85 protein-coding genes, 1 tRNA gene and 2 pseudogenes are annotated in these 82,147 nt (G+C 72.3%); 25 read left to right on the top strand and 63 right to left on the bottom strand.

The window, feature by feature from the left end:
- Positions 1 to 164 precede the first annotated feature (164 nt).
- Positions 165 to 237: transfer RNA gene (locus VH969_RS33835), tRNA-Asn, on the bottom strand.
- 136 nt (positions 238 to 373) lie between these two features.
- Here VH969_RS33835 and VH969_RS33830 point away from each other — a divergent pair.
- Entirely contained in the window at positions 374 to 619 is a 246-nt protein-coding gene (locus VH969_RS33830) for a hypothetical protein (RefSeq protein ID WP_331982190.1), read from the top strand.
- Positions 594 to 1,649, top strand: coding sequence for an adenosine deaminase (gene add / locus VH969_RS33825; RefSeq protein WP_331982188.1), 1,056 nt, complete (start codon positions 594 to 596; stop codon positions 1,647 to 1,649). The genes VH969_RS33830 and add overlap by 26 nt, the downstream gene beginning before the upstream one ends.
- Here add and VH969_RS33820 read toward each other — a convergent pair.
- The 4 genes from VH969_RS33820 to dnaG all read right to left on the bottom strand — a co-directional run bounded on the left by VH969_RS33820 (position 1,594) and on the right by dnaG (position 5,912).
- Entirely contained in the window at positions 1,594 to 2,499 is a 906-nt protein-coding gene (locus VH969_RS33820) for an SMP-30/gluconolactonase/LRE family protein (protein ID WP_331982186.1), read from the bottom strand. The genes add and VH969_RS33820 overlap by 56 nt on opposite strands.
- A 61-nt stretch (positions 2,500 to 2,560) precedes the next feature.
- Positions 2,561 to 3,322: a trans-aconitate 2-methyltransferase gene (locus VH969_RS33815; protein WP_331982184.1), complete on the bottom strand. Its 762-nt coding sequence runs from the start codon at positions 3,320 to 3,322 to the stop codon at positions 2,561 to 2,563.
- A gap of 36 nt (positions 3,323 to 3,358) precedes the next feature.
- A complete protein-coding gene (locus tag VH969_RS33810; protein WP_331982182.1) occupies positions 3,359 to 3,883 on the bottom strand; it encodes a hypothetical protein in 525 nt (174 codons plus the stop codon).
- A 121-nt stretch (positions 3,884 to 4,004) separates the two neighbouring features.
- Positions 4,005 to 5,912, bottom strand: a complete 1,908-nt coding sequence (gene dnaG / locus VH969_RS33805) for a DNA primase (RefSeq protein ID WP_331982179.1) — start codon at positions 5,910 to 5,912, stop codon at positions 4,005 to 4,007.
- Between the two features lie 64 nt (positions 5,913 to 5,976).
- On the opposite strand from dnaG, the gene sigJ reads away from it, so the two are divergent.
- Entirely contained in the window at positions 5,977 to 6,912 is a 936-nt protein-coding gene (gene sigJ, locus VH969_RS33800) for a sigma-70 family RNA polymerase sigma factor (RefSeq protein WP_331982176.1), read from the top strand.
- Here sigJ and VH969_RS33795 read toward each other — a convergent pair.
- From VH969_RS33795 to VH969_RS33770, 6 genes are read right to left on the bottom strand one after another with little or no spacing between them, the layout of a single operon-like run.
- Complete coding sequence (locus VH969_RS33795) at positions 6,893 to 7,492, bottom strand: carboxymuconolactone decarboxylase family protein (RefSeq protein ID WP_331982173.1); 600 nt, start codon at positions 7,490 to 7,492, stop codon at positions 6,893 to 6,895. The genes sigJ and VH969_RS33795 overlap by 20 nt on opposite strands.
- A 56-nt stretch (positions 7,493 to 7,548) precedes the next feature.
- Positions 7,549 to 8,778 (bottom strand): cytochrome P450, encoded by a 1,230-nt coding sequence (locus VH969_RS33790; RefSeq protein WP_331982171.1) that lies wholly within the window; start codon positions 8,776 to 8,778, stop codon positions 7,549 to 7,551.
- Entirely contained in the window at positions 8,775 to 9,881 is a 1,107-nt protein-coding gene (locus tag VH969_RS33785) for a serpin family protein (RefSeq protein WP_331982168.1), read from the bottom strand. The genes VH969_RS33790 and VH969_RS33785 overlap by 4 nt, the downstream gene beginning before the upstream one ends.
- Positions 9,882 to 9,893: 12 nt before the next feature.
- Positions 9,894 to 10,202 carry a hypothetical protein gene (locus VH969_RS33780; protein WP_331982165.1) on the bottom strand — a complete coding sequence of 103 codons (309 nt, stop codon included), beginning with the start codon at positions 10,200 to 10,202 and terminating at the stop codon, positions 9,894 to 9,896.
- 18 nt (positions 10,203 to 10,220) lie between these two features.
- On the bottom strand, positions 10,221 to 11,501 hold the full coding sequence (locus tag VH969_RS33775) for a deoxyguanosinetriphosphate triphosphohydrolase (RefSeq protein ID WP_331982162.1): 1,281 nt from the start codon (positions 11,499 to 11,501) through the stop codon (positions 10,221 to 10,223).
- 9 nt (positions 11,502 to 11,510) lie between these two features.
- Entirely contained in the window at positions 11,511 to 12,185 is a 675-nt protein-coding gene (locus VH969_RS33770) for a YdcF family protein (protein WP_414638666.1), read from the bottom strand.
- A gap of 132 nt (positions 12,186 to 12,317) precedes the next feature.
- On the opposite strand from VH969_RS33770, the gene VH969_RS33765 reads away from it, so the two are divergent.
- Positions 12,318 to 13,268: a hypothetical protein gene (locus VH969_RS33765; protein ID WP_331982156.1), complete on the top strand. Its 951-nt coding sequence runs from the start codon at positions 12,318 to 12,320 to the stop codon at positions 13,266 to 13,268.
- Between the two features lie 92 nt (positions 13,269 to 13,360).
- Here VH969_RS33765 and VH969_RS33760 read toward each other — a convergent pair whose 3' ends face one another.
- From VH969_RS33760 to VH969_RS33740, 5 genes are all read right to left on the bottom strand, one after another.
- On the bottom strand, positions 13,361 to 13,966 hold the full coding sequence (locus VH969_RS33760) for a response regulator transcription factor (RefSeq protein WP_331982153.1): 606 nt from the start codon (positions 13,964 to 13,966) through the stop codon (positions 13,361 to 13,363).
- A complete protein-coding gene (locus VH969_RS33755) occupies positions 13,963 to 15,192 on the bottom strand; it encodes a sensor histidine kinase (RefSeq protein ID WP_331982150.1) in 1,230 nt (409 codons plus the stop codon). Before VH969_RS33755 ends, VH969_RS33760 begins: the two co-directional genes overlap by 4 nt.
- Before the next feature lie 24 nt (positions 15,193 to 15,216).
- Positions 15,217 to 15,945, bottom strand: a complete 729-nt coding sequence (locus tag VH969_RS33750; protein ID WP_331982147.1) for an ABC transporter permease — start codon at positions 15,943 to 15,945, stop codon at positions 15,217 to 15,219.
- Positions 15,942 to 16,844 carry an ABC transporter ATP-binding protein gene (locus tag VH969_RS33745; RefSeq protein WP_331982199.1) on the bottom strand — a complete coding sequence of 301 codons (903 nt, stop codon included), beginning with the start codon at positions 16,842 to 16,844 and terminating at the stop codon, positions 15,942 to 15,944. The genes VH969_RS33750 and VH969_RS33745 overlap by 4 nt, the downstream gene beginning before the upstream one ends.
- A 138-nt stretch (positions 16,845 to 16,982) precedes the next feature.
- Positions 16,983 to 18,365, bottom strand: coding sequence for a glycine--tRNA ligase (locus VH969_RS33740; protein ID WP_331982144.1), 1,383 nt, complete (start codon positions 18,363 to 18,365; stop codon positions 16,983 to 16,985).
- A 207-nt stretch (positions 18,366 to 18,572) separates the two neighbouring features.
- On the opposite strand from VH969_RS33740, the gene VH969_RS33735 reads away from it, so the two are divergent.
- The 3 genes from VH969_RS33735 to VH969_RS33725 all read left to right on the top strand — a co-directional run bounded on the left by VH969_RS33735 (position 18,573) and on the right by VH969_RS33725 (position 19,814).
- Entirely contained in the window at positions 18,573 to 18,836 is a 264-nt protein-coding gene (locus VH969_RS33735; RefSeq protein ID WP_331982142.1) for a DUF6703 family protein, read from the top strand.
- Positions 18,837 to 18,850: 14 nt separating this feature from the next.
- The gene (locus tag VH969_RS33730) at positions 18,851 to 19,264 is read left to right on the top strand and encodes an ArsR/SmtB family transcription factor (RefSeq protein WP_414638664.1); all 414 of its coding nucleotides are present in this window, start codon (positions 18,851 to 18,853) and stop codon (positions 19,262 to 19,264) included.
- Positions 19,265 to 19,394: 130 nt separating this feature from the next.
- Positions 19,395 to 19,814, top strand: a complete 420-nt coding sequence (locus tag VH969_RS33725) for a Fur family transcriptional regulator (protein ID WP_331982136.1) — start codon at positions 19,395 to 19,397, stop codon at positions 19,812 to 19,814.
- A gap of 105 nt (positions 19,815 to 19,919) precedes the next feature.
- On the opposite strand, the gene VH969_RS33720 is transcribed toward VH969_RS33725, so the two are convergent.
- Genes VH969_RS33720 through VH969_RS33705 form a run of 4 tightly spaced genes read right to left on the bottom strand, consistent with a single transcriptional unit; the run spans position 19,920 to position 24,491 of the window.
- Positions 19,920 to 21,320 carry a GH1 family beta-glucosidase gene (locus tag VH969_RS33720; protein ID WP_331982133.1) on the bottom strand — a complete coding sequence of 467 codons (1,401 nt, stop codon included), beginning with the start codon at positions 21,318 to 21,320 and terminating at the stop codon, positions 19,920 to 19,922.
- Between the two features lie 2 nt (positions 21,321 to 21,322).
- The gene (locus VH969_RS33715; protein WP_331982130.1) at positions 21,323 to 22,189 is read right to left on the bottom strand and encodes a carbohydrate ABC transporter permease; all 867 of its coding nucleotides are present in this window, start codon (positions 22,187 to 22,189) and stop codon (positions 21,323 to 21,325) included.
- Positions 22,186 to 23,196 (bottom strand): carbohydrate ABC transporter permease, encoded by a 1,011-nt coding sequence (locus VH969_RS33710; protein WP_331982127.1) that lies wholly within the window; start codon positions 23,194 to 23,196, stop codon positions 22,186 to 22,188. Before VH969_RS33710 ends, VH969_RS33715 begins: the two co-directional genes overlap by 4 nt.
- Positions 23,196 to 24,491, bottom strand: a complete 1,296-nt coding sequence (locus tag VH969_RS33705) for an ABC transporter substrate-binding protein (RefSeq protein ID WP_414638663.1) — start codon at positions 24,489 to 24,491, stop codon at positions 23,196 to 23,198. The genes VH969_RS33710 and VH969_RS33705 overlap by 1 nt, the downstream gene beginning before the upstream one ends.
- 133 nt (positions 24,492 to 24,624) lie before the next feature.
- On the opposite strand from VH969_RS33705, the gene VH969_RS33700 reads away from it, so the two are divergent.
- Positions 24,625 to 25,677, top strand: a complete 1,053-nt coding sequence (locus VH969_RS33700) for a LacI family DNA-binding transcriptional regulator (RefSeq protein WP_414638662.1) — start codon at positions 24,625 to 24,627, stop codon at positions 25,675 to 25,677.
- 28 nt (positions 25,678 to 25,705) lie between these two features.
- On the opposite strand, the gene VH969_RS33695 is transcribed toward VH969_RS33700, so the two are convergent.
- The 3 genes from VH969_RS33695 to recO all read right to left on the bottom strand — a co-directional run bounded on the left by VH969_RS33695 (position 25,706) and on the right by recO (position 27,974).
- Complete coding sequence (locus tag VH969_RS33695; protein ID WP_331982121.1) at positions 25,706 to 26,131, bottom strand: hypothetical protein; 426 nt, start codon at positions 26,129 to 26,131, stop codon at positions 25,706 to 25,708.
- A 91-nt stretch (positions 26,132 to 26,222) separates the two neighbouring features.
- On the bottom strand, positions 26,223 to 27,050 hold the full coding sequence (locus VH969_RS33690; protein ID WP_331982118.1) for an isoprenyl transferase: 828 nt from the start codon (positions 27,048 to 27,050) through the stop codon (positions 26,223 to 26,225).
- Between the two features lie 150 nt (positions 27,051 to 27,200).
- Positions 27,201 to 27,974 carry a DNA repair protein RecO gene (gene recO, locus VH969_RS33685; RefSeq protein WP_331982115.1) on the bottom strand — a complete coding sequence of 258 codons (774 nt, stop codon included), beginning with the start codon at positions 27,972 to 27,974 and terminating at the stop codon, positions 27,201 to 27,203.
- 140 nt (positions 27,975 to 28,114) lie between these two features.
- On the opposite strand from recO, the gene VH969_RS33680 reads away from it, so the two are divergent.
- Entirely contained in the window at positions 28,115 to 28,825 is a 711-nt protein-coding gene (locus VH969_RS33680) for a hypothetical protein (protein ID WP_331982112.1), read from the top strand.
- On the opposite strand, the gene era is transcribed toward VH969_RS33680, so the two are convergent.
- From era to hrcA, 11 genes and pseudogenes are all read right to left on the bottom strand, one after another.
- A complete protein-coding gene (gene era / locus VH969_RS33675) occupies positions 28,805 to 29,725 on the bottom strand; it encodes a GTPase Era (RefSeq protein ID WP_331982109.1) in 921 nt (306 codons plus the stop codon). The genes VH969_RS33680 and era overlap by 21 nt on opposite strands.
- 20 nt (positions 29,726 to 29,745) lie before the next feature.
- Positions 29,746 to 30,069 (bottom strand): cytidine deaminase-like protein, encoded by a 324-nt coding sequence (locus VH969_RS33670; RefSeq protein ID WP_331982106.1) that lies wholly within the window; start codon positions 30,067 to 30,069, stop codon positions 29,746 to 29,748.
- Positions 30,062 to 31,387 carry a hemolysin family protein gene (locus tag VH969_RS33665; RefSeq protein WP_331982103.1) on the bottom strand — a complete coding sequence of 442 codons (1,326 nt, stop codon included), beginning with the start codon at positions 31,385 to 31,387 and terminating at the stop codon, positions 30,062 to 30,064. Before VH969_RS33665 ends, VH969_RS33670 begins: the two co-directional genes overlap by 8 nt.
- Positions 31,388 to 31,403: 16 nt before the next feature.
- Positions 31,404 to 31,958 carry an rRNA maturation RNase YbeY gene (ybeY, locus tag VH969_RS33660; RefSeq protein WP_331982100.1) on the bottom strand — a complete coding sequence of 185 codons (555 nt, stop codon included), beginning with the start codon at positions 31,956 to 31,958 and terminating at the stop codon, positions 31,404 to 31,406.
- Between the two features lie 2 nt (positions 31,959 to 31,960).
- Positions 31,961 to 32,293: pseudogene (locus VH969_RS33655) on the bottom strand (PhoH family protein); the annotation flags it as partial.
- 936 nt (positions 32,294 to 33,229) lie between these two features.
- A pseudogene (locus VH969_RS33650) lies at positions 33,230 to 33,913 on the bottom strand (PhoH family protein); the annotation flags it as partial.
- Between the two features lie 195 nt (positions 33,914 to 34,108).
- Entirely contained in the window at positions 34,109 to 34,462 is a 354-nt protein-coding gene (locus VH969_RS33645) for a histidine triad nucleotide-binding protein (RefSeq protein ID WP_331982097.1), read from the bottom strand.
- A gap of 9 nt (positions 34,463 to 34,471) precedes the next feature.
- Entirely contained in the window at positions 34,472 to 35,434 is a 963-nt protein-coding gene (ligD, locus tag VH969_RS33640; protein ID WP_331982094.1) for a non-homologous end-joining DNA ligase, read from the bottom strand.
- Between the two features lie 399 nt (positions 35,435 to 35,833).
- A complete protein-coding gene (locus tag VH969_RS33635) occupies positions 35,834 to 36,577 on the bottom strand; it encodes a 16S rRNA (uracil(1498)-N(3))-methyltransferase (RefSeq protein WP_331982091.1) in 744 nt (247 codons plus the stop codon).
- Positions 36,574 to 37,716, bottom strand: coding sequence for a molecular chaperone DnaJ (gene dnaJ / locus VH969_RS33630; protein ID WP_331982088.1), 1,143 nt, complete (start codon positions 37,714 to 37,716; stop codon positions 36,574 to 36,576). Before dnaJ ends, VH969_RS33635 begins: the two co-directional genes overlap by 4 nt.
- Before the next feature lie 71 nt (positions 37,717 to 37,787).
- The gene (gene hrcA / locus VH969_RS33625; RefSeq protein ID WP_331982085.1) at positions 37,788 to 38,813 is read right to left on the bottom strand and encodes a heat-inducible transcriptional repressor HrcA; all 1,026 of its coding nucleotides are present in this window, start codon (positions 38,811 to 38,813) and stop codon (positions 37,788 to 37,790) included.
- A 148-nt stretch (positions 38,814 to 38,961) separates the two neighbouring features.
- Here hrcA and VH969_RS33620 point away from each other — a divergent pair, with 148 nt between their 5' ends.
- Positions 38,962 to 39,417 carry a hypothetical protein gene (locus tag VH969_RS33620; RefSeq protein ID WP_331982082.1) on the top strand — a complete coding sequence of 152 codons (456 nt, stop codon included), beginning with the start codon at positions 38,962 to 38,964 and terminating at the stop codon, positions 39,415 to 39,417.
- On the opposite strand, the gene VH969_RS33615 is transcribed toward VH969_RS33620, so the two are convergent.
- Both VH969_RS33615 and VH969_RS33610 read right to left on the bottom strand, forming a co-directional pair.
- Positions 39,377 to 39,553, bottom strand: a complete 177-nt coding sequence (locus tag VH969_RS33615; protein WP_331982079.1) for a DUF397 domain-containing protein — start codon at positions 39,551 to 39,553, stop codon at positions 39,377 to 39,379. The two genes, VH969_RS33620 and VH969_RS33615, sit on opposite strands and share 41 nt — an antisense overlap.
- Before the next feature lie 12 nt (positions 39,554 to 39,565).
- Positions 39,566 to 40,414, bottom strand: coding sequence for a helix-turn-helix domain-containing protein (locus VH969_RS33610; protein WP_331982076.1), 849 nt, complete (start codon positions 40,412 to 40,414; stop codon positions 39,566 to 39,568).
- Positions 40,415 to 40,749: 335 nt separating this feature from the next.
- Here VH969_RS33610 and VH969_RS33605 point away from each other — a divergent pair, with 335 nt between their 5' ends.
- From VH969_RS33605 to VH969_RS33595, 3 genes are all read left to right on the top strand, one after another.
- The gene (locus VH969_RS33605) at positions 40,750 to 41,094 is read left to right on the top strand and encodes a hypothetical protein (protein ID WP_331982073.1); all 345 of its coding nucleotides are present in this window, start codon (positions 40,750 to 40,752) and stop codon (positions 41,092 to 41,094) included.
- 262 nt (positions 41,095 to 41,356) lie between these two features.
- A complete protein-coding gene (locus tag VH969_RS33600) occupies positions 41,357 to 42,220 on the top strand; it encodes a hypothetical protein (protein ID WP_331982071.1) in 864 nt (287 codons plus the stop codon).
- Between the two features lie 22 nt (positions 42,221 to 42,242).
- Entirely contained in the window at positions 42,243 to 43,031 is a 789-nt protein-coding gene (locus VH969_RS33595) for an endonuclease/exonuclease/phosphatase family protein (protein WP_331982068.1), read from the top strand.
- A gap of 97 nt (positions 43,032 to 43,128) precedes the next feature.
- On the opposite strand, the gene VH969_RS33590 is transcribed toward VH969_RS33595, so the two are convergent.
- Complete coding sequence (locus VH969_RS33590; protein WP_331982065.1) at positions 43,129 to 44,331, bottom strand: cytochrome P450; 1,203 nt, start codon at positions 44,329 to 44,331, stop codon at positions 43,129 to 43,131.
- Between the two features lie 95 nt (positions 44,332 to 44,426).
- Here VH969_RS33590 and VH969_RS33585 point away from each other — a divergent pair, with 95 nt between their 5' ends.
- Complete coding sequence (locus tag VH969_RS33585) at positions 44,427 to 45,029, top strand: TetR/AcrR family transcriptional regulator (protein ID WP_331982062.1); 603 nt, start codon at positions 44,427 to 44,429, stop codon at positions 45,027 to 45,029.
- A 404-nt stretch (positions 45,030 to 45,433) separates the two neighbouring features.
- Positions 45,434 to 45,790, top strand: a complete 357-nt coding sequence (locus VH969_RS33580) for a hypothetical protein (RefSeq protein WP_331982059.1) — start codon at positions 45,434 to 45,436, stop codon at positions 45,788 to 45,790.
- Here the strand turns inward: VH969_RS33580 and hemW are convergent.
- The 3 genes from hemW to VH969_RS33565 are packed head-to-tail and all read right to left on the bottom strand — an operon-like array spanning position 45,787 to position 48,730.
- Positions 45,787 to 47,019: a radical SAM family heme chaperone HemW gene (gene hemW, locus VH969_RS33575; protein WP_331982056.1), complete on the bottom strand. Its 1,233-nt coding sequence runs from the start codon at positions 47,017 to 47,019 to the stop codon at positions 45,787 to 45,789. The two genes, VH969_RS33580 and hemW, sit on opposite strands and share 4 nt — an antisense overlap.
- A 22-nt stretch (positions 47,020 to 47,041) precedes the next feature.
- Complete coding sequence (locus tag VH969_RS33570) at positions 47,042 to 47,746, bottom strand: DoxX family protein (RefSeq protein WP_331982053.1); 705 nt, start codon at positions 47,744 to 47,746, stop codon at positions 47,042 to 47,044.
- 48 nt (positions 47,747 to 47,794) lie between these two features.
- On the bottom strand, positions 47,795 to 48,730 hold the full coding sequence (locus tag VH969_RS33565) for a 2-hydroxyacid dehydrogenase (RefSeq protein ID WP_331982050.1): 936 nt from the start codon (positions 48,728 to 48,730) through the stop codon (positions 47,795 to 47,797).
- Positions 48,731 to 48,782: 52 nt separating this feature from the next.
- Here VH969_RS33565 and VH969_RS33560 point away from each other — a divergent pair, with 52 nt between their 5' ends.
- Complete coding sequence (locus tag VH969_RS33560; protein ID WP_331982047.1) at positions 48,783 to 49,973, top strand: PQQ-dependent sugar dehydrogenase; 1,191 nt, start codon at positions 48,783 to 48,785, stop codon at positions 49,971 to 49,973.
- 150 nt (positions 49,974 to 50,123) lie between these two features.
- Positions 50,124 to 50,642, top strand: coding sequence for a hypothetical protein (locus VH969_RS33555; protein ID WP_331982044.1), 519 nt, complete (start codon positions 50,124 to 50,126; stop codon positions 50,640 to 50,642).
- 81 nt (positions 50,643 to 50,723) lie between these two features.
- Here the strand turns inward: VH969_RS33555 and VH969_RS33550 are convergent, their stop codons facing one another.
- From VH969_RS33550 to gatC, 4 genes are all read right to left on the bottom strand, one after another.
- Positions 50,724 to 53,705 carry an AfsR/SARP family transcriptional regulator gene (locus VH969_RS33550; protein WP_331982041.1) on the bottom strand — a complete coding sequence of 994 codons (2,982 nt, stop codon included), beginning with the start codon at positions 53,703 to 53,705 and terminating at the stop codon, positions 50,724 to 50,726.
- Between the two features lie 397 nt (positions 53,706 to 54,102).
- Positions 54,103 to 55,599: an Asp-tRNA(Asn)/Glu-tRNA(Gln) amidotransferase subunit GatB gene (gene gatB / locus VH969_RS33545; protein ID WP_331982038.1), complete on the bottom strand. Its 1,497-nt coding sequence runs from the start codon at positions 55,597 to 55,599 to the stop codon at positions 54,103 to 54,105.
- Positions 55,596 to 57,119, bottom strand: a complete 1,524-nt coding sequence (gatA, locus tag VH969_RS33540; RefSeq protein ID WP_331982035.1) for an Asp-tRNA(Asn)/Glu-tRNA(Gln) amidotransferase subunit GatA — start codon at positions 57,117 to 57,119, stop codon at positions 55,596 to 55,598. The genes gatB and gatA overlap by 4 nt, the downstream gene beginning before the upstream one ends.
- 127 nt (positions 57,120 to 57,246) lie before the next feature.
- Complete coding sequence (gatC, locus tag VH969_RS33535; RefSeq protein ID WP_331982032.1) at positions 57,247 to 57,546, bottom strand: Asp-tRNA(Asn)/Glu-tRNA(Gln) amidotransferase subunit GatC; 300 nt, start codon at positions 57,544 to 57,546, stop codon at positions 57,247 to 57,249.
- A 233-nt stretch (positions 57,547 to 57,779) separates the two neighbouring features.
- Between gatC and VH969_RS33530 the strand changes: the two genes are divergently transcribed.
- Complete coding sequence (locus VH969_RS33530) at positions 57,780 to 58,433, top strand: ACT domain-containing protein (RefSeq protein WP_331982029.1); 654 nt, start codon at positions 57,780 to 57,782, stop codon at positions 58,431 to 58,433.
- On the opposite strand, the gene VH969_RS33525 is transcribed toward VH969_RS33530, so the two are convergent.
- The gene (locus VH969_RS33525; RefSeq protein WP_331982026.1) at positions 58,430 to 59,215 is read right to left on the bottom strand and encodes a methyltransferase domain-containing protein; all 786 of its coding nucleotides are present in this window, start codon (positions 59,213 to 59,215) and stop codon (positions 58,430 to 58,432) included. The two genes, VH969_RS33530 and VH969_RS33525, sit on opposite strands and share 4 nt — an antisense overlap.
- Before the next feature lie 29 nt (positions 59,216 to 59,244).
- Here VH969_RS33525 and pdxR point away from each other — a divergent pair, with 29 nt between their 5' ends.
- Positions 59,245 to 60,687, top strand: a complete 1,443-nt coding sequence (pdxR, locus tag VH969_RS33520) for a MocR-like pyridoxine biosynthesis transcription factor PdxR (RefSeq protein WP_331982023.1) — start codon at positions 59,245 to 59,247, stop codon at positions 60,685 to 60,687.
- Between the two features lie 60 nt (positions 60,688 to 60,747).
- On the opposite strand, the gene VH969_RS33515 is transcribed toward pdxR, so the two are convergent.
- From VH969_RS33515 to VH969_RS33500, 4 genes are read right to left on the bottom strand one after another with little or no spacing between them, the layout of a single operon-like run.
- Positions 60,748 to 61,245 (bottom strand): GNAT family N-acetyltransferase, encoded by a 498-nt coding sequence (locus VH969_RS33515; protein WP_331982020.1) that lies wholly within the window; start codon positions 61,243 to 61,245, stop codon positions 60,748 to 60,750.
- Positions 61,238 to 63,343, bottom strand: coding sequence for an NAD-dependent DNA ligase LigA (gene ligA / locus VH969_RS33510; protein ID WP_331982194.1), 2,106 nt, complete (start codon positions 63,341 to 63,343; stop codon positions 61,238 to 61,240). Before ligA ends, VH969_RS33515 begins: the two co-directional genes overlap by 8 nt.
- Positions 63,344 to 63,395: 52 nt before the next feature.
- Entirely contained in the window at positions 63,396 to 64,037 is a 642-nt protein-coding gene (locus VH969_RS33505; protein WP_414638661.1) for a hypothetical protein, read from the bottom strand.
- On the bottom strand, positions 64,034 to 64,585 hold the full coding sequence (locus VH969_RS33500) for a TetR/AcrR family transcriptional regulator (RefSeq protein ID WP_331982017.1): 552 nt from the start codon (positions 64,583 to 64,585) through the stop codon (positions 64,034 to 64,036). The genes VH969_RS33505 and VH969_RS33500 overlap by 4 nt, the downstream gene beginning before the upstream one ends.
- 124 nt (positions 64,586 to 64,709) lie before the next feature.
- Between VH969_RS33500 and VH969_RS33495 the strand changes: the two genes are divergently transcribed.
- The gene (locus tag VH969_RS33495) at positions 64,710 to 66,122 is read left to right on the top strand and encodes an MFS transporter (protein ID WP_331982014.1); all 1,413 of its coding nucleotides are present in this window, start codon (positions 64,710 to 64,712) and stop codon (positions 66,120 to 66,122) included.
- A 39-nt stretch (positions 66,123 to 66,161) separates the two neighbouring features.
- On the opposite strand, the gene VH969_RS33490 is transcribed toward VH969_RS33495, so the two are convergent.
- From VH969_RS33490 to VH969_RS33480, 3 genes are read right to left on the bottom strand one after another with little or no spacing between them, the layout of a single operon-like run.
- Positions 66,162 to 66,446 (bottom strand): ubiquitin-like small modifier protein 1, encoded by a 285-nt coding sequence (locus tag VH969_RS33490; protein ID WP_331982011.1) that lies wholly within the window; start codon positions 66,444 to 66,446, stop codon positions 66,162 to 66,164.
- A gap of 3 nt (positions 66,447 to 66,449) precedes the next feature.
- The gene (locus VH969_RS33485; protein WP_331982008.1) at positions 66,450 to 67,532 is read right to left on the bottom strand and encodes a WD40/YVTN/BNR-like repeat-containing protein; all 1,083 of its coding nucleotides are present in this window, start codon (positions 67,530 to 67,532) and stop codon (positions 66,450 to 66,452) included.
- A 31-nt stretch (positions 67,533 to 67,563) separates the two neighbouring features.
- Positions 67,564 to 68,601 carry a methionine synthase gene (locus tag VH969_RS33480; RefSeq protein ID WP_331982005.1) on the bottom strand — a complete coding sequence of 346 codons (1,038 nt, stop codon included), beginning with the start codon at positions 68,599 to 68,601 and terminating at the stop codon, positions 67,564 to 67,566.
- Between the two features lie 177 nt (positions 68,602 to 68,778).
- On the opposite strand from VH969_RS33480, the gene VH969_RS33475 reads away from it, so the two are divergent.
- From VH969_RS33475 to VH969_RS33465, 3 genes are all read left to right on the top strand, one after another.
- Positions 68,779 to 69,699 carry a serine/threonine dehydratase gene (locus VH969_RS33475; RefSeq protein WP_331982002.1) on the top strand — a complete coding sequence of 307 codons (921 nt, stop codon included), beginning with the start codon at positions 68,779 to 68,781 and terminating at the stop codon, positions 69,697 to 69,699.
- 9 nt (positions 69,700 to 69,708) lie between these two features.
- The gene (locus tag VH969_RS33470; RefSeq protein WP_331981999.1) at positions 69,709 to 69,990 is read left to right on the top strand and encodes a ClpX C4-type zinc finger protein; all 282 of its coding nucleotides are present in this window, start codon (positions 69,709 to 69,711) and stop codon (positions 69,988 to 69,990) included.
- A gap of 103 nt (positions 69,991 to 70,093) precedes the next feature.
- Positions 70,094 to 70,408, top strand: coding sequence for a hypothetical protein (locus VH969_RS33465; RefSeq protein WP_331981996.1), 315 nt, complete (start codon positions 70,094 to 70,096; stop codon positions 70,406 to 70,408).
- A 34-nt stretch (positions 70,409 to 70,442) separates the two neighbouring features.
- Here VH969_RS33465 and VH969_RS34680 read toward each other — a convergent pair whose 3' ends face one another.
- The 3 genes from VH969_RS34680 to VH969_RS33450 are packed head-to-tail and all read right to left on the bottom strand — an operon-like array spanning position 70,443 to position 72,365.
- Complete coding sequence (locus VH969_RS34680; protein WP_331981993.1) at positions 70,443 to 70,565, bottom strand: hypothetical protein; 123 nt, start codon at positions 70,563 to 70,565, stop codon at positions 70,443 to 70,445.
- Between the two features lie 38 nt (positions 70,566 to 70,603).
- Positions 70,604 to 71,236, bottom strand: coding sequence for a response regulator (locus VH969_RS33455; RefSeq protein ID WP_331981990.1), 633 nt, complete (start codon positions 71,234 to 71,236; stop codon positions 70,604 to 70,606).
- Complete coding sequence (locus VH969_RS33450; RefSeq protein ID WP_331981987.1) at positions 71,229 to 72,365, bottom strand: GAF domain-containing sensor histidine kinase; 1,137 nt, start codon at positions 72,363 to 72,365, stop codon at positions 71,229 to 71,231. The genes VH969_RS33455 and VH969_RS33450 overlap by 8 nt, the downstream gene beginning before the upstream one ends.
- A 141-nt stretch (positions 72,366 to 72,506) precedes the next feature.
- Between VH969_RS33450 and VH969_RS33445 the strand changes: the two genes are divergently transcribed.
- Both VH969_RS33445 and VH969_RS33440 read left to right on the top strand, forming a co-directional pair.
- On the top strand, positions 72,507 to 73,190 hold the full coding sequence (locus VH969_RS33445) for an SDR family oxidoreductase (RefSeq protein WP_331981984.1): 684 nt from the start codon (positions 72,507 to 72,509) through the stop codon (positions 73,188 to 73,190).
- Complete coding sequence (locus VH969_RS33440) at positions 73,187 to 74,215, top strand: S-adenosylmethionine:tRNA ribosyltransferase-isomerase (RefSeq protein WP_331981981.1); 1,029 nt, start codon at positions 73,187 to 73,189, stop codon at positions 74,213 to 74,215. Before VH969_RS33445 ends, VH969_RS33440 begins: the two co-directional genes overlap by 4 nt.
- Here the strand turns inward: VH969_RS33440 and VH969_RS33435 are convergent.
- The 8 genes from VH969_RS33435 to VH969_RS33400 all read right to left on the bottom strand — a co-directional run.
- On the bottom strand, positions 74,212 to 75,786 hold the full coding sequence (locus VH969_RS33435) for a polyamine aminopropyltransferase (RefSeq protein ID WP_331981978.1): 1,575 nt from the start codon (positions 75,784 to 75,786) through the stop codon (positions 74,212 to 74,214). The two genes, VH969_RS33440 and VH969_RS33435, sit on opposite strands and share 4 nt — an antisense overlap.
- Positions 75,787 to 75,813: 27 nt before the next feature.
- Positions 75,814 to 76,239 (bottom strand): DUF350 domain-containing protein, encoded by a 426-nt coding sequence (locus tag VH969_RS33430; protein WP_331981974.1) that lies wholly within the window; start codon positions 76,237 to 76,239, stop codon positions 75,814 to 75,816.
- Positions 76,240 to 76,252: 13 nt separating this feature from the next.
- Positions 76,253 to 77,197 (bottom strand): hypothetical protein, encoded by a 945-nt coding sequence (locus VH969_RS33425; RefSeq protein ID WP_331981972.1) that lies wholly within the window; start codon positions 77,195 to 77,197, stop codon positions 76,253 to 76,255.
- Entirely contained in the window at positions 77,194 to 77,616 is a 423-nt protein-coding gene (locus VH969_RS33420; RefSeq protein WP_331981969.1) for a DUF4247 domain-containing protein, read from the bottom strand. The genes VH969_RS33425 and VH969_RS33420 overlap by 4 nt, the downstream gene beginning before the upstream one ends.
- Positions 77,613 to 78,104, bottom strand: coding sequence for a DUF2617 family protein (locus VH969_RS33415; RefSeq protein WP_331981966.1), 492 nt, complete (start codon positions 78,102 to 78,104; stop codon positions 77,613 to 77,615). The genes VH969_RS33420 and VH969_RS33415 overlap by 4 nt, the downstream gene beginning before the upstream one ends.
- Positions 78,101 to 78,703 carry a DUF4178 domain-containing protein gene (locus VH969_RS33410; protein WP_331981963.1) on the bottom strand — a complete coding sequence of 201 codons (603 nt, stop codon included), beginning with the start codon at positions 78,701 to 78,703 and terminating at the stop codon, positions 78,101 to 78,103. The genes VH969_RS33415 and VH969_RS33410 overlap by 4 nt, the downstream gene beginning before the upstream one ends.
- Before the next feature lie 81 nt (positions 78,704 to 78,784).
- On the bottom strand, positions 78,785 to 81,340 hold the full coding sequence (locus tag VH969_RS33405) for a CHAT domain-containing protein (RefSeq protein WP_331981960.1): 2,556 nt from the start codon (positions 81,338 to 81,340) through the stop codon (positions 78,785 to 78,787).
- A gap of 25 nt (positions 81,341 to 81,365) precedes the next feature.
- Positions 81,366 to 82,147, bottom strand: a 782-nt coding sequence (locus tag VH969_RS33400; protein ID WP_331981957.1) for a S8 family peptidase, incomplete at its 5' end; no start/stop codon positions are given.

Raw genomic sequence — 82,147 nt, 5'->3', positions numbered from 1 at the left:
CAAGCACTACCGCAGGCGGCGGGTGGCCAATGAGGCGGCGGCTGCGGCACTCGAAAGCATGATCGAGGAGCCGCCCGAATGAGCGAATGTGGAGGGTTTGTGGAGGGTCAGGCGCAGTGGCTCGCTCCGGTGACCTGGTCGAACGTGCGTGACCAAGGAGAAAGCTCCTCCAGTTGGACTCGAACCAACAACCCTTCGGTTAACAGCCGAATGCTCTGCCAATTGAGCTATGGAGGATCACCCGCCGGAGCCCGCCCGGCGGACTCCAACTCTAGCGCATGCCGCGAACGGGTTCCGACCTACCCGGCGCTCCGTGCCCGACTGGAGGAAGATGGCAGTCGACAGCAGGTCGAGCCGTTGGAGGCGATGAAGGATGAAGGCGTTCGTGCTGGGCGCCGCGGTCGGGTACGTGCTCGGGGCCAAGGCCGGCCGTGGCCGCTACGACCAGATCATGCGCACCTACCGCAAGATCGCCGACCACCCCGCGATCCAGGGCGCCGCGGGCGTCGCGCGGGCCAAGATCGGCGAGAAGACCGGACTGGGCGAGCGGCACAAGTCGGCCTCGCAGCAGGGCAACGGCCGGCGGGACGTGAGTGAATCCGTCTACAACACACCCTGATCCGGGAGCCCCCGCGCCCCGCGAGGTGCGGGGGCTTCCCAAGGCCCAACTCCATCTCCACCTGACCGGCGCCATGCGGCCGACCACCCTCGCCGCGCTGGCCGCTCGCGACGGCGTCGACGTGCCGCCCCCGCTGCCGACCACCGTCGGCACGTGGGCCGACTTCCAGCATCGCTACGACACGGCCCGCACGGTCATCCGCACGCCGGCCGACGTCCACCGGGTGGTCACCGAGGCCGCCGAGGACGACGCGGCCGACGGCTGCGGCTGGCTGGAGATCCAGGTCGACCCGACGTCCTACGCACCCGTGTTCGGCGGGCTCGCGCCGGCGCTCGAGGCCGTCATCGACGCCGCCCGGCAGGCGCCGGTGCCGACAGGTGTCATCGTCGCCTCCGCGTGGACGCGCGCGCCCGAGCACGCGGTGACGCTGGCTCGGCTCGCCGCGCGGTACGCCGGCGACGGTGTGGTCGGCTTCGGCCTGTCCAACGACGAGCGGCACGCCACCGTCGCCGACTTCGCCCCGGCCTTCGCCATCACCGCGGACGCCGGGCTGCTCGCCGTGCCCCACGCCGGCTTCTACACCGGCCCGCGCCACGTGCGCGCGTGCGTCGAGCACCTGCGCGCCGACAGGATCGGCCACGGCACGGCCGCCGCCCGCGACCCGGCGACGCTGAGCCTGCTCGCCGAAAGGCAGGTGGCGCTGGAGATCTGCCCGACGTCCTACCCGCCCTTCGGCGTGCACGAGCTCGCCACGATCCCCCTCCGCCCGCTGCTCGACGCCGGCGTCCCGGTGGCGTTGGCGACCGACGACCCGCTGCTGTTCGGCACCGGCCTTGCCGCCCAGTACGCGATATGCCGCGACGTCCTCGGCCTCACCGACGCCGAGCTGGCCCGCGTCGCCGCCGCGAGCATCCGGCACTCGGCGGCGCCGCAGCAGCTCAAGGCCGAGCTGCAGCGGCGCGTGGACAGTTGGCTCAGGGACGGATCGCCACGACCTGGTACGGCGTCGTCGGCTCCGGCGGCGTGCTGAACCGGGCGTTCGGCAGGTACAGCCGGCCGGCGAACGCGCCGACCGTCGTCGGCACGTCGAACCGCGGGTCGGTCAGCTTGTCCACCACGCGGGCGCTCGTCGCGCAGCGGTCCAGGCGCAGGACCGAAACGGTGTTCTGCTGGTTCTGCACGACGTAGAGGGTCCGGCCGCGCAGCAGCATGCCGTCGCCGTTCGTCATCGGCTCGGACAGCGCCACCTCGCGCGACACGCCCGACGTCGACACGCGGAAGATGCCGCCGGTGTTCGACTGCACCACCAGCAGGCCCTTGCCGTCCGGCGTGCGGGTGATGCCGTTGACGTTGAAGCCTTCCTGGTACACGAGGTCACCGGTGATCGGCACGGTCACGGCCGTTGCCGGCAGCTGCCCGTGGCGTAGCGGCAGCTTGTAGAGCACCTGGTTGACCGAGTCGGTGAACCAGGCGGCAGACGGGGTCAGCACGACGTCGTTGATGAAGCTCGCGCCGGACGCGAGCTGGTAGCTCTTGAGGAGCTTGCCGGTACGGGTGTCGACCACGCGCGCGTCGCCGGCGTCGCCACCCGACACGAACAGCCGGCCGCGGGCGTCGGTCTTCATCCCGACTGACGGCGTGCCCGGCCCCTGGCTCACGATCTTGCCGCGCCCGGTGACCAGGCTCGCTCTGTAGATCGAGCCGTCGGCTCTGGAACCGAAGTAGGCGAACGGACCGGGGCCGATCGCGATCCCTTCGGGCTGGAACCCGTTCGGTAGGGGGAAGGTGGTCGGGAAGGCGGGAGCGGCCGCCGCGCCGGGCGCGACGAGGGTCGCGGCGAGTACGGCTGTGAGTAGGGGGACTCCCAGGCGTCGTAACATCACGGGTCCTTCGATCGACGCAAAACGGTCATCCGGTCTACGCGCGCGACCCGCGAAGGGTTCAGACCCGCGCGACGACGAAGACCCGGCGGAACGGGAACCACGTCGTGCCGTCCGTGCGCATCGGATACTCCGTACGCAGCCGCGGCGCGAGCTCGGCGCGGAACTGCGACCAGTCCGCCCCGTCGAGCGCCGAGCGGATCGGCCGCAGCGCCGTCCCGGTGACCCACTCGAGCACCGGGTCCTCGCCCGTCAGCCGCTGCAGGTACGTGGTCTCCCAGGCGTCGACCTCGCAGCCGGCGTCGGCGAGCAGGCCGGCGTACCCGGCTGGGCCGAGCACCGCGTCGTCCTCCCGCAACACCACCGACGCGAGCCGCTCCTGCCATCGCGGTTCGCGCACCAGCTCGCGGAGCCGCACGTGCGACGGCGCGTCGAAGTTGCCCGGCACCTGGAACGCGAGCCACGCGCCGGCGGGCAGCTGCTTCGCCCACCGCGTCAGCAGCTCGTCGTGGCCGGGCACCCACTGGAACACGGCGTTGGACACCACGACGTCGGTGTCCGGGGCCGGCGCCCACTCCCGCACGTCGCCGACCGACGCGGCGATCCCCCGTTCCCGGGCGGCGTCGACCATCTCGGGCGAGGAGTCCATCGCCTCGACGACCGCGCCGGGCCAGCGCGCGGCAAGCGTCTCGGTGAGGTTGCCCGGACCGCATCCCAGGTCGGCGACCCGGCGCGGCTCGTCGGCCCGCACCCGGGAGATGAGGTCGAAGAACGGCCGTGACCGGTGGTCGGCGAAGTCCAGGTACTTGTTCGGATCCCACATGACGCCCTCCCCAAGCAAACCGTACGTACGTACTGTTTACTCTAGCGCCTGCCGGATCTTCGCCGCCACCTCCGTGGCCACCCGCCGCACGGCCTCCTCGTCCGTGCCGCGGTCCGGACGCACCTGCAGCACGATCCCGTCCCGCCCGGGCACCTTGCGCTGCACGAACCACGCTCCTCCGCCGGGCAGCTCACGCCGGTGCCGCGAGCGGATCGACCCGTTGACCCGGATGTGCACGACGTCGGGCAGCTTGTACGCACGCTCGAGCACGAACCGGACCGGCGGCTTGTCGGCGAGCAGCACCGCTTCACCGGCCATCCCCGTCTCCTGGGCCTCCACCAGCTCGAGCACGCCGTTTCCCCAGGTCACCTTAGTGACCAGGTGCCAGCCGACCCGCCGCGGACCGTCCTCGCCCGGCACCCACAGCCCCAGCGAGGTCGCGAACAGGAGGCTGCCGTCGCGCAGCACCGACGACGCCACGACGTTCTCGTCCGGCTCCAGTGCGCCGGCCAGCTGCTCGGGTACGCCGCCGCCGAACAGCCGGCGCAGGAACCCGGTCACGACATCTCCCTTGTCAGCTCCGCCGCGCAGCTGATGCGCCGTCTTCCCTCCTCGCGTGCTCGGCGCCGGTGCGCCTGCGCGCACTGGCCGGTACAGGCGGCACACGCGGCTCCGCTCTCGGTCACGACAACCCGCCGGCCGCCTGGTCGCCGAGCGCCTTGCGGTACTGCTCGAGCGCGACCAGGTCGCCGAACAGCGTGCGGTAGTCGTCCGCGTCCTCCACCGGCGAGAGCCGCTGCAGCCTCGACTTCAGCTCCGCGATCTGGCTCGCCACCACAGTCTCCTGCAACGCGGCGATGAGGCTGGTCACGTACCGCGCGTCCGGATCCGCCTTGTGGTGCAACGGTTCCACGGCCAGCTCCGTGACCAGCGACCGCACCGTCTGATGTGGACACGCCTGGCTCGCCGCGTCGACCAGCGCCGGGCCGGACAGCCCGGACGCCGTGCCGCCGACCGCGAGCAGCGCCTCGTACAGCTCCCGGTACGCGGGATGGGTGAACGCCTCCTTGGGCACCGAGCTGTCGTAGTACGGCCCGGCCAGCTCCGGCGCCTGCAGCGCGGCCTTGAGCGCCTCGCGCTGCACCCACAGCCGCGGGTCGTTGCGCTGCGGCCGGGGCGGGCCGTCGACGTCGACCGCGAGCGCGCCCTGGTTCGGGTCGGCCGGCCGGGGCCTGCCACGGCGCTTGTCCACGACCGGGGCGCCCGCGCTCTCCCGGACCCGCCGCACGACCATGGCCTCGTCCTGCCAGCCGGACCAGAACGCGAGCTTGGTCGCGTACCCGTCCCGGCTCGCCTGGTCCTTGATCTTGGCGACCAGCGGGACCATCTCGCGCAGCGCGCTGACCTGGCCGTCCACCGCGTCGAGGTCGAACTCCCGCAGCTTGGTACGGATCGCGAACTCGAACAGCGGCTGGCGGCGGGCCACGAGGTCCTTGACCGCGGTCTCGTTCTTCGCCATCCGCAGCTCGCAGGGGTCCATGCCGTCCGGCGCGACCGCGATGTAGGTCTGCCCGGTGAACTGCTGGTCGCCGTCGAAGGCCTTCATCGCGGCCTTCTGCCCGGCCTCGTCGCCGTCGAAGGTGAAGATCACCTCGCCGCGGAAGGCGTCGTCGTCCATCAGCAGCCGCCGCAGCACGCTGAGGTGCTCGTCGCCGAACGCGGTGCCGCACGAGGCGACCGCGGTCGGCACGCCGGACAGGTGCATGGCCATCACGTCGGTGTAGCCCTCGACGACCACGACCTGGTGGCGCCGCGCTATCTCCCGTTTCGCGAGGTCGAGGCCGAACAGCACCTGCGACTTCTTGTAGATCGGGCTCTCGCTCGTGTTCAGGTACTTGGCCTGGATCTGGTCGTCGTCGTACAGCCGCCGCGCCCCGAAGCCGACGACGTCGCCCCCGAGGTCCTTGATCGGCCACAGCAGCCTGCGGTGGAAGCGGTCGATCGGCCCCTGGCGGCCCTCCCGGGACAGCCCGCCCTTGATCAGCTCGGCGAGGTCGAACCCGCGGCCCAGCAGGTGCTTCGTCAGCTTGTCCCAGCCGCCGGGGGCGTACCCGCAGCCGAACTTCGCCGCCGCGGCCTGATCGAACCCGCGCTCGTCGAGGAACTCGCGCGCCTTGACCGCCTCGGGCGTCTGCAGTTGCTCGGCGTAGAACTCGGCCGCCGTCCGGTGGGCGTCCACGAGCCGGGTGCGGGTGCCCCGGTCGCGCTGCCGGCTCGGCGTGCCACCCTCGTACGTGAGCTGGACGCCCGCGCGCTCGGCCAGCCGCTCGACCGCCTCGACGAAGCTCAAATGGTCGATCTTCATGAGGAAGGCGATGACATCGCCGCCCTCGCCGCAGCCGAAGCAGTGGAAGGTGCCGTGCGTCGGCCGCACGTTGAACGATGGGGTCTTCTCGTCGTGGAACGGGCACAGGCCCTTCAGCGCGCCCCCGCCGGCCCGCCGCAGCGACACGTACTCGCCCACGAAGTCGTCGATCCGGGTCCGCTCGCGCACCTGCGCGATGTCGCTCTCCCGGATCCGTCCCGCCACGGTGAACGAGTCTAGGCGTGAGGTCCGACATTCCGACGGCAGGTGGCGCTCGGCAGGTCATACGATGGAGGTTGTGACGGTCAGCGACGACGTTCTCGCCGAGCAGTTCGCGCAGCACCGGAGTCACCTGATCGGGGTGGCCTACCGGCTCACGGGCTCGGTGTCGGACGCCGAGGACGCGGTGCAGGAGGCGTGGCTGCGGCTGTCCGGAATGGACGATGAGCGGCGTGCCGGGATCCGCGATCTGCGCGCCTGGCTCACCACCGTCGTGGGCCGGATCTGCCTGGACCGGCTGCGTTCGGCGACCGCGCAGCGGGAGCGCTACGTCGGGCCGTGGCTACCCGAACCCATCGTCACCCCGTTCGGCACCAAGGTGAGCGACGATCCACTTGACACGGTCGTGCGCGAGGACGAGGTGCGCATGGCGGCCATGGTCGTCCTCGACGAGCTGACCCCTGAGCAGCGCGTCGCGTTCGTGCTGCACGACGCGTTCTCCGTGCCGTTCGCGGAGATCGGCGAGATCCTCGGCGTCCCCGAGTCGACCGCGCGCCAGCACGCCTCCCGCGGGCGCCGGGCCGCCGCGCAGGCGGACCCGCCGTCCCGGATCCCGCTCGCCGAGCAGCGCGCGATCGTGGAGAAGCTGATGGGCGCGATCATCGCCGGTGACGTACCCGGCGTGGTCAAGCTGCTGCACCCCGACGCCGTCCTGCTCGGCGACAGCAACGGCAAGGCCCGCACCGCGCGGCGGCGCATGGTCGGCGCCGAGAAGATCGCCCGCTTCCTGTTCGGCCTGCTCGAGGCCTACGGGACGGACCGGCTCACCGGCGGCGAGCTGACCCTGGTCAACGGCGACCTCGGCATGGTCATGCCGGACATGCCGGCCGACGGCGCGCGCTGGGCGCTGTCGCGGCGGGCCGTCGCGTTCGCGGCACGCGACGGCCAGGTCACGGCCATCTACGACGTGGTCAACCCGGACAAGCTCACTCACCTGCGCTTCTGACCGCGGGGGCGTCCGCGGGCACCGGGATCCGGCAGGCGTCGCCGGAGGTGAATCCCTGCTCGCGGAGGCCGAGCGCGCTGTACATCCGGGCACGCATGTTCTCCAGCCCGATCTGGTAGGTCAGCTCCAGCACGGCCTCCTGCCCAAACTCCGCGACGAGCTCGGCGACCTGCTCGTCGGTGGCCCGGGTCGGGATGGCGGACATGGCGTCGGCGTAGGCAATCGCCATCCGCTCCCGGCGGCTGTAGGCGGGCGAGGTCTCGTAGTCGTCGATCTTCATCAGCCGCTCGATATCGAGGCCCTCGTGCTTCTGCAGCATGGTGCCGAAGTCGATGCACCACGAGCAGCCGAGCTGCTGGGCGACCCGGTAGACGGCGAGCTCGCGGACGTTGTTCGGCAGCAGCTTGCTGGCCTTCTCGGTGGCCATCTCGTGGCGTGCGGCGGCCCTGAAGAGCTTGCGGTTGCGGGCCAGCACGGTGAACGGCTCGGGCACGGCGCCGAGGCGGCGCTTGGCATACCAGTAGACGACACGCAGCAGCGGACCGGCTTCCTTCGTGGGGATACCGGGAATCCTGGGCATGATCTCCTCCTCGGGTGGTCACCCCTCGGACGAGCGAGCCCCGCCGGACGTGACAGTCAGGCTTTCGTGACCACCGCCACCCGCAGGCCGTTCTTCGGGCGCATCGCGGCGAAGCCGGTCGGGCGAATCCGCTGCTCGACCGCACGGAGCTCGGTGCGTTCGAGCAGGCGGCCCAGCATGACCGTGAGCTCCGCGGTGGCCATCGTGGCGCCGACGCAGCGGTGCGGGCCGCCCCCGAACGGGACGAACTCGTGCGGGCCGGCCTTGCGGAACGCGGGGTCGCCGGGCAGCCAGCGCTGCGGCCGGAACGTCAGCGGGTCGGCGTAGACGGCCGCGCTGCGGTGGGTCACGTACGGGCTGTACAGCAGGATCGTGCCGGTGCGGATCGGGTGGCCGGCGAACTCGAAGCCGCGCGCGACGTGCCGGGCGGATACGACGGCCGGCGGGTAGAGGCGCAGCGTCTCGGACACGAACGCGCGCCGGTACTCCTCGTCCGCGGCGGCCCGCTCCCGTAGCTCCGGATGGCTCACCAGCAGGTGGATCGCCCACGCCATGGCCGCGCTGGTCGTCTCGTACCCGGCGGCGATCAGCGTGACGGCCTGGTCACGGATCTCCTCGTCCGACAGGCCCGCGCCGTCCTCGTCGCGGCCGTTGACGAGCGTGGCGAGCACGCCGTCGCCGTCCGACTCACGCACCCGGGCGATCTCTGCGTGGATGCGCTCGTCCACCCTTGCGCGGGCCCGCATCGCCTTCTGCCACAAGGGAGTCCGCAGCGCGCGGTGCAGGCGGATCACGTCCGGCTGCCGGTCGACGAGGTCGAGCAGTGCCTGCAGGTGCTCGCCGAGGAAGTCCGCGTCCTCGGCGAGCCGCGGGCCGAACAGCGACCGCAGCGTGCCGCGCCGGATCGCGCCGCGGAAGGCCTGGTAGGCGTCGACGACCTCGCCCGGGCGCCAGCGGTCGATGACCTCGTCCGCGCCCTCGGTCATGATCGCCCGGTAGCGAGCGACCTGCCGGTGGTGCATGGCGGGCTGGACGAGCCGCCGCCTGTGCTTGTGCTCGGCGCCGTCGGAGACGATCAGCGAGGTCTCGCCGTCGACCGGCACGAGCCCCTCGAACGCCTCGCGCATCGTGAACAGCTCGTCGTTGGCGAACACGAAGCGGTTCGCCTCCGGCCCGAACAGGTAGGCGTACCGGTGCCGGCCGGCGCCGAAACGGACGACCGGGCCGCGCCGGCGGTGCAGGAACCTGAGGAACTCTCCCGGCGGATAGGCGATCGCGTCGGTCACGGGCTGGTGACGCGGGTGACGAAGTAGACGACGCCGGTCTTCACATGGCGGACCAGCAGCAGGAACGGCCGGTCGACGCGAACCTCGACGGACTGGGTCGGCAGCGAGGTCAGCCGCATCATGACCGCGGTCGCGGCGGCACCTTCGAGGCCCTTCTCGTCGATCTCCAGCACGGACTCGTGCAGCACGGCCTCGATCGCGAGTTTGGTCGAGCTGATGCCGGAGAGGTCGGCGTCGTTGCCGAACACGGTGCGCACGCCGAGCTTGTTCAGCGGCGGGGTGAGCTCGGTCTGCGTCGAGATCTTGAACTTCGGCAGCGCCAGGTCGACCTGGGTCGGCTTCGGCGCGTCGAGCAGGCCGGCGAACGTCTCCGGGTCGAGCGCGGGCTCGGCCTCGGCGAGGTCACCGTCGGGCAGCAGCACGACGGCCTGGACGCCGCCGATCGCGGGCATGGTCACGACCTGCCAGCCGTCGCGCGCCGCGTAGCCGAGGCGCTCGGACTGGGACATCGTGGGCACGTCCACGGAGCCGCGCGGCGCGTGGAACGGCTGCGGGCGGGTGGTCCCCTCGGTGAACGGGAACCGCCAGGCGCACTTGAGGTAGAGAGCGTTGACCAGCGCGGAGCGGGTGTCCGTCGTGATCGCGTCCGCGGGGATGAGCTCGGGGATGAGGTCCCGCGTCGTCTTCGCGACGTCGACGTTGATCCGGTCGCGGGCCTCGCCGGGCGCGGTCCGGAACGGCGCCTCGCGGACCTTGCCGCTCGACCACCGGCCCAGCTCCTCGACGAACGGCACGAGGATCTCGACCGACTCGTCGACCCAGAGTGTGTTCGACACGGCGATGACCGGCTCGTCCTCCTTGCCGCGCGGCGGTTCCAGGACACCCGCGTGGGTCAGCAGCTCGCCGAGCTGCGTGAGGTCACTGGCCTTGTCGCCGAGCAGCAGCACGGCGAGCTCGTCGCGGGTCATGCCGGCCGCGCCGCGGGCGACCAGGCCGAGCGCGCTCGCCACCGAGAACGGCGACCAGCACACGTTTCTCGCTGGATCGGGCGCGACCGCCTTGTGCAGGGCAAGCGTGTACGCGAGGTGCGCGCGATCCGTCACGAAATCTCCTCACTACCGGCGTGGGTCGGGCATCGCGATCATGACCGGGGGCTCGGGTTCGGGTAAGGCCCCCGCGTCGGACATCGGGCCGAGCGGTTTCGGATGGCGCGGTTCGCGGACGCCCGCCGAGCCGTCGTCGCCGTCGTCCGGGTAGCCGTAGTAGCCGTAGTAGCCGTCGCCGTAATAGCCGTCACCGTAGTAGTCGTCACCGTCGCCGTAGCCGCCGTAGCCGCCGTCGGCCGGGACCGACTCGCGCGGTTCGCGGCGGTAGACGCCGCGGCGGCCGGTACCGCCGGGCGGCCGGTTGAACAACTCATCCATGCCATCGAGTGTGCCACGTCACACCGACATGCCTCCGGCTTGCACGAACGCCTTGTGCCAGCCGCCGGCCTGGGCGTCGGTGAGCGCGGCGACCTGGTCCACGACGATCCGCAGCCGGGCGCAGTCGTCGGCGGCCGCGTGCCAGGCGGGGACGAAGGCCGGTTCCAGCGCGTCCGCACCCCGTGCGGTGAGCGCGGCGACGAGCTCGGCGAGCCGCTGCCGCTGGGTGGCCTGGACGGCGAGGCGGCCGGGGTCGCTCATCACGTAGCGCAGGGCGACGGCCTTGAGCAGGGCGACCTCGCAGGCGACGCGGGCGGGGACCACCAGGTCGGCGGCGTACCTGGTGAGGACGCCGTCGCCATGCTCCTGCCGGGTGGCGGCGACCGCGGCGGAGACGAACCGGCCGACGAGCTCGCTGGTCAGCCGCTTGAGGGCGACCTGGGCAGCGAGGGTGCCGTCGTACTCGTGGCTCGTGAGCGCGGCGACGACGGGCAGCCGCAGGAGTTCGGTCGCCGCGTCCTCGAGGCCGGAGACCGGCTCGGCGCTGAAGTGCTTGGCGGCGAGCTCGGCCACGACGGTCCGCTCGACGCGGCCCGTCAGCGCGGGCAGGGAGATGCGGCCCGCGCGGACGCCGTCCTCCACGTCGTGCACGGAGTAGGCGACGTCGTCGGCCCAGTCCATGACCTGGGCCTCGAGGCAGCGGCGGCGGTCCGGCGCGCTCTCGCGGATCCAGTCGAACACCTCGCGGTCGTCGTCGTAGACACCGAACTTGCGGGTGCCGGCGGTGCGCGGCCACGGGTACTTGGTCGCCGCGTCGAGCGTCGCGCGGGTCAGGTTGAGGCCGTGCTCGCGCTCTCCCAGCACCTTCGGCTCGAGCCGGGTGAGGATGCGCAGCGTCTGGGCGTTGCCCTCGAACCCGCCGCACGCCTGGGCCACCTCGTCGAGCGCGCGCTCGCCGTTGTGCCCGTACGGCGGATGGCCGATGTCGTGGGCGAGCCCGGCGGTGTCGACGATGTCGGGGTCGCAGCCCAGCTCGCCGGCGATGCCGCGGCCGATCTGCGCGACCTCGAGCGAGTGGGTCAGCCGGGTGCGCGGCACGCCGCTGACCTCCGAGCCCTCGCCCGGCCCGACGACCTGCGTCTTGCCGGCGAGCCGGCGCAGGGCGGCCGAGTGGAGCACGCGGGCGCGGTCGCGGTCGAAGGGGCTGCGGCGGGTGGGCCACGAGCCGGGCAGCACCGAGCTCTTCGCCTGCTCGGGGTACTGGCGAGCCGCGTCGTACTCGGTGTAGCCGGGGGTCATGTGCGGAGGTTACTTGTCCGCGGCGACATCCTCCGTGATGCCGATCCCCTCGGTGGACGCCCTGGTCGTGCGGTAGTACAGCAGCGCGGCGGTTTCGTAGAGGATGTAGCGGATCTGCGTCTGGCGGGTCTGCACGATCGGGCCGGTGTGGGTGGGCGAGGTCCAGGCGTCGAGCCCGACATCGCCGGCCATGGTGCGGGCGCGCAGCGAGTGCCACGGGTCGCTCACGATGACCGCGGTATGCCAGCCGTGGTCGGCCGCGGTCTGGGCGGCGGCGCGGAGGCTGCCGAGCGTGTCGCTGCCTTCGGGGACGTCGATGACGTCGTCCTTCGGCACGCCGTTCTTCTCGAGCCAGAGCGCGCTCGCCTCCGCCTCGGTGTACTCGTCGCCGGGCTTGCTGCCGCCGGTGGTGAGGATGTGCTTCGCGACGCCCTCGGTGTAGAGGTTCTTGGCGTGCTTGAGGCGGGCCTCGAGGATCCTGGACGGGGTGCCGCCGTATTGTGCGGCGCCGAGGACGAGGACGACGTCGGCCGGGGTGCGGTCGTCGTCGCGGGCCACCTGCCACACCCGGAAGCCGGTGCCGCCGACGACCAGTGCGCCGACGAGCAGCACGCCGACCAGCAGTCGACGCACGAACCGGCGGACCGGCCGTGCGTTCGGCTGGGCAGATGTCACTCGACCGATCCTTCCAGAACCGGATGCGCGATCACCGGCACCTCCCCCTCCGCACGGCCCAGTTGTCCACAACCCACCGATCTATCCACAGACGACGCATCGAGGCCCGCGAACGTTGCCTCGTTCGGCTTTCCTGGACGCATGACCGCGAACCGCGCACTCCTCGACCTCGATGCCATACCGGCCATGTTCAGCCACAACGTGGCCACGGCCGCGGACCTGATCACGTTGGGTCTCTCCGGCCACACGATCGAGGAACGATGTCGCGACGGTGGCCCGTGGCGGCGGCTTCAGTCCGGCATCGTGCTGCTCGGTGACTCGCCGCCGAGCCGTGCGCAACGCATCCAGGCGGCACTGACGGTCGCCGGCCCTTCGGCGGTCGTGACCGGTGTCGACGCACTCGCCCTCCACGGCATGTCGGGCGCCCGCTTGGCAGGGCCGGTACACGTGCTCGTCTCGCCCCGCCGCCACTCCCGGTTGGTCGACGGCGTCTTCTTCGACCGAACCAGCACCATGCCGGTTGCGCAGCTGCGTGCCGGTTTCCCCGTCGCTCCGCTCCCGAGAGCGACCATCGACACGTGCCGCAGGGCCACGTCGGCCGAACACGTGCGGGCCCTGCTGAACTCGGTGGTCCGCGAGGCCCGGATCAGCCCGTCCACCCTCCGCGAGGAGCTGTCGCGCGCGACCTCGCGAGGCACCGCCCTCCCCCGGCGAATCCTCGCCGAACTGGACGACGGCGTGCGGTCGCTGGGCCAGGGCTGGGCCAAACGACTGGTCCATCGCGCGGGCCTCCCACCCCCACGCTGGCGAGTCCCGATCACCAGCGAGACGGGTGCGCACCTGGCCACCCCGGACGCCTGGTGGAACGACATCGGCCTGGCGTGGGAGGTGGACTCGTACGCGTTCGACCTGAGCCCGTCCGACTACGCGGCCGCCCTACGCCGAACCACGCAGCTGACCGCCGCGGGCATCGTCGTGGTCCACACCCCGCCCTCCCAACTACGGGACAACCCGGTGGAAGTGGCGGACCTACTCCGAGCCGCCCACACCCAGGCGGCGGCACGCCCCCGCCCACCGGTGGAAGCCGCATAGCGCCCCCACAAGCCCGCGCGACGCGCCGCCGGCCAGCACAAGCGTCCGATCCCCAGCAAAGCCCACAGACGAGACCGAAGCCGATGACCGACCTACAGCCAGCCCCGTTCCTCAGCCACCCGAGCCGCCTCCGCCCGTGTCCGCGCCCCCGTCTTCCCGATGGCCGACGACAGATGGTTCCGGACAGTCCCCTGCGACAGGGACAACCTCCGGGCCACGTCCGCGATCGTCCCGCCCGAGCTCGCCACGCGCAGGACGTCCCGCTCCCGGTCCGTCAGCGGGCTCTGCCCCGTCGCCAACGACTCCGCCGCCAGTGCGGGGTCGACGACCCGCAACCCGGCGTGCACCCGCCGGACCGCGTCCACCAGCTGCTCGGGAGGCGCGTCCTTCACGACGAATCCCACCACCCCCGCGGCCATGGCCCGCGACAGGTAGCCCGGGCGGCCGAAGGTCGTGCACACGACGATCCGGCAGTGGGGCAACTCCCGATGCAGCTCGAAGGCCGCCGTGATCCCGTCCTTGCCGGGCATCTGGACGTCCAGCAGCGCAACGTCCGGTTTGGACTCGCGGGCGGCGGGCAGGACCTCGTCGCCGGAGCTCACCTGGGCCACGACCTCGATGTCCGCCTCCAGGCCGAGCATCGCGGCCAGCGCGCCCCGCACGAGCGCCTGGTCGTCGGCGAGCAGAACCCGGATCACCGGCGCACCGCCACCTGCGCGGGAACCGTTGCGCGCAACCGGAATCCGCCCTCCGGACACGGCCCGGCCTCGAGAGATCCACCCACCTGTTCCAGCCGCTCGGTCAGGCCGGCAAGACCGTGGCCGACGCCGGGGGAACCCGCGGCGGCACCGTCGTCGCGGATCTCGATCCACGAGTCGCCCAGGCGGACCGAGCAGCTCCGCGCGCCCGAGTGCCTGATCACGTTGGTGACCCCTTCCCGGAGGACGTATGCGAACGGCTCCTGCAACTGCGCCGGCACGTTGTCCACCGCGTGCGGCAGGTCCGCCTCGATCTCCGCCGCGGCCAGGGCCGCCCGTGCGCCGACCAGCTCGGCCGGCAGGGACGCCTTCCGGTAGCCGGACACGGTCGCCCGCACCTCGGCGAGCGCGGTCCGGGACAGGTGCTCGACGTCGCGCAGCTCGGCCACCGCGGGCGTGACCGAACCCGAGCTCTCCAGGAGCCGTCGCGCGAGGCCGGCTTTGACCGTGATCGTGGTGAGGCTGTGGCCGAGCACGTCGTGCAGGTCGCGTGCGAGGCGGGCACGCTCCTCGGCGACGGCCAGGGTGGCGATCTCGTCCCGGGCCGCGCGTAGCTCGGCGTTTGACCTGATCACCTGGCGGATGCCGAACAGCGCCACCGTCAGCACGATCAGCACCGACGCGGAGCCGAGGTTGGGCGTGCCGTCGGAGATCGTCGTGCCGATCAGCAGCGCGGCGGTCACTACGACCCCGAAGATCAACCCCACGAGAGGAGGAAGCTGCACGAGGGCCATCGAGATGGCGTACGTCATGTAGACCAGGTCGTCCGGCCCGAGGATCGCCGCGATGGTCAGGCCGCACACGGTCATCACGCTGAACGTCACCGCACGCACGAGATGCGACGTCTTGCGCTCGGCCAGCATCGCGTACATGTAGGTCACCGCGTAGACCACGACGACCGCGGGCACGAGGACGCGGATCGCGACCGGATGCGGCTCGCCGAAGACCTGCCGGACCGGCTCGGTCAGGTAGATCAGGAACAGCGCGGGGACGACCGTGCCGACGAAGCGGCCGGCGCGGGTGCTCGGCTCGAGGTTGTCCTCGGGCCACGACCACCCGTCGCGCTTCATCTCGGCACGCATGCCGGCCCAGCGCTCCGCGGCGGGGCCGGCGCTCCCCCTGGCAGCGCCGGCCCCGGTCTGGGTGTCGGTATTCGACCTGGTCACGGTGTTCACGTTACGACGCGTCCGTCAGACCCGGGCGCTGTCCCGCCGGTACCGGCGCACCACCGCCACGGCGAGCACCACGCTCCAGGCCGCGAGCACGAGCACGGCCTTCCCCAGGCTGCTCGTCAGGTCGGTGGTCACCGCACCACGGGCGATCTGACCGAGCCAGTAGGACGGCAGGACGTGCGCGATGTCGAGCATCCAGCCCGGCATCGAGTCGATCGGGATGAAGATGCCGCCGAGCATGCTCATCACGAGCATGACGATCGTCATGATCGGCTGCATCGTCTCCGGCGTCCCGATCTGCCCGACCAGCAGGCCGATCAGTGCGAACGGGATCACGGCGAGCCAGGTGCCGACGACGACGCGCAGCCAGCCGGTGGCGTCCAGCGACACGCCCTCGACCAGGGCGCCGACGAGCGGCACCAGCACGACGGCCGGGATCGCGAGCATCATCCCGGTGATGCCCTTGGCGGTCAGGTAGGCCGGACCGGACAGCGGGGTGAGCCGCAGCTGGCGCTGCCAGCCGGCGGACCGCTCCAGTGCTACCCGGCTGCCGGCGAACAGGGCGCCGGAGAGCGCGCCGAACGCCGTCATGTCGATCATCAGGATGCCCGTGATCGACTTGTGGCCACCACTGTAGAGACCGGTGTAGAGGAGGAACATCAGGACTGGGAACGCAATCGTGAAGATCATGAAGCGGGTGGAGCGCATGGCTCGCCGCAGCTCCAGGATCAGGTAGCCGAAGCTCATCGGGTGGCCCCTTCGGTGACGCCGGACTCGGCGGAGTCGCTGGTGAGGGACAGGAACGCGCCTTCGAGGCCGACCGCGGCCACCTCGATGTCGCGGGCCTGCGGGAAGGTCTGGAGCAGCGCGCGCAGCGTGGCGTCGGAGTCCCGGGAGGAGATCGACACCTGCTCGCCGCGTACCTCCACTTCGGACACGCCGGGCAACACGCGGAGCACGCTCTCGGTGGCGCCCGGAATGGCGGCGCGCAGCACGCGGCCGGCGACCAGGGAGGTCACCTCGGCGACCGAGCCGTCGGCGACGACCCGGCCGGACCGCATCAGCACGACGCGGTCGGCGTAGGTCTCCGCCTCCTCCAGGTAGTGCGTGGCGAACAGCACGGTGCGGCCGGACTCGGTGAAGCTGTGCATCGAGCGCCAGAAGTCGCGGCGGCTGGCCACGTCCATGGCCGCGGTCGGCTCGTCGAGCACGAGCAGGTCCGGGTCGCTGACGAGCGCGACCGCGAACCGCACGCGCTGCTTCTGGCCGCCGGAGAGCTTGTTGCACCGCCGGGACGCGAGATCCTCGATCCCGCTGCGGCGCAACGCCTCCGCGACCGGCAGTGGCTTGCGGTGCAGCGACGCGACCATGGCGACCGTCTCACCGACGGTGGCGTCGTCGAGCAGTGCGCCACCCTGCAGCATCGCGCCGATGCTGCCGTCGGCGACCGCCTCGTGCGGGCTCGCACCGAAGACGGTGACGGTGCCCGCGTCGGGCTTCGTGAGGCCGAGCAGCATGTCGACGGTCGTCGACTTGCCCGCGCCGTTCGGGCCGAGCAGGGCGACGACCTCCCCCGGTGCGATCACCAGGTCCACCCCGTCGACGGCCCGAACCTGGCCGTAGTGCTTGCGCAGTCCGGCGAGCATGACGGCCGCGCCCGCGGACGTCGTGCTGCCGGTCTGGGAGATCCGTGTTGTGTTCACGGTGACCACGATGCTCGCGTGGCGGGCCGGGGACGCAGGTCGGCCGTCACCACCTGGCCATGACAAACGTCAGGGTGTCGGTCAGCAGCCGATCAGCTGGCCGGCGAGGAACCGCTCGAGCTTGTCGACGGCCACGCGCTCCTGAGTCATGCTGTCGCGCTCGCGGACCGTGACGGCGTGGTCGTGCAGCGAGTCGAAGTCGACGGTCACGCAGAACGGGGTGCCGATCTCGTCCTGGCGGCGGTAGCGGCGGCCGATGGCACCCGCGTCGTCGAAGTCGACGTTCCAGTTGTGACGCAGCACCGTCGCGATGTCGCGAGCCTTCGGCGTGAGGTCCGGGTTGCGCGACAGCGGCAACACGGCGACCTTCACCGGCGCGAGCCGGCGGTCGAGGCGGAGCACCGTGCGCTTGTCCATGCCGCCCTTGGCGTTGGGCGCCATGTCCTCCCGGTACGCGTCGAGCAGGAATGCCATCAGCGGGCGGCCGACGCCGGCCGCCGGCTCGATAACGTACGGCCGGTACCGCGAGCTCGTCGCCTGGTCGAAATAGGACAGATCGACACCGGAGTGGTTGGCGTGCGTGGCGAGGTCGTAGTCGGTGCGGTTGGCAACACCTTCCAGCTCGCCCCACTCGAGGCCACCGAACTCGAACCGGTACTCGATGTCGACCGTGCGCTTCGCGTAGTGCGCGAGCTTCTCCTTCGGGTGCTCGTAAAGGCGCAGGTTCTCCCGCTTGATGCCGAGATCGGTGTACCAGCGCACGCGTTCGTCGATCCAGTACCGGTGCCATTCCTCGTCCGAGCCCGGCTCGACGAAGTACTCCATCTCCATCTGCTCGAACTCGCGGGTGCGGAAGATGAAGTTGCCCGGCGTGATCTCGTTTCGGAACGACTTGCCCATCTGCGCGATGCCGAACGGCGGCTTGCGGCGCGCGGTGGTCAGCACGTTGAGGAAGTTGACGAAGATGCCCTGCGCGGTCTCGGGCCGCAGGTAGTGCCGCCCGTCCTCGGACTCGACGGGGCCGAGTTGGGTGCTGAGCATCATGTTGAACTCGCGCGGCGGCGTGTACTTGCCCACCACGGCGCAGTTCGCGCACGGCACCTCTGACAGGTCCTCCTGGCTCGCCTTGCCGCCGTTCGCGACATGCTCCTCGGCCAGGTCGTCGGCACGGAACCGGTGGTGGCAGGCGGTGCACTCGACGAGGGGATCGTGAAACGCGGAGACGTGCCCGGACGCCTCCCACACCTGCCTCGGCAGGATGACCGACGAGTCGAGCCCGACCACGTCCTCGCGGCGGTGCACCATCGTGCGCCACCACTCGCGTTGGATGTTCGCCTTCAGCTCGACGCCGAGGGGACCGTAGTCCCAGGCCGACCGGGTGCCACCGTAGATTTCTCCACACGGGTAGACGAACCCGCGACGCTTGCACAGGTTGACTACGGTTTCGACGCGATCCGCGGGCATCAGGCACTCCAGTTGCTGCACGCTCGGACCCGGACGTTGAGTGGGGGCGGTAGGAAGGCCCGGCGGGGGGAAACAGCCGCCAAAGCCTATCGGGGCGGCCCCGTCGCCGATCGGGTGATTGGTGCGGCCTTGAAGGCCGGATTAACGTTGCGCGCAGTAGTCATGGCTACGTCAAAAGGAGGACAGAAGGTGCGTGAAAGGCGGTCAATGAGGGCGCCGTTGCTCTCCGGGAACGGCCCGCTCGCCCGGGTGACGCCCATCGTGGCGTTCCTCGTCGTGGCGGCGGTGTTCGCGGTCGGCGTCATCGTCGGCGGTGCCTTGGGCGCGTTGCTGCTCGGCATCCTCGCGGTCGGTGTCGCGGTGCTGATCGCGGCGACCTGGCACGTCCTGTCGCCCGGGCAGCGCGCCGGCCGGGTGCTCGTCCTGGCAATCCTCGTAGCGGTGGCCGTCTCGGTCCTGCTCGCGGACTAGCCGCGCCACGTAGGATGTTGACAACGGTAACCACTATCGCCAGGAGGACGAGCGCCGTGACCTCGGACGCCGTGTCACCGGTCGCCGACGAGCGGCACGAGGCCGACCGCCCCACGGTGGCGACGGCGGCGAAGCGTCCCGGCGACACGATGTCGGCGGCCGGCGACCTGCTGCGCGCGCTCGCCGCGCCCGTCCGGATCGCGATCGTGCTGGAGCTGCGGGAGGCGGACCGCTGCGTGCACGAGCTCGTCGAGCTGCTGGGCGTGGCACAGCCGCTGATCAGCCAGCACCTGCGCGTGCTGAAGGCGGCCGGCGTCGTGAACGGTGAGCGGCACGGCCGCGAGGTGGTCTACCGCCTGGTCGACGAGCACCTGGCGCACATCGTCGTGGACGCGGTCGCGCACGTCGAGGAGGGCGTCGCGCAGTGAGCGAGCATGCGAGCGAACCAACGACACGGCGCGAGCATGCGAGCGAACCAACGACGCAGGGCCGGCGAGCGAGCGAACCGATGGCGCACGGCGGTCGCGAGCGGCATCACCGAGTCCGCGAGGAGGCGTCGTGAGTGGCTCCTCCCCCTCGGTCCCCGGCCGCCGGTCGACCAAGCAGCGTGCCGCGGTCGCGAGCCTGCTCGAACAGCTGGAGGAGTTCCGCTCGGCGCAGGAGCTGCACGAGGAGCTGCGCGGCCGGGGCGAGGGTATCGGCCTGACGACGGTCTACCGCACGCTGCAGTCCCTCGCCGACGCCGGCGAGGTCGACGTGCTGCGCATCCGTGGCGGCGAGGCGGTCTACCGGCGCTGTTCCAGCCACCACCATCACCACCTGGTGTGCCGGAGCTGCGGGCGCACGGTCGAGGTCGAGGGTCCCGCGGTGGAGAAGTGGGCCGAGAAGGTCGCCGCGGAGAACGGGTTCTCGGAGATCAGCCACACCGTCGAGGTCTTCGGCACCTGCGAGGGCTGCGCCAGCAACTGCCGCGACTAGCGAGCCGACCAACAAGGCCGACCAACAACACCGACTGAAGTGGCGGGTGGGAGCCCGGCCGCGGGTGCGGTCGCGGCCGGGCGTTTCCCTCCCACCCCCGGGCGCCTACGCCGCGGGCAGGCCGTTGCGCGCGATCACGCCGGCATACCAGCGGGCGCTCTCCTTCACGGTGCGCGCCTGCGTCTCGAAGTCCACGTGCACCAGGCCGAACCGCTTGGCATAGCCCTCGGCCCACTCCAGGTTGTCCAGCAGCGACCAGCAGAAGTACCCACGCAGGTCCACCCCCTGCCGGAGCGCCGCGTGGGCCGCACGCAGGTGACCGTCGAGATAGGCCAGCCGGTCCGTGTCGCGGACCTGGCCGTCCGGCCCGACGGCGTCGGGATACGCCGCGCCGTTCTCCGTGATGTACAGCGGCAGCCTCGGGTACTCGTCGCGCAGCCGCAGCAACAGGTCCGTCAGGCCGGCCGGTGAGACCTCCCAGCCCAGCTCGGTCCGCGGCAGCCCGCTCGGCAGGAAGCGCACGCCCTCGACGCCGACCCACTCGGACGGTTCGTCCGGCGAGACGAGCGGCGCCGCGACGAGCAGCGGCCGGTAGTAGTTCACGCCGAGCATGTCGACCGGGGTGCCGATCGTCGCCATGTCCCCGTCCCGCACCAACCCGGCCAGGCCGTAGGGCGCCAGATCCATCAGCACGTCGTCCGGGTAGGCGCCGCGCAGCACCGGGTCCAGGAAGATCCGGTTCTGCAGGCCGTCCACCCGCCGCGCGGCGTCCTCGTCGGCCGGCGAGACCGCGGCCACCGGGAACAGGTTCAGCGTGATCCCCGCAGGCGTGCCGGGCGCGTGCGCGCGGATGCGCTCCATCCCCAGGCCGTGTGCCAGCAGGAGGTGGTGGACGGCCGAGACGGCCGCGGTCGGCGACGCCACGCCCGGCGCGTGCCGGCCCGAAGCGTACCCGGCGAAGGCGGAGCACCACGGCTCGTTCAGCGTCAGCCAGCCGGCCACGCGGTCGCCGAGCCGCTCGACCACCGAGTCGACGTAGTCGGCGAACCGGTACGCCGTGTCCCGCGAGGTCCAGCCGCCGGCCTCCTCCAGCGCCTGCGGCAGGTCCCAGTGGTACAGCGTCGCCCACGGCGAGATGCCCGCCGCCAGCAACGCGTCCACGAGCCGGTCGTAGAAGTCCAGCCCGGCCGGGTTCACCGCGCCGCCGTCGGGCCGCACCCGGGGCCAGGCAACCGAGAACCGGTACGCGCCCAGCCCGAGCGAGGTCATCAGGTCGACGTCCGCCTGGTACCGGCGGTAGTGGTCCGCGCCCGGCTCGCCGGTGTCGCCGTTCGCGACCGCGCCGGGGCGGCGGCAGAACTCGTCCCAGATGGAGTCCGTCCTCCCGTCCACAGTGGTCGCACCCTCGATCTGGAACGACGCCGTGGCGGCGCCCCAGACGAAGCCGGTGGGAAAGCGGAGCGACACCGACTCCTGCGACGAAACGGAGGATGGCACTACTGACATGGTCACCCCTTCACGGCGCCTTGCATGATCCCGGCCACGATCTGGCGGCCGAGCACTATGAAAACGATCAGGATCGGAATGGTCGCGAGCGTCGTTCCGGCGAGCACCAGCGAGTAGTCGATGTAGAACCCGCTCTGCAGCCGCTCGAGCGCGATCTGCACGGTCGGGTTCTCCGCGTTCAGCACCACCAGCGGCCACAGGAAGTCGTTCCACGACGTCATGAACGTGAACATGCCGAGAAACGCGGCCGCGGGCCGCACGGCCGGGAGCACCACGTGCCAGTACACCCGCAGCATCGAACAACCGTCCACTCTGGCCGCTTCGATGAGCTCGTAGGGCACCACCTGCATCGTGTACTGGCGCATCCAGAACACGCCGATCGCGGTGACCAGGTTCGGCACGATCACGGCCTGCAGCTCGCCGGCCCAGCCGAACTCCGACATCGCCATGTACAGCGGGATGATGCCGAGTTGCGTGGGCACGGCGAGCGTCGCCACCACGAACAGGAACAGCGCGTTGCGCCCGCGGAAGCGCAGCTTGGCGAAGGCGAACCCGGCGAGCGTCGAGAACAGCACCGTCGTCAGCGTGACGGTGCCGGACACGACCACGCTGTTGCCGAGTGCCTTCCAGAACGACACCGAGTCGAACACCCGCGCCGCGTTGGCGAAGAAGTTGCCGCCGGGCACCAGCGGCGGCACCTGCTCGGTGAGCATCGAGCTGTCCCGGCTCGCCACGAGGAACTGCCAGTAGAACGGGAAGATCGAGCCCACGATGAATGCGATCAGCAGGCCGTACACCCAGAACCGGGCCCGCTTCGCGCCAGTGGCGTCGACCGTGTTCCGCCGGACCGCGACCGTCAGGGCCGTCATCGCGCGTCCTCCTCGACACCTGCCGACGCGATCCGCCGGGTGAGCAGGAAGTTGATCACCGCGATCACGATGATGAGCAGGAACAGCACCCACGCGATGGCCGACGCGTAGCCGAGGTGCTGGGTCTCGAAGGCGGTCTGGTACATGTACAGCGTGATCGTCTGGAACTGGTTGGACGATCCGCCGTTGTTGGAGCCCGGCATCGCGTCGAACAGCTTGGGCTCGGTGAAGATCTGCAGCCCGCCGATGGTCGAGGTGACCACCACGAAGATCAGCGTCGGGCGCAGCAGCGGCAGCGTGACCGAGAAGAACCGCCGCACCGCACCCGCGCCGTCGATCAGCGCGGCCTCGGTGATGTCGCGCGGGATCGCCTTCATGGCGGCCAGCACGATCAGCGCGTTGTAGCCCGTCCACCGCCAGTTGACCATCGTCGCGATCGCCACGTGCGAGGCGAACCTGTTGCCCTGCCAGTCGATCCGGTCGAACCCGAGCCCCTCGAGGATGCCGTTGACGAGCCCGTAGTTCGGCCCGAACAGGTTGGCGAAGATGATGCCGACCGCCACGAGGCTCACCACGTACGGCAGGAGCACGCCGACCCGCCATGCGGTCGGCAGCCGCAGCCGGGAGTTGAGCAACGCCGCGAGCAGCACCGCGATGACGATCTGCGGGACGGTCGAGAGCAGGAAGATGCTGATCGTGTTGACCAGCGAGTTCCAGAACTGCGCGTCGGCGAACAGCGTGCCGTAGTTCGCGAGCCCCACCCACGTGCTGTCCACGTCGAGCAGGTCCCGGTCGAACAGCGACAGGTAACCGGTGTACAGCAGCGGGAACAGGCCCACCACGCCGAAGAGGACGAAGAACGGCGCGATGTAGAGGTACGGCGACCACTTCACGTCCGCCACGCTCAACCGCTGCCGCCAGGTCAGCCGCGGTCGACGAGGCGGGGGCGGAGCGGGCGCCGCCCTGCTCGGCGCCCGCTCCGTGTCCGCGATCACCGGACCAGTCATCAGCCGGCGATCCGCTCGGCCGCGTCGACCGCCTGCTGCCAGCCTTCGTCGGCCGACTTGCCCTGCTCGACGGCCTGCAGCGCCGGGCTCGTCGCGTTCTCCTGGATCTGGCCGTCACCCGGGCCCTTGTACTGGGCCTGGCCGACCTTCTGCGCCTGCGCGGCGAAGAGCACGCCGGTCTTGACGTTGCCGAAGTACTCGTTCGTCGTGGCGGCCAGCTCCGGCGAGGACAGCGCCTCGACCTGGCTCGGGAAGTTGCCGGTCTTCTGGAATGCCTTGATCTGCTGCTCCGGCGCGGTCAGCCACGCCGCGAGCGCCGCCGCCTCCTTGGGGTGCTGGCTCTGCTTGGGCACGGCCAGGTACGAGCCGCCCCAGTTGCCGCCGCCACCCGGGAACGCGTCGGTAACCGCCCACTTGCCGGCGTTCGCCGGGCCCGCCTGCTCGGTGACCACGCCGAGCATCCACGACGGGCAGGTCTTCGTGGCGAACGCGCCGACCTTGAACCCGTTGTTCCACTCCGGACTGAACGCCACCAGCTTCGCGGTCTGGCCGCGCTTGCCGGCCGCCGTCACCTGGTCCCAGTTCTTCTTGATGTCCGGGTTGGACTCGATGACGAGCTCGTCGTCCTTGTTCAGGTAGCCGGTCTCGAGCTGGTTCTGCATCGAGTTGAAGATCTGCGAGTCGGAGTCGAACCAGGCCTTGCCGGTGGCCTTCACGTACTTGTCGCCGGCCGCGAAGTAGGAGTCCCAGGACTCGAACAGCGGCTTGACCGCCTCGGGGTCGGAGGGCAGGCCGGCCTTCGCGAACAGGTCCTTGCGGTAGCACATCGCGAGCGGGCCGATGTCGGTGCCGTAGCCGATCCACGTGCCGTCCTTGGCCGTGCCGGCCTGGTACTTCCAGTCCAGCCAGCGGTCCGGCTTCACGTCCTTCGGGCCGATGTCGGCCAGGTTGTTGAACAGCTGCGGCTTGTCGATGACGTCGGGGAGGTGCCCCTCCTCGATCGCGACGACGTCCTCCAGGCCGGAGCCCGCCGCGAGCTTGGTGAGCAGCTGCTGGTGGTACGGGCCGCCCTGGCCCGTCTTGTGGTGCGTGATCTTGATGTTGGGATGGAGCCGCTCGTACTCGGGGAGCAGGTCCTCGTACCCGAACTCGGTGAACGTCCCGATCGTGAGCTCGATCTGGCCCCCGCCGCCACCCGAGCCACCACTGTTTCCGTCCTCGCCGCAGGCGGTCAGCCCGGCCACCGCGGCAAGGGCGATCGCGCCGGCTAACACCCGTGTTTGCTGTCGTCGCACGTCAGTTGTCCCTTGCTGACGAAGTCGTCTGGGAGCGCTCCCAGAATGGGAGTTCTGAGTGTGTCCCCGTCTACGTTTGCTGTCAAGGAGAACCAGGCGGACGTTGACCTGTTCGTTAGGGAGCGCTCCCAGAATGCCCCGCTACACTCTGCGGGTGCCCCCTCGTTGCTCCCAGGACGAGCGCCCGACGCTCGAGGACGTCGCCGCCTACGCCGGCGTCTCCCGGTCGACCGCGTCCCGCGCGCTCAACGACGACGCCTATGTCAGCCCACGCTCGCGGGCGAAGGTGCTCGACGCGGCCCGCGACCTCGGCTACTCCCCCAACCAGGCCGCGCGGTCGCTCGTCACCAGACGGACCGACGCGGTCGCCGTCGTGCTGTCCGAGCCGGAGGCGAAGGTCCTGGACGACCCGTACTTCGCGACGGTCATGCACGCGGCGTACCGGGAGCTGGCGGCGACCGGCGTGCAGATGCTGTTGATGTTCGTCGACAGCCGCGACGACGTGCCGCGCACCATCCGCTTCCTCGAGGGCGGCCACGTCGACGGCGCGCTGGTGTTCGCGCCGCACCAGGGCGACCCGCTGCCGACGGCGCTGCGGCTGCTGCGCGTGCCGGTCGTGTTCGGCGGCCGGCCGGGCACGAAGTCGCGCGGCACGCACGCGGTCGACTTCGACAACCGGGCCGGCGCGCGGCTCGCCGTGCGGCACCTGCTGCAGACCGGCCGGCGGCGGATCGCCACGGTCACCGGCATGCTCGACCACCCGGCCGCCGCGGACCGCCTGGCGGGGTGGCGGGAGGCGCTCGAGGAGGCGGGGATCGACCACACCGGACTGTCCGAGGCGGGCGACTTCACGATGGCGAGCGGCGAGCGGGCGATCACCGCGCTGCTCGAGCGCGCGCCGGACCTGGACGGCGTTTTCGCGGCGAGCGACCTGATGGCGGCCGGCGCGCTGCAGGCCCTGCGCCGCGCGGGCCGCACGGTACCCGACGACGTGGGCGTGGTCGGCTTCGACGACAACCCGTCGGTGGCGCCGGCGATGAGCCCGCCGCTGACATCCGTGCACCAGGACCCACGCGAGCAGATCCACCAGATGGTCAAGCGGCTGATGGCCCTGCTGGCCGGCGAGCCGGTCCGCCCGGACACGATCATGCTCCCGGTGACGCTGGCGGTCCGCGACTCGGCCTGATGCTCGTCCGGGTCGGCCGACCCGGTGCTCATTCGGCCTGGTCGCCGACCTCGCCGAGCAGCTCGGTACGCAGCTGCGAGGCGGTCGAGACGACGAGCATGAGCAGCGTGCCGAGCGGGGCCGGCTCGATGCCGTCGGCCGGGAACGCGTACCGAAGCGTGACGTCCATGCCCTTGTCGGTGTGCACGACGCCGAGCGTGCCGAAGAGCCCCTGCCCGGCGCGCTCGGCAGCGGACGCGGCGAGCGCGGGCTCGTCGGGCAGATCCCAGGCGACGACGCAGGTCAGGCTGAGCACGGTGAGTCCCTCGGCGAGCTGCATCGCCTGCACGGCGCACGGCACGTCGACGTGGCGGAAGCTGAGCGCGCCGTCGTCGTCGACGCGGACGTCGTGGAACTGCTCCAGCGCCGCACGCGCCTTGATCAGCAGGTCGCCGGTGGTCAACGCCTCCTGCACCGTGCCACCTCCCCGGAATTCGAAGTGTTGGTTACGTGGGTCCGCAAAGTCCTCGGGTGCGGTCGGGTGCCTCGCGGGTCTGGTGCGGGGATCATGCCTCTTCTTCTCGGTTCTCCGCGGCGGCGTCCACGGCGCCGCCGAACCGCCGGTCGCGGTGCGCGTACTGCTCGCAGGCGCGCCAGAGGTCGCGGCGGTCGAAGTCGGGCCACAGGATGTCCTGGAAGACGAGCTCAGCGTAGGCGGACTGCCAGAGCATGAAATTCGAGGTCCGCTGCTCGCCGGACGGGCGGATGAACAGGTCCACGTCGGGCATCTCGGGCTGGTAGAGGAACCGCTGGACGGTCCGCTGGTCTACCTTGTCCGGATTGATCTTGCCCTGCCGGGCGAGCCGGGCGATCTCGCGGGCGGCGTCGCCGATCTCGGCGCGACCGCCGTAGTTGATGCACATCGCGAGGTTGAGCACGGTGTTGTGCCTGGTCCGCTCGGCGGCGGACTCGAGCTCGCTGATGACGCTGCGCCACAGCCGCGGCCGGCGGCCGGCCCAGCGGACGCGCACGCCCATCGCGTCGAGCTCGTCGGTGCGCTCGCGGATGACGTCGCGGGAGAAGCCCATGAGGAAGCGGACCTCCTCGGGGCTGCGCCGCCAGTTCTCGGTGGAGAACGCGTAGAGCGACAGCCACTTGACCCCGAGCTCGATACACCCGCGCGCCACCTCGACGACGACGGCCTCGCCGCGCTTGTGCCCCTCGATGCGGGTGAGACCGCGCTGGTTGGCCCACCGCCCGTTGCCGTCCATCACGATGGCGACGTGCTGGGGCACGAGGTCGTCGGGGATCGCGGGCGGGCGGGCGCCGGACGGATGCGGCGCGGGCGGCTCGGGCTCGCGGGGTTCGGTGCTTGCGGCGCGTCGCCGGAGCAAGGCTCTTCCTCCAGGGGTCGGTTGCCCCTCGACCCTACTGATCGGCCCCAGCCCTCGCCCCTGGCCACCGGTCCACTGCCTCGGTCGTCGCGACCCCGTGATCCGCTGCCCCCACCACGCCAGTGGCGAGGGCCAGTGGATGCGGGCTGCTCAGCCCTCGCTCGGAGCCGGGGTCGCTGGGGACGGGGTGGCCGCCTTGCGTTCCACCAGGGGAAGCGACCGGAGCTGGCGTTCCAGGTGCCACTGGAGCAGCGCCGCTATCAGCCCGCTTCCCTCGCGCCGCGCGGAGGGGGACGCCGCCTCCGCGACCTCCCACGTGCCCGCCGCCAGCGCGTCCATCAGCTTCAGGGTGTCCTGGGCGGGCACGGCCGAGCCCGCTGGCCGGCAGCGGGGGCAGACCGAACCACCGGCGGGAACCGAGAACGACTTGTGCGGGCCCGGCTCGTTGCACCGCGCGCACTCGCGCACGGCCGGGGCCCAGCCCGCGAAGGCCATCGCGCGGAGGAGGAACGCGTCCAGCACCAGGGACGGGTCCCTGCTGCTCGTGGAGAGGGCCCGCAGGGCGCCGGTGACCAGCAGGTACAGCCGCAGGACCGGCTCGCCCTCCTCCGGGCACAGGCGGTCGGCCGTCTCGAGCACCGCGCAGCCCGCGGTGTAGCGCTGGTAGTCGGACATGATGCCGGCGCCGAACGCGTCCAGGGTCTGCACCTGCGTGATGATGTCCAGCGTGCGACCGGTGTAGAGCTGCACGTCGACATGGGCGAACGGCTCCACCCGCGCACCGAAGCGCGACGTGGTGCGCCGGACGCCCTTGGCCACCGCGCGGACCTTGCCGTTCTTGCGGGTGACCATCGTGATGATGCGGTCGGCCTCGCCGAGCTTCTGCACGCGCAGCACCACCCCGGTGTCGCGGTAGAGGCTCACGACCGTGCCTCGCCGGCTCGGCCCGGCCGCTCGCGGTCACCCCGCGTCGAATGGCTCGCTCCGCAAGCTCCACTCACCCCGCCATCGTCTCAAACCCTGCCGACAGTTTCCGCGCCGACACGGTGTGCTGGGATCGTCACGTGACGCAAGTTTCGGGGCCGGCGCTCGGCAAGCTCATCGTGACGCCGCGGCCGCTGTTCGATTACCGCAACATGTTCCTGCTCACCGACGACGAGCTGCGCGCGGGCCCGATCCTCGACTGCCCCGCCGGCGCCTCGCCGTTCGCGGCGCAGGTGCGGGCGCGTGGCGGGCAGGCGGTCAGCGTCGACCCGATCTACGGGCCGCGCGCCGACGTCGAGGCGCGCGTCGCCGCCGACCTCGCGCACGTGCACGACTGGCTCACCGCCGGCCCGGTCGGGCTCGACTGGGCCTACCTCGGCTCGGCGGACGCGCTGCTGCGGGCGTTCGAGGTGTCGGCGGACTTCTTCCTCGCCGACTACGCGGAGCAAAGCCCGCACTACGTCGCCGCCTGCCTGCCGGAGCTGCCGTTCGCGGACGGCGAGTTCCGGCTGACGTTGAGCAGCCACCTGCTGTTCACGTATCCGGAGTACGTGTCCTACGACGAGCACGTCGAGTTCCTGCTCGAGATGGTGCGCGTGACCTCCGGCGAGGTCCGCGTGTGCCCGATCGCCGACCCGGCCGGCGTGCCGTACCCGCGCCTCGAGGACGTCCGCACCGAGCTCGCCAAGCGTGGCATCACCACCGGGCTGCGCCCGGCGAAGTCCGCCTACAGCAAGGGCGGCGACGACATCCTGGTCTGCTACCGGGAGTCAGAAACCCAGGCGCCGTAGCTGTTTCGGGTCGCGCTGCCAGTCCTTCGCGACCTTCACGTGCAGGTGCAGGTAGATCTTGCTGCCGAGCAGCGCCGCGATGTGCCGGCGCGCCGTCGCGCCCACCGATTTCAGCCGCTCTCCCTTGTGCCCCAGCACGATCCCCTTCTGGCTGTCGCGCTCGACGTACAGGTTCGCGTACACGTCGAGGAGGTCGTCGCGGTCCTCGCGCGGGAGGATCTCCTCGACGGTCACCGCGATCGAGTGCGGCAGCTCGTCGCGCACGCCCTCCAGGGCGGCCTCGCGGATGAGCTCCGCGATCAGCACCTGCTCGGGCTCGTCGGTCAGCTCGCCGTCCGGGTAGAGCTGCGGGCCCTCGGGCAGCCGCGCGACGAGCAGGTCCGCGAGCGTCGACATCTGGTAGTCGTCCACTGCGGACACCGGGACTATGTCCGCGAAGTCCATGACGTCCTGCAACGCGACGAGCTGGTCCGCGATCTGCTGGCGCGACGCGAGATCCGTCTTCGTCACGACGCCGATGACCGGCGTGTGCCGGGACAGCTTGCGCAGCTCCGCGGCGATGAACCGGTCGCCGGGGCCGATCTTCTCGTCGGCCGGCACGCAAAAACCCACGACGTCCACTTCGGACCACGTGGCGCGCACGACATCGTTCAGCCGCTGCCCCAGCAGGGTGCGCGGGCGGTGCAGGCCCGGCGTGTCGACGATGATCAGCTGGGCGTCGTCGCGCTGGACGATGCCGCGGATGGCGTGCCGGGTGGTCTGCGGCTTGCTCGAGGTGATCGCGACCTTCGACCCGACGAGCGCGTTCGTCAGCGTCGACTTGCCCGTGTTGGGGCGGCCGACGAAGCAGGCGAACCCCGAGCGGTGCACGCCGCCCGACGCGCTGTCCGGTGTGGTCATCGGACCATTGTCGCGCCCGCTCAGCGCAGCGTGCCCGACGGGTCGGCGAGCAGGACCGGCGCGTCCGCGCTCAGGTCGGCTACCGCGGCGCGCGAGCCGGCGTCGACCGATTCCGACTCCGAGACCACGACCGCCGCCTCCAGGCCCTCGGCGCCCGACGACACGGCCGCCACGACGGCCGCCTGCAGCGCGGTCAGCTTCAGCGACGGCAGCGCCACGCTGCCCGCGAGGTACGTCCGCCCGTCGAGGTCTCGGACGGCCGCGCCCTCGGGTGCACCGGTCCGGGCCCGGGCCGACCGCGCCAGGGTTATCAGCTTCGCGTCCTCGGGGTCGACCTCAGGCACGCTCGACGCTCCTCTCGTCCTCGTTCTGCACGGCGGCCGGCGGCGCCAGCAGCCGGGCCACGACCGACGTGATGCGTACCCGGCCGCGGCTGTCCTTGCCGCCCTCCGCGAGCAGCGCCAGCCCCGCGATCTCCGCCTCGGTGCCCGGCAGCGGCACCCGGCCGAGCTGCTGGGCGAGCAGGCCGCCGACGGTCTCCACGTCCGAGTCGTCCAGCTCGATGCCGAACAGCTCGCCCAGGTCCTCGACCGGCAGCCGCGAGCTGACCCGCACGGCGCCGCCCTCCTCGAGATGCTCGATCGGCGGCCGGTCGTCGGTGTCGGACTCGTCGGTGATCTCGCCGACGATCTCCTCCAGGATGTCCTCGATCGTCAGCAACCCGGCGGTGCCGCCGTACTCGTCGACGGCGATCGCCATGTGGTTGCGGGACACCTGCATCTCGCGCAGCAGGTCGTCGAGCCGCTTGGTGTCCGGCACGAACGTGGCCTCGCCCATCAGGTCGGCCACCGTGCGCGGCCGCTCGCCGTTGCCGCCGGCCTCCATCGCGGACTTGACCAGGTCCTTCAGGTTAACCACGCCGACGACCTCGTCGACGCTCTCGCCGATCACCGGCAGCCGCGTGTAGCCGGTGCGTAACGACAGCGCGAGCGCCTGGCGGACGGACTTCGTGTTCTCGATCCACACCATCTCGGTGCGTGGCACCATGACCTCGCGCGCGATCGTGCCGCGCAGCTCGAACACGGAGTGGATCATCTCGCGCTCGTCCGCGTCCACGACACCGCTCTCCTGGGCCATGTCGACGAGCTCGCGCAGCTCGACCTCGGAGGAGAACGGGCCCTCGCGGAAGCCGCGGCCCGGCGTGATCGCGTTACCGACGACGATCAGGAAGCGGGACAGCGGGCCGAGCACGGAGCCGAGCGCGCGCACCGGCCCGGCGGCGATGAGCCCGACCGCGTACGGGTGCTGGCGGCCGAGCGTGCGCGGCCCGACGCCGACCAGCACGTAGGACACGACGATCATGCTGACCGCCGCGATGAGGCCGGCGAGCCAGTCGGAGTCGGTCAGCCGCAGGCAGGCGATCGTGACCAGGACGGTGGCGACGAGCTCGCAGCCCAGCCGCAGGAGCAGCAGCAGGTTGATGTGCCGCGGCCGGTCGGACACGACCGCGAGCAGCTGGCGCGAGCCGGCCCGGCCGCCGCGGACCAGGCCCTCGACGCGCGCCCGGGAGACCGCGGACAGCGCCGCGTCGGCGCAGGCGAAGAAGCCGGCGGCGATCACGAGGATCACCGAGATCACCAGCAAGCCGGCTGTGTCAGGCACCGCTCCCCCCGGGGGCCTAGTCGGCCGGTTCGTCCGGCCTGGTTTCGGTGAGGCCGACAGCCCCGAGCAGCTTGTCGTCCTCGCGCCGTTGCTCCGCGCGGCGCTGCGCGGCGGCCCGTTCCGCCGTGAAGTCGGCGAGGATGCGCTTCTGCAGCGTGAACATCTCGCGCTCCTCCGCCGGCTCGGCGTGGTCGTAGCCGAGCAGGTGGAGTACCCCGTGGACGGTCAGCAGATGCAGCTCGTCCATCAGCTCGTGTCCGGCCTTCTTCGCCTGCTCGCCGGCGAACTTCGGGCACAGGACGAGGTCGCCGAGCAGCGCCGGCCCGAGGTCTGGCGCGTCCGGCCGGCGGGCCGAGTCGAGCTCGTCCATGGGGAAGGCCATGACGTCGGTCGGGCCGGGCAGGTCGAGGTAGCGCTCGTGCAGCTCGGCCATCACGTCGAGGCCGACGAGCGCGACCGACAGCTCGGCGAGCCGGCTGACCTGCATGCGGTCGAGCGCGAACCGCGCCGCGGCGACGATCGACGGTTCGTCGACCGCCACCCCCGACTCGTTGGCGATCTCGATACTCATGATCAGCGGCCCCGCCTCGGCCCGGAGTGGCGGACCTCCGGCTCGGAGTCGTGGGTCGCCTGCCACCGGTCGTACGCGTCGACGATGTCGCCGACCAGCTTGTGGCGCACGACGTCGTGGCTGGTGAGGTTCGAGAAGTGCACGTCGTCGACACCCTGCAGGATGCCCTGCACGACGCGCAGGCCGCTCTGCTGCCCACCGGGCAGGTCGACCTGCGTGATGTCCCCGGTGACGACGATCTTCGAGCCGAAGCCCAGGCGGGTGAGGAACATCTTCATCTGTTCCGGCGAGGTGTTCTGCGCCTCGTCGAGAATGATGAACGCGTCGTTCAACGTGTTGTGCGTCAGCAGGTAGTCCTCCGTGACGTACAACGAGTCGGCCGCCGCGACCTGAATGCAGACCGCCTCCTCGGTGCCCGCCGGCTCGATCCGGTCGACGAACCGCGCCGGACGACCGCAGCCGCAGGCCCGGTACTCCTCGACCTTGGTACTCAGCCGGAACGGCTCGACGCCGGCCGGAAGCCGGATGTCCAGAACGAACGCGTCCTGTCGGCGTCGAGAGGTGACCACCCCGCCCAGCGAACGGACGATGCCGGTCACGTCGTCCCGGAGCCGCTGCGACCTGGTCGCGTACCGGATGGAACCGGTGGAGCCGGTGCGGTCGCGCACCGCGACCGGCTCGCCTGCGGAGTCGAGCAGGCCCTGCAACACCCCGAGCCGGACATCGGCGGAGTTGTTCAGGTACAGCTCGGGGACGAACGAAGCGTGCGGCCCGACCGGACCGGGGCGGCGAAGAGCGTCGGTGGCCGGATCGGCGGCGGTGAGCGAAGTACGTTCCGCGCCCATGGCCACCAGGGTCGGCGTGGCCGAGCCGGTCAGGCGGCCGTCGCCGAGCAGCAGGCCGAGCGCGTAGGGCTCGATGGGTACGGCGCGCTCCGGCAGGGCCACCGGGCTCGTGAGCAGGGGCAGCTCGTACTTCCGGGCGCGAGCGGCGCGGAACCTGCCCACCATCTCCTTGGTCTCGACGACCCGCCACGACGCGCCCCGACGACGGTCCTCGGGCGTCTTCACCGCCCACAGATGATCTTCCGAGCAGAGCGTGGCGGCGCCGTCCCGGGAGACGAGGCGGTAGATCCTCTTCGGCCCCTGCGGATAGACGCCGAGCACCGGGGTCGGCTCGCCGTTCGAGCCGACCACCAGGTCGCCGACCGCCAGGTCGCCGATCGGACGGAATCCGGACGGGGTCAGCACCTTCGTGTGCACCGGCTGCGCGCGACCACGCATGTAGGCGAGCGGGGCGACCTCGATCGTGCCGGCCTGCATCAGGCGCGGGATCGACTCGGGGTCGACCATGTCGTGCAGCGCGTCGTACAGCGGGCGCAGGTACGGGTCGATCTTCTCGTAGAGCGTGCCGGGCAGGAAGCCGAGCCGCTCGCCCGCCTCGACGGCCGGGCGGGTCAGGATGATGCGGTTGACCTGCTTCGCCTGCAGGGCCTGCACGGCCTTGGCCATGGCGAGGTAGGTCTTGCCGGTGCCGGCCGGGCCGATGCAGAACACCACGGTGTGCTGGTCGATCGCGTCGACGTAGCGCTTCTGGTTCAGCGTCTTCGGCCGGATCGTGCGGCCGCGGCGGGAGATGATGTCGAGGCTCAGCACCTCGGCAGGCGACTCGGCGGCCCCGGCGGAGAGCATCGCGACCGTCCGGCGGACCGCGTCGGGCCCGAGCTGCTGCCCGCGCCCGGCCAGCGTCACGAGCTCGGCGAACACCCGCTCGGCGAAGGCAACCTCGCCCGGCTCGCCGGAGAGCGTGACCTCGTTGCCGCGCACGTGAACGTCGGCGTCGAGCAGCTCCTCGGCGACGCGGAGGTTCTCGTCCCGGGAGCCGAGCAGCGCGAGCACCGCCTCGTCGGGGACGACGAAGCGAGACTGGGCGGTGGAGTCCGTCGGCTGGCTCATGGGTGGTGCAGAAGTCTGGGGCTCGTCGCCCCGTGCGGTACCGGTCACGTGCTCTCGGTCCTGCCTTCTGCGCTCATGCGCCAACTCGTCGCTGCTTGACGCCCCAATGTTAGTCGCCCCCACCGACAGCGCGCATCGACGTTGCGCTTGTGGGTGAGGTGTGACAGGTCGCGTCGTGGCCGGTGAGCGGGGCCGTCAGGACCCGGGGCGGCCGAAGAGACCCAGCTGCTCGCCACCCAGCACGTGCAGATGCGCGTGGAACACCGTTCGCCCGGCGTGCTCGCCCGTGTTGAACACGAGGCGGTAGCCGGACTCGTCGATGCCCTCCTGCTTGGCCACCGCCGCGCCCGCCGTGATCACGTCCGCCAGCAGCCGGGGGTCGGCCGCGGCCAGGGCGGCGGCGTCCTCGTGGTGCGCCTTCGGCACGACCAGCACGTGGACGTTCGACTGCGGGTTGATGTCCCGGAACGCGAACGTGGTCGAGGTCTCGTGGACCTTCTCCGACGGGATCTCCCCCGCGATGATCTTGCAGAACAGGCAGTCCGACATGCGAGCAGGCTAGTCGTCCTCGTCGGGCGGTGCCTCGCCTTCCCGCTCGTCGCGCGCGGCCCACTCCAGGAGCTGGTCGAGCGAGTAGACCGCGTCGTCGATGCCGGCGTGCAGGTCGCCCAGCTCGGCGTAGCGGGCCGGGACCGTGGCGATCGTGAACTCGCGCGGGTCGACCGACCGGAGCTCGTCCCAGCGGATCGGCGTGGAGACCCGCGCCTCGGGGACGCCGATCACGGAGTACGCGCTGCGGATGGTGTGGTCGCGCGTGTTCTGGTTGTAGTCCACGAAGATCGACTCCGGGTCGCGCTCCTTGCGCCACCACGTCAGGTCGACGAGTCCCTCGGCGCGCCGCTCGACCTCGCGGGCGAACGCGTGCGCCGCGCGCCGCACGTCCTTGAAGCCCCACCGCGGCTCGATGCGCACGTAGATGTGGAGGCCCTTGCCGCCGGATGTCTTGGGCCAGCCGACCGCGCCGAGCTCGTCGAGAACCTCCTGGGCGAGGAGAGCAACCTGGCGCACTTTCTCGAAAGTGGCGCCGGGCATCGGGTCCAGATCGATACGCCACTCGTCGGGTTTCTCGGTGTCGGCCCGCCGCGAGTTCCACGGGTGAAACTCCACACAGGACATCTGCACGGCCCAGACGACGCTCGCCAGCTCGGTGACGCACAGCTCGTACGCGTGGCGCCCGTAGCGCGGAAAGTCGACGCGCACGGTCTCGACCCACGGCGGCGCCCCGCGCGGCAGGCGTTTCTGATGGACCTTCTCGCCGGAAACGCCGTCGGGAAAGCGATGCATCATGCACGGGCGTTCGCGTAGCGCACGCACGATCCCCTCGCCGACGGACAGGTAGTACCTGGCCAGGTCGAGCTTCGTCTCGCCGCGCGCCGGGAAATACACGCGCTGCGGATTGCTGACCCGCACCACCCGATGCCCAACCTCGAGCTCCTCGAAGGGAGCAGCCTTACCCGCCACGGGAAAACGGTAACGCCGAAAGATCGAGAGACCCACCACGACACGGCCGCACCAGGAACGCGCGCGGGAAACCGATTACCGAAACCAAACGACAGAAGCGAACCAACAAGCGGTAAGGGCAGCCAAACGGCCGCACGCTGGTTGATGCGAAGCGAAACCAGGCCGGGTCGGGAGGAGCTCGCACCGTGGGGTCTGGGGGTCGCCCCCAGAAACGCCGAAGCGGGAAGGCGCAGCGAAGCGCGCCGAACAGGCTCGGGGATGCCGCGTCGCGGTGAAGCCTGGGGGTCGCTCCACCGCGACGCGGCGCCGCCGGACCGAGGGGGGAGGTGTCCGGCGGTAGTCGAAACGCACGGCGCCCACCAGTCGCCTGCAATGCAAAGCGTAGACCGTCCGACACGCTCAGCGCCAGCGTGTCGTCATTACTCCCAAGGCGGAAATTGCCGCAGCGGCCGCCGTTGACGCTCTCAGCACGGTCGGTCCGAGCCTTGCGACCTGCGCACCTGCGTCTTCGAGCACCGCTAGCTCGCTTTCGGAAATACCTCCTTCGGGGCCTACAACCAGTACTACGTCTCCATCACCCGGAAGGGTCAAATCCGTGAGTCCACTTGGGGCAGCCGCGTCGAGAACGATGCCGAGGGACGCGGACTGTATCAACGATGCCAAATGGGCCGTCGACACCGGCTCCGCCACCGGTGGCACCCACGTCCGGCGCGCCTGCTTCGCCGCCTCGCGGGCCGTGCTTCGCCAGCGTGCCAACGCTTTCGCACCGCGTGGCCCGTCGTCCCAGCGGGCCACGCAACGCGCGGCGCGCCACGGGACCACGGAATCCACACCGGTCTCGGTCGCCAGTTCGACGGCCAGCTCGCCGCGGTCGCCTTTCACCAGCGCTTGTGCGAGAACTATTCGGATTGCGGGCGCCGGGTCGTGCCAGCGGCGCGAAATCCGCAACCACAAGGAATCCTTGCCCGCCACGGACTCGACGACGCACGCGGCCGCCGAGCCGGAACCGTCCGACACGACCAATGCGGATCCCGCACCGAGCCGGCGCACGGCCGCCGCGTGATGCCCTTCGGGTCCGTCGAGTACAAACGTTTCAGAGTCCGGCAGGGCGTCGACGAGGAAGACCGGCGCGGTGTCGCTCAACGGTGCCGGGCGCGCAGCCGCGAGAACAGCCCGCCGGCGCGGCCGTTGGTCGACGCGACGACGGTCTCCTCCTCGCCACGCAGGCTCGCGAGCTCACGCAGCAGCTCCGTCTGCCGAGCGTCCAACTTCGACGGTATGTCGACCTCCACGTGCACGTGCAGATCGCCACGCCCGTCGACCCGGCCGGACGAGCGCAGGCGCGGCAACCCGTGCCCGCTGAGCAACAGCTCGGTGTTGGGTTGCGTGCCCGGTTCGAGCTCGAGCTCGACCGTGTCCTCAAGCGTTTCAAGCGGGACGACCGAGCCGAGCGCGGCCGTCGTCATCGGGATCCGGACCGTGCAGTGGAGGTCCGCACCGTTTCGCTCGAAGGTCTGATGCGGTAGCTCGATGACCTCCACGTAGAGATCGCCGGCCGGACCGCCGCCGGGGCCGACCTCGCCCTGCCCGGACAGCCGCACCCGCATGCCGTCCGCCACGCCCGGCGGGACCTTCGCGGTGATCGTCCGCCGCGCGCGCACCCGGCCGTCGCCGCCGCACTGCCGGCACGGGTCGGGGATGACCTCGCCGACGCCGCGGCACACCGGGCATGGCCGGGCGGTGACGACCTGGCCGAGGAACGACCGCTGGACGGACTGGATCTCGCCGCGGCCGGCGCACGTGTCGCACACCTTCGGCGACGTGCCCTCCGCGCACCCGGAACCGCGGCACGAGTCGCACAGCACCGCCGTGTCGACGGTCAGCTCGCGGTTCACGCCGGCGTTGCACTCCTCCAGCGTCAGCTCGATGCGGATCAGCGCGTCCGAGCCCGGCTGCACGCGGCTGCGCGGGCCCCGCCCGGTGCCCGCACCGCCGCCGAAGAACGCGTCCATGATGTCGCCGAGCCCGAAGCCCGCGAACGGGTCGCGGCCGCCCCCGCCACCGTTGCCCAGCGGGTCGCCGCCCATGTCGACGATCTTGCGCTTCTGCGGGTCGGACAGGACCTCGTAGGCCGCAGTCACCTCGCGGAAGCGTTGCTGCGCCGACTCATCCGGGTTGACGTCCGGATGCAGCTCGCGCGCGAGCTTGCGGTAGGCACGCTTGATCTCCTCGGAGGTCGCGTCCTGCCGCACCCCCAGGGTGCCGTAGTAGTCCCTCGCCACCGTGTCCCGTCCTCCTGCCCCGGTGCCGCCTTGGCACCTCGGGGTTCGCTTTCGTTCGTACCCGGCGCGGTTCAGCGCCCGGCCAGGATGTCTCCCACGTAGTTGGCAACCGCACGCACGGCCGCGATAGTTCCCGGATAGTCCATGCGCGTCGGGCCGACGACGCCCAGGCCGCCCAGCAGCGCGTGCTGCGAGCCGTAGCCGATCGACACGACCGACGTGCTGCGCATCTCCTCGACCTCGTTCTCCTCGCCGATCCGGACGGTGATCGTGCCCGGCGAGCTCGCGGCCGCGAAGAGCTTCAGCACCACCACCTGCTCCTCCAGCGCCTCGAGCACCTGGCGGAGCGACCCTGGGAAGTCCGCCGCGTTGCGCGTCAGGTTCGCGGTGCCGCCGAGCACCAGCCGGTCCTCGGGGTGCTCGACGAGCGACTCGACCAGCACGGTCGCTATCCGGGTCATCGGGTCGCGCAGCTCGGCCGGCGCCTCCTCGATCAGCTCGCTGACCTTCGCCGCGGCGTCGGTGAGGTGGTGCTCCACCAGCGCCGAGTTGAGCATCGTGCGCAGCCGGGCGACCGCGTCCTCGGTGATCACGTCCCCGAGGTCGATCATCCGCTGGTCGACCCGGCCGTTGTCGGTGATCAGGACCAGCATGACCCGCGCCGGCGTCAGCGCGACCAGCTCGATGTGCCGGACCAGCGAGTGGGTCAGCGTCGGGTACTGGATCACCGCGACCTGCCGGGTGAGCTGCGCGAGCATCCGGACGCTGCGGCGCAGCACGTCGTCGAGGTCGATCGCGCCGTCCAGGAAGCTGCGGATGGCCCGCCGCTCGGCCCCGGACAGCGGCTTGACGTCGGACAGCCGGTCGACGAACAGCCGGTAGCCCTTGTCGGTGGGGATGCGGCCCGCGCTCGTGTGCGGCTGGGCGATGTAGCCCTCCTCCTCGAGCGTCGCCATGTCGTTGCGCACCGTCGCGCTGGAGACGCCCAGGTTGTGGCGCTCGACGATCGCCTTGGACGCGACCGGCTCCTGGTTGGAGACGTAGTCGGCGACGATCGCCCGCAGCACCGCGAACCGGCGCTCGTCGGAGCTCGCCACCCCGCACCTCCCATCGGCCACGCGGGTTCTTTCACCACAAGTTTACGGAGCGGTTGGCACTCGCGGTCGACGCGTGCTGATTTCACCGCCCGCGGCAGCCGGATGTGCCAGGTGGCGCGGTGCAACGCGCGCGGAGGGTGACGATCCGGTGGGCGACCGCGAAGGCAACGCTGACGCTGGTCGGCGCGGCGGTCGTGGTGTTCTTCGTGGTGGCCGGCCGCCGCCGGCGGCGGCCGGCCCGGACGCGTGCTCGTCCGGTTCCGGGACGGCGCAGGTCCTGGCCCACTTCGACGGCGACGCCGACCTGCGCGTGGCGGCGGAGAAGCTGAGCGGTGACGACCGGATCGCCGCGTTGGACACCGAGACCAAGGCGGAGGCCGTGACGCGGTTCAAGAAGATCTTCGCCGACCAGCCCGAGCCGGCGGACCTCGCCGGCCCCGCGACGCTGCCCGCGAGCCTGTGGGCGGCACCGGTGGACGGAGTCTCGTCGGCGGCGCTGACCAGGCGGCTGATCGACGAGCTGCCGGCCGCCGGCCAGGTGATGGTGCCGCCCTGCCCGATGCCTACGACCGCGCAGCCCGCGCCACCAACCGAGCCCAGCTAGCTCGCGGCACGACCAGCACCGGCCCGCCGTTCTTGGAGTCCCGGATGGCGGCGGTCTCGGGCGGCAGGGCGACCTCGACACAGTTGGTGCCCTCGCCACTGCTGCGGCTGCTTTTCCGCCAGACCAGTTCCGCCATCTCTCCTCCGGTTCACAGCTCGGCGTGGCGCCGAAACAGCTCGATCGAGTCCTCCTGGCTGAGCGCCTCCGACCACAGCTCCCGGAACAGCTGGTGGAACCTGCTGACCTGCTCCGGGCTGTCGAGGAACTGCTCATTGAAAGGGTACTGGTGGTAGACGATGTCGGGCTCCTCCATATCGCGCGGGAAGCGCATGATGCTGAACGCGCCCTGCAGGCCCGGGTGGGCCTGGGCCAGCGGCAGCACCCGGATCTCGATGTTCGACCGGTCGGCGGTCTCGGCCAGGTGCGCGAGCTGCCCGGCCTGCACGTCCTGGCCGCCCATCGGGCGGATCAGCACCGCCTCGTCCAGCACGACCCGCAGCCGCAGCGGACGCTCGGCGTCCAGCCGCTCCTGCCGCGCTGTGCCGAGTGCGATGGTGCGCTCCACCTGCTCGTCGATGTCGCGGCGGCCCCGGTAGAAGCGCCGCAGCAGGACCCGGGTGTAGTCGGCGGTCTGCAGCAGGCCAGGCACGGTGGCCAGGCCGAAGTCGATGATCTCCTCGGTCTCGGTCTCGAAGTCGACATAGGCGCCCGCGACTCCCGGGCCGAACTCGTGCCACCAGCCCTTCTCTCGCGCGTGCAGGGCCATCTCGATGAGGGCGGGCCAGCGGTCGCCGCCGATCTCGTAGAGGTCGAGCATGCTCTTGAGCACGTGGACGTTGACCTTGGTCTCGCCGGTCTCCAGGCGGTTCAGGCCCGAGCGGCTGAGGTAGAGCAGCTGCGCGGCGTCGTCGAGGGTGAGGCCGGCGGCCTTGCGGAAGCGGGTCAGCAGCCGGCCGAGCCGCCGCTTGTTGAGACCGGGGCTGTAGCGCTCGATCACGGGATCTTCCTTTCGCGGCACGAAGGTCGTTCCACCATCTCCGTGCGACGCGGGAAGTGGGATCCCGCCACTCGATCGGTTGATGAGGCCCGCGGTACACCGCCACGCCGACGATTTCGGCGCGCCTGGCGGGCCTGTGGACAACCGGCCCGGTTGAACGGTCCGTTCAATCGCCGTCCCGGGGGCCCCCCGATTCCACGCTACCGGCGCGCACCGACGATCCCGGCTCGCGCTCGCGAAGCTGTGGACAGCCGCGCGGGTTGTGGACAGGTGCCCTTCTTCACGAACGCCGTTCTCATCGCGAACGGTGTTCGTACCAGGTGCCGTGTTCGGCCATGACCTGGCCACGTTCGTCGCGCCCCGTCCGGCGGCCGCTGCGCGAGGACCTGATCGTCGACACGGCGCTGGACCTGCTCGGCAAGGGCGACCTGGAGTCGGTGAGCATGCGGCGCGACCAGGTGCTGGGCACGGCGTCGCTGTACGCGCACGCGGCGAACAAGGCCGAGCCGCACGAGCCGGTGCTCGACCGGCCGCTTGCCACGATTCCCCACCCGCGCCCGATCCCGGCCGCTGGCAGGAGCAGCTGCGCGAGGTGGCGCGGGCACAGCTGCCGGACCGGCCCGCGCCGCTGGCCTTCGACACACTCGGGCTGTGGTGCGCGGCGCTCGCGGTCGAGGTGAGCTCGGCGTCGACCTGGCCCGGTCGGGCGAGGTCGACGCCGAGGAGCCGGCGCGGCGCGCGGATCGGGGCCTATATGGCGGAGAGGTCCGCGGAGTTCGCGAACCTCATCACGCTGGGCCCGACGCCGGCGTCCACACCGGCCGAGGAGCGGTTCGAGTTCGGTCTCGACGTGTCCTCGCGGGTTTGGCGGCGATCGGGCGGTAACTCCTGCACTGTTGGAGCGACCCCCTCAGTAGAGGGGTCGAAGCGGGAGGTGCGGGCGTGCGCAGAGCGCGGAAAGCACTGTGGTTCCTCGGTGCGTTGATCTTCGTTGCGACCGTCGGTCTCGGCGCGTGGCAGATCGTTCGCGGTGAGGTACCGATCGTGGCGCTGCTGGGCCTGATCGCGCTGCTGCTGGGTGTCCTCGTGACGTGGCAGGCGCGCTCCCGGGAGCGTGGCCGCCTCGAGCTGGACGCCGCGATGCAGGCCGGCACGCTGCTCGCGTCACCGAACCGGCCGGCAGCCACCACCGCCGCGTTGCTGGCCCTGACCCGGGCCGGCCGCGCGGACCTGGCGGTGATCCTGCTCGTCGACCTGTGGCCGGGCCAGCAGGTGTCGACCGAGACCGCCATCCTCGTCGTCGACGAGGCGTTGCGGTCCTCGTCGCCGTCCGCGCAGCTGGTGGCGGCGGAGCTGCTGAGCCGCAACGCCCGCACGCTCGACCCGTGCCAGCCGCTGGACTGGCCGCGCTCGCTCGACGGCGAGTGGTTGCCCGAGCTGGCGCCCTCGACGAAGTTCCTGCTGCTGGAGGCGCTGCTGTTGTCGGCGTGTGCCGCTCCGGTCAACCGGAACTCGTTGCGGTTGCTGGCGATCCGGCTGTACGGGATCTGGGCGCACGACCCGTCGCTGCAGGCCAGCGCCGGCACGGCCATCGAGGTGCTGGTACCCGCGCTGGAACGGCACGGCTACCGGGACCTGACGCGCGTGAGCCTCGCGCAGCTGCGGCGGGCGGGCGCGTCCGCCCAGCCCCACCCGGACCGGTACGTCGCCGAGGTCGTGGCGGCACACCGCGCGCGGCTGGTGGCGTGGGTGTCCGCGGTGTCCGACGTGCCGCTCGGCAACCCGGTGGAGGCAGTCGCCCGCTGAACGTTTGTGGTTGCATACCAACATGATCCGTGCCCTGCTGCTCGTGACCGTGTCCCTCGCGCTCGCCACACCCGCCGCCGCCTCGCCGGCTCCGCCGGTGACCGTCCTCTCGTTCAACATCCACCACGCGGCCGGCGTCGACGGCGTGTTCGACCTCGACCGCCTGGCCACCGAGATCCGCGACTCCGGCGCGGACGTGGTGGGGCTGCAGGAGGTCGACCGGCACTACGGCGACCGCAGCTCGTGGACCGACGAACCGGCGGAGCTGTCCCGTCGGCTGGGCATGCACGTGGTCTTCGGGGCGAACCTGGACCTCGAGCCGCCCGCGCCGGGCGAACCGCGGCGCCAGTACGGCACGGCGATCCTGTCCCGGTACCCGATCGTCTCGTGGCGGAACACCTTGCTGCCCAAGGGAGATCCGGCGGAGGAGCAGCGCGGGCTGCTGTCGGCCGTGCTGGTCGTGCACGGCCATCGGCTGCGCTTCATGACGACCCACTTCCAGCACGACAGCGCGGTGGCCCGCGAGTTGCAGGCCACCGAGGTGGCGTCGCACGTGCGGGCGTCGCGGGAGCCGGTGGTGCTGACCGGCGATCTGAACGCGCCGCCGGACAAGCCGGAAGTCACCACGCTGACGGCCATCCTGACCGACACGTTCGCCTCGGCGGGCCAGGGGGACGGCTTCACCCACCCCGCCGATGCGCCGACCGCGCGGATCGACTACGTCCTGGCCGCCCTGCGTCCGGTTCGCAGCACGGTGCTGGCGACCGAGTCGTCCGACCACCGGCCGGTCCGGACGACGCTTCGGCGCTGACGAGCAGCTGCGCGCCCTGCCCGAGTCCCACGTCAAGCACCCGGCGGGACGGCGTGCCGAAGCGGGGCGTGCCACCTATGCCGCGAGCCGGCGGAGCTCACACGCTGATCGGCACCGAGCTGGCGCCGCGGAGGTTGAGGCGGCCGTTCCAGGTGACCTCGCCGTCCAGGGCCAGGTTCGGGAAGCGCGTCACGAGGTTGCTGAACGCGACCTTGCCCTCCAGCCTGGCCAGCGCCGCGCCGAGGCAGTGGTGCGGGCCGGCGCCGAACGACACGTGCCGGTGCGCGTCCGGGCGGTCGATGCGCAGCTCGTCGGCGTCCGGGCCCCAGAAGTCCGGATCGCGGTTGGCCGCGCCCAGGCACGCGATGACGAACTGGCCGGCCGGGATCTCCTTGCCGCGCAACGGGTACGGCGCGGTGGTGATCCGGCGGGTCTGCTGCACCGGGCTGTCATAGCGCAGGAACTCCTCGACCGCTCCCCCGGCGAGCTCCGGGTCGGCCCGCAGCGCGGCGAGCTGGCCGGGGTGGCGCAGCAGCGCGACGACGCCGTTCGCGATCAGGTTGACCGTCGTCTCGTGGCCGGCGACGTACAGCAGCAGCACCTGGGCCACCAGCTCGTCGTCGGTCAGCTTGTCGCCGTCCTCCTCGGCCTGGATCAGCGCGGTCAGCAGGTCGTCGGCGGGGTTCGCGCGCTTCCAGGCGATGATCTCCTCGGTCATGCCGGCCAGCTGAACCTCGGCGTCGGCGATCGCCTTGAGGACCTCCGGATCGGTCACGACCTCGAGCGAGCGCACCAGCGTGCCGGTCAGCTCGCGCAGCCGCACGTGATCGGTAGGCGGGGTGCCGAGCATCCTCGAGATCACCGCGAACGGCAGCGGGAAGGCGAGCTCGTCGACGAGGTCCACGTGCTTGCCGTCGGCGATCCGGTTCAGTGCCTCGTCGACCAGCCCCGCGACCATCGGCTCCAGCGCGGCGACCGACCGCGGCGTGAACACCTTCGCGACGAGCGAGCGCAGCCGCGTGTGGTCGGGCGGGTCCCGGTCCAACATGGACAGCGTGATCGCGTTCCGCTCGCCGGCGAACGCCCGGTACTGGTCGGCGATCGGCCCGTCGGCGAGGCTGCGATCCTCGACCGACAGGCCGGAGCGCAGCAGCTGGGCCACGTCGTCGTAGCGGGTCAGGAACCAGAACCCCAGCGGGTGTTCGTGGACCGGGTCGAGCTCGCGCATCTCGCGGTAGTGCGGGTACGGATCCGCGTCGAACCCCGGCAGCAACGGGTTGAAGATCATCGCTTCCGTCATGGAATTCCCCTCCTCAGGCGATGTCGCGCCGCGAACCCCGACCTTCACCTACTCCGCGTTCGTGACATACGCAGCGTATGTCTTATACTCAGCGCATGTCAACGGCGAAAAGCAGGCGCGAGGAGTTCTCCGAAGCCACCCGCGCGGCGCTCCTCGACGCGGCCACCAAGCGCTTCGCGGAGCTGGGCTTCTCGGGCACGTCGCTGGAGGACGTCGCCGCGGACATCCGGGCCAGCCGGGGCGCGGTGTACCACCACTTCTCGAGCAAGCGCGCGCTGTTCGAGGCGGTGTTCGCCCGCCTGGAGACGAACGCGGTGGACGCGGCCGCGAAGGCCGGCGCCCTGGGGGCGAACGCGTGGGAGAGCGCGCTGCTCGCGCTGGACGAGTTCCTGGAGCAGTGCTGCGACCCCGTGTACGGGCGGATCGTGTGGCTGGAGGGCCCGCTGGCGCTCGGCTGGGCATGCTGGATCGAGGAGGAGCAGAAGTACGCGTACGGGATGGTGGAGTCGTTCGTCCGCGCGCTGCTCGAGAGTGGCGCGCTGGCGCCGGTTCCGCTGGAGACCACGACGCAGCTCGCCTTCGGGATGCTGGGCGCGGCGGGACAGGCGCTGGCGGGCGCGGCGGCGGACGATCAGCCGCGGATCAAGGCGGAGTACCGGGACGTGATGAGCCGGATGCTGGCCGGCCTGCGCGCCTGAAACCGCCACCCGCTCGCCACAGTCACTCCAACGCTGGACGGCGACGTGCTTGCCGTGCTCGCGAGAAGTACAGCGGGCTTCACAACTGGCCAACTACATCGGGTGTTGAATAGTCCCTCCGAAGAGGGCATCCGGAGAGTGCTCCGGCGCCTGACCAAGCAAGGCATTGTCTTGTCCACAAAGGTAGGCAATGCTCATAGCTATCAGCTGAATCGCTCTCATCTTGCCGCGGAGTATATTGTAAGCCTCGCCGGACTTCAGAATGAATTGCTTGAGCACCTCGCCGATAGAATCTCCGCATGGAAAGTCAGGCCAAAGTACGCGGCGGTATTGGGATATGGCCTCCACGCGAAGGTTCTGCGGGAGGTACTTGTTGAGGGGCTGACGCTGGCTGGCTCGGCGACATGGTTGAAGAAACAAATGAACAGGAACACCTAACTAACATGCGGACCCGCCGCTGCGACAATGGCGGAGATACATATGTAGCTTTGTGTGTCCTCGCCGGCATAGCCGCGTCTGACGTGATCTGCTGCGCCAGTCTCGGCGAGTACCCGAAAGGCGATAACCACGCCGAGGCCGTCCGCATGCTGAGAACGGTAGACAACGAGGCTGCGAAGCACCCAAGCGTGCTGCTCGGCATGAAGACGCGAAGCGAGTACAGCCATTCCCGCATGACGGCCGACGAGGTCAGGAAGTCCGGCCGCGCGGCGGAAGCGCTCGTCAAGCTGGCACGGCGGGCGCACGCGGCCGCCGGTGGCTAGGTGAGGCGGCGGACCACCGCGTCCGCGAGCAGGCGGCCCCGCAGTGTCAGCACGCAGCGGCCGAAGCGGCCGTGCACGCCCTTCAGGGCCGCCGCGTCGAGCAGGCCTTCCTCCGCCAGCAGGCCGGCCTCGGCCCGCGCCGCCGGGGACAGGGCGTCCACGATCAGGCCGTCCACCAGGCGGAGCTCCAGCATGACCCGCTCCAGCCGGCGGTCCGAAGTAGACAGGACCTCGCGCGCGGCGGCGGGTGACGAGCCGGCCGCCAGCAGGGACGCGTACCTGGCCGGGTGCTTCACGTTCCACCAGCGCACGCCGCCCACGTGGCTGTGGGCCCCGGGGCCGGCACCCCACCAGTCCGCGCCGTGCCAGTAGCCCATGTTGTGGCGGCACCACGCCGCGGGAGCCGGCGCCCAGTTCGACACCTCGTACCAGTGCAGGCCGGCGGCCGACAGCACGGCGTCGACCTGTTCGTAGCGGTCGGCGAGGACGTCGTCATCCGGCGCGGGCAGCTCGCCGCGGGCGATGCGGCGGGCCAGGGCGGTCCCCGCCTCGACGATCAGCGCGTACGCCGACACATGGTCCACGCCCGCCGCAAGGACGGCGTCCAGGGACGCGGACAGATCCGCGGCGGACTCCCCCGGCGTGCCGTAGATCAGGTCCAGGTTCACGTGCTCGAAGCCCGCCGACCGGGCCTCCAGCGCGGCCGCCGCGGCCCGGCCCGGCGTGTGGGTGCGGTCCAGCACGGCGAGCACGTGCGGCGCGGCGGACTGCATGCCCAGCGACACCCGCGTGTAGCCGGCCTCGCGAATGCCTTCGAAGAAGTCCGGCGACGTGGACTCGGGGTTCGACTCCGTCGTCACCTCGGCGTCGGCCGCGAGCCCGAACGAGGACCGCACCGCGTCGAGGACCGACGCGAGACCGCCGGCGCCGAGCATCGAAGGCGTCCCGCCGCCCACGAACACGGTGTCGGCCGCGGGCGGCGAGCCCAGGACCGACGCGGCAAGCGAGAGCTCCCGCCGCAGACCGTCCAACCAGGACGCCGGGGACGCGGGCGAGGACGAGAGCTCCGCCGCCGTGTAGGTGTTGAAGTCGCAGTAACCACAGCGCGTCGCGCAGAACGGCACGTGCACGTAGACGCCGAACGGCCGGCGCCCGAGCCCCTGGAGGGCGGAGTCGGGCAGCCGGCCGTCGGTTGGCGCGGTGTCGCCGTCGGGAAGCGCGGATGGCACGTGTCCATCCTGCGCCCAGCCGTCAGCGGAAGACGAGCAGGGTCACCGCGGTTGCGCCACCCGCGATGATCAGGCCCACGAAACCGAAGGCAGGCGCCCTGCGGAACCAGGGCGTGTTCCGGTCCAGCGAAATCCGGCCGGGGCCGGTGAAAAGCAGGGCGAACGACGCGCCCGCGAACATCATCTCGAGCTCGACGTTGCCGAGGAACCGGCTCCAGTCACCCTTCACGACGATGACGTTCGCCATGATCGCGAGGATGGCCGCCGCGGCGGCGGGGGTGAACAGGCCGAGGACGAGCAGCGCGCCGGCCGCGGTCTCGCTGATCGAGAGGACCCAGGTGAGGATCCCCACGTCGTGGAAGCCGTAGCCGGTGAGCAGGTCCTGCGTGCCGCCGCGACCGAGGCCGTCGAACCAGCCGAACAACATGTCCAGGCCGTGCGCGACGAACATCCCGCCCAGCACCAGACGCAGCACGAGCAGGCCGAAGTCCAGCCCACCGTGCCAGGACGCGGTCCGCCGGACCGGCTCCTCGCCGAAATCGGAGTCGAAATCGCTGTCGAAACCGCCGCCGGAGCCGGACAGCACCGTGGTCTGCTGACTGGAGTAACCAGCCTCGTCGAACTCCGCGTCCGATCTACGACCGAAGTCGCCGTCCTTCTCGCGATCGAACAGGCCGCTATCTGAGTAACCGCCCGCAGCCCGAGAGCGGTTGTCGTCAGTCGTCACCCAGCGCAGAGTAGGCCATCTGCGGACCGTATACACAGCTACACGGAATCAATACGCTCCGTGTACCAAGTTCTCGGGATCCTTGCCCGCGGCGTACCGCGCGATCTCGGCCGCCACGACGGCGTACGCGCGCCGCGCGTAGCCGTGCACGCTGCCGGCGACGTGCGGGGTGAGCAGCAGGCCCGGCGCCGTCCACAGTGGATGGTCGGGTGGCAGCGGCTCGGGATCGGTGACGTCCAGCGCGGCCCGCAGCCGGCCGCGCTGCAGCTCCGCGAGCAGCGCGTCGGTGACGACGACCTTGCCGCGCGCAGCGTTCACCAGTACCGCGCCGTCCGGCATGCGGGCCAGGAACTCCGCGTCGACGAGTCCGGTGGTCGCGTCGGTGAGCGGCACCATCAGCACGACGACGTCGTGCTGACCGAGCAGCGCCGGCAGCTCGTCGATCCCGTGCACGCCCTCGCGGGCCGTGGTGCCGACGAGCGTGACCGTGGCGTCGCTCGCCTCCAGCCGCGTGCGCATCCGCCGGCCCAGGTCGCCCGCGCCGAGCACGAGGACCCGCTTGTCCTGCAACGTGTCGGTCGCGTGCCGGTCCCAGGTGCGGGACTCGCGCAGCCGGTCGAACGGGATCAGCTCGCGGTAGACGGCGATCAGCGCGCCGAGGGCCCACTCCGCGGTGCTGCCGCCGTGCGCACCGCGCGCGATCGACAGCATGACCTGCGACGGGATGCGGCCGATCCAGTTCTCCGCGCCGGCGGTCGTCAGCTGGATGAGGCGCAGGTTGGGCAGCCGGTCGACGAACGCGGCGGGATCGGTCTCGACGAGGAAGCCCGGCACGAGCACCTCGGCCTCCGCGGCGCCGGGTGGGAGAGGTTTGTCCGGATCGGTGGCGTCGTAGACGAGCGCCCGGACGCCGTCGATGCCGGACAGCGCCTCGGCACCCAGCTCGTCGGGCACGAGCACGGTGATCGACTCGGTCGCACTCACGCGGCCCACCCTCTCACGTGTTGTTCACGGACCGGGACCTAGCTTGGAGCACATGGGAGCGCGGTGGCGGACGCTGGTGGCCGGCGTCACGGTCGGCGGCACCGTGCTGGCCGCCGGGCTGACCGCGGGCTGCGCGACGTTCACCGACCAGCCCGAGGAATGGCACCCGCAGAGCGAGCTGACCCCCCAGGCCGCGCCCAACCCGCAGGTGCCCGGCGAGGGTGGCGGCGCCGGTAGCTCGAGCCCCACCGAGCAGCCGAAACCGCAGGACGTGCCACCGCCCAACGGCTGCAAGGACTACAACCCGGCCGTGATCGGCACCTGCATGTCCACGGTCGTCGCCGTGGCGGCGGTGCCGGGTGACGGCCAGGAGCCGTCCGCGCTGGTCGGCGAGCGGGACACCGGGCGGATCCTGCGCGTCAAGCGCGGGGTGCCACCGCAGGTCGTCGCGAAGCTCCCGGTGGACGCGCGCACGGACGGCGGGCTCACCGGCCTGGCCCTGTCCCCCAGCTACGCCGAGGACCAGCTGCTGTTCGCATACATCACGACGGCGACCGACAACCGCCTGGTGCGCATCGCGCCCGGCGACACCCCCAAGCCCGTCCTGACCGGCATCCCGCGCGGGCGCAGCGGCAACGCGGGCGCGCTGGCGCTCGACCACCGCGGCGCGCTGCTGCTCGCCACCGGCAACGCCGGCAACCCCGCGCAGGCGAAGAACCCGGCCTCGCTGGCCGGCAAGGTCCTGCGCATCGACGAGTCCGGGCAGCCCGCGCCGGACAACCCCACGCCGACCCGCGTCGTGGCGAGCGGGCTGAACTCGCCCGGCGGGCTGTGCGCGTCGATGGACGGCTCGCGCATGTGGGTCACCGACCGCGGTCCGACCGCGGACCTGCTGTACCACCTGCAGCCGGGCAAGCCGCTCGGCTCGCCGGCGTGGACCTGGCCGGACCGGCCCGGCGTGGCGGGCTGCGCGTCGACCCCGGACGCGCTGTGGGTCGTGACCGCCAAGGCCGGGAACCTGCAGAACCTGCCGATCGCCCAGGACGGCTCGTTCAGCGGCAAGCCCGAGGTCATGATGGCGGCCGAAGAGGGCTTCGGCCGGCTGTCGGGGTTCGACCTCATCAACGAGCGGCTGGCGGTGGCCGGGACGGTCAACAAGGACGGCGGCAAGCCCGTGTCCAGCGACGACCGGGCCGTGCTGGTGACCGTGCTGCAGGGCGGCGGGGGCGGCGGCCCGGACTGATCCGGCCGGCACACACTTCGCGCGCGTTCTGTGTGCTTTCCGTGTGGACGGCTCTCCTACTGTTCCGCGCTGGGTGGCCACGCGGCCCGAGGGTGCCGCGATCCGAGGGTCATCTCCACACCGGAAAGCCAGTCAAGGAGAAGTACGCACGTGTCCGCATACCCCGTGACACCCGAGCGGTCAGCGGCGCGCCGCCCCGGCACGCTCACCACAGCCATCGTCATCACCGTGCTGACCGCGATCGCGTCGATCGTGAACGGCCTCATCATCGCCACCGGCGGCAGTGACCTGATCAAGGACATCCTCGCCGACTCGGGCCTGCCGCCCGAGGCGCTGACCGACGCCAACCTCGAGTCCGCCGTGCAGATCGCCGGCTACTCGTCGCTGGACGACTTCGAGTCGACCTTCGCCATGCGCGGCTACATGGCGCTCGTGGCCGGCGTCCTGCTCGTCGTGTTCGCGCTGCTGATGCGCAAGGCCGCCACGTGGGCCCGCGCCCTGGTGACCGTCTCGGCGCTGGCGGCGTTCGCGTTCGCCGGCATCATCGTCGCCGACGAGACCACCACCACGATGGCCATGCTGTCGCTGGTGACGATCCTCGGCGCGGTGCTGTCGATCATCTTCACGTGGCTGCCGGCGAACGGCCGCTACGCGAAGGCGGCCGCGTAGGGGACCGGCCGCTACAGCAGGGGAAGGCCGGGTGCCGGACGCACGGGAGGGACGCGTCCGGCACCCGTTCTGCTGAGCGGGCTAGGGACGGGTGAGCGTGAGGAGCAGGCGGGTGAGCGTGGTGGTGCTCGCGTCGCGCGGGTCGGTGAGCCGGCCGGCCTCGTCGCGGGCCGACGCGGCGGCCGGGTGGTCGCCGAGCGCCTCGTACGCGGCGGCCAGCAGCCGCAGCGTCACCGTGACCGACGCCTGGCTGCCCATCTCGCGGTACGCGGCGAGGCACCGGTGCAGCTCCGGGACCGCCTCGGCGGCCCGGCCGGTGCCCACCCAGCTCGCCGCGAGCGCCCGCGAGCACGACAGCTCGCGCGGCCGCTCGTTGATCTCCACCGCGATGCGCCTGCCCTCGCCGAACGCCTCGACCGCGTCCGCGCGCCTGCCCTGGCCGGCGAGGATCGCGCCGAGCGTGCGCAGCGAGCGGGCCAGCGACGCGCGCGCGGTCGTGCCGCGCAGCAACGAGACCGAGTCCCGGGCGGCAACCGCCGCCCGGTCCAGGTCGCCGGTCAGCGCGAGGCTCCACGACAGGCTCTGCAGCGCGAGCGCGACCGTCCGCCGCTCCTCGCCGCGGCGCGCGACCTCCAGCGCCGCCATGTCGAGGCGCACCGCCTCCGCGGGCCGGCCGAGCCGGTTCAGCGCCGCCGCGCGGGCACGCAGCACGCAGAGCGCGGCGAAGTCGTCGTCCGGGTCCGCCACCTTGGCCGCCCGGCCGGCCATGAGCAGCGCCTCCTCCGGCTCGCCGAGCCCGGTGAGGCAGTCCGCCAGGTTGGTCAGCACCCAGGCCCCCGTGCGGCCGTCGCCGAGCCGGGCGAGCCGCTCGGCGCATCTTCGGTACCGGGTGACCGCGTGGGCGTAGCCACCGCGCAGGTGCAGCAGCCGGACGAGCACGGCCTCGGCGCGGACCTCGACGAGCTCGTCGCCGGCCTCGCGCGCCGCGGCGGCCAGGGCCTCGGCGCAGAAGCGCAGGTCGGCGTAGTAGCCGTGCAGCCACAGGTACGCGGCGAGCCGGTCGAACATCTCGGCGGCGAGGACGTACTCGCCGTCGCAGAAGTCGTCGACCCGGCACAGCCGGCCGATGCCGGCCACCAGCGTCGGCCGCTCGTGGGCGAACCACGCCTCGGGGTCGGCGAGCATGCGGCGCATGGTCTCGCGCGAGATGGGCGGCGTAGGCAGGTCCGGCACGCGCGGCGGCAGTGGCGAGACCCGCGGCAGGCGGCGGGCCAGCAGGTCGGTGAGGGCGTAGCCGGCGAGGACGAGCCGCGTGCCGGCCTCCTCGGGCCGGCCGAGGTGTTCGTGGGCCCGCTCGGTGGCGTACGCGCGGACGATGTCGTGCATGACGAACCGCGGCTCGCCGCAGGCGTCCACCCCGGCGGGCTGCAGCAGGCTCGACTCGACCAGCTCCTCGACCGCGGCCTCGCCCTCCGGGCCGTCGAGCAGCAGGGCGAGGCCCCAGGCCGGGTGGTCGGCGACGTCGACCTGGCCGATGAGGCGGAACAGGTAACGGGCGGGCTCGGTCAGCGCGTCGTAGCTCAGCGCGAGGCCGGCGCGGATCTGCAGGTCGCTGACGGTCAGCTCGTCGAGCCGGCGGCGCTCGTCGGCGAGCCGGTCGGCCAGCTCGGTCAGCCGCAGCTGCGGGCGCAGCGACAGCCGCGTCGCGGCGATCCGCAGGGCCAGCGGCAGGTTCCCGCACGCGGCGGCGATCCGCTCGGCGCCGGCCGGGTCCCCGCCGACCCGCACGCCGGCGACGCGCTCGAGCAGCTCGGCGGCCTCGGCGTCGGTGAACGGCGGCACCGTGACCCGGTGCGCGCCGGCGAGGCCGGAAAGGCGCAGGCGGCTCGTGACGAGCACGGCGCTGGTGGCCGTGCCCGGGGCGAGCGCGCGGATCTGGGCCGGGCTCGCGGCGTCGTCGAGGACGAGGAGGACCTTGCGGTCGGCGAGGCGGCTGCGCAGGACGGCGGCCTTGGCGTGCAGGTCGTCGGGGATGGCCGGGCCGGTGACGCCGAGCGTGCGGAGCAGGTCGGCGAGGACGTCGCCGACCTCGCGCGGGTCGGTGGCGCCGGCGAGGTGGGCGAAGAGCTGGCCGTCGGGAAAGGCGTCGCGGACGCGGTGGGCCACCCGGACCGCGAGCATGCTCTTGCCGACGCCGGGCTCCCCGCTGAGCACGACGACGGGCGCGCGCCGCTCGGCGAGGGTGGCGGTCAGCTCGTCGACCAGCTCGCCGCGGCCGGTGAAGTCGAGGACCTCGGCGGGCAGCTGGCAGATCGGCCAGGTGTGCTTGCCGTCCTGGTTCGCGTCGTCGCCGCGGAGGATCGCGGCGTGCACCTCGCGCAGCTCGGCGCCGGGCTCCAGGCCGGTCTCGTCGATCAGCGTGGCGCGGGTCCTGCGGTAGGCGTCGAGCGCCTCGACCTGCCGGCCGGAGCGCCAGAGCGCGGTCATCAGCAGCCCGACGAGCCGCTCCCGCAACGGATGCTCGGCGACGGCCACCTGCAGCTCGCCGACGAGATCCGCGTGCCGGCCGGCGGCGAGCTCGGCCTCGACGCAGTCCTCGAAGACGGCCCAGCGCTCGGCCTCGAGCCGGGCCACCTCGGCGTCGAGCTGCGGCACGGTCAGGTCGGCGAGGGGCCGGTCGCGCCACTGCGCGAGCGCGCGGCGCAGGTGGGCGGCGGCCAGGCGCGGATCGCGGGTGGCGCGGCCCATGGCGGCCTCCCGCCGGAAGACGAGCAGGTCCAGGTCGTCGTCCTCGACGCGGAGCCGGTAGCCGCGTCCGGTGTTGTCGATGGGCCCGAGCCGCTCGCGGAGGCGGGAGACGTAGGTGTGCAGGTTGGAGGCGTACGACTTGGGCGGCACGTCGGGCCAGAGCGCGTCGACTAGCCGGTCGGTCGTCACCTGCTTGTTGGCGTGGAACAGGAGCATGGCGAGCAGCGAGCGCTGCCGGTCACCGCGCAGGCGCAACCCCTGCCCGTCGTGACCGGTGATCTGCAAGGGCCCGAGAACCCCGTACTTCGCACTCATCGCGCGGGCATGGTAACCACGCCACTTCGTCCACCCGCCGACCAATCCCCGCGAGTCCAACGCTCAGCACGGGCGAGTCCAACGCTCGCGCCGGGCGAGTCCAACGTCCGGGCCGGGCTGGGCGTTGGACACGCGGGGACTGGGGGTTGGACTCGCGAGGGCTGGGGGTTGGACACGCGGGGGCTGGAGGTTGGACACGCGGGCGAGTCCGACGCTCAACACGGGCGAGTCCAACGCTCGCGCCGGGCGAGTCCAACGTCCGGGCCGGGGCTGGGGGTTGGACTCGCGAGGGCTGGGCGTTGGACTCGCGAGGGCTGGGGGTTGGACTCGCGAGGCGGAACGGGGGACTCGCGAGCCGGAACGGGGGCTCGCGGGCTGGGACGGGGGGCTCGCGGGGTTAGGTGCAGCGTTCGAGGATCAGCTCGCGGACTCGCTTGGCGTCCGCCTTGCCCTTCGTCGCCTTCATGACCGCGCCCACGATGGCACCCGCCGCCTGGACCTTGCCGCCGCGGATCTTGTCCGCCACGTCCGGTTGGGCGGCCAGTGCCTCGTCGATCGCGGCGTGCAGGGCCGAGTCGTCCGACACCACCGCGAGGCCCCGGGCCGCCACGACCTCGTCCGGCTCGCCCTCGCCCGCCAGCACGCCGTCCACGACCTCGCGCGCCAGCTTGTTCGTCAGCGAACCCCCGGAAACCAGCGCCGCCACGCGCGCGACCTGCGCCGGCGTGATCGGCAGCTCGCCCAGCTCCACGCCGCGCGAGTTGGCCTCCTGGGCCAGGTAGTTGACCCACCACGCCCGCGCCTCGGCCGGCGCCGCGCCCGCGTCCACAGTGGACGCGACGAGCTCGACCGCGCCCGCGTTCACCAGGTCGCGCAGCTCCAGGTCCGACAGCTGCCACTCCTCCTGGATCCGCTTGCGCCGCTGCCACGGCATCTCCGGCAGCGTCGCGCGCAGCTTGTCCACCCACTCCCCCGACGGCGCGATCGGCACCAGGTCGGGCTCCGGGAAGTACCGGTAGTCCTCCGAGGTCTCCTTGCGCCGGCCGGCCGAGGTCGTGCCGGTGCCCTCGTCGAAGTGGCGGGTCTCTTGCAGCACCGTGCCGCCATCGGTCAGCAGCGCGGCCTGCCGGGTCATCTCGTAGCGCACCGCGCGCTCGACGCTGCGCAGCGAGTTGACGTTCTTCGTCTCCGTGCGGGTGCCGAACTCCGTGGTACCACGCGGCATCAGCGACACGTTCGCGTCGCAGCGCAGCGACCCCTGGTCCATCCGGACGTCCGACACGTCCAGCGCCCGCAGCAGGTCCCGCAGCGCCGTCACGTACGCGCGCGCCACCTCCGGCGCGCGGGCACCGGTGCCGGTGATCGGCTTCGTGACGATCTCGATCAGCGGGACGCCGGCCCGGTTGTAGTCGAGCAGCGAGTGCGCGGCGCCGTGGATGCGCCCGGTCGCGCCGCCGACGTGCAGCGACTTGCCGGTGTCCTCCTCCATGTGCGCGCGCTCGATGCCGACCTCGACGACAGAGCCGTCGGCGAGCTCCAGGTTCAGCACGCCGTTGTACGCGATCGGCTCGTCGTACTGGGAGGTCTGGAAGTTCTTCGGCATGTCCGGGTAGAAGTAGTTCTTCCGCGCGAACCGGCACCACTCCGCGATGTCGCAGCCGAGCGCGAGCCCGATGCGGATCGCCGACTCGACGCCCTTGCCGTTGAGCACCGGCAGCGAGCCGGGCAGGCCGAGGCACACCGGGCACACCTGGGTGTTCGGCTCCGCGCCGAACGCCGTCGGGCAGCCGCAGAACATCTTGGTGTTCGTGTTCAGCTCGACGTGCACCTCGAGGCCGAGCACCGGGTCGAAGCGCTCGATCACCTCGTCGTAGTCGAGGACGGGGGCGGTCATCGGGCGACCTCCAGCTGCGGGACTCGGTTGATCAGTGGACCGCCCTGGGCGGCGTCGCGGGCGACCTCGAACGCGGCCGCCACCCGGTACATGCGCTGCTCCTGGAGCGCCGGCGCCATCACCTGCAGGCCGACCGGCAGCCCGTCCTGTTCGGACAGTCCGGCCGGGACGCTCAGGGCCGGCGTGCCGGCCAGGTTCGCGGGGATCGTGCACAGGTCCGCGCGGTACATGGCCACCGGGTCGTCCACCCGCTCGCCGATGCGGAACGCGGTGGTCGGCGTGGTCGGCGACACGAGCACGTCGACGTCCGCGAACGCCTTGGTGAAGTCGTTCGTGATCAGCGTGCGGACCTTCTGCGCCTGCCCGTAGTAGGCGTCGTAGTAGCCGGACGACAACGCGTAGGTGCCGATCATGATGCGGCGCTTGACCTCCTCGCCGAAGCCGGCCTCGCGGGTGAGCGCCATGACCTGCTCGGCGCTCGCGTTCCCGTCGTCGCCGACGCGCAGCCCGTAGCGCATCGCGTCGAACCGGGCGAGGTTCGAGGAGCACTCGCTCGGCGCGATCAGGTAGTACGCCGGCAGCGCGTAGTCGAAGTGCGGGCAGGAGACCTCGACGATCTCCGCGCCGAGACCGCGCAGCGTCTCGACCGCCTGCCGGAACGCGCCGAGCACGCCGTCCTGGTACCACTCGCCGGTGAACTCGCGCACCACGCCGATCCGCACGCCGGTCAGGTCGCCGCTCGCGCCCTGCCGGGCGGCCTCGACGACCGGCGGCACCGGCCCGTCGATGGACGTGGAGTCCATCGGGTCGTACCCGCCGATGACCTCGTGCAGCAGCGCCGCGTCGAGCACGGTCCGCGCGCACGGCCCGCCCTGGTCGAGCGAGGAGGAGAACGCGACGAGCCCGTAGCGGGACACGCCGCCGTAGGTTGGCTTGACGCCGACCGTGCCGGTGACCGCCGCGGGCTGGCGGATCGAGCCGCCGGTGTCGGTGCCGATCGCTAGCGGCGCCTCGAAGGCGGCGAGCGACGCGGACGAGCCGCCGCCCGACCCGCCCGGGATCCGGTCGAGGTCCCACGGGTTGTGGGTTACCCCGTACGCGGAGTTCTCGGTGGACGAGCCCATCGCGAACTCGTCCATGTTCGTCTTGCCGAGGATGACGACGCCGGCCTCGCGCAGCTTGCGCGTGACGGTCGCGTCGTACGGCGGCACCCAGCCCTCGAGGATCTTGGAGCCGACCGTGGTCGGGATCCCCCGCGTGGCGAAGACGTCCTTGAGCGCGAGCGGGACGCCGGCGAGCGGCGAGGCGACCGGGCGGCCGGCGGCGACGTCCTCGTCGACCTCGCGGGCCGCGGCGAGCGCGCCCTCGGCGTCCACGTGCAGGAACGCGTGCACGGTGGCGTCGATGGCGTCGATGCGGTCCAGGTGCGCCTGGGTGACCTCGACGGACGAGACCTCGCCCGCGTGGATCCGCGCGGCCAGCTCGGCCGCGGTGCCGCGGTTCAACTCGCTCCCGCTCACGCTCGTGCCTCCGGTTCGCTCCGCTCGGTCGCTAGCACGCCGTCTTCCCTCGTCGCGTGCTCGGCGCTCGTTCCTCGCGCCTGCGCGCGCTCCTCAGTCCAGACGGCGCGCGCTCCCTCGCTCCCGCTCACGCTTCCTCCCCAAGGATGCGCGGGACGCGGAAGCGGCCCTGCTCGACGGCGGGCGCGCCGGACAGCGCCTGCTCCTGGGTGAGTCCCGGCCGCGGCTCGTCGGCGCGGAATACGTTGCGCAGCGGCACCGCGTGCGACGTCGGCGGGATGTCGTCGGCCGCGACCTCGCCGACCCGGGCCACCGACTGCAGGATCACGTCCAGCTGGCCGGCGAACTTGTCTAGTTCCGCGTCGGTGACGGCTAGCCTGGCCAGTCGCGCGAGGTGGGCCACCTCGTCGCGGGAGATGTTGGGCACTGGACGAACTCCCTGGTCTTGCGATCATGTCGACTACCTGACGAAGTCTATTTCCAGGCACATCCAGGCTCCGAACGGGTTATCGAGGTGGCAAGCTGGTCACAGGCTCACCGGTCCCATGGTGTGGATGCCCGCAATAGCGGCATGCTGGCGTCTGCGACAATCGTCGGCCGGCACGAGATCGACACCGGCCGTGACGCGGGGTCACCACCGAACAGCAGGAGGCGTGCGCCTTGTCCTTCCTGATCCGAGTGCAGCTACCGGACCGCCCGGGTGCGCTCGGCGCGGTAGCGACCGCTCTCGGGCACATCGGCGCCGACATCCTCAGCGTCGACGTGGTGGAACGGACCTCCGGCACGGCGATCGACGACCTGGTGGTGGAGCTGCCGAAGGGCCGGCTGCCCGACGTGCTGATCACCGCGGCCGAGTCGGTCAACGACGTCGAGGTCGACGCGGTGCGGCCGTACGCCGGCGTGCTGGACACCCATCGCGAGCTGGAGCTGGTCGAGGACGTGGCGGCACAGCCCGACGACGGCCTGGCCATCTTCACCGAGGGCGTGCCGCGCATCATCCGCGCGGGGTGGGCACTGGTCGTCGGCCCTGCCGAGGGCGGCGCGGAGACGCTGACCGCGAGCACGGCCGCGCCGCAGCTTCGCACGCTGGACCTGCCGTGGCTGCCGCTCGCGCGGGCGACCGTGCTCGACGGCGAGGAGCCGTGGGTGCCGGAGACCTGGCAGGAGCTGGGCACGGAGCTCGCCGCCACTCCCCTGGGCAAGCCGGACCGCGTGCTGCTCGTCGGGCGGCCCGGCGGGCCGATGTTCCGCGCGGCCGAGGTGGCGCGGCTGGCACACCTGGCCGGGATCATCGCGGTGGTGCTGTCGGGCTAGCGGGTCGCCGTCCCCTTGAAGAAGGCGTAGTGGAAGGTGCCGCCCTCGTCGGCGGTGCGGTTCAGCGCGTCGATGCCTTGCCGCCACTCGCTTTGGGTGGCGAGACCCGCGGCCAGGGCCTCCTCGCGGACGCCGGCGACCATCGCCGTGAACGTGTCGCGGGTGAAGCCCGCCACGAGGTCCGGTCGGGTGCGATCGGCGTAGACCGTGCGGGGGCGGGTGCGGACCTCGCGGAAGCCGGCGGCCGTGAGCAGGGGTTCGACGCGGCGGCCGATGAGGGCGTCACCGCCGGCGCGACGCTGCAGGGTCACCAGGCAGTCGATCACCTTGTGCGCGGCCGGATGGTCGGGGTGGAAGAACGCCGAGCCGTGGTCGCCCTCGATGACCGTGATCGTGCCGCCGGGGCGGAGCAGGCCGCGCAGGTAGGTGAGCGCGGCGTGCGGGTCGCGGAGGTGCTCGAGCACGAAGCAGACGAAGACGTGGTCGAACTCCTCGGTGATGTCGAACAGGTTCGCGTGGCGGAACTCGACGGTCTCCGGGACGCGGGCGCGGGCCAGCGCGAGGGAGCTCTCGTCGACGTCGATGCTGGTGAGGTGCGCGCCGGGGCTCCCGCGGACGAGGTGCACGGTCTGCGCGCCGACCCCGCAGCCGACCTCGAGGACGCGGCTGCCGGGCGGGTAGGCGGTCCCGGCGTGCAGCAGGCTCGCGAGGGTCTCAGCCTGGTCGCTCAGGCGGCGGATCTCGGCGGGGCCGTAGCCGTGGACGTAGTCGGTGGCGGTCACGATGTTGACTCTCCCGCCAGAATGGTCCGGTGACCAGGTCCAAACCGGCCGCTACCGAGAGGTCCATAACCGGGGCGGACTTCCTGCAGCTGTCGATGGCGGACGCGCCCGCCGGCCGCCGGTCCGCCTGGCTCGCCGGACGCCTCCGCGCGGCGATCGCGGACGGGCGCCTGCCGGTCGGCAGCCGGCTGCCGGCGACGCGCGTGCTCGCGCTGGAGTTGCAGGTGTCGCGAGGTGTCGTGACGGAGGCGTACCAGCGGCTGGTCGAGGACGGGCACGTCGCGGGCCGCGGGCGCGCCGGGACGGTGGTGGTCGCGGCGCCGGTGACGTCGCTGGCGACGCCCCAGCCGGAGGTGGGCTCGCCGTTCGCGGGGACGCCGGACGTCGATGTGTTCGACACGCTGCGCGCGACGCCCGCGCGGCTCGACCTCACGCCGGGCGTGCCGGACCTGGCGGCGTTCCCGCGGACGGCATGGCTGCGGGCGGAGCGGGCGGTGCTGGGCTCGCTGTCCGCGGCGGACCTCGGCTACGGCGACCCGCGCGGGACGTCCGCGCTGCGGCAGGCGGTGGCCGACTGGCTGGCACGCAACCGCGGCGTGCGGGCGTCGCCGGACGAGGTCGTGATCACCGCGGGCGTGTCGCAGGCGCTCGGGTTGCTGACGCAGGTGCTGGGCGTGCCGGAGATCGCGGTCGAGGACCCGGGGTCGCTCGGCACGCGGCAGCACCTGCGGAACTGGGGCGTCGCCACGCCACCGGTGCCGGTCGACGCCGACGGGCTGGTCGTGCCGGCCCTTCGCGCGCCGGCCGTGCTCGTGACGCCCGCGCACCAGTTCCCCACCGGTGTGGTGCTGTCCGGTGAGCGCCGGCGCGCCTTGCTGGCGTGGGCGGCCGGCGGCGGCGTGGTCATCGAGGACGACTACGACGCGGAGCACCGCTACGACCGGGCACCCGTGCCGGCGTTGCGGTCGATGCTGCCTGCCGTGTGCTACGCGGGGAGCGTGTCGAAGCTGCTCGCTCCGGCGTTGCGGCTCGGCTGGCTCGTGGTGCCGCCGGGGCTGCTGCCCGCGGTCGTCGCGGCGAAGCGGAACGCCGACCTCGGGAACGGGGTGCTGGCGCAGTACGTGCTGGCTCGGTTGATGTCGTCCGGGGTGCTGGAGCAGCAGCTGCGGTTTCTCCGCGCGCGGCACCGTCGGCGGCGCGACGCGATGATGGCTTCGGTCCGTTCGTTCCTGCCGCGGGCTGCCGTGCACGGGGCCGCGGCCGGGTTGCACCTCATGGTCACCTTCGAGGGGTCCTTTTCGGACGTTGCGGTGGCCGAGGCGGTCCTGGGGCGTGGGGTGAAGGTGCAGCCCCTGTCCTGGCATCGGCAGGGTCCCGGGGTGCCTGGGTTGGTGATGGGGTACGCGGCCCGCACCGTCTCGGAGATCTCCGAAGCGGTTTCCGTCGTGGGGTCCGTGCTGCGGGAGTTCTGAGGCCGGCGCGCGCGGTCGAGAGGCTGCCGCGTGGGCCGTGGAATTCGGGATTCGTTGTCTCTACCGCAGGTCTAATCGGTAGGTGAGCAGGCTCGTCCGGGGTGTCGGTTGCCAGTCCTTGTCCGGGGTCCGGTGGAAGCCGAGGCGTTCATAGATTCTGTGTGCCGTGGTCATCTCCGTGGAGCTGCTCAGCACCACCCCGGTCAGGCCCAGCTCCGCCGCGCGATCGACGACCGCCCTGGTCAGGGCCTCGCCCACGCCCCTGCCCCGTGCCGCCTCGCCGACCGCCAGCATGCGGAACTCCAGGTCGGCCTTTCCCGCGACCTCGGCCCACGGCGACGTGGGCGGCGCCATGGTCACCGTGCCCAGGACCGTGTCCGCGCCGTCCACCGCGACCCACAGCTCCGCCTCGCGGGCCCGCGTCGCGCCGTCGGCGAGCTTCACGGCGTACGGGCTGTCCGCCTCCGGGTAGCCGCTCGCCCGGTAGGCCTCGACCGTCAGGCGGCCCGCCACCTCGTACTCCTCCGGGCGCGCCAGGCGGATCGTGATCTCACTCATCGTCCGCGCCGATCGTCGCCCGTTCCGTCGCCGCCTCCGGGCCCTGCTCGAGCAGCACCCGGAAGCCGTCCTCGTCCAGGACGGGCACCTTCAGCTGCACGGCCTTGTCGTGCTTCGAACCCGGGGAGTCACCGACGACCACGAACGCCGTCTTCTTCGACACCGAGCCCGCCGCCTTGCCGCCGCGCGCCAGGATCGCCTCCTTGGCCTCGTCCCGGGAGTACGTCCGCAGGCTGCCGGTGACCACAATGGACAGACCGTCCAGGTTGCGCGGGATCGAGGCGTCGCGCTCCTCCACCATGCGCACGCCGGCGCGCTCCCACTTCCCGACGATCTCGCGCCGCCAGTCCGTCGCGAACCACTCGCGGATCGCCGTGACGATCGTCGGGCCGACGCCCTCGGCGGCCGCCAGCTCCTCGTCCGAGGCGTCCATGATCTTCGGGATCGAGCCGAACTCCTGCGCCAGGGCACGCGCGGCCGTGGGACCGACGTGGCGGATCGACAGGGCGACCAGGACCTTCCACAGTGGACGCGTCTTGACCGTCTCCAGGTTGGCGAGCAGCTTCTGCCCGTTCGCCGACAGCGAGCCCGCCTTGGTGCGGAAGAGCTCCACCTCCAGCAACCGCGCCTCGTCGAGGTCGAACAGGTCACCCTCGTCGTGCAGCACGCCGGAGTCGATCAGGGCTGCCGCGGCCTCGTAGCCCAGCACCTCGATGTCGAGCGCCGAGCGGCCCGCGATGTAGCTCAACCGCTCCTTGCGCTGCCCCGGGCAGTCGCGCGCGTTGGGGCACCGGATGTCGGCGTCGCCCTCCTTCTCGTGCGCCAGCTTCGTGCCGCACGACGGGCAGACGGTCGGCATGGCGAACTCGCGCTCCGAGCCGTCGCGGGCGTCCGCCACCGGGCCGAGGACCTCAGGGATGACGTCGCCGGCCTTGCGGATGACCACCCGGTCGCCGATCAGCACGCCCTTGCGCTTGACCTCGCTCGCGTTGTGCAGCGTCGCCATCGCGACCGTCGAGCCCGCCACCTTCACCGGCTCCATCACCGCGAACGGCGTGACCCGGCCCGTGCGCCCCACGTTGACCTGGATGTCGAGCAGCGTGGTGGTGGCCTCCTCCGGCGCGTACTTGTACGCGATCGCCCAGCGCGGGGCCCGCGACGTGGTGCCCAGCCTGCGCTGCTTGGCCACCTCGTCGACCTTGATCACGATGCCGTCGATCTCGTGCTCGACGTCGTGGCGGTGCGCACCCCAGTAGTCGATGTGCTCGAACAGGGCGTCGCGCGACTCGATCACCTTGGTGTGCTCGGACACCGGCAGCCCCCACGCCGCGAGTGCCCGGTACGCCTCCGACTGCCGCGCCGGCTCGAAGCCGTCGCGCTTGCCCAGCCCGTGGCAGATCAGCCGCAGCTTGCGGCTCGCGGTGACCTTCGGGTCCTTCTGCCGCAGCGAACCCGCCGCGGTGTTGCGCGGGTTCGCGAACGCGGGCTTGCCGGCCTCGACGAGCCTCGCGTTGAGCTCCTCGAAGTCCTCGAGCCGGAAGTAGACCTCGCCGCGCACCTCGACGAGCTTCGGCACCGGGAACTCCTTGGTGCCCGTCAGCTTGATCGGCACGTCGTCGAGCGTGCGGACGTTCAGCGTGACGTCCTCGCCGGTACGGCCGTCGCCCCGGGTCAGGCCGCGGACGAGCTTGCCGTTCTCGTACAGCAGGTTGATCGCGAGCCCGTCGATCTTGAGCTCCGCCAGGTACGTCGTCGGGCCGAGCTCCTTCTCCACCCGGTCGACCCAGGCGCCGAGCTCGTCGGGGTCGAACGTGTTGTCCAGGCTGAGCATCCGCTCGAGGTGGTCGACAGCCTTGAACTCCGTGGAGAACGTGCCGCCGACCTGCTGGGTCGGCGAGTCGGGCGTGACCAGCCCGGGATGGCGCTCCTCGATGTCGAGCAGCTCGTGCCACAGCGCGTCGAACTCGCCGTCGGAGATCGTCGGCGAGTCGAGCACGAAGTAGCGGAAGCGGTGCCCGGTGATCTCCTCGGCGAGCACCCGGTGCCGATCCCGGACCTCCGCCGGCACGTCCTCCACACCTTCGGCTTGCACTGCCATACCGTCGTCTGCACTGGTCACGGTCGCAGACTAGTGCGCCGCACCGACAGTTTCAGCCCGCCAGCCCGCGAACGAGCGTGCGCAGTTCGAGCAACCCGATCGTGTCGGCCGGCTCCGCCTCCGCCGTCTCCACGCGACGCAGCCGCTCCGCCGCGAGGCGCTCCCCCAGCGCCGCGTCCAGCGGCAGGTAGGTCATCGCGGCGCGGGCCGCCGGCTCCAGCTCCGCCAGCGCCGGGTGATGCACGGCGACGTCGACCACGCCGTCCGCCTCGTCGACCTGCGCGACGACCCGGACGTCGGCGAGCCGGATGCGGTGCTCGCCGAGGTTCACGGTGACCTGCGTCGGGTCGGGCACCGGCGGGACCGAGTCGTGGTACTCCCAGATCGCGTCCTCCGGCGGGGCGGCCGCGCGCCACGCGTCGGTGTACGGGCGCAGCCGCGGGTCCTCCTGGCCGGTGACGACGAAGGCGTAGATCGCGCGGTGGCCACGCTCGAGCGAGAAGTGCAGCTCCGGGTGCAGGCCGGCGACGAGCTCGCAGAGCTGGTTCTCCACCCGGTTCGGCTCGCGGTCACCCAGCGCCGCGGCGATCTCCGGCAGCATCTCCTGCCAGCGGCACCAGAAGCGCTCGGCGAGCACGCGCGGGTCGGTTCGCCGCCCGGTGGGCCGCGGCGGGCGGCGGCGGAACCACCTCACGAGGCCGTCCCCGCCCGCATTCCGTCGATCACCACGGTCAGCAGCCGCTCGACGCCGTCCGCGTCCGTGTACCGGGCGGCCGCACCGACGCCGTGGCCGAGCCGCAGCAGGTCGCTCGGCTCCAGGTCCGTGCGCACGACGCCGGCCGCCCGCGCGGGTTCGAGCACCGAGCTGGCCGCGTCCCGCATCTGCTTCTTGCAGAAGGCGAACGTCTCGGAGTCGTCGTCGATGGCCGACCTCAGCGCGGAGGCGAGGCCGTAGCTCTCCGCGATCCAGTGGACCTGCTCGCGCATCCAGGCGAACAGTCCCTCGCCCGGCGGCAGCTCGTCGCGCAGCCGGTAGGCGACGTCGGCGAGCTTGGTGATCTCCTCGCGGTAGACCGCCTCGACCAGGGCGTCCCGGCTCGGGAAGTGCCGGTACAGCGTGCCGGGACCGACCGCCGCGCGCTTGGCGATGTCGTCCAGCGGCACGTCGACACCCTGGTCACGGAACGCTTCCCGGGCCGTGGCCAGGATCCGCTCGTAGTTGCGCCGCGCGTCGGCCCGCACCCCGCACCCCTTTAAACGGAGAGATTCTCCGAATAGTGTTGCGCTTCCGGAGATGGTCTCCATATGCTAGCCCAGTCAAATGGAGGATGTCTCCGCTTAGGGGTCTTCGTTGTCTCAACACACGTTGGTTCGGCCTGCCCAGGCCGCGCGACCCGGGCTCGCCCTCGCGATCATCGTCACCTGTCAGCTGATGCTCATGCTGGACGCCACCGTCATGAACGTGGCGCTCCCCCGCATCCGCGCCGACCTGGGGTTCTCCACCACGGGGCTGGCGTGGGTGCTCAACGCCTACACGCTCGTCTTCGGCGGGCTGCTGCTGCTGGGCGGCCGGGCCGGCGACCTGTTCGGCCGCCGCAAGCTCTTCCTCGGCGGCGTCGCCCTGTTCACCGCGGCCTCGCTGTTCGGCGCGCTCGCGGACAGCGCGGGCTGGCTCGTCCTCGCCCGGGTCCTGCAGGGCCTGGGCGCGGCCGCCGCCGGGCCGAACACGCTCGCGCTGATCACCAGCACGTTCACCGAGGCGCGCGACCGGGTGAAGGCGCTGTCGGTGTTCTCGGGCGTCGCCAGCGCCGGGTTCGCGATCGGCCTGATCGTCGGCGGGCTGCTCACCGAGTCGCTCTCGTGGCGGGCGGTGCTCTTCATCAACCTCCCGTTCGGCGTCGCGATCCTCGCGCTCGCGCCGCGGTTCATCCGCGAGCCCGCGCGGCACCCGGCCCGCCTCGACCTGCCCGGCGCGCTGACGGCGACGGCCGGCGTGGCATCGCTGGTGTACGGGTTCATCCGCGCGGCCTCGGCGGGGTGGTCGGACACGCGTGCGCTGCTCGCGCTCGCGCTGGGCGTGGCCCTGCTGGTCGTGTTCGTCCTCGTCGAGGTGCGCACGCGCGAGCCGTTGATGCCGCTGCGCCTGTTCGCGGACCGCAACCGCGCGGCCGGCTACGTCAACTTCTTCCTCGGCCCGATGGCGATGATGTCGGCGTTCTTCTTCCTGACGCAGTTCCTGCAGGAGGTGAGCGGGTACGGCTCGCTGGTCACCGGGTTCGCGTTCCTGCCGCTGGCGGCCGCGCTGTTCACCGTGTCCCGGCTGATCCCGCGGTGGCTGCCGGCCCACGGGCCCAAGCCGTTCGCGATCGCGGGGACCGTGCTGATGGCGCTCGGCATCGTGTGGCTGACGCTCCTGACGCCGTCGACCGGCTACGTGCCAGGGCTCCTCGGCCCGATGATCGTGCTGGGCGTGGGCGGCGGGCTGGCGTTCTCGCCGCAGAACGTGGTGATCATGTCGACGGTCCGGCCGGCCGACGCGGGCGCGGCGGGCGGCGTGCTGCAGACGATGCAGCAGGTCGGCTCGACGCTGGGGCTGGCGGTACTCGTGACCGTCGCGGGGTCGGCGTCCCGGTCGACGGCCGCTGCCGGTGGGTCGCCGACCGACGCCTTGGTGGACGGGATGACGGCGGCGTTCGCCGTGGCGGCGGTGATCCTCGCGCTCACGGTCGCGGTGGCCGCGTCCTTGCGCCGCCTCCCCTCACGAAGCACCGCCCGGTGACGATCACCTCAGCGGTGCGGCGTGTTCGCCGGCCGTCGGTCAGCCACCGGCCACGGACGGGATGATCTGGACTTCGGCGGCGCCGCGCAGGGGGGTCGCGGCGCCGCCGAGCCGACGGCATTCCTCGCCGTCCACGAAGAAGTTCACGTAGCGGCGCAGGCGGCGTTGCTCGTCGCGCAGGCGTCGCTCCAGGGCCGGGTACCGGTCGGCCAGCGCGTCGAGCAGGTCGGCCAGCGTGGCGGTCTCCGGAACCCGCACGTCCACTGTGGAGCAGTCCTCGGCGCGGGAGCGCAGGGCGCTCGGCAGCCGCACGGTGACCTCCACCGGCTACACCACCACGGCCCGCACGCACAGGACGTCCGGCAGCTGCTCGCCGACCAGCTGCCAGTGCTCGCCCTCGTCGCGGCTCGCGTACACCGAGCCCGACCGCGTGCCGAAGTACACGCCCGCCGGGTCGTCGTCGTCCGCGCACATCGCGTCGCGCAGCACGCCGCTCCAGAAGTCGTCCGGCAGGCCGTCCGTCAGCGCGTCCCACGACTTGCCGGCGTCCTCGCTGCGGTACACCGCGCACCGGCCGCCCGGTGCGAAGCGCATCACGTCGGCCTGCAGCGGGAAGTTGTAGATCACGTCCGGCCGGTGCGGGTGGGCCACCATCGGGAAGCCGAAGTCGGCCGGCAGACCGTCCGCGATGGACTGCCAGCTCTCGGCCGCGTCGTCGCTGCGGTACACGCCGTGGTGGTTCTGCAGGAAGAACCGGTCCGGCCGGTCCGGATGCTGCGCGACCTTGTGCACGCACTGCCCGAACTCCGGGTACGGGTCGGGGTTGCGGTAGGCCTGGATCCCGACGTTGCGGGCCCGCCAGCTGTCGCCACCGTCCGCGGTGACGTACACGCCGCCGGTCGACATCGCGACCGTCATCCGCGCCTCGTCGGCCGGGTGCGGCAGGATCGTGTGCACCGCCTGCCCGCCGAACCCCGCTCCCCAGTCCGGCCGGTGCGGGTGGTCCCACAGGCCGCGCACCAGCTCGTAGGTCTCGCCGCCGTCCACGGACCGGAAGACCGCCGACGGCTCGACGCCCGCGTACACGACCTCGGGCGTGCTCGCCGGCCCCGGCGCGAACTGCCACACGCGGGCGAGCGCGGCCCCGGTGCCGGCGGGGAACGCGATCGGCGCGTGGTCCGGCTCCTGCCACGTCGCCCCGAGGTCGTCGCTGAACGCCACGCTGGGGCCGTAGTGCTCGCTGGTGATCCCGGCGAGCAGCCGCGGCTCCCCGCGCCTGGTGTCGAACGCGACCGCGTACACGTCGTTCATCGCGTGGTGCGGACCCGTGACCGACCAGGTGGCCCGGCCCTCGTCGCTCCGCGCGAGGAACAGGCCCTTCTTCGTACCGATGGCGAGCACTGTGGTCATGGCCCGGGACGCTACTCGCGCCCCCCGACAGTCACCAGGATTCCGGCGGCTCCACGAACCCCTTGCCGAGATCGCGGACCAGCGACAGCGCGCGGCGCGCCCACTCGATGCTCGCACCGGACAAGCCGCACGTCGGGGTCGGCACCGCGCGTTCGGCGAGCAGCGAGCGCGGGAAGCCGAGGCGGTCGACGAGGTCGAGGGCCGGCCGGGCCAGCCGCTCGAGCGTCGGGGGCGCCGAAGGGCCGACCGACGGGACGAGCCCGAGGAACAGCACGCAGCCGTCGTCGAAGGCCTCGCCGAGCTGGTCGGCGAGCACCGCCGGGGTGCCGTCCAGCAGCGTCGCGTCCAGGGCGATCGCGTCGGCGCCGGCCCCGCGGATGAGCGCCACGGGCGGGCGCGGTGCGCAGCAGTGGACGATCACCGGCCGGCCGGTGGCCTCGCGCGCGGCGGTGACGAGCGCGGCGAGCGTGTCGCGCGCGTCCGGCTCGGCGACCGCGGGCACGGTGCCGAGCTTCGACGGCGTCGGCAGCACGCCCGCGAGGACCGCCGGCAGCGAGGGCTCGTCGAGCTGCACCACGACCTCCGCGCCCGTCCTCTTGCGCACCTCGGCCACGTGCCCGCGCAGCCCCTCGGCAAGCGACTCGGTGACGTCGCGCAGCGCGCCCGGGTCGGTCAGCACCCGGTGGCCGCGCGGCAGCTCGACCTCCGAAGTCAGCGTCCACGGGCCGGCCACCTGCACCTTCATCAGGCCCGGCCGGACACCCGCCTTCTCAACGGCCTCCTCGAGGGCGTCGAGGTCGCGGCGGAGCTGGTCGACCGCGCGGCGGTGGTCGGCGCCGGGCCGCGCGGTGATCCGGTAGGCCGTCGGCACGACCTCGACCGAGATGTCGACGAGCAGCGCGGCGGCGCGGCCGATGAGGTCGGTGCCGAGGCCGCGGCCGGGCAGCTCAGGCAGGTGCGGCAGGTCGGGCAGCTCGCCGACGACGACCGTGGCCGCCTCGAGCGGGTCCGTACCGGGCATGGAGCCGATGGCTGTCGCCGCGCCGGGCGGCCAGGGTGCGCTGGACACGGGTCAAGTGTGCGCCATCGAAAGAGGTCTAGACCTGTTGGCCCTGTGGTCTGAACCACCCGCGGTGGTAACTCCCTGCACACTGCCGGTTTCGGACACCACCGCCACCCCGGCGGTCGCCGCGCCCACCGCCGTGCCCTGAGCCGGCCAGCCCGAGATGTTGGCAGGATGGTGGGCATGACCCCGTCCACCGGCCTGTCCACCACCCTGCCGACCCGTGCCGACGTCGACCGCGCCGCCGCGCGCATCGCGCCCTACGCGCGGCGCACGCCGGTCATGCGCGCGGTCGTCGACGGCCGCCCGCTGGTGCTGAAGCTGGAACAGCTGCAGCTGACGGGCGCGTTCAAGCTGCGTGGTGCGCTGAACGCGCTGCTCGGCGGGCCGCGGCCGGCGCGCGTGGTCACGGCGTCGGGTGGCAACCACGGGCTGGCCGTGGCGGCGGCGAGCGCGCTGCTCGACCTGCCGGCGACGGTGTACGTGCCGGAGTCGGTCCCGCCCGCGAAAGCCCGCCGCATCGAGGCGACGGGCGCGTCGCTGATCCGCCACGGGTCGACCTACGCCGAGGCCGCGGCGGCCGCGATGGCGTTCGCGGACGCACCTGGCTCGCGGTACGTGCCGGCGTACAACGACCCCCTGGTGATCGCCGGGCAGGGCACGTGCGCGGCGGAGGTCGTCGCGCAGTGCCCCGACGTGGACTCGCTCGTGGTCGCGGTGGGTGGCGGGGGGCTCGCGGCGGGCACGGTGCTGGGTGCGGCGGGGCGGCCCGTGGTCGCGGTGGAGCCCGCCGGGTGCCAGGCCCTGCACGACGCGCTCGCGGCCGGGCGGCCGGTCGACTCGGCGGTCCAGTCGATCGCCTCGTCGGCGCTCGGCGCCACCCGCGTGGGCGACCTGCCGTTCGAGCTGCTGCGGTCGGTGCGGTCGGTGCTGGTGCCGGACGCGGAGATCATCGCGGCTCGGGACCGGCTGTGGGAGGAGTTCCGGCTGGCCGTGGAGCCGGCGGGGGCGGTCCCGTTCGCCGCGTGGCTCGCGGGCTCGGTGCCCGGGGAGCTGGCGTGCCTCGTCGTCTGCGGGGCGAACACGGATTGGCAGCCGGTCTAAGGTCGTCGCATGACGTGCACTTTCTGCGGCGAGCCTCGGGATGCGGTGTCAGCGCTGGTGGCCGGGCCCGGGGTGTACATCTGTGACAGCTGCGTGACCTTCGCGCGGTCGGCGCTCGAGGAGGCCGACTCGGTGGCACCGTCACGCGGGACGCCGACGGTCGAGCTGCGGTGCTCGTTCTGCTCGCGGCCGGCGCGCGAGGTGCGGCGGCTGATCGCGGGACCGGACGTCCGTATCTGCGACGGATGTGTCCGGCTGGCGAGTGACGCGGTGGCCGGGCGGACGGACTGAGGTCTGCGTCCGGTCGGAGTGGACCGCCGCCGCGTGCGCAACGGGAGTCCGCCGAACGCGTCTGCCGCGGGCTTGTCCATGGGACGTGGCAGGCTTTCGTCCCATGGTTGATCAGGAACCGCTGTCGCAGCTCCAGGACCACCTCGGCGCGGACCGGGTGTCGGTGAGCGCCATGTTCGGCAAGCCGGCGCTCACCGACCACAACGGCAAGGCCTTCGCCTGCCTGCTGGACGGCGAGGTCGCCTTCCGGCTGGGGCGCGACAGTGCGGCCCACGCGGAGGCGCTCGGGCTCGACGGCTCGCACCTCTTCGATCCCTCCGGCAAGGACCGGCCCATGAAGGACTGGGTCAGCGTGCCACCCACCCACGCGAATCGCTGGGCCGACTTCGCCCGCTTCGCCCTCGCCGTCGAACGCTGACGCAAGGCCCACTACGCACGCACCTCATCCGCACCTACCCGGCGTCGACCGTGGTCCCGTTCTCGGCGCTGGTCCCGGTGCCCGGCATGGCCGCGTCCGCGCTGCTGCTCGACGAGCGGCTGAACGCGCTGAAGCTCCTCGCCGCCGTGCTGATCATCGCGGGCGTGCTCGCCGGCGTGCCGCGGCGCGAACCGGCTAGGGCCGCACCAGCCCCGACCGGACCGCGTGCAGCGCCGCCTGCGTCCGGTCCTGCACGCCAAGCTTCCCCAAGATCGCGCTGACGTGCGTCTTCACCGTCTTCTCCGACAGCGACAGCGCGCGGGCGATCTCCCGGTTCGACCGGCCGCGGGCGACCTCCAGCAGGACGTCCCGCTCGCGCGCGGTCAGCTCGGCGCCACCCGGGCGCGCCTCGCCCGCGGCCAGCAGCCGGGCGACGTCGGGATGCAGGAGCACGTGGCCGGCGTGCACCGAACGGATCGCGGCCGCGAGCGCGGGCGGGTCGATGTCCTTGTAGACGTAGCCGCTCGCGCCCGCGCGCACGGCCGGCAGCACCGCGGACGGCTCGGTGAAGCTCGTGATCACCAGGACCTTCGCCGGGTTCCCGGCCTCGCGCAGCCCGTGCAGCGCGCTCACCCCGTCCGCGCCGGGCATGCGCAGGTCGAGCAGGATCACGTCCGGACCGAGCCGCTCCGCGTCGTCCACACAGGACGTGCCGTCGGCGGACTCGCCGACCACCTCGAGGTCGTCCTGCACGTCGAGGAACGTGCGCAACCCCTGGCGCACCACGGGATGGTCGTCGACGACTAGCACGCGGATCCGGTCAGCCACCGGTCGGCACCGCCAACCGCACGGTCGTCCCCCGACCCGGCCCGGAGGCGACGTCGAGCCGGCCGCCCGCCGACCTCGCCCGCTCGCGCATCGACGTGAGGCCGAGCCGGCGGCCGGCACCCTCGGCCGACCGCGGCTCGAAGCCGGCGCCGTCGTCGCGCACCTCGAGCACCACGGTTCCCTTGTCCGTCACCATCTTCACGTCGATGCGCGACGCCCCGGCGTGGCGCAGCGCGTTGTGCAAGGCCTCCTGCGCGATCCGGTACACGGCCTGCTGACGCGCCTCGGTCAGCGTCGGCACGCAGTGGCAGCTGGTGTACCGGATCGTGGGTTCGTGCACCCGGTCGAGTAGTTCCGCCTGCTTGCGCAGCGCGATGTCCAGCCCGTCGCCGCCCAGGTCGGCCGGGCGCGCCTCGACGACGATCGCGCGCAGCTCGTCGGTCGCCTCGGCCGCGAGCTTGCGCACGTTGGCGAGCTCCGCGGCGGCGCGGGCGGGGTCGCGCTCGAGCAGCGCGGACGCGGCGTCGGCGGTGAGCCGGAGGCTGAACAGCTTCTGCGTCACCGCGTCGTGCAGCTCGCGCGCGATCCGGTTGCGTTCCTCCACGATGGACAGCTCGCGCCCGCGCTCGTAGAGCCGCGCGTTGACGATCGCGATCGCCGCGTGCGCGGCCAGCAGGCGCATCAGCTCCTCGTCCGCGGCGGTGAACCCGCCCGGATTGCAGCTGTTGGCCAGGAACAACTCGCCGACGAACTCGTCGCCGTCCACGATCGGCATGCCGAGGAAGTCGGTCAGCTCCGGGTGCGCGGCGGGCCACCAGCCGAACCGCGGGTGGTCGCGGATGTTGGCGAGCCGCACCGGGTTCGGGTCGCGGAGCATCACCGCGAGCACGCCGTGGGTGCGCGGCAGCGGGCCGATCGCCGCCCACTGCTCGTCGGTGACGCCGTCGGCGATGAACTCGCCGAACCCGCCGTCGCCGTCCGGGATGCCCAGCGCGGCGTAGCGGGCGCCGACGAGCCGGCGGGCCGAGGTCAGGATCGTGCGCAGCACGTCGCGCACGGACAGGTGCGCGGTCACCGCGAGCACCGCCGCACTCACCTCGCGCAGCTCGTCCCGATCGAAGCCGGTCACGTCGCCACGGTACCCAGACCCGCGGGTTCGCGGATCGGGCCGAGGACCTAGGTCCATCGACCGAGGACCGTCCGGTCCCGGGCCCGATGCCCGGCCGTCGCCGCGCTCCTAGCGTCGGCGGTGATCGAAAGGAGACACGCGATGCCTGTCGCGATCATCACCGGGGCGTCCCGCGGGCTGGGCCTCGCGCTCGCCACCGGACTCGCCGAAGCCGGCTGGCGGCTGGTCGTCGACGCCCGCGACGCGGCGGCGCTCGAGGCCGCGGTCGCGTGGATCGGCGACGCGCGCGCGGTGCCCGGCGACGTGACCGACGCGGGCCACCGGACGGCGCTGGTCGCCGCCGCGGACGAGCTCGGCGGCGCGGACCTGCTGGTGAACAACGCCGGCATCCTCGGCCCGAGCCCGCAGCCGCGGCTGGGCGAGTACCCGCTCGACGTGCTGCGGTCGGTGTACGAGGTCAACGTCGTCGCGCCGCTCGGTCTCGTCCAGCTCGCGCTGCCGGGCCTGCGGGAACGGGGCGGCGCGATCGTGAACGTCACGTCGGACGCCGCGGTCGAGGGCTACGAGGGCTGGGGCGGCTACGGCTCCGCGAAGGCGGCCGTCGAGCAGGCGTCGAACGTGCTCGCCGCGGAGGAACCGGCCGTGCGGGTGTGGTGGGTCGACCCGGGCGACCTGCGGACGCGTATGCACCAGGAGGCGTTCCCGGACGAGGACATCAGCGACCGGCCGCTGCCGGAGACCGTGGTGCCGGCGTTCACGCGGCTGGTCACGACGCGCCCGCCGTCGGGCCGGATCCGGCTCGCCGAGATCACGGCATCGGCATGAGCTCGCCGGTCGCGATGGACTTCATCCTGCCCACCGAGCTCGAGGCGCACGAACCCCCGGAAGCGCGGGGGGTCGCGCGGGACGGGGTGCGCCTGCTGGTGAGCGAGCCCGGGCGGATCTCGCATCACCGGTTCACCGACCTGCCGGTGCTGCTGCGGGCCGGTGACCTGCTGGTGGTCAACACGTCGGCGACGATGCCGGCGGCGGTGTCGGTGGCCGGAGCCGGGCTCGCCGTGCACTTCTCGACGGAGCTGCCCTCCGGGCGCTGGCTGGTCGAGCTGCGGCGGGTGGCCGGGCGGGCGACGGAGCCGTACCCGGCGGGTTCGGCCGGCGAGCGGTACGCGTTGCTGGGCGGGGGTTCGGTGACGTTGCGCCGGTCGTTCTCGGCCGGCCGGCTGTGGGAGTCCGATGTGGACACGCTGGGCCGGGGGGTCCCCGCGTACCTGTCGGCCTTCGGCGCGCCGATCCGGTACTCCTACGTGGCCGCGCGGTGGCCGCTGTCGTACTACCAGACGGTGTTCGGCACGACGCCGGGCAGCGCGGAGATGCCGAGCGCGTCGCGGCCGTTCACCGACCGGCTGGTCACGGAGCTGGTGTCGGCGGGCGTGCAGTTCGCACCGGTCCTGCTGCACACGGGGGTGGCCTCGCCGGAGGCGCACGAGCGGCCGTACCCGGAGCGGTTCGCGGTGCCGGCGGCGAGCGCGCGGCAGGTCAACGCGGCGCGCGCGGAGGGCCGCCGGGTGCTCGCGATCGGCACGACGGCCGTGCGGGCGATCGAGTCGGCGGCGTCGCCGTCCGGGGTCGTGTCGGCGGCGTCGGGCTGGACGGACCTGATCGTGACGCCGGCGCGTGGGGTGCGCGTGGTGGACGGCCTGCTGACCGGCTTCCACGAGCCGCGGGCGTCGCACCTGGACATGCTGGCCGCGATCGCGGGCCGGGACCTGCTGGACCGCACCTACGCGGAGGCCGTCAACGCGGACTACCTGTGGCACGAGTTCGGCGACGTGAACCTGATCCTGCCCTAGTACGCCTGCCACTCCTCGGTGGTGAGGCGCAGCACCCGTGGGTCGTCCAGTGTGGACGGAGGCTCGGTGCCCGTGGGGTGGCGGTCGGCCGGGAAGGCCTCGGCCGCGTCCAAAGTCGGCCGGTTCAGGAACCGGAGCGGCGAGGGCGGGTCGAGGCGCAGCCGCGGCGGTGGGCCGTCCTGGGCGAGCGCGAAACCCCAGTCGCCGAAGGTGGGGACGTTCACGTGGTACGGGGTGACGCCCAGGCCGGCCGCGCGCATCGTGTTCAGGATGCAGTCGTACGTGCGGGGCGCGAAGTACGGCGACCCGGCCTGCACGACCAGCCGCCCGCCCGGGGCGAGCGCGCGCCGCGCCAGCAGGTAGAACTCCTGCGAGTACAGCTTCGCGGTGGCCGTCGCGTCCGGGTCGGGCATGTCGATGATCACGGCGTCGAACCGGTCGGACGTGTCGCGCAGCCACGCGAACGCGTCCGCGACGACGACCTTCACCCGCGGGTCCTCGAGCGAGCGGCGGTTCAGCGTGGTGAGCCGCGGGTCCTGCTCGGCCAGGCGCAGCACGGCCGGGTCGAGCTCCACCTCGACGGCCTCGCGGACGTCCGGGTACTTGAGCACCTCGCGCATCGCGAGCCCGTCGCCGCCACCCAGCACGAGCACCCGGCCGCGCGGGCCGGCGAGCAGCGGGTGCACCAGCGACTCGTGGTAGCGGTACTCGTCGATCGAGGAGAACTGCAGGTCGCCGTTGAGGAACAGCCGCGTGTCGGTGGGCCCGTCGGCGATCGGCGAAGACTGCGTCAGCACGATGTCCTGGTAGCCGGACGTCTCCGAGTACACGACCGGGTCCTCGTACAGCACGCTGCGCGAGTACCGCAGGAACGCGTCGCTGCCGGCGAACGCCACGCCCAGCACGGCCAGCACCGCGAGCGTGCCCGCGGCGACCGCGGCCCGCCGGCGCCGCGACACCGTGCGGGCGAACAGCAGCAGCACCACGAACGCGCCGGCCACCGCGTTGACCATGCCGACGAGCAACGCGCCCCTGGTCTGGCCGAGCAGCGGCAGCAGGAGGAACGGGAAGGCGAGGCCGCCGACGAGCGCGCCCACGTAGTCCGCGGCGAACAGGTCCGCGGTGGCCGAGCCGGCGTCCTGGCGCCGGATCCGCTGCAGCAGCGTCATCAGCAGCGGGATCTCCGCGCCGATCAGCGCGCCGACGACGAGCGCGATCGCGACCAGCGCGGGCCAGTACAGGTCGAGCCAGGTGAACGCCGCGTGCAGGCCCAGCACCGACAGCCCACCGGTGAGGGCGAGCGCGGCCTCGATCGCCGCGAAGCCCGCCAGCGCCCGGCGCTGCAGGGGTTTCGCGGCGAGCGAGCCGATGCCCATCGCGAACACCATCGTCGCCAGCACGACCGACGCCTGCGTGATGGAGTCGCCGAGCAGGTACGAGCCCTGCGCGACCAGCGCGAGCTCGTAGACCAGCCCGCACGCGGCACAGGCGAACGTGGCGAACAGCAGCCCGGCCCGCAGCGCCCGGGTGCGCCGGGCCTGTGGTCGTGCTCGGGTCTCGACCGCGGTCATGTCTCGGACGATCGCTCGGACGATCGCTCAGACGATCGCGACGGCCACGATCGCCGCGACCGCGATGTGCGAGGCGCCGTTGACGTACACGGCCGGGTGCGGCTCCTCGGAGACCATGAGCGCGCCGAGCCTGCCCGGGGTGACCGCGTCGATGACCACGAAGGACAGTCCCATGAGGACGAGACCGAGGATCCCGTAGGCCAGCGTGGAAACGATGCCGACGGCCCAGTCGTTCTCGCTGGCGGCGATCGCGGTGGCGACGATGATGCCGACGCCGAGGAGGTTGCTCGCGAGCAGGACGGCCGCGTTGCGGTTGCGCTGCACCCAGACCTGCTCGCGCAGGTTGCCCGGGGTGAGCACGTCGACCAGCGCGAAGCCGACCGCCATCAGCACGAGCCCGACCAGGCCGTACGTGGCGGCGATGCCGACTTCGGTGAAGACATCGGACAGCATGGGTGGGTGGCTCCTATTCGTCTGGCCTGGTCCGGGAATCGGGCTCGGGACCTGGTTCGGGCTTCACGGTGGACTCCGGCCGCGGCCGCGCACGCGGCTCCGGCGCGGACTCCGGGGCGGACTCCGGCGCGGGCTCCGGCGCGGGCTCCGGCGCGGGCTCCTGGTCCTGCCGGGGCTCCGGCCGCCGCGCGGGCGGCGACCAGGCCCGCGCCGGCGGGCCCGGTGGCGGTCGCGGGGCCGGCGGCTGGTGGAACGGCTCGCTGGGTCGGTCCGGGATCTGCTCCGCGGCCGGGCCGATCGGCCGCGGCGGACGTCGCGAGGACCTGACGACGTACCAGCCGAACACCACCGCCGCCGCCAGGATGAGCGCGCCCCACAGGATCTGCATGCCGGACTGGCGCCAGAAGTCCCCGCCCGGCGAGTTCGTCGGCTGCTCGTTCGCCGAGTCCGCCTCCGGCGCGGGCGAGGCCTCCATCGGCTTCGCGAGACCGGTGTCGGCGGCCAGCAACGGCAGCGCGGCCACCGCCTTGTAGACGTCCACGTCGACGTCGTCGCCTTCCAGGCCGCCCTCGCTGATGATCTCCAGGTCGTCCAGGTCGTCGACGGTCGGGCCGCCCGGCGAGCTGGACACCCCGTACGACGCCGAGTCCTCCGACTCCGACGACTCCGGCGTCCACACGATGCTCGCGGTGAACTCGACGGTCTTGGCACACCCGGCACCCGCGTCCTGCAGCGACTGCCCGGCGCCGAAGTTCGAGCCGACGCTGGTCTGCGGCACGCCCTCGTTGTCCACGGCGACCGACCAGCCGTAGCAGACGCCCTGGGCCTCGTACGCGTCGGCGAGCGTCGCGGCGAGCTCGTCCGCGTCGGCCTGGTCGAAGATGACGTCGGCGGCCGCGGCACCCGGCGCGGCCAGCAACGCGAGCGCGCAGGCCGGGATGACGAGCAGACGACTCATTTGCCGGCCCCCGGCCCACCGCCGCGCACACCCTCGCCCAGTCCGCCGCCGGTCCCCCACACGCCGGCCACGAACGGGAACCAGTGCGCGTACCCGTGCCGCTCGTCGTCGAGGTAGATCCGCGAACCGGCGCCGGCCGCCGTGATCCCGACGATGTCGTCGGAGTAGCGCAGGAAGTAGCCCTCCGGGTCGGTCTGGACGTCCGCAGGGTCCACCGCCGAGCGGATGTCCGCGTAGACGTCCTTCGGCTTCTGGTCCGATGTGTACACGATGGAGCTGCCGTTCGACGACACGCGCTTGTAGTTGTCGTCGAGGTAGCCGCGCACGCTGTGGTTGCCCACGAACGCGAACACGAGCACGAGCAGGCCGACGACGCCGAGCCCGCCGGCGATGAGCAGCTTCGGGCTGATCCGCCTCATGCCTTCCTCACCACGGTCCGCGTCTCCACCAGCTCACCGGCCTGCGGGTAGGCGTGCCAGGTCCGCCATGCCGTGCCGTCCTTCTCCTCCCACGCCCGCATCGCCGTGACCGCGAGCGGCGAGCCGGGGAACTGGCCCACGAGCGCCGACTCGTCGGTCGCGCAGTCGCCGACGATGCCGGCGACCCGATCGGCCAGCGCGATCTCCGCCAGCCGCAGGGTCTGTGAGGCGAACTGCACGCGCAGCCCGTCGACCACCTGCTCGTCGCGGCCGGGCAGCGAGTCCTCACGGTTCGGCAGGCAGGCCACGGTCTCCGACCACGTGCCGACCACGACCTGGTGTGACTTGCCCAGCAGCCGCAGCTCGACCTGCTGCCCGTGCAGCACGACGACGTGCGTGCCGAGCGCGGGCAGCCGGGGCAGACCGAAGGCGAGGCTGAGATCGGCGGCTCGCAGGTCGACGAACCCCGTGTCGATGCGGGCTCTCACGTCCGGTCGCTGCCCGCCGGGTACACGCGCAGCGCCGGCAGCGGGACGGACTCGCCGAGCCCGGCCTCCCACTTGCCACCGTCGAACCGCTCGAAGCTGAGCGCCTTGCCGGCCGGGCCCTCGTAGTCGACGTACTCGACGCTGCCCTTCTCCGCGACCGTCGTGGTGCCCTCGGAGGTGTAGCGCGCGGTGCCGTCCTCGTCCTTCGTGTACGTGACGCCGCCGACCTCCATCGTCTTGCCGCTCGGCTCGGCGACGAGGTCGGTCTCGCGCCAGAAGTACACCTCGAGGTCCGGGTCCTCCTCGACCGACAGCCAGAGGCGGTCGCCGCGGGTGTCGTCGAGGAAGTGCTCGGACCAGCTGTAGCCGCCTTCGGTGAGCCGCAGGGACCCGCGCACGAAGTACAGCTGGTCGCCGTAGTCGACCATGTCGCCGGCGCGCACGGTGCGGACGTCGGTGACGCCCTCGTGTTCGCGCAGCGGGTCCTCCGGCTTGGCGGGCGCCTGCTGCGCAGGCTTCGTGTTGGACCGCCCGCGCAGCACCAGCACGGCGATCAGCGCCACGACGAGCACGATCAGCACGATGACGAGCACGACCACGGGTGGTTCCTCCTAGTCGGACGGGGTGATGCGGGCGAGCATAGCCATTCCTCGGGCGTCGGGCGTACGTGATCGGCTACCTCAGCTGGCGCCGAGGCAGATGAACGGGCGGCGGAACGGGTCGGCGGCCACCGCGGCGGCGAGCGCGACCGCCGGCCGGTCGCCGGCGGAGATGCGGTGGTGGTACTCGACCATCGCCGACGCCGCCGCCATGTCGCCCACCCGGCTCGCCGCGGCCACCACCGTGCGCACGCCGCCCGCCAGCAGCCCGCCCGCGAAGCCGAGTGCCTCGTCGCCCGGGCGGATGTGGTTCATCGCCAGCTCGCACGCGGCCAGCACGACGTGCCGGGGCGGGCGGCGCAGGCGGGCGAGCTCGTGCGCGAACAGCGGGCCGTCCGCGAGCTCCAGGCGGGAGAACATCGCGTTGGTCGGCTCGTGCTCGCCGTGCGCGGCCAGGTGCGCGATCGCCGCACCGTCCAAAGCCGACAGCACGGCCGCGACCGTGCTGCCCGGGCTCGCCAGGTAGATCGCGTCCGGGTACGTCGAGCGCAGCGCGGACTCCTCGGCGATCGCCTCGGTCAGCCGCGGGCCGCGGGCCAACAGCACCCGGCCGCCGTCCGTGCCCGACCGCTCCGCGGACAGCCAGGCCGTGGCCGACGGGGCGACCACGACCGGCCGGCCGCGCAGCGACGGCAGGCTGCCCCACGGCACCGCGTACAGCGCCCCGGTCGGCACGATCACCAGCTCGCGGCGGCCGGCGAACCGCTCGAGCGGCGTGATCAGCCGGGTGTCGAGGACGTCGGCGCTGCGCCGTGCCGACCCGGTGACCACCGCGGCGACCGCGGGTGCGAGCCCGTCCGGGGCGAGCGCGTCGAGGTCCGCGTACAGCCGGTGCGCCCACTCCGCGGTCTCGGCCGCCGACGCGAGCCGCGCGAGCCGGGTCCGCCCGCCCGCGACGACGACCGCCAACAGCTCGTCGCCCGACACCGCGAACGAGACCAGCGCCCGCTCCCCGAGCTGTGCCGAGACGTCGGCGAGCGAGGCGACCGGACGCGGCCGGCCCCACGGCGTCGTGTACCAGCCCTGCCGCAGCACCTCGCGTTCCAGGGCCGCCGCCTGCCGCTCCTGCCGCCGCGCCGGCCGGCCGGCGACCCGCTCCAGCTGCACGGCCCGGCGCAGCGACCGCAACACGCTGACCTTCTCCGCGAGCACCGGGTCGTCGATCGCCGGCATCGGCTCGTACCGGTACACCTGCGCGCGGGTCCGTTCGAGCCAGCCGAACAGCTGCCGCGCGGAGCGCCGGGGCCCGTTCAGCACCAGCCGCACGGCGAGCTCGCCGAGCTGCTGGCCGTGGACGGCCGTGCCGCACACGAGCTCCAGGCCGCCCATCCGGTCGCGGGCCCGGCCGAGCTCGACGAGGCCGCGGCGCGCCTCGGCCAGCGCGCGCCGCCGGTCGCCGCGGGCCACCGCGAGCTCGGCGCGGCACAGCCGCAGCAGCATCCGGTGGTCCAGGGGTGTCGTCGCGCGCTGCGGCGGCAGCTGGTCGAGCAGGATCTCCGCGGACGCCGGGTCGCTGCGGCGCACCTCCAGGCGCACGGCGAGCATCAGCGCGAGCCCGGTCTCGTCCTCGAGCAGCAAGGCACGCAACGACTCCGCGAGCTTGACCGCGCGCACCGGCAGCCGCGGCGGCACCCGGCCCGACTCGATCGACACGGTCGCGTCCGCGCGCATCGCCACGAGCGCGGACACCGCCGCCCACCGCGCGTTGCCGCGGCGGGTGAAGCTGCGCTCGGCCGCGCGGGCGCGCCGCTTCGCGTCGTTCGTGGCCCCGTCCAGCAGCGCGGCGGCGGCGCGGGCGAGCTCGGCCTCCGCGAGGTCCTGGCCGGCCCGCTGCTCGCGGAGCATCGGGATCGCGTCGTCGAGCTGGCGTGCGGCGTCGGCGGCGAGGCCGGCCGCGAGCAGCGCCCGCGCGCGGTCGAGCTGGAGCGTGGGCAGCATTCCCGTGCTGTGCTCGCGGTAGCTGCGCTCGGTCTCGTCGTAGTGGCGCAGCGCCGTGGGCAGGTCGCCCGTCATGTAGGCGACGTAGCCGAGGTTGTGCCGGGCCTTGGCGGCGAGCAGCACCAGGCCGTGGTCGTCGCAGACCTCGATGCAGCGGGCGAAGTCCGCGGCCGCGCCCGCGACCTGGGCCAGGAAGATGTACGACGTGCCGCGGTTGAGGTACGCGCCCGCGAGCACGGACGCGTCCCCGGTGCCGCCGCGCATGCCGCGCTCGAGCCGCGGAATCGCGTCGTCGAGCACCTCGAGGCCCTCGGGCACGCGGCCGGCGCGCAGCAGCAGCAGCCCGCGGTGGGCCAGCACCAGACCGTCCAGTTCGGACCGCTCGACGCCGTCGGGCAGCCGCCGCGCGTGCCGCTCCGCGTCGTCGAGCCCGTCGAGCCCGGCCGTGAGCGAGTCGGTCTCGGCCGCGACGTAGGCGAGGCTGACGAGGACCCGGACGCGCAGCGCCGTCACGCGCTCGTCCGGCACACCGGACCGGTCGAGCAGCCGCTGCGCGTCCCGCAGCAACATCCGGCCGTGCCCGAACCGGTACGCACCGACGGCCGCACGCGCGCGGGCGTGCAGGTCGTGTGCGCGCACGAGGCCGGAAGTCAGGACGCCACTCCTAGTACCGCCATCCGCGTTCCTTGAGTCTCATGTCCGTCAGCGTCATCGCGTTGCGGGCCCGCTCGATGCCGTAGTCCTTGCCGGTCTCCGGGTCGCGGGCCATCGACTCGGCGAGCATGCCCGCCACGACCGGGGTGGCGAAGGACGTGCCGGCCCACACCGCGAAGCCGGTGCGCAGGTCGTCGGGGTCCGGGGAGGTGCGCATGCGCGGACCCACTCCCCCGCCGTCGAGCTTGCCCATGCCCGGGTTGGCCGCACCCTGCCACATCGGCACCGTACTGACCAGCGCGTTGCCCGGCGCCCAGCGCCACACCCACGGGCCGTCGTTGCTGAACGCCGCGGTCGTGTGGCCGGACGCGTTGAGCGCGCCGACCGCGGCCACCATCTGGTTGCCGCTCGCACCACCGGCGTCCGCGCCGAACGCGGCGGGCAGGAACGGCCGGGTGGTGGCGTCGTTGCCGGCCGCCGCGACGACGAGCACGCCGAGGTCGGTGAGCCGCCGCACGGCGGCCTCGACCTGCACGACGTCGGCAGGCGAGGCGGTCTCCGGGTAGAAGCCGAGCGACATCGACACGACGTCGACCAGCTCCTCCGGGGTGTTGTTCGCGAGCGCGCCCTCGACCCGGCGGCGCAGCCAGTCGAGCGCGAACAGCACCGAGCCCTCCGTCGAGAGCCCGTCGCTCTCCAGCACGCGCAGCGACAGCACCCGCGCGTCCGGGCACATCTGGTGGATCAGCCCGGTCACGAACGTGCCGTGCCCGAAGTGCGAGTCGGTCAGCC

The organism is Actinophytocola sp., from assembly GCF_036555685.1.
Taxonomy (GTDB): Bacteria; Actinomycetota; Actinomycetes; order Mycobacteriales; family Pseudonocardiaceae; genus Actinophytocola.
This window is presented reverse-complemented; position numbering and strand designations above follow the sequence as displayed.

What these genes read in the sequence shown, in the direction of transcription:
- VH969_RS33720 (WP_331982133.1), bottom strand. Translation starts at nt 21,320, where the DNA reads ATGTCAGTAGTGCCATCCTCCGTTTCGTCGCAGGAGTCGGTGTCGCTC.
- VH969_RS33715 (WP_331982130.1), bottom strand. Translation starts at nt 22,189, where the DNA reads ATGACGGCCCTGACGGTCGCGGTCCGGCGGAACACGGTCGACGCCACT.
- VH969_RS33730 (WP_414638664.1), top strand. Translation starts at nt 18,851, where the DNA reads ATGTTGACAACGGTAACCACTATCGCCAGGAGGACGAGCGCCGTGACC.
- VH969_RS33435 (WP_331981978.1), bottom strand. Translation starts at nt 75,786, where the DNA reads ATGACCGCGGTCGAGACCCGAGCACGACCACAGGCCCGGCGCACCCGG.
- VH969_RS33745 (WP_331982199.1), bottom strand. Translation starts at nt 16,844, where the DNA reads ATGCTCGCCGGACTGCGCAAGCACTACGGCCAGGTTCGGGCCGTCGAC.
- VH969_RS33740 (WP_331982144.1), bottom strand. Translation starts at nt 18,365, where the DNA reads ATGCCCGCGGATCGCGTCGAAACCGTAGTCAACCTGTGCAAGCGTCGC.
- VH969_RS33615 (WP_331982079.1), bottom strand. Translation starts at nt 39,553, where the DNA reads ATGGCGGAACTGGTCTGGCGGAAAAGCAGCCGCAGCAGTGGCGAGGGC.
- VH969_RS33515 (WP_331982020.1), bottom strand. Translation starts at nt 61,245, where the DNA reads ATGAGTGAGATCACGATCCGCCTGGCGCGCCCGGAGGAGTACGAGGTG.
- VH969_RS33465 (WP_331981996.1), top strand. Translation starts at nt 70,094, where the DNA reads ATGGTTGATCAGGAACCGCTGTCGCAGCTCCAGGACCACCTCGGCGCG.
- gatB (WP_331982038.1), bottom strand. Translation starts at nt 55,599, where the DNA reads ATGACCGCCCCCGTCCTCGACTACGACGAGGTGATCGAGCGCTTCGAC.
- VH969_RS33585 (WP_331982062.1), top strand. Translation starts at nt 44,427, where the DNA reads ATGTCAACGGCGAAAAGCAGGCGCGAGGAGTTCTCCGAAGCCACCCGC.
- VH969_RS33820 (WP_331982186.1), bottom strand. Translation starts at nt 2,499, where the DNA reads ATGTTACGACGCCTGGGAGTCCCCCTACTCACAGCCGTACTCGCCGCG.
- era (WP_331982109.1), bottom strand. Translation starts at nt 29,725, where the DNA reads ATGACCACACCGGACAGCGCGTCGGGCGGCGTGCACCGCTCGGGGTTC.
- VH969_RS33710 (WP_331982127.1), bottom strand. Translation starts at nt 23,196, where the DNA reads ATGACTGGTCCGGTGATCGCGGACACGGAGCGGGCGCCGAGCAGGGCG.
- VH969_RS33560 (WP_331982047.1), top strand. Translation starts at nt 48,783, where the DNA reads ATGGGAGCGCGGTGGCGGACGCTGGTGGCCGGCGTCACGGTCGGCGGC.
- VH969_RS34680 (WP_331981993.1), bottom strand. Translation starts at nt 70,565, where the DNA reads ATGATCAGCACGGCGGCGAGGAGCTTCAGCGCGTTCAGCCGCTCGTCG.
- VH969_RS33750 (WP_331982147.1), bottom strand. Translation starts at nt 15,945, where the DNA reads ATGAGCTTCGGCTACCTGATCCTGGAGCTGCGGCGAGCCATGCGCTCC.
- VH969_RS33485 (WP_331982008.1), bottom strand. Translation starts at nt 67,532, where the DNA reads ATGACCACAGTGCTCGCCATCGGTACGAAGAAGGGCCTGTTCCTCGCG.
- VH969_RS33430 (WP_331981974.1), bottom strand. Translation starts at nt 76,239, where the DNA reads ATGCTGTCCGATGTCTTCACCGAAGTCGGCATCGCCGCCACGTACGGC.
- VH969_RS33830 (WP_331982190.1), top strand. Translation starts at nt 374, where the DNA reads ATGAAGGCGTTCGTGCTGGGCGCCGCGGTCGGGTACGTGCTCGGGGCC.
- VH969_RS33445 (WP_331981984.1), top strand. Translation starts at nt 72,507, where the DNA reads ATGCCTGTCGCGATCATCACCGGGGCGTCCCGCGGGCTGGGCCTCGCG.
- ligA (WP_331982194.1), bottom strand. Translation starts at nt 63,343, where the DNA reads ATGGCAGTGCAAGCCGAAGGTGTGGAGGACGTGCCGGCGGAGGTCCGG.
- VH969_RS33815 (WP_331982184.1), bottom strand. Translation starts at nt 3,322, where the DNA reads ATGTGGGATCCGAACAAGTACCTGGACTTCGCCGACCACCGGTCACGG.
- VH969_RS33735 (WP_331982142.1), top strand. Translation starts at nt 18,573, where the DNA reads ATGAGGGCGCCGTTGCTCTCCGGGAACGGCCCGCTCGCCCGGGTGACG.
- VH969_RS33580 (WP_331982059.1), top strand. Translation starts at nt 45,434, where the DNA reads ATGGTTGAAGAAACAAATGAACAGGAACACCTAACTAACATGCGGACC.
- VH969_RS33425 (WP_331981972.1), bottom strand. Translation starts at nt 77,197, where the DNA reads ATGAGTCGTCTGCTCGTCATCCCGGCCTGCGCGCTCGCGTTGCTGGCC.
- VH969_RS33470 (WP_331981999.1), top strand. Translation starts at nt 69,709, where the DNA reads ATGACGTGCACTTTCTGCGGCGAGCCTCGGGATGCGGTGTCAGCGCTG.
- VH969_RS33475 (WP_331982002.1), top strand. Translation starts at nt 68,779, where the DNA reads ATGACCCCGTCCACCGGCCTGTCCACCACCCTGCCGACCCGTGCCGAC.
- VH969_RS33550 (WP_331982041.1), bottom strand. Translation starts at nt 53,705, where the DNA reads ATGAGTGCGAAGTACGGGGTTCTCGGGCCCTTGCAGATCACCGGTCAC.
- sigJ (WP_331982176.1), top strand. Translation starts at nt 5,977, where the DNA reads ATGGAGGTTGTGACGGTCAGCGACGACGTTCTCGCCGAGCAGTTCGCG.
- VH969_RS33420 (WP_331981969.1), bottom strand. Translation starts at nt 77,616, where the DNA reads ATGAGGCGGATCAGCCCGAAGCTGCTCATCGCCGGCGGGCTCGGCGTC.
- ybeY (WP_331982100.1), bottom strand. Translation starts at nt 31,958, where the DNA reads ATGAGTATCGAGATCGCCAACGAGTCGGGGGTGGCGGTCGACGAACCG.
- VH969_RS33775 (WP_331982162.1), bottom strand. Translation starts at nt 11,501, where the DNA reads ATGACCCCCGGCTACACCGAGTACGACGCGGCTCGCCAGTACCCCGAG.
- VH969_RS33765 (WP_331982156.1), top strand. Translation starts at nt 12,318, where the DNA reads ATGACCGCGAACCGCGCACTCCTCGACCTCGATGCCATACCGGCCATG.
- VH969_RS33590 (WP_331982065.1), bottom strand. Translation starts at nt 44,331, where the DNA reads ATGACGGAAGCGATGATCTTCAACCCGTTGCTGCCGGGGTTCGACGCG.
- VH969_RS33795 (WP_331982173.1), bottom strand. Translation starts at nt 7,492, where the DNA reads ATGCCCAGGATTCCCGGTATCCCCACGAAGGAAGCCGGTCCGCTGCTG.
- VH969_RS33780 (WP_331982165.1), bottom strand. Translation starts at nt 10,202, where the DNA reads ATGGATGAGTTGTTCAACCGGCCGCCCGGCGGTACCGGCCGCCGCGGC.
- VH969_RS33645 (WP_331982097.1), bottom strand. Translation starts at nt 34,462, where the DNA reads ATGTCGGACTGCCTGTTCTGCAAGATCATCGCGGGGGAGATCCCGTCG.
- VH969_RS33595 (WP_331982068.1), top strand. Translation starts at nt 42,243, where the DNA reads ATGATCCGTGCCCTGCTGCTCGTGACCGTGTCCCTCGCGCTCGCCACA.
- VH969_RS33440 (WP_331981981.1), top strand. Translation starts at nt 73,187, where the DNA reads ATGAGCTCGCCGGTCGCGATGGACTTCATCCTGCCCACCGAGCTCGAG.
- VH969_RS33700 (WP_414638662.1), top strand. Translation starts at nt 24,625, where the DNA reads ATGCCCCGCTACACTCTGCGGGTGCCCCCTCGTTGCTCCCAGGACGAG.
- VH969_RS33605 (WP_331982073.1), top strand. Translation starts at nt 40,750, where the DNA reads ATGACCTGGCCACGTTCGTCGCGCCCCGTCCGGCGGCCGCTGCGCGAG.